This window comes from Planomonospora sp. ID82291 (genome assembly GCF_015711645.1).
Taxonomy (GTDB): domain Bacteria; phylum Actinomycetota; class Actinomycetes; order Streptosporangiales; family Streptosporangiaceae; genus Planomonospora.
Genome location: NZ_JABTEX010000004.1, coordinates 115,344 through 229,052 on the forward strand (window position 1 = coordinate 115,344; position 113,709 = coordinate 229,052).

At 72.7% G+C, this 113,709-nt stretch carries 104 protein-coding genes and 1 tRNA gene; 62 read left to right on the plus strand and 43 right to left on the minus strand.

The genetic code is table 11. The features are described 5' to 3' along the window. Nucleotides 1-73: 73 nt before the first annotated feature. Both HS045_RS25050 and ybaK read right to left on the minus strand, forming a co-directional pair. On the minus strand, nucleotides 74-1,498 hold the full coding sequence (locus HS045_RS25050) for an amidase (RefSeq protein ID WP_196453933.1): 1,425 nt from the start codon (nucleotides 1,496-1,498) through the stop codon (nucleotides 74-76). Then, entirely contained in the window at nucleotides 1,498-1,998 is a 501-nt protein-coding gene (gene ybaK, locus HS045_RS25055; RefSeq protein WP_196453934.1) for a Cys-tRNA(Pro) deacylase, read from the minus strand. The genes HS045_RS25050 and ybaK overlap by 1 nt, the downstream gene beginning before the upstream one ends. A 112-nt stretch (nucleotides 1,999-2,110) precedes the next feature. Here ybaK and hisD point away from each other — a divergent pair, with 112 nt between their 5' ends. The 9 genes from hisD (at nucleotide 2,111) to HS045_RS25100 (ending at nucleotide 8,818) form a co-directional block, all read left to right on the plus strand. Continuing rightward, nucleotides 2,111-3,445: a histidinol dehydrogenase gene (gene hisD, locus HS045_RS25060; protein ID WP_196453935.1), complete on the plus strand. Its 1,335-nt coding sequence runs from the start codon at nucleotides 2,111-2,113 to the stop codon at nucleotides 3,443-3,445. Between the two features lie 140 nt (nucleotides 3,446-3,585). Next, nucleotides 3,586-4,656: a histidinol-phosphate transaminase gene (locus HS045_RS25065; RefSeq protein ID WP_196454459.1), complete on the plus strand. Its 1,071-nt coding sequence runs from the start codon at nucleotides 3,586-3,588 to the stop codon at nucleotides 4,654-4,656. Continuing rightward, complete coding sequence (gene hisB, locus HS045_RS25070; RefSeq protein ID WP_196453936.1) at nucleotides 4,656-5,279, plus strand: imidazoleglycerol-phosphate dehydratase HisB; 624 nt, start codon at nucleotides 4,656-4,658, stop codon at nucleotides 5,277-5,279. The genes HS045_RS25065 and hisB overlap by 1 nt, the downstream gene beginning before the upstream one ends. Before the next feature lie 6 nt (nucleotides 5,280-5,285). Then, entirely contained in the window at nucleotides 5,286-5,441 is a 156-nt protein-coding gene (locus HS045_RS25075; protein WP_196453937.1) for a hypothetical protein, read from the plus strand. 7 nt (nucleotides 5,442-5,448) lie between these two features. Then, nucleotides 5,449-6,084, plus strand: coding sequence for an imidazole glycerol phosphate synthase subunit HisH (gene hisH / locus HS045_RS25080; RefSeq protein ID WP_196453938.1), 636 nt, complete (start codon nucleotides 5,449-5,451; stop codon nucleotides 6,082-6,084). 69 nt (nucleotides 6,085-6,153) lie between these two features. Continuing rightward, the gene (locus tag HS045_RS25085) at nucleotides 6,154-6,507 is read left to right on the plus strand and encodes a hypothetical protein (RefSeq protein WP_196453939.1); all 354 of its coding nucleotides are present in this window, start codon (nucleotides 6,154-6,156) and stop codon (nucleotides 6,505-6,507) included. Between the two features lie 4 nt (nucleotides 6,508-6,511). Further along, complete coding sequence (priA, locus tag HS045_RS25090) at nucleotides 6,512-7,231, plus strand: bifunctional 1-(5-phosphoribosyl)-5-((5-phosphoribosylamino)methylideneamino)imidazole-4-carboxamide isomerase/phosphoribosylanthranilate isomerase PriA (protein ID WP_196453940.1); 720 nt, start codon at nucleotides 6,512-6,514, stop codon at nucleotides 7,229-7,231. A gap of 108 nt (nucleotides 7,232-7,339) precedes the next feature. Next, entirely contained in the window at nucleotides 7,340-8,110 is a 771-nt protein-coding gene (gene hisF, locus HS045_RS25095) for an imidazole glycerol phosphate synthase subunit HisF (protein WP_196453941.1), read from the plus strand. A gap of 165 nt (nucleotides 8,111-8,275) precedes the next feature. Further along, entirely contained in the window at nucleotides 8,276-8,818 is a 543-nt protein-coding gene (locus HS045_RS25100; protein WP_196453942.1) for a Uma2 family endonuclease, read from the plus strand. Nucleotides 8,819-8,856: 38 nt separating this feature from the next. Here HS045_RS25100 and HS045_RS25105 read toward each other — a convergent pair whose 3' ends face one another. Then, a complete protein-coding gene (locus tag HS045_RS25105; RefSeq protein ID WP_196453943.1) occupies nucleotides 8,857-9,435 on the minus strand; it encodes a Uma2 family endonuclease in 579 nt (192 codons plus the stop codon). Nucleotides 9,436-9,618: 183 nt separating this feature from the next. Here HS045_RS25105 and HS045_RS25110 point away from each other — a divergent pair, with 183 nt between their 5' ends. After that, entirely contained in the window at nucleotides 9,619-11,667 is a 2,049-nt protein-coding gene (locus tag HS045_RS25110; RefSeq protein WP_196453944.1) for a hypothetical protein, read from the plus strand. On the opposite strand, the gene HS045_RS25115 is transcribed toward HS045_RS25110, so the two are convergent. Together HS045_RS25115 and HS045_RS25120 are read right to left on the minus strand one after the other, a co-directional pair. Continuing rightward, on the minus strand, nucleotides 11,627-11,986 hold the full coding sequence (locus HS045_RS25115) for a hypothetical protein (RefSeq protein ID WP_196453945.1): 360 nt from the start codon (nucleotides 11,984-11,986) through the stop codon (nucleotides 11,627-11,629). The two genes, HS045_RS25110 and HS045_RS25115, sit on opposite strands and share 41 nt — an antisense overlap. 152 nt (nucleotides 11,987-12,138) lie before the next feature. Beyond that, nucleotides 12,139-13,842, minus strand: coding sequence for a hypothetical protein (locus HS045_RS25120; RefSeq protein WP_196453946.1), 1,704 nt, complete (start codon nucleotides 13,840-13,842; stop codon nucleotides 12,139-12,141). Nucleotides 13,843-14,146: 304 nt separating this feature from the next. Between HS045_RS25120 and HS045_RS25125 the strand changes: the two genes are divergently transcribed. Then, nucleotides 14,147-14,599, plus strand: coding sequence for an ATP-binding protein (locus tag HS045_RS25125; protein ID WP_196453947.1), 453 nt, complete (start codon nucleotides 14,147-14,149; stop codon nucleotides 14,597-14,599). A gap of 172 nt (nucleotides 14,600-14,771) precedes the next feature. Then, on the plus strand, nucleotides 14,772-14,954 hold the full coding sequence (locus HS045_RS25130) for a hypothetical protein (RefSeq protein ID WP_196453948.1): 183 nt from the start codon (nucleotides 14,772-14,774) through the stop codon (nucleotides 14,952-14,954). A gap of 92 nt (nucleotides 14,955-15,046) precedes the next feature. On the opposite strand, the gene HS045_RS25135 is transcribed toward HS045_RS25130, so the two are convergent. Then, nucleotides 15,047-15,208 carry a hypothetical protein gene (locus tag HS045_RS25135; protein ID WP_196453949.1) on the minus strand — a complete coding sequence of 54 codons (162 nt, stop codon included), beginning with the start codon at nucleotides 15,206-15,208 and terminating at the stop codon, nucleotides 15,047-15,049. 348 nt (nucleotides 15,209-15,556) lie between these two features. Then, entirely contained in the window at nucleotides 15,557-16,189 is a 633-nt protein-coding gene (locus HS045_RS25140) for a TIGR03085 family metal-binding protein (RefSeq protein ID WP_196453950.1), read from the minus strand. A 175-nt stretch (nucleotides 16,190-16,364) separates the two neighbouring features. Between HS045_RS25140 and HS045_RS25145 the strand changes: the two genes are divergently transcribed. The 16 genes from HS045_RS25145 (at nucleotide 16,365) to HS045_RS25220 (ending at nucleotide 31,827) form a co-directional block, all read left to right on the plus strand. Continuing rightward, nucleotides 16,365-18,221, plus strand: a complete 1,857-nt coding sequence (locus tag HS045_RS25145) for an ABC transporter ATP-binding protein (RefSeq protein ID WP_196454460.1) — start codon at nucleotides 16,365-16,367, stop codon at nucleotides 18,219-18,221. After that, a complete protein-coding gene (locus HS045_RS25150) occupies nucleotides 18,218-20,017 on the plus strand; it encodes an ABC transporter ATP-binding protein (RefSeq protein WP_196453951.1) in 1,800 nt (599 codons plus the stop codon). Before HS045_RS25145 ends, HS045_RS25150 begins: the two co-directional genes overlap by 4 nt. A gap of 95 nt (nucleotides 20,018-20,112) precedes the next feature. Then, nucleotides 20,113-21,042: a polyphosphate kinase 2 gene (gene ppk2, locus HS045_RS25155; protein WP_196453952.1), complete on the plus strand. Its 930-nt coding sequence runs from the start codon at nucleotides 20,113-20,115 to the stop codon at nucleotides 21,040-21,042. A 57-nt stretch (nucleotides 21,043-21,099) separates the two neighbouring features. Further along, the gene (hisI, locus tag HS045_RS25160) at nucleotides 21,100-21,447 is read left to right on the plus strand and encodes a phosphoribosyl-AMP cyclohydrolase (RefSeq protein ID WP_196453953.1); all 348 of its coding nucleotides are present in this window, start codon (nucleotides 21,100-21,102) and stop codon (nucleotides 21,445-21,447) included. Further along, nucleotides 21,444-22,172, plus strand: a complete 729-nt coding sequence (locus HS045_RS25165; RefSeq protein ID WP_196453954.1) for a Trp biosynthesis-associated membrane protein — start codon at nucleotides 21,444-21,446, stop codon at nucleotides 22,170-22,172. The genes hisI and HS045_RS25165 overlap by 4 nt, the downstream gene beginning before the upstream one ends. 124 nt (nucleotides 22,173-22,296) lie before the next feature. Then, nucleotides 22,297-22,695, plus strand: a complete 399-nt coding sequence (locus HS045_RS25170) for a DUF4190 domain-containing protein (RefSeq protein WP_196453955.1) — start codon at nucleotides 22,297-22,299, stop codon at nucleotides 22,693-22,695. A gap of 121 nt (nucleotides 22,696-22,816) precedes the next feature. Then, nucleotides 22,817-23,245 carry a DUF2752 domain-containing protein gene (locus HS045_RS25175; RefSeq protein WP_307827703.1) on the plus strand — a complete coding sequence of 143 codons (429 nt, stop codon included), beginning with the start codon at nucleotides 22,817-22,819 and terminating at the stop codon, nucleotides 23,243-23,245. Nucleotides 23,246-23,472: 227 nt separating this feature from the next. Continuing rightward, entirely contained in the window at nucleotides 23,473-24,282 is an 810-nt protein-coding gene (trpC, locus tag HS045_RS25180) for an indole-3-glycerol phosphate synthase TrpC (RefSeq protein WP_196453956.1), read from the plus strand. 44 nt (nucleotides 24,283-24,326) lie between these two features. Then, a complete protein-coding gene (trpB, locus tag HS045_RS25185; RefSeq protein ID WP_230884884.1) occupies nucleotides 24,327-25,532 on the plus strand; it encodes a tryptophan synthase subunit beta in 1,206 nt (401 codons plus the stop codon). A gap of 70 nt (nucleotides 25,533-25,602) precedes the next feature. Continuing rightward, the gene (gene trpA / locus HS045_RS25190; RefSeq protein WP_196453958.1) at nucleotides 25,603-26,397 is read left to right on the plus strand and encodes a tryptophan synthase subunit alpha; all 795 of its coding nucleotides are present in this window, start codon (nucleotides 25,603-25,605) and stop codon (nucleotides 26,395-26,397) included. A gap of 173 nt (nucleotides 26,398-26,570) precedes the next feature. Continuing rightward, nucleotides 26,571-27,197 (plus strand): DoxX family protein, encoded by a 627-nt coding sequence (locus HS045_RS25195; RefSeq protein ID WP_230884808.1) that lies wholly within the window; start codon nucleotides 26,571-26,573, stop codon nucleotides 27,195-27,197. Then, nucleotides 27,197-27,946, plus strand: a complete 750-nt coding sequence (locus HS045_RS25200) for a thioredoxin domain-containing protein (RefSeq protein WP_196453960.1) — start codon at nucleotides 27,197-27,199, stop codon at nucleotides 27,944-27,946. Before HS045_RS25195 ends, HS045_RS25200 begins: the two co-directional genes overlap by 1 nt. Before the next feature lie 25 nt (nucleotides 27,947-27,971). Then, on the plus strand, nucleotides 27,972-29,156 hold the full coding sequence (gene lgt / locus HS045_RS25205; RefSeq protein ID WP_196453961.1) for a prolipoprotein diacylglyceryl transferase: 1,185 nt from the start codon (nucleotides 27,972-27,974) through the stop codon (nucleotides 29,154-29,156). Then, nucleotides 29,153-29,872: a VIT1/CCC1 transporter family protein gene (locus HS045_RS25210; protein ID WP_196453962.1), complete on the plus strand. Its 720-nt coding sequence runs from the start codon at nucleotides 29,153-29,155 to the stop codon at nucleotides 29,870-29,872. Before lgt ends, HS045_RS25210 begins: the two co-directional genes overlap by 4 nt. Nucleotides 29,873-30,087: 215 nt before the next feature. Further along, a complete protein-coding gene (locus tag HS045_RS25215) occupies nucleotides 30,088-30,999 on the plus strand; it encodes a hypothetical protein (RefSeq protein WP_196453963.1) in 912 nt (303 codons plus the stop codon). A 207-nt stretch (nucleotides 31,000-31,206) separates the two neighbouring features. Beyond that, complete coding sequence (locus HS045_RS25220) at nucleotides 31,207-31,827, plus strand: hypothetical protein (RefSeq protein WP_196453964.1); 621 nt, start codon at nucleotides 31,207-31,209, stop codon at nucleotides 31,825-31,827. 31 nt (nucleotides 31,828-31,858) lie between these two features. Here HS045_RS25220 and HS045_RS25225 read toward each other — a convergent pair whose 3' ends face one another. Then, a complete protein-coding gene (locus HS045_RS25225) occupies nucleotides 31,859-33,508 on the minus strand; it encodes a bis-aminopropyl spermidine synthase family protein (RefSeq protein ID WP_307827704.1) in 1,650 nt (549 codons plus the stop codon). Nucleotides 33,509-33,781: 273 nt separating this feature from the next. On the opposite strand from HS045_RS25225, the gene gltB reads away from it, so the two are divergent. The 5 genes from gltB to pyk all read left to right on the plus strand — a co-directional run bounded on the left by gltB (nucleotide 33,782) and on the right by pyk (nucleotide 43,648). After that, entirely contained in the window at nucleotides 33,782-38,299 is a 4,518-nt protein-coding gene (gene gltB / locus HS045_RS25230; protein ID WP_196453965.1) for a glutamate synthase large subunit, read from the plus strand. Between the two features lie 14 nt (nucleotides 38,300-38,313). Further along, nucleotides 38,314-39,792, plus strand: a complete 1,479-nt coding sequence (locus HS045_RS25235; protein WP_196453966.1) for a glutamate synthase subunit beta — start codon at nucleotides 38,314-38,316, stop codon at nucleotides 39,790-39,792. Nucleotides 39,793-39,914: 122 nt separating this feature from the next. Further along, nucleotides 39,915-41,672 carry a S8 family serine peptidase gene (locus HS045_RS25240; protein ID WP_196453967.1) on the plus strand — a complete coding sequence of 586 codons (1,758 nt, stop codon included), beginning with the start codon at nucleotides 39,915-39,917 and terminating at the stop codon, nucleotides 41,670-41,672. A 60-nt stretch (nucleotides 41,673-41,732) separates the two neighbouring features. Further along, nucleotides 41,733-42,140, plus strand: coding sequence for a DUF2784 domain-containing protein (locus tag HS045_RS25245; RefSeq protein ID WP_196453968.1), 408 nt, complete (start codon nucleotides 41,733-41,735; stop codon nucleotides 42,138-42,140). Between the two features lie 89 nt (nucleotides 42,141-42,229). Beyond that, on the plus strand, nucleotides 42,230-43,648 hold the full coding sequence (gene pyk, locus HS045_RS25250) for a pyruvate kinase (RefSeq protein WP_196453969.1): 1,419 nt from the start codon (nucleotides 42,230-42,232) through the stop codon (nucleotides 43,646-43,648). Nucleotides 43,649-44,021: 373 nt separating this feature from the next. Here the strand turns inward: pyk and HS045_RS25255 are convergent. Further along, a tRNA-Leu gene (locus HS045_RS25255) sits at nucleotides 44,022-44,094 on the minus strand. A 115-nt stretch (nucleotides 44,095-44,209) separates the two neighbouring features. Between HS045_RS25255 and HS045_RS25260 the strand changes: the two genes are divergently transcribed. From HS045_RS25260 to HS045_RS25285, 6 genes are all read left to right on the plus strand, one after another. After that, entirely contained in the window at nucleotides 44,210-44,827 is a 618-nt protein-coding gene (locus HS045_RS25260) for a response regulator (RefSeq protein WP_307827705.1), read from the plus strand. A gap of 373 nt (nucleotides 44,828-45,200) precedes the next feature. Continuing rightward, the gene (locus tag HS045_RS25265; RefSeq protein WP_255531928.1) at nucleotides 45,201-46,355 is read left to right on the plus strand and encodes a branched-chain amino acid ABC transporter substrate-binding protein; all 1,155 of its coding nucleotides are present in this window, start codon (nucleotides 45,201-45,203) and stop codon (nucleotides 46,353-46,355) included. Between the two features lie 158 nt (nucleotides 46,356-46,513). Beyond that, nucleotides 46,514-47,482, plus strand: a complete 969-nt coding sequence (locus HS045_RS25270; RefSeq protein ID WP_196453971.1) for a branched-chain amino acid ABC transporter permease — start codon at nucleotides 46,514-46,516, stop codon at nucleotides 47,480-47,482. A gap of 17 nt (nucleotides 47,483-47,499) precedes the next feature. Beyond that, a complete protein-coding gene (locus tag HS045_RS25275; RefSeq protein ID WP_374191414.1) occupies nucleotides 47,500-48,627 on the plus strand; it encodes a branched-chain amino acid ABC transporter permease in 1,128 nt (375 codons plus the stop codon). Nucleotides 48,628-48,671: 44 nt separating this feature from the next. Then, nucleotides 48,672-49,436 (plus strand): ABC transporter ATP-binding protein, encoded by a 765-nt coding sequence (locus HS045_RS25280; protein WP_196454464.1) that lies wholly within the window; start codon nucleotides 48,672-48,674, stop codon nucleotides 49,434-49,436. Further along, nucleotides 49,426-50,205 carry an ABC transporter ATP-binding protein gene (locus tag HS045_RS25285; protein ID WP_196453973.1) on the plus strand — a complete coding sequence of 260 codons (780 nt, stop codon included), beginning with the start codon at nucleotides 49,426-49,428 and terminating at the stop codon, nucleotides 50,203-50,205. The genes HS045_RS25280 and HS045_RS25285 overlap by 11 nt, the downstream gene beginning before the upstream one ends. 57 nt (nucleotides 50,206-50,262) lie before the next feature. Here the strand turns inward: HS045_RS25285 and HS045_RS25290 are convergent, their stop codons facing one another. After that, entirely contained in the window at nucleotides 50,263-50,823 is a 561-nt protein-coding gene (locus HS045_RS25290) for a DUF4352 domain-containing protein (protein ID WP_196453974.1), read from the minus strand. A gap of 141 nt (nucleotides 50,824-50,964) precedes the next feature. On the opposite strand from HS045_RS25290, the gene HS045_RS25295 reads away from it, so the two are divergent. The 3 genes from HS045_RS25295 to HS045_RS25305 are packed head-to-tail and all read left to right on the plus strand — an operon-like array spanning nucleotide 50,965 to nucleotide 53,457. After that, complete coding sequence (locus HS045_RS25295) at nucleotides 50,965-51,843, plus strand: ABC transporter substrate-binding protein (protein WP_230884812.1); 879 nt, start codon at nucleotides 50,965-50,967, stop codon at nucleotides 51,841-51,843. A 22-nt stretch (nucleotides 51,844-51,865) separates the two neighbouring features. Beyond that, on the plus strand, nucleotides 51,866-52,699 hold the full coding sequence (locus HS045_RS25300; protein ID WP_230884813.1) for an amino acid ABC transporter permease: 834 nt from the start codon (nucleotides 51,866-51,868) through the stop codon (nucleotides 52,697-52,699). Between the two features lie 5 nt (nucleotides 52,700-52,704). After that, complete coding sequence (locus HS045_RS25305) at nucleotides 52,705-53,457, plus strand: amino acid ABC transporter ATP-binding protein (protein WP_196453976.1); 753 nt, start codon at nucleotides 52,705-52,707, stop codon at nucleotides 53,455-53,457. Between the two features lie 373 nt (nucleotides 53,458-53,830). Here the strand turns inward: HS045_RS25305 and HS045_RS25310 are convergent, their stop codons facing one another. Next, nucleotides 53,831-54,253, minus strand: coding sequence for a PaaI family thioesterase (locus HS045_RS25310; RefSeq protein ID WP_196454466.1), 423 nt, complete (start codon nucleotides 54,251-54,253; stop codon nucleotides 53,831-53,833). 66 nt (nucleotides 54,254-54,319) lie between these two features. On the opposite strand from HS045_RS25310, the gene polA reads away from it, so the two are divergent. The 5 genes from polA to coaE all read left to right on the plus strand — a co-directional run bounded on the left by polA (nucleotide 54,320) and on the right by coaE (nucleotide 61,598). Beyond that, complete coding sequence (gene polA / locus HS045_RS25315; protein WP_196453977.1) at nucleotides 54,320-57,046, plus strand: DNA polymerase I; 2,727 nt, start codon at nucleotides 54,320-54,322, stop codon at nucleotides 57,044-57,046. 173 nt (nucleotides 57,047-57,219) lie between these two features. Further along, a complete protein-coding gene (locus tag HS045_RS25320) occupies nucleotides 57,220-58,311 on the plus strand; it encodes a polysaccharide deacetylase family protein (RefSeq protein WP_196453978.1) in 1,092 nt (363 codons plus the stop codon). Nucleotides 58,312-58,545: 234 nt separating this feature from the next. Then, complete coding sequence (gene rpsA, locus HS045_RS25325) at nucleotides 58,546-60,030, plus strand: 30S ribosomal protein S1 (protein ID WP_068894090.1); 1,485 nt, start codon at nucleotides 58,546-58,548, stop codon at nucleotides 60,028-60,030. A gap of 335 nt (nucleotides 60,031-60,365) precedes the next feature. Next, nucleotides 60,366-60,821, plus strand: a complete 456-nt coding sequence (locus tag HS045_RS25330; protein ID WP_196453979.1) for a GNAT family N-acetyltransferase — start codon at nucleotides 60,366-60,368, stop codon at nucleotides 60,819-60,821. A 159-nt stretch (nucleotides 60,822-60,980) separates the two neighbouring features. Beyond that, nucleotides 60,981-61,598 (plus strand): dephospho-CoA kinase, encoded by a 618-nt coding sequence (gene coaE, locus HS045_RS25335; RefSeq protein WP_196453980.1) that lies wholly within the window; start codon nucleotides 60,981-60,983, stop codon nucleotides 61,596-61,598. A 98-nt stretch (nucleotides 61,599-61,696) separates the two neighbouring features. Here the strand turns inward: coaE and HS045_RS25340 are convergent, their stop codons facing one another. The 3 genes from HS045_RS25340 to HS045_RS25350 all read right to left on the minus strand — a co-directional run bounded on the left by HS045_RS25340 (nucleotide 61,697) and on the right by HS045_RS25350 (nucleotide 65,521). Then, nucleotides 61,697-62,470 (minus strand): sporulation protein, encoded by a 774-nt coding sequence (locus HS045_RS25340; protein WP_196453981.1) that lies wholly within the window; start codon nucleotides 62,468-62,470, stop codon nucleotides 61,697-61,699. An 86-nt stretch (nucleotides 62,471-62,556) separates the two neighbouring features. Continuing rightward, nucleotides 62,557-63,834, minus strand: coding sequence for an SPFH domain-containing protein (locus HS045_RS25345; RefSeq protein ID WP_196453982.1), 1,278 nt, complete (start codon nucleotides 63,832-63,834; stop codon nucleotides 62,557-62,559). Between the two features lie 4 nt (nucleotides 63,835-63,838). After that, the gene (locus HS045_RS25350) at nucleotides 63,839-65,521 is read right to left on the minus strand and encodes an SPFH domain-containing protein (RefSeq protein ID WP_196453983.1); all 1,683 of its coding nucleotides are present in this window, start codon (nucleotides 65,519-65,521) and stop codon (nucleotides 63,839-63,841) included. 159 nt (nucleotides 65,522-65,680) lie between these two features. Here HS045_RS25350 and uvrB point away from each other — a divergent pair, with 159 nt between their 5' ends. After that, nucleotides 65,681-67,789 carry an excinuclease ABC subunit UvrB gene (gene uvrB, locus HS045_RS25355; protein ID WP_196453984.1) on the plus strand — a complete coding sequence of 703 codons (2,109 nt, stop codon included), beginning with the start codon at nucleotides 65,681-65,683 and terminating at the stop codon, nucleotides 67,787-67,789. A gap of 61 nt (nucleotides 67,790-67,850) precedes the next feature. Here the strand turns inward: uvrB and HS045_RS25360 are convergent, their stop codons facing one another. The 4 genes from HS045_RS25360 to HS045_RS25375 form a co-directional block, all read right to left on the minus strand. Beyond that, nucleotides 67,851-68,441 (minus strand): Uma2 family endonuclease, encoded by a 591-nt coding sequence (locus HS045_RS25360; RefSeq protein ID WP_196453985.1) that lies wholly within the window; start codon nucleotides 68,439-68,441, stop codon nucleotides 67,851-67,853. A gap of 67 nt (nucleotides 68,442-68,508) precedes the next feature. Then, nucleotides 68,509-69,129 (minus strand): hypothetical protein, encoded by a 621-nt coding sequence (locus HS045_RS25365; protein WP_307827707.1) that lies wholly within the window; start codon nucleotides 69,127-69,129, stop codon nucleotides 68,509-68,511. 68 nt (nucleotides 69,130-69,197) lie between these two features. Next, a complete protein-coding gene (locus tag HS045_RS25370; protein WP_196453987.1) occupies nucleotides 69,198-69,800 on the minus strand; it encodes a DUF4126 domain-containing protein in 603 nt (200 codons plus the stop codon). A gap of 10 nt (nucleotides 69,801-69,810) precedes the next feature. Continuing rightward, the gene (locus tag HS045_RS25375) at nucleotides 69,811-70,515 is read right to left on the minus strand and encodes an acyltransferase (RefSeq protein ID WP_196453988.1); all 705 of its coding nucleotides are present in this window, start codon (nucleotides 70,513-70,515) and stop codon (nucleotides 69,811-69,813) included. Between the two features lie 154 nt (nucleotides 70,516-70,669). Here HS045_RS25375 and HS045_RS25380 point away from each other — a divergent pair, with 154 nt between their 5' ends. From HS045_RS25380 to der, 11 genes are all read left to right on the plus strand, one after another. Further along, nucleotides 70,670-72,340 carry a CTP synthase gene (locus HS045_RS25380; protein WP_196453989.1) on the plus strand — a complete coding sequence of 557 codons (1,671 nt, stop codon included), beginning with the start codon at nucleotides 70,670-70,672 and terminating at the stop codon, nucleotides 72,338-72,340. Beyond that, entirely contained in the window at nucleotides 72,337-72,966 is a 630-nt protein-coding gene (locus HS045_RS25385; RefSeq protein WP_196453990.1) for an NUDIX hydrolase, read from the plus strand. Before HS045_RS25380 ends, HS045_RS25385 begins: the two co-directional genes overlap by 4 nt. A gap of 30 nt (nucleotides 72,967-72,996) precedes the next feature. Further along, nucleotides 72,997-73,899 (plus strand): tyrosine recombinase, encoded by a 903-nt coding sequence (locus HS045_RS25390; RefSeq protein ID WP_307827708.1) that lies wholly within the window; start codon nucleotides 72,997-72,999, stop codon nucleotides 73,897-73,899. 284 nt (nucleotides 73,900-74,183) lie between these two features. Next, nucleotides 74,184-75,128: a ParA family protein gene (locus HS045_RS25395; protein WP_196453991.1), complete on the plus strand. Its 945-nt coding sequence runs from the start codon at nucleotides 74,184-74,186 to the stop codon at nucleotides 75,126-75,128. Between the two features lie 75 nt (nucleotides 75,129-75,203). Then, nucleotides 75,204-76,034: a ScpA family protein gene (locus HS045_RS25400; protein ID WP_196453992.1), complete on the plus strand. Its 831-nt coding sequence runs from the start codon at nucleotides 75,204-75,206 to the stop codon at nucleotides 76,032-76,034. Next, nucleotides 76,027-76,587 (plus strand): SMC-Scp complex subunit ScpB, encoded by a 561-nt coding sequence (scpB, locus tag HS045_RS25405; RefSeq protein ID WP_196453993.1) that lies wholly within the window; start codon nucleotides 76,027-76,029, stop codon nucleotides 76,585-76,587. Before HS045_RS25400 ends, scpB begins: the two co-directional genes overlap by 8 nt. Next, nucleotides 76,584-78,281, plus strand: coding sequence for a pseudouridine synthase (locus tag HS045_RS36265; RefSeq protein ID WP_196453994.1), 1,698 nt, complete (start codon nucleotides 76,584-76,586; stop codon nucleotides 78,279-78,281). Before scpB ends, HS045_RS36265 begins: the two co-directional genes overlap by 4 nt. Before the next feature lie 76 nt (nucleotides 78,282-78,357). After that, nucleotides 78,358-78,717, plus strand: a complete 360-nt coding sequence (aroH, locus tag HS045_RS25415) for a chorismate mutase (RefSeq protein ID WP_068894078.1) — start codon at nucleotides 78,358-78,360, stop codon at nucleotides 78,715-78,717. A gap of 34 nt (nucleotides 78,718-78,751) precedes the next feature. After that, nucleotides 78,752-79,906 (plus strand): prephenate dehydrogenase, encoded by a 1,155-nt coding sequence (locus HS045_RS25420; protein ID WP_196453995.1) that lies wholly within the window; start codon nucleotides 78,752-78,754, stop codon nucleotides 79,904-79,906. Nucleotides 79,907-80,197: 291 nt separating this feature from the next. Next, the gene (gene cmk / locus HS045_RS25425) at nucleotides 80,198-80,863 is read left to right on the plus strand and encodes a (d)CMP kinase (RefSeq protein WP_196453996.1); all 666 of its coding nucleotides are present in this window, start codon (nucleotides 80,198-80,200) and stop codon (nucleotides 80,861-80,863) included. Beyond that, nucleotides 80,860-82,281 carry a ribosome biogenesis GTPase Der gene (der, locus tag HS045_RS25430; protein ID WP_196453997.1) on the plus strand — a complete coding sequence of 474 codons (1,422 nt, stop codon included), beginning with the start codon at nucleotides 80,860-80,862 and terminating at the stop codon, nucleotides 82,279-82,281. Before cmk ends, der begins: the two co-directional genes overlap by 4 nt. A gap of 183 nt (nucleotides 82,282-82,464) precedes the next feature. Here the strand turns inward: der and HS045_RS25435 are convergent, their stop codons facing one another. From HS045_RS25435 to HS045_RS25525, 19 genes are all read right to left on the minus strand, one after another. Beyond that, nucleotides 82,465-84,135, minus strand: coding sequence for an MFS transporter (locus tag HS045_RS25435; RefSeq protein WP_196453998.1), 1,671 nt, complete (start codon nucleotides 84,133-84,135; stop codon nucleotides 82,465-82,467). A 5-nt stretch (nucleotides 84,136-84,140) separates the two neighbouring features. Further along, nucleotides 84,141-84,818 carry an LppX_LprAFG lipoprotein gene (locus tag HS045_RS25440; protein ID WP_196453999.1) on the minus strand — a complete coding sequence of 226 codons (678 nt, stop codon included), beginning with the start codon at nucleotides 84,816-84,818 and terminating at the stop codon, nucleotides 84,141-84,143. 211 nt (nucleotides 84,819-85,029) lie between these two features. Further along, entirely contained in the window at nucleotides 85,030-85,536 is a 507-nt protein-coding gene (locus HS045_RS25445) for a MarR family transcriptional regulator (protein WP_307827709.1), read from the minus strand. Between the two features lie 123 nt (nucleotides 85,537-85,659). Further along, entirely contained in the window at nucleotides 85,660-86,313 is a 654-nt protein-coding gene (locus tag HS045_RS25450; RefSeq protein WP_196454001.1) for a 4'-phosphopantetheinyl transferase superfamily protein, read from the minus strand. 50 nt (nucleotides 86,314-86,363) lie between these two features. Continuing rightward, nucleotides 86,364-87,260 carry a hypothetical protein gene (locus HS045_RS25455; RefSeq protein WP_196454002.1) on the minus strand — a complete coding sequence of 299 codons (897 nt, stop codon included), beginning with the start codon at nucleotides 87,258-87,260 and terminating at the stop codon, nucleotides 86,364-86,366. 1 nt (nucleotide 87,261) lies between these two features. Further along, nucleotides 87,262-88,644: an MCE family protein gene (locus tag HS045_RS25460; protein ID WP_196454003.1), complete on the minus strand. Its 1,383-nt coding sequence runs from the start codon at nucleotides 88,642-88,644 to the stop codon at nucleotides 87,262-87,264. Next, complete coding sequence (locus HS045_RS25465; protein ID WP_196454004.1) at nucleotides 88,641-89,780, minus strand: MCE family protein; 1,140 nt, start codon at nucleotides 89,778-89,780, stop codon at nucleotides 88,641-88,643. The genes HS045_RS25460 and HS045_RS25465 overlap by 4 nt, the downstream gene beginning before the upstream one ends. Next, the gene (locus HS045_RS25470; protein WP_307827710.1) at nucleotides 89,777-90,907 is read right to left on the minus strand and encodes an MCE family protein; all 1,131 of its coding nucleotides are present in this window, start codon (nucleotides 90,905-90,907) and stop codon (nucleotides 89,777-89,779) included. The genes HS045_RS25465 and HS045_RS25470 overlap by 4 nt, the downstream gene beginning before the upstream one ends. Next, nucleotides 90,904-91,926 (minus strand): MlaD family protein, encoded by a 1,023-nt coding sequence (locus HS045_RS25475; RefSeq protein WP_196454005.1) that lies wholly within the window; start codon nucleotides 91,924-91,926, stop codon nucleotides 90,904-90,906. The genes HS045_RS25470 and HS045_RS25475 overlap by 4 nt, the downstream gene beginning before the upstream one ends. Continuing rightward, nucleotides 91,926-92,984 (minus strand): MCE family protein, encoded by a 1,059-nt coding sequence (locus HS045_RS25480; RefSeq protein WP_196454006.1) that lies wholly within the window; start codon nucleotides 92,982-92,984, stop codon nucleotides 91,926-91,928. The genes HS045_RS25475 and HS045_RS25480 overlap by 1 nt, the downstream gene beginning before the upstream one ends. A 4-nt stretch (nucleotides 92,985-92,988) precedes the next feature. Further along, nucleotides 92,989-94,005, minus strand: a complete 1,017-nt coding sequence (locus HS045_RS25485) for an MCE family protein (RefSeq protein ID WP_196454007.1) — start codon at nucleotides 94,003-94,005, stop codon at nucleotides 92,989-92,991. A gap of 7 nt (nucleotides 94,006-94,012) precedes the next feature. Next, nucleotides 94,013-94,882 carry an ABC transporter permease gene (locus tag HS045_RS25490; RefSeq protein ID WP_196454008.1) on the minus strand — a complete coding sequence of 290 codons (870 nt, stop codon included), beginning with the start codon at nucleotides 94,880-94,882 and terminating at the stop codon, nucleotides 94,013-94,015. Continuing rightward, the gene (locus tag HS045_RS25495; RefSeq protein WP_196454009.1) at nucleotides 94,879-95,688 is read right to left on the minus strand and encodes an ABC transporter permease; all 810 of its coding nucleotides are present in this window, start codon (nucleotides 95,686-95,688) and stop codon (nucleotides 94,879-94,881) included. Before HS045_RS25495 ends, HS045_RS25490 begins: the two co-directional genes overlap by 4 nt. Nucleotides 95,689-95,886: 198 nt before the next feature. Beyond that, entirely contained in the window at nucleotides 95,887-97,305 is a 1,419-nt protein-coding gene (locus HS045_RS25500) for an aminopeptidase P family protein (protein WP_196454010.1), read from the minus strand. A 182-nt stretch (nucleotides 97,306-97,487) separates the two neighbouring features. Then, on the minus strand, nucleotides 97,488-98,762 hold the full coding sequence (locus HS045_RS25505; RefSeq protein WP_196454011.1) for an ABC transporter substrate-binding protein: 1,275 nt from the start codon (nucleotides 98,760-98,762) through the stop codon (nucleotides 97,488-97,490). Between the two features lie 33 nt (nucleotides 98,763-98,795). Beyond that, nucleotides 98,796-99,911 (minus strand): branched-chain amino acid ABC transporter permease, encoded by a 1,116-nt coding sequence (locus tag HS045_RS25510; RefSeq protein WP_307827711.1) that lies wholly within the window; start codon nucleotides 99,909-99,911, stop codon nucleotides 98,796-98,798. Next, nucleotides 99,904-100,794, minus strand: a complete 891-nt coding sequence (locus HS045_RS25515; RefSeq protein ID WP_196454012.1) for a branched-chain amino acid ABC transporter permease — start codon at nucleotides 100,792-100,794, stop codon at nucleotides 99,904-99,906. The genes HS045_RS25510 and HS045_RS25515 overlap by 8 nt, the downstream gene beginning before the upstream one ends. After that, nucleotides 100,791-101,585, minus strand: a complete 795-nt coding sequence (locus HS045_RS25520; protein ID WP_230884814.1) for an ABC transporter ATP-binding protein — start codon at nucleotides 101,583-101,585, stop codon at nucleotides 100,791-100,793. The genes HS045_RS25515 and HS045_RS25520 overlap by 4 nt, the downstream gene beginning before the upstream one ends. A 106-nt stretch (nucleotides 101,586-101,691) precedes the next feature. Continuing rightward, nucleotides 101,692-102,525: an ABC transporter ATP-binding protein gene (locus HS045_RS25525; protein ID WP_196454470.1), complete on the minus strand. Its 834-nt coding sequence runs from the start codon at nucleotides 102,523-102,525 to the stop codon at nucleotides 101,692-101,694. A gap of 184 nt (nucleotides 102,526-102,709) precedes the next feature. On the opposite strand from HS045_RS25525, the gene HS045_RS25530 reads away from it, so the two are divergent. Both HS045_RS25530 and HS045_RS25535 read left to right on the plus strand, forming a co-directional pair. Then, a complete protein-coding gene (locus tag HS045_RS25530) occupies nucleotides 102,710-103,909 on the plus strand; it encodes a CdaR family transcriptional regulator (RefSeq protein WP_196454014.1) in 1,200 nt (399 codons plus the stop codon). 88 nt (nucleotides 103,910-103,997) lie between these two features. Then, a complete protein-coding gene (locus HS045_RS25535) occupies nucleotides 103,998-104,432 on the plus strand; it encodes a CBS domain-containing protein (protein WP_196454015.1) in 435 nt (144 codons plus the stop codon). 77 nt (nucleotides 104,433-104,509) lie between these two features. Here HS045_RS25535 and HS045_RS25540 read toward each other — a convergent pair whose 3' ends face one another. The 6 genes from HS045_RS25540 to adhE all read right to left on the minus strand — a co-directional run bounded on the left by HS045_RS25540 (nucleotide 104,510) and on the right by adhE (nucleotide 112,941). Further along, on the minus strand, nucleotides 104,510-105,193 hold the full coding sequence (locus HS045_RS25540) for an ABC transporter ATP-binding protein (RefSeq protein WP_196454016.1): 684 nt from the start codon (nucleotides 105,191-105,193) through the stop codon (nucleotides 104,510-104,512). 38 nt (nucleotides 105,194-105,231) lie between these two features. Next, nucleotides 105,232-106,395 carry an ABC transporter ATP-binding protein gene (locus tag HS045_RS25545; RefSeq protein WP_307827712.1) on the minus strand — a complete coding sequence of 388 codons (1,164 nt, stop codon included), beginning with the start codon at nucleotides 106,393-106,395 and terminating at the stop codon, nucleotides 105,232-105,234. Continuing rightward, nucleotides 106,392-107,198 carry an ABC transporter permease gene (locus HS045_RS25550; RefSeq protein WP_307827713.1) on the minus strand — a complete coding sequence of 269 codons (807 nt, stop codon included), beginning with the start codon at nucleotides 107,196-107,198 and terminating at the stop codon, nucleotides 106,392-106,394. Before HS045_RS25550 ends, HS045_RS25545 begins: the two co-directional genes overlap by 4 nt. 139 nt (nucleotides 107,199-107,337) lie before the next feature. After that, nucleotides 107,338-108,480, minus strand: a complete 1,143-nt coding sequence (locus tag HS045_RS25555) for an ABC transporter permease (protein ID WP_230884815.1) — start codon at nucleotides 108,478-108,480, stop codon at nucleotides 107,338-107,340. Next, nucleotides 108,477-110,036 (minus strand): ABC transporter substrate-binding protein, encoded by a 1,560-nt coding sequence (locus HS045_RS25560; protein ID WP_196454018.1) that lies wholly within the window; start codon nucleotides 110,034-110,036, stop codon nucleotides 108,477-108,479. The genes HS045_RS25555 and HS045_RS25560 overlap by 4 nt, the downstream gene beginning before the upstream one ends. A gap of 277 nt (nucleotides 110,037-110,313) precedes the next feature. Next, the gene (gene adhE, locus HS045_RS25565) at nucleotides 110,314-112,941 is read right to left on the minus strand and encodes a bifunctional acetaldehyde-CoA/alcohol dehydrogenase (RefSeq protein WP_196454019.1); all 2,628 of its coding nucleotides are present in this window, start codon (nucleotides 112,939-112,941) and stop codon (nucleotides 110,314-110,316) included. A gap of 276 nt (nucleotides 112,942-113,217) precedes the next feature. On the opposite strand from adhE, the gene HS045_RS25570 reads away from it, so the two are divergent. Continuing rightward, nucleotides 113,218-113,472: a Smr/MutS family protein gene (locus HS045_RS25570; RefSeq protein ID WP_068894057.1), complete on the plus strand. Its 255-nt coding sequence runs from the start codon at nucleotides 113,218-113,220 to the stop codon at nucleotides 113,470-113,472. Nucleotides 113,473-113,709 lie beyond the last annotated feature (237 nt).

Sequence of the window (113,709 nt, forward strand, 5' to 3'; positions counted from 1 at the left end):
CCGGCGGCCCTCGGCGGTTCTCCGGGCCGACCGTTCCCGGCGGCCCTCGACGCTCGGCGGCGCTCGGCGGATCTCAGCGGATCTCGGCGGTCCCCGGGGCGCCCGGGGGCAGGTCCGGCCTGCGCAGCCCGTGCCCGGTGGCCTGCTCGAAGGCGTGGGCCAGCCGGAGCACCCGCAGGTCGGCGAAGGGCCGGCCGACGATCTGCACGCCGACCGGGAGCCCGCCGGAGGTGAACCCGCACGGCACCGAGGCGGCCGGGGCGTGCAGCACGCTGACCCAGTAGGCCGAGCGCATCCAGGCCAGGTAGTCGGGGAGCGGCGCGCCGCCGATCTCCGTGACGTACGGCGCGTCCACCGGGAACGGCGGCACCTGGCTGACCGGCGCGAGCAGGAAGTCGTAGACGTCGAAGAACGCGCTCATCCGCTGGTAGAGGCCGCTGCGCAGCCGCTCGGCGCGGGCCAGGTCCGCCCCGGTCACCTCCCGGCCCCGCTCGACGTTCCACCGCACGTTCTCCCCCAGCCGCTCGGACGGCAGGTCGCCGTAGGAGAGCAGGTAGTACCAGGCGCGGTAGGTGCGGAACGCCTCCTCGGCGTCGGACAGGTCCAGCTCGACCCGCTCGACGTGCGCGCCCAGCCCCTCCAGCACCTCCGGGGCCCGCGCGGTGACGCGCGCGGTCTCGGCGTCCACCGGCAGGCCGCCCAGGTCCGGGCTCCAGGCCACCCGCAGCCCGGTCAGGTCCAGCAGGTCCAGCGGCTCGGTGAAGACCGCGCCGCTCTCGGCGACCGACAGCGGCGAGGCGGGGTCGAACCCGGCCACCACGCTCATCAGCAGCGTCAGGTCGGCGACGGTCCTGGCCATCGGGCCCGACACGCCCAGGGTGAACCAGGCGGCCGTCGGGGACGGCGAGGGCACCCGCCCCGGCGTCGGCCGCAGCCCCACCACGTTGCAGAACGAGGCCGGGTTGCGCAGCGAGCCGCCCATGTCGGAGCCGTCGGCCAGCGGGACCATCCCGCAGGCCAGCGCGGCGGCGGCCCCGCCGCTGCTCCCGCCGGCCGACCGCGACAGGTCGTAGGGGTTGCGGGTGGCGCCGAAGATCTCGTTGACCGTGTGCGAGCCGGTGCCGAACTCGGGGGTGTTGGTCTTGCCGACCGTGATCGCCCCGGCCCCGCGCATCCGCCGCACGATCAGCGCGTCGTGGTCGGGCACGTGGCCGGAGAAGATCGGCGAGCCGTACGTGGTGCGGATCCCCGCGGTGTCGGTCAGGTCCTTGTGCGCGACCGGCAGCCCGTGCAGCGACCCGCGCCAGACCCCGCGCGCCAGGTCCCGGTCGGCGGCCTGCGCCTCGGCGCGGGCGCGCTCGGCCGCCAGCGTGACGATCGCGTTGACCGCCGGGTTGGCCTCCTCGATCCGCCGCAGATGGGCCTCGAGCAGCTCTGCCGCGCTGACCTGCCGGGAGCGCAGCAGCTCCAGCATCTCGACGGCGGTCAGGTAGTGCATCACCCGCTCCTGCCGATGGGGGCCGCGACCGCCTGCGTCAGCCGCACCAGCGCGGCGGGGGCGGTCTCGATCTGCAGGCCGCGCCGCCCGGCGGAGAAGTAGACCGTCTCGAACGAAAGGGCCGAGGAGTCGACCACGGTCGGCAGCGGCCTGCGCTGTCCCAGCGGGCTGATCCCGCCCACCACGTAGCCGGTGACCCGCTCGACCTTGGCCGCGTCGGCCATCGCGGCGCGCTTGCCGCCCAGCGCCGCCGCCAGCGCCTTGAGGTCCAGCCTGCCGGCCACCGGTACCACCGCGACCGCCAGGCCGCCGTCGACCTCGGCCACCAGCGTCTTGAAGATGCGGTCGTAGGACACGCCGAGCGCGTCGGCGGCCTCCTCGCCGTAGGCCTGCGCGCCCGCGTCGTGCTCGTAGGGGTGCAGGACGAAATCCACTCCGGCCCGGCTCAGCGCCACCGTCGCCGGGGTGCCCTGGCCTCTGGCGTTCTTCGGCTTGCCCATGGCAGGAAGGGTAGCGACTCGGCGGGATCCACATTCGAATCTACAGTGTAAAGGGCGTCCGCATGCTGGAATGCGGACGGGAGCGGGTCCGCGGGCTCCGTAGACTGGACGGGTGATTTCCCGTACCGACCTGCGCGGTGCCCTCCCCGAGGACCTGCGCCACGTGCTGCCCCGTGCCGAACTCGACGTCGAAGCCGCCCTGGAGAAGGTCCGGCCCATCTGCGAGGACGTGCATCATCGCGGGGTCGCGGCGGTGCGGGAGTGGACGGCCCGGTTCGACGGCGTGGAGCTCGGCTCCACCCGGGTGCCCGCCGAGGCGGTCGCCCGGGCGCTGGAGGAGCTCGACCCCCGGGTCCGCGCGGCCCTGGAGGAGTCCATCCGCCGCGCCCGCCTGGTCCACCGCGACCAGCGCCGCGCCGACGTCACCACCCGGGTCGTGCCCGGCGGCACCGTCACCGAGCGCTGGGTCCCCGTCGGGCGCGTGGGCCTCTACGTCCCCGGCGGCCAGGCGGTCTACCCGTCCAGCGTCGTGATGAACGCGGTGCCCGCCCAGGAGGCCGGGGTCGCCTCGCTGGCGGTCACCTCGCCCGCGCAGAAGGAGTTCGGCGGGCTGCCGCACCCGGCGATCCTGGCCGCCTGCGCGCTGCTCGGGGTCGAGGAGGTCTACGCCGTCGGCGGCGCCCAGGCCGTGGCGATGTTCGCCTACGGCACCGAGGAGTGCGCCCCGGTGGACATGGTGACCGGCCCCGGCAACATCTGGGTCGCCGCGGCCAAGCGCCTGCTCAAGGGCCGCATCGGCATCGACTCCGAGGCCGGGCCCACCGAGATCGCCATCCTCGCCGACGCCACCGCCGACCCGGTGCACGTCGCCGCCGACCTGATCAGCCAGGCCGAGCACGACCAGATCGCCGCGGCGGTCCTGGTCACCGACTCGCCCGAGCTGGCCGACGCCGTGGAGAAGGAGCTGCCCGGCCGCGTCGCCGCGACCAAGCACGCCGAGCGCGTCACCGAGGCCCTGGCCGGCCGCCAGTCCGGCATCCTCCTCGTCGACGACCTGGAGGCGGGCCTGCGCGTCGTGGACGCCTACGCCGCCGAGCACCTGGAGATCCACACGGCCGACGCCGCCGCGCTCGCCGCCCGGGTCCGCAACGCCGGGGCGGTCTTCGTCGGCCCCTACGCGCCGGTCTCGCTCGGCGACTACCTCGCCGGCTCCAACCACGTGCTGCCCACCGGGGGCTGCGCCTGCCACTCCTCGGGGCTGTCGGTGCAGACCTTCCTGCGCGGCATCCACGTGGTGGAGTACGACCGCGAGGCGCTGGCCGGAGCCGCCGCCCACGTGTCCGTGCTCGCCGACGCCGAGGACCTGCCCGCGCACGGCGCCGCCGTCCGCGCCCGCTTCGCCCCGGGCGAGCTGCCCGCGCTCACCGACTGGGAGACCCCCGCATGAGGCCCGACGACGAAACCGGCACGCCGATCGGCGACGGCCCCGGCACGAGGCCCGGGGAGGGGCCCGGCACGAGGCCCGGGGAGGGGCCCGGCACGCCGATCGGCGACGGCCCCGGCACCAGGTCCGGCGACGGCCCGCGCGTGACGCTGGACGACCTGCCCGTCCGCGACGACCTGCGGGGCCGCACGCCGTACGGCGCGCCGCAGATCGACGTCCCGGTCCGGCTGAACACCAACGAGAACCCCTACGGGCCGTCCGCCGCCCTGGTCGCCGACCTCGCCGAGGCCGTACGGCGCGGCGCGGGCGAGCTCAACCGCTACCCCGACCGCGACGCCGTCGCCCTGCGCGAGGACCTGGCCGCCTACCTCGGCCACGGCCTGACCTCGGCGCGGGTGTGGGCCGCCAACGGCTCCAACGAGGTGCTCCAGCAGATCCTGCAGGCCTTCGGCGGTCCCGGCCGCAGTGCGCTGGGCTTCGAGCCGTCCTACTCGATGCACCCGATCATCACCACCGGGGCCTCGACCGAGTGGATCTCCGGGGCGCGCGAGGACGACTTCGGGATCGACCCGGACAAGGCCGTCGCGGCGATCGAGGAGCACCGGCCCGACGTCGTCTTCCTGACCTCGCCCAACAACCCGACCGGCACCGCCCTGGACCCGGCGGTGATCGCCCGGATCGTCGAGGCGGCGCCCGGCATGGTCGTGGTGGACGAGGCCTACGTCGAGTTCGCCCGCACCGGCACGCCGTCCGCGCTGACCCTGCTGCCGGACCACCCGCGGCTGATCGTCACCCGGACCATGTCCAAGGCCTTCGCCATGGCGGGCACCCGGCTCGGCTACCTCGCCGCCCATCCGGCGGTGATCGAGGCGCTGCTGCTGGTGCGCCTGCCGTACCACCTGTCCACGCTCACCCAGGCGGCGGCGCGCGTCGCGCTCGCGCACCGGGCCGAGCTGCTCGGCACCGTCGACACGCTGCGCGCCGAGCGGGACGCGACCGTGGCGTGGCTGCGCGGGCACGGGCTGACGGTCGCCGACTCCGACGCCAACTTCGTGCTCTTCGGCGTCTTCGACGACCGCCGCGCGGTCTGGGAGGGCCTGCTGGAGCGGGGGGTGCTGATCCGCGAGGTCGGTCCGCCCGGGTGGCTGAGGGTGTCCATCGGAACGGCTGAGGAGATGGCGGCGTTCCGCGCCGCCCTGGAAGGGATCCTGTGATGAGTGTTGCCGAAGGCCGCCCCGGCGGCGTCGGTCGTGTCGGTCGCGTCGAGCGCTCCACCAAGGAGACCTCGGTGCTGGTGGAGGTCGGCCTCGACGGCACCGGGATCGTCGACGTCTCCACCGGCGTGGGCTTCTACGACCACATGCTCAACCAGCTCGGCAAGCACGGCCTGTTCGACCTCACCGTCAAGACCGAGGGCGACCTGCACATCGACTCCCACCACACGATCGAGGACACCGCCATCGCGCTGGGCGAGGCGTTCCGCGAGGCGCTGGGCGACAAGTCGGGCATCCGGCGGTTCGGCAGCGCGTCCTGCCCGCTGGACGAGTCCCTGGCCCAGGTGACCGTGGACCTGTCCGGCCGGCCGTACCTCGTGCACAGCGAGCCGGAGAACATGGCGCCCATGATCGGCCCGGACTACGACACGACGCTGACCCGGCACATCCTGGAGTCGTTCGTCGCGCACGCCGCGATCTGTCTGCACGTGCACGTGCCGTACGGCCGCAACGCCCACCACATCGTGGAGGCCCAGTTCAAGGCGCTCGCGCGGGCGCTGCGCGAGGCCTGCGAGCCGGACCCGCGCTCCACCGGGGTGCCCAGCACCAAGGGCGTCCTGTGAGGGGCGATGAGCGATAACTGGACGGCCGTTGCGATGGCCTTCGTCGCCCTCTTCCTGGTGGGCGGCATCGTCTCCTTCCTCAAACAGGGACTGAAGAAGGGCGCGCTCCTGCTGGCCGCCCTCGCGGCCCTGGCGACCACAGCGGCGGTGCTCTGGTGGTGAAGCTCTGATGGGCAAGAACGTCACGGTCCTCGACTACGGCTCGGGCAACCTGCGCTCCGCGGAGCGCGCCCTGGCCCGGGTCGGCGCGGACGTCACGGTGACGTCCGACTACACGGCGGCGATGGAGGCCGACGGCCTGGTCGTCCCCGGCGTCGGCGCGTTCGCCGCCTGCATGGCCGGGCTGACGTCGGTGGCCGGCGACCGGATCGTCGCCCGCCGCCTGTCGGCCGGCCGGCCGGTGCTCGGCATCTGCGTCGGCATGCAGATCCTGTTCGAGACGGGGGTGGAGCACGGGGTGACCACCTCCGGCTGCGGCGAGTGGCCCGGCACGGTCGAGCGCCTCGACGCCCCGGTCCTGCCGCACATGGGCTGGAACACCGTCAAGGCGCCCGAGGGCACGGTGCTGTTCGACGGCGTCGACGCCGACGAGCGGTTCTACTTCGTGCACTCCTACGGCGTGCGCTCCTGGGAGCTGCAGGCCGGACCCGGGTTCACCGACCCGCTGGTGACCTGGGCCGAGCACGGCGTGCCGTTCGTCGCGGCGGTGGAGAACGGACCGCTCACGGCGACCCAGTTCCACCCCGAGAAGTCGGGCGACGCCGGGGCCCGCCTGCTGGCCAACTGGCTCGGCACGCTCGGATGAACGTCTCGCCCGGTTCGGTGCGGGGCGTTCGCCGGGGTGTTCCGCGGAGTGTCGGGCGGGGCGGCCGTCGTGAGTAAGGAGCGGGCCCGGCGCCGGGCCGAGCGGGAGGCCGAGCAGGCCCGGCAGGCCGCGCTGCGCGCCGAGCGGCAGGCCCGGACCGCCCGCCGGCGGCGGCTGCTGGGCAAGGTCACGGCCCCCGCCGTCGCGCTGCTGCCGCGCCGGCCGGTGCGGATCGCCGGGCAGCGCGGCGTCATCGCCCGCCGCCGCCGCACGCAGAACGGCGTGGTGGCGGTGCTGTTCCTCATCGTCCAGGTGATCGCATGGCTGATCTGGTCCTCGTGGGCCGCCAGGCTCGGCGTGCTCCTGCTGTCCCTGCTGCTCGTCCCGGTGCTCGTCACCGTCGTATTCGACCGGAGGTCCTGAAAAGATGTCGCTAGAGCTGCTGCCCGCCGTGGACGTCGCCGACGGCCAGGCGGTCCGCCTGGTCCAGGGCGAGGCCGGAACCGAGACGTCCTACGGTGATCCGCTCTCGGCCGCGCTCGCCTGGCAGGAGGCGGGGGCCGAGTGGATCCACCTGGTCGACCTGGACGCGGCGTTCGGCCGGGGCTCCAACCGGGAGCTGCTGGCATCCGTGGTCAAGGCGGTCGACGTCAAGGTCGAGATGTCCGGCGGCATCCGCGACGACGTCTCGCTGGAGCTCGCCCTGGCCACCGGTTGCCGCCGCGTCAACATCGGCACCGCGGCCCTGGAGGACCCCGCCTGGTGCTCGAAGATCATCTCCGAGTACGGCGACCGCGTCGCGATCGGCCTGGACGTGCGCGGCACCACCCTGGCCGGCCGCGGCTGGACCAAGGAGGGCGGCGACCTGTGGGAGGTGCTGGAGCGGCTGGAGGCCGACGGCTGCTCCCGCTACGTCGTCACCGACGTCACCAAGGACGGCACCCTGACCGGGCCCAACCTCGACCTGCTGCGCGAGGTCTGCTCCCGCACCGGCAAGCCGGTCGTCGCCAGCGGCGGCATCTCCTCCCTCGACGACCTGCGCGCCCTGGCGGCGCTGGTCCCGGCCGGGGTGGAGGGCGCGATCATCGGCAAGGCCCTGTACGCCGGGGCGTTCACCCTGGAGGAAGCCCTGGCCGCCGTCTCCTGAGACCCCGGACCCCCGGACCCCCGGCTCTCAGGCCTCGGGCCCCGGTCCTTCGCGCCCGGGTCTCGCCTCCGGTCTCTTCCGGACCCCTCTAGTGAAAGGAGCCCGCGCGTGAGCGTCGCGGTGCGAGTGATCCCCTGCCTGGACGTGGACGCCGGCCGGGTGGTCAAGGGCGTCAACTTCGAGAACCTGCGCGACGCCGGCGACCCGGTCGAGCTGGCCCGGCGCTACGACGCCGAGGGCGCCGACGAGCTGACGTTCCTGGACATCACCGCCTCCAGCTCCGACCGGTCGACGATGTACGACGTGGTGCGCCGTACGGCCGAGCAGGTGTTCATCCCGCTGACCGTGGGCGGGGGGGTGCGCGCGGTCGAGGACGTCGACCGGCTACTGCGCGCCGGGGCGGACAAGGTGTCGCTGAACACCGCCGCCATCGCCCGGCCGGAACTGCTGACCGAGGCCTCCCGGCGGTACGGCGCGCAGTGCATCGTGCTCTCGGTGGACGCCCGCCGGGTCACAGGTGGCCCGCCGACCGCGTCCGGGTTCGAGGTGACCACGCACGGCGGACGCCGGGGCACCGGCATCGACGCGGTGGAGTGGGCGCGGCGGGGCGAGGAGCTGGGCGTGGGGGAGATCCTGCTCAACTCCATGGACGGCGACGGCACCCGCGACGGCTACGACCTGGAGATGCTCCGCGCCGTCCGCGCGGCCGTCTCCGTCCCGGTCATCGCCAGCGGCGGGGCCGGGGCCGTGGAGCACTTCGCCCCGGCGGTGGAGGCGGGGGCGGACGCGGTCCTGGCGGCCTCGGTGTTCCACTTCGGCCAGCTCAAGATCGCCGACGTGAAGGACGCCCTCCGCACCGCGGGCCACCCGGTCCGCTGACGTCTTCCCGGCTGGGTCCGTTGTCCGTGCGGTGGCTGGTGCTGGTGCTGGTGCTGGTGTGCACTGCGGAGGTCCGGAGGTCCGGAGCGGGGAGTCTCCGGCGGGCCGGAAGCGTCTAGGATTCAGGTCGGGAATTCGTGTACGGCGAGGCGAGGAGGAAGCGGGATGCCGGATGATTCCAGGACGTTCAGCGAACTCCTCGCGCTGGCGGCGGAGCGTGACGGCTACAAGGTCGAGTGGTATGCCGGGAAGATCGTCATGCAGGCCTCCGCATCGGCCTTCCACAATCTGATCGTCAGCGAGACGATCAGGCAGATCCCGTCCGACAAGTGGTGGGCGCTGCCCGACATGGGGGTCGGCACCCCGGGGGATCACCGCGGCCCGCAGCCCGACATCGTGATCATCCCGTCCCACAGCCTCGCCGGTGACGAGAACCCGGTCCGTAAGGAGATCGTCGCGGCGGTCGTCGAAGTGGTGTCGAAGAACACCCGTTCCGAGGACTACGGCGACAAGCCCGAGATGTACGCCTCGATGAGGATCCCCGTCTATGTGATCATCGATCGCAAGTGCGAGACCGTGCGCGTCTTCAGCGAGCCCGACGTCAACCGCTACACCCGGGAGAGCGTCAGCGCCTTCGGCAAGCCGTTCACCCTCCCCGAGCCCATGCTGCTGACGATCGACACGGACGCCTACCCGGCCGCTTCCTGAGCCGTCTCCACCCGTGTGTGCGGTTGCGGAGCGGACGGCTATGCGAGCGTTCCGGGGTCGATGGTCAGGGGGACGGGGCCGGGCAGGGCGGCGGCGGTGCCGGGAGTGAGGGCGGCCGCCTGGCGGTAGAGATCGCCGTCGAGCCGGTGGACGTCGATGACCAGGGTGTTCTGGTCGATGATCCAGTACCACTCGCACTTGGTTCGGGCGTAGCGGTTCATCTTGGTGAGCCGGTCGCGGTTGGAGTTGGTGGACGTGACCTCCGCGAGGACCTCGATCTCGTGCGGTTCCACATAGAGGTCGCTGTCGGTGTCCCGGCGGAAGACGGCGACGTCGGGGGCGAACACGGTGTCGGAGTTGAGGCGGTAGTTGACCGGTCCCTCCACGTCCAGCTCCAGGTCGTTGTCCCGGATGCACGCCTCGACGGCGTTGATGAGACGGCGGGCGATGCGCTGGTGGCGGATCGAGGGGGCGGGGGTCATGACGATGCAGCCGTCCTCGAGTTCGAAGCGGCGGCCGATGTCGCCGAAGTCGTGGTTCATGAACTCATCCGCGCTCCAGTAGCGAGGAGGGCCGGGGAGCACCTCGCAGGGATCGGACTCATGCGCAACGGTCATGCCCACCACGCTAGCGGGGTTCCCCGGTGCCTCAAAGCGTGATCGACCGAATGAGCAGCGGATTCACCGGTGGGAGACGGTCGTTCACCCGCCATGTCCTTCTCGGGCCGAGTGGTGTTCGGAGAGGGCTCCAGGTGATCGGGGCGCTGGGCGGCCGCGATCTCCGTGCGTAGGGTGGGAACGGTGGATCACCTTCGAGGAGGGGCGTTCGCCATGGGACCGGAGCCGCCTGGGACGTCGGGGAGCGGGGTGTCGTCGGACGCCTTCTCGGGGATCGACCCGGAGTCGATGGCGCGGTTCATCGCCTCGATGGAACGGGCCCGCGAGACGCTGGGCGCCGGGATCCCGCGGATCGTGAGCGCTCTGGAGGCCGTGGACGTGGACCGGAGCGCGGTGGCGCAGCTGCGTGAGGCCGAGGGGTGGGTGGCGGAGCAGCTGCCCGAGCTGCGCAGGCGCAACGATCTGATCAGGAAGGGCGAGCAGGCGGCGGACTGGGCGCCGGGGCTGGTCGCGTTCGACGAGGGGGCGTACGTGACGGCCGGGGAGGCGGCGGCGCAGGGACGCAGGCTCGCCGAGCGGTTCGCCGGGATGCGGCCCGAGATGGACAGCAACTACTCCAATCACTACGACGAGCTGGGCGCCCTCCTCGACGAGCTCGCCGCGCGGCGGCACGACCCCGACTTCACCGCCGCGTTCCTCGCCGCCGCCGGTCTCGGGGGCGCGACGACCATCGTGGAGAAGCTCCGGCGGCACGGCCTGGAGACGACGTCCGCGCACCGCCGGGCGCTGGCCGAGGCGGTCAACACGGCGGTGACGAAGCGTCCCGACGCGCTCGGGGCGGAGTGGAGGCCGGAGAGCCTCGCGAGCCTTCCGGCGGGAGTGCTGGGAGTGCTGGTCGCCCGGGGCCGCTACTCCGGCCGGTGGCTGTCGGAACTGGTCCGCCCGCAGGTCGGCAAGGCCGTGGAGAGCGCCAGGGGCAGGGAGCACCGGCGCTGGGTGACCGGACTGACCCCGTTCCTGTCCGCGCTGGCGGACAATCCGGAGGTCGCCCGGGACCTGCTCAACGACCTGCCGCGCGAGGACCTCGTCGACCTGTTCTCCGAGCTGAACCGGTCCGTCTCGCGGGACTTCGACGTCCCGGTGGAGTTCGGCCGGATGCTCGCCGCCGGGGCGGGGGTCTTCGAGGAGCGCTCGCCGGACGCCGCCGCCGCGAAGTTCGCCTTCAACGTGATGACGACCATGGGGAGCCTCCGTACGCCGCCGGACATCCTGGCCGCCAGGAGTTCGTCCATGGAGGTCGCGGAGGGGACGCGGACCTTCCTGGCGATGATCGCCGGCGCCTATCCCGCCGAGATGATCGACGGGGCGCACCGCGGCGACGCCAACCGGACGAAGGGCAGCGCCTTCGCCGAGGGCGGCGGGACCATGCCGGGCATCGAGCCGAAGTTCCGGCTGAGTCCCGACGACACCTACCTGTTCATGAAGACGTTCGCCGACACGGACGCGCGCCTGAAACCGTTCGAGGAGGGCATGGGCCGGTTCACCCGGGTGCTGCTGGACGACGCGCTGAGGAAGGACGCCGGCGGGGGGATCGAGAACCTCTCCCGGCTGTTCAGCGGGCTGGGCTACGTGTACGGCACGCAGCTCGCCGCCGCGGAGGAGGTGCGTAAAGGACTGGACGAGGCGGACCAGGCGCGCAACGACCGGTTGAAGCTGGCCTCGGACGCGCTCTTCGGGGTGGCGGGGGCGGCGGTGCCCGCGAAGGTGACGGAGCAGGCGCTCTGGATCACCTTCAGTCTCGGGGCCTCGGAGGGGCTGGGGGCTCTCGCCGAGATCGACGACACACGGGTGAAGGCGCTGGACGACAGGGAGCGCGTCGGCACACTGGGCCGGAGCCACTGGATCCTGCACGAGCTGCACCGGGCGGGGTTCGCCTACGCGGTGCCGCCGGACGCCCCGGAGTTCGCCGAACCGCCGATCACCGACGCCGAGGGGAAGATCCTCCCTTTCTCCACGCTCGTCGCCGACCCGGAGACCCTGAAGAACTTCAACAACTGGATGATCGCTAACGGGTCCGGTAGCTGGGACACCACCCAAGCGGCACAGGCAGCGGACGATCTCAGTGATTGGTTCAACGGCGCAAAGGAACAAGCCCAGCGGGAATCCGAGCATTACGAGAGATCTCAGAAGGTTACTCCAAGTCCAAGCAGTCAGTCTCCCCCAAAATCTTAAATCGGGACTCCGGTGATGTCGTGGCAGTTATCTTGGTGTGTGCGGTCTGGTTTTCGAAGTCCTCTTTTGGGATACTGAGGTCGCTCTGTTTGGACTCATATCCATAATCATCGAGTTTGTATGTCAGCACACCTAGCGAGGCCGTGACGTCGCTCGACTTCAGTCCCATAGTTCCCGAGGCTTCATAGACCCTCTTCGCTTTCCCCTCTCCGCAGGGAAGGCTTTTCCCGTTGGTGTCGTTGAGTTTGAAATTCTCGGCTCGTACGTGTTGAGCCATACGCTCGATGTCGGCTTTCAGTTTTACTGCTGCCTGGTTCACCGTGGGTTCTGCCTCTCCGCACGCTCCAACGGACAACCCGCACAGGATGATCGCGATGGCCGCAGGAGTCAAACGGGATGTGTGTGAGGGGCGTGGGGGAGTCACAGATTCTCCATTCGTGTCACTCTGATCCAATTTGATCGGATGACGATTCATCTGGATGAATGATCGATGATGGAAAGCGCTCGGAGGTGTTCGTCCAGGTCGCGGACGCGGCGGTTCTCGGCCCAAGGCTGGAGTTCGGCACGGGTCTGCCGGACAGCGTGGGCGAGTCTGGTGGAGCTGTGGGCGGTGACTATCTGGGCGGCCTTGCCGATCATCGCGGCGGCTTCGGGAATCTCGCGTTTCTGGACCAGCGCGGTGGCGTATCTCAGTTGCAGGATGCCGCGCTCCCGGAGAAGGCCGGAGTCCATTGTGGCGAGTCGTTGTTTCACCTCGGATATCGCCCGATCGGTCCGTTTGAGGTCGATCAGGCAGGACGTGCCATGCGCGGCGACGCAGTCCGGCGTGAGCCAGGAGAGGTGCTGCAGATCGGATCGGCCTCGGCTGCTGCCCGCCAGGTCGGTGGCGCGATCGAGAAGGCGGAGGGAGTTCTCGTCGCGCTTCACGGTGGAGAGCACCCGGGCCACCTGGATGGAGGTCGCCGCCTGCTGGAGGCGATTGCCGCTCTCTCTGGCCCACCCTTCGGCGGCGAAGGCGTGGTCCAATGCGATGGTGGGCTTCTTCTGGTGCAGTGCCATGTGGGCGAGCAGTCCGTGCAAGTGGGCGATGTGGGCGGGAGAGCGTAGTTCGTGGGCCGCTGCCAGTCCTTCGTGGTACCGGCGGGCGGCGCCCGTGTAGTCCATCAGGTCGAAACCGCTCCACCCGGCGATGAGGGAGAGAGCCCAGTACAGACGCAGGAGGCGGTCGCGGAGGGCCGGGGTGAGGGAGGCCTGGGTGAGCAGGTCGGCGACCAGGGTGCGCTCGGCCTCGGCGGTCGGGAGGACCTGGGCGGGGCCGTGGGACTCGTCCATCGCCCAGAGCCGGGCGGTGAGCCGTTCCAGCAGGTCGAGCGCGCCGGGGTCGAGCGGGCCGCGCCGACGGGCGGCGGCGGCCAGGCGTTCCCGCTCGGGCGGGGTGAGGTGGCGGAGCAGGGCCAGCGCGGGCGTGCCGCCGAGGACGAGGGCCAGCTCGAACAACAGCTCGCGTCGTCTCACGTCGGCCTCCTCGGCGCTCAGTGCACGGAGCAGTTCGGCGCAGTCGGCGGGGCCCGGGGCCGGGACCCGTGCGCGGGCCGCCTCCGGCTCCATGCTGCCACGGATGCCGGGGACGGACACCTGTCCGCAGAAGGGGGATCCGGTGACGCCCGGGGAGCCGGTGGTCAGGGCGGTGCCCGGTGCGGTAGCCGGTACGGGGGGCGATGCGAGGGGCGGCGCGGTGCCCGGTGCGGGGGCCGGGCGGCGGCGGTGGTGCGGGTCCAGGTGGCGGTGGTCGGCGCGGTCGAGGAGGTCGCGGTCGCGCACGCCGTACGAGGCGTAGACCTCGGCGGTCAGCAGGCGGCGGGCGGTCGTCCGGTAGACGCGGGCGAAGATCGCGATCGAGCGGGCGGGGGCGCGGCGGCCGGTCTGCGGCCAGGCCTCGTAGTCGTACAGCCGGGCCTCGCGCAGGCAGGCCGTGCCCGCCGGGTCGAGGTCGTTGTAGGCGGCCACCACGTCGGCGGCGGTGCGGCCGTGGGCGTAGCGGTACAGGCGCAGCGGGCTGACGGGGTGGTCCAGGGCCAGGACGTCGGCGATCTGGTCGAAGGTGAACGACCGGGCGCGCAGCGCCTCGGCCCGCCGCCGGCAGTCGAGCAGGGTCCGGTAGCCCTCACCTGACATGGCCTCTCCTCCACCTCGATCTCCACGGATCGTATGCGAACGGTCACGGACCATGACGGCTCCGGCGGGAAGTGGGGATGTCCCGGTGGGCGGGGCGGCGTTCGCGCAGGTCGGGAGGGTGGGGATACGGGGTGGTCCGGGAGGGCGGAGTGGGGGGAGACGCGCCGGGCGGGAGGCGGCACCGTTGCGGAGGCGCTGATCATCGGGGCTTCGGAGGCAGGGAGGCCCCGATCACCCCGGCGTCCCCGAGTCCCCGGACCCGGCCGCGACCCGGCCGCGACCCGGCCACCGAAGAGGAGAGACGATGCACGCTGCCCGTCACGACGTCCCCCCGGAGCTGATCGACGCGATGATCGGGCTCTTCCCCGGCGGGCTGACCTGGCGGCGGACCTTCCCCGGCCGGCCGGAGCAGGCGGCGCAGGCCCGGAGCTTCGTCGGGTTCCTGCTCGCCGACTCGCCGCGCCGCGCGGACGCCGAGCAGATCGTCGCCGAGCTCGCCGCCAACGCCGTCCGCCACACGGACAGCGGCAGGCCGCACGGCACGTTCGTCGTGGAGCTCGGCCGTACGACCGCGGTGATCACGATCACCGTCCGCGACTGCGGCGGGGGAGGCGTCCCGGCCTTCGGGCGGCGCCCGGACGCGGCCGGCGAGAGCGGCCGGGGTCTGCTGCTGGTGGCCGCCCTGGCCGATCGGGCCGGCTGCCGGGGCGGGCGGGACACCGGTCACGCCGTCTGGGCCGAGCTCGGTCCGGAGTGACCGGCGCCCCCGGGTCCGTGCGGCCGGAGCGCCGACCGGGACGGGAACGGCGGGCCGGCCCCGCGGTGCGGGGACCGGTGTTTGATCGCCGGAGCCATGGGGAGAGGTTCACGCGCGGCGCGGCGGTGCGCCGTGCGGGACCACGGAGAGCGAGATGACCAGGAGGTCGGGAATGCTCGGAACATCGGCTCGGCGGACGGCGGCGGCCGCACTGGCGATGGCCGCCTTCACCGGACTGCTCGGCGGTTGCGGCGGCGGTGGCGAGGACGACGGGGACGGACCGGACGTGGTCGAGACCTCGGCGCCCGGCGTCGAGAACGACGGAGAGACGGACAACGACGGAGACGGCGACTGACGTCGCGGGGCCGGGGGTGCCGCGCTCCCGGATGGGGCCTTCGGGAGCGCGGGAGAAGAAGGGATCGGGGCGAAGCGGGCCTTCGCCGGCGGTCAGCTCAGTACGTTCGTGAAGAACAGGGCCAATCGGTCGGCCCCCTGGATGATGCCGTCGAAGACCCCGTTGACCGCTGACGCGGCCTCGGCGGGTCGGCTGAACAGATAAAAGGCCACGAACGCCACCGCTGCGTAGGTGGCGATCTTCTTGACCTGCATGGGGGCCTCCTGCAGTTCCATTCCCAGCCGTATATACCCTGATTTTAAGGATCTCTGGCATCTTCGGCCCGGGTGGCTCCCGGATCTTGATGATCATACCTGGCGCGCCGGGGCGAGCCATGGCCGGATCACGGGATTGGCATGGTCGGTCCCCTCCCCGTCATGGTGCGGGTGAGCGCCGCCGTTGTCCAACCCGGAGTGCAAGGTATATCGGAAGGGCGACCGGCGGCAGCGGGATCGTGAAGATGGGGATCGGCGCCGTGGCCGGCACGCCCGCTCCCGGTCGCCGGGGCGGATCCGCCGGCCGCCGGTCGGCCCTCTCGCCCCCGGAACCGGGCGGGGGAGCGGTCAGACGCCCAGGGAGGCGTCCATCAGGCGGGCCACGGCGGCCTCGTCGCCGCTGAGCTCGACCCGGGCGTGGGCCTGCCGGCCGAAGCAGAACAGCAGCAGCTCGCTCGCCGGGCCGGTCACCTCGACCTTGGGCCCCTCCTTGGCGCCGCCGAGGGCGACGCCGCCGCCGATCCGGTGCAGGACGACGCCGACCGGGGCCTTGCGCAGGAACAGGCCCCGGCCCGCCCGGACCCGCTTCCAGAACAGCTCCTCCAGGTCGGCGGGGAGTCCGCGGGGCTCCCACACGCGCTGCGCCCGGCGCAGGTCCTCGTGGTGGACGAACATCTCGATGGTGTTGACGGCGGCGTCCATGCCGGGGACCAGCCCGTAGAGCCCGCCGGGGCCGGAGCGGACGAGCTCCACCAGCCCGTCGAAGCCGCGGTCGGCCTTGAGCGACTCCTGCACCCGGGCGGTGTACCCCGCCAGCGGGGACAGGGCGATGCCGGGGGCGGCGTCGAGGCGGCGCTCGCGCAGCACGAGGTGGGCGGCGAGGTCGAAGGCGGTCCAGCCCTCGCAGAGCGTGGGGGCGTCCGGGCCGAGCCGGGCGAGCAGGTCGCCGAGCTCGGCGCGTTCGGCGCGGGCGTGGTTCATGCTGTGATCCTAACAAGGCCGTTGCACGGGCAACCGGTGGGGAGCCGCCCCGCCGATCATGGTGGGGCGGCCGCGGCGGGAATAACGTGTCGGTCCGAAGTGATACTCACATAGGTAACGACATCCCCGGCGAAAGGACACCCTCCGAGTGGCGAGCAAGGTGACGTCCGCCGTCATGCGTCAAGGGCTCCGCGTTCTGGGGGTGGCCGTCCGAGCGGAGAAGGGGGTCTTCACCGCCGCGGTGCTGGCCAGCTCCGTCTACGGCGCGATGACGGTCGCCTCGGCATGGGCGCTGGGCTGGGCCACCGAGAACGTCGTGCTGCCCGCGTTCCGCCGGGGCGAGGTCGCCGCCGGCACCCTGGTGGCGGGCGTGCTCCTCATCCTCGGCACCGCGGTGCTCAAGGCGCTGGGGGTGGCCGGCCGCCGGTTCTTCGCCGGCGTCATGCAGTACCGCATGCAGGCCCGCTCCCGGCGGGACGTCACCCGTCAGTACCTCCGGCTCCCGCTGGCCTGGCACCACCGGCACCCGACCGGTCAGCTGCTCTCCAACGCCAGCGCCGACGCCGAGGCCGCCTGGGCCCCGCTGGCTCCGCTGCCGATGGCCGTCGGCGTGGTCGTCATGCTGGTCACCGCCGCGGTCGCGCTCGTCCTGACCGACCTGCCGCTGGCCCTCGTCGGCTTCCTGATCTTCCCGGCCATCGCCCTGCTCAATCTCGTCTACCAGCGCAGGCTCAGCCCGCTGGCCACCCGCGCCCAGCAGCTGCGCGCCGAGGTCAGCGAGATCGCGCACGAGAGCTTCGACGGGGCGCTGGTCGTCAAGACCCTCGGCCGCGAGGACGCCGAGACCGCCCGGTTCCGGGCCAGGGCCGAGCAGCTGCGCGACGCCAACATCGCGGTGGGGCGCGTTCGGGGCCTGTTCGACCCGATGCTGGAGGCCCTGCCCACCCTCGGCGTGCTGGCCGTGCTGCTGGTCGGCGCGGCCCGGCTGGAGGGCGGTGCGATCACCGCCGGGACCCTGGTCCAGGTCGCCTACCTGTTCACCCTGCTGGCCTTCCCGATCAGGGCCCTGGGCTGGGTGCTCGCCGAGCTGCCCCGCGCCGTCGTCGGCTACGACCGGGTCCAGGCGGTGCTGGCGGCCACCGGTTCCATGGAGTACGGCTCCGCCACCCTGGCCGGGGACGCCCCGGCCCGGCTGGAGGTGCGCGACCTCGGCTACGCCTACGGGGACGTCCCGGTCCTGTCGGGGGTGGGCTTCGAGGTCGTGCCGGGCCGTACGACCGCCCTGGTGGGGCCCACCGGCTCCGGCAAGTCCACGCTCGTGCAGACCTTCGTCCGGCTCGTCGACCCGGCGCAGGGGGCCGTGCTCATCGACGGCACGGACCTGCGCGAGGCGGCGCGCGGCGCGGTCAGCGACGCGGTGGCGCTGGTGCCGCAGCAGACGTTCCTGTTCGACGACACGGTCCGCGGCAACATCACGCTGGGCCTGCCGGTCGACGACCAGGAGGTCTGGGCGGCGCTGCGCCTGGCCCAGGCCGAGGGCTTCGTCAGCGCCCTGCCCGCCGGACTGGACACCAAGGTCGGCGAGCGCGGCACCACCCTGTCGGGCGGCCAGCGCCAGCGCCTGGCCCTGGCCCGCGCGCTGGTCCGCCGCCCCCGGCTGCTCGTCCTGGACGACGCGACCTCCAGCGTCGACCCCCAGGTGGAGGCGAAGATCCTGTACGGCCTGCGGGACGCCGCCGCCACGTCGGCGGCCTCGACCGTGGTGGTCGTGGCCTACCGGATGGCCACCATCGCCCTGGCCGACGAGGTCGTCTACCTGGAGCAGGGCCGCGTCGTCGACCGCGGCCCGCACGACGCGCTGCTCGCCCGCTGCGAGGGGTACCGCAACCTGGTCACCGCCTACGAGCGCGAGGAGGCCGAGCGGGAGGCGCTCGGCGCCGACGAGGAGGCCGGCGGCGAGGCCGCCGCGGCGGGGGCCGGCGGGGACCCGGTCGCCGGAGAGATCAGCACCGACGAGGAGGTCAGCGCGTGACGGCCCTGCAGGAGCTTACCGAGACCCCGGGCCTGCGGGGCGTCGAGCGGTCCGCGATCGCGACCGTGCGGCACGGGTTGTCGCTCACGCCCGAGATCCGCACGGGGCTGGCCGGCACGTTCGCGCTGGCGGTCCTCGCCACGGTCGGCAAGGTGATCGTCCCGATCGCGGTGCAGCAGACCATGGACCGGGGACTGGAGGGCCCCGTGCCCGACGTGGCCTACATCCGCGCCGTCGTGGCGGTCTGCGCCGCGGCGGTGGTGCTCACCGCGTTCTGCGGCTACCTGATGAACGTCCGCCTCTACAGGGCGACCGAGTCCTCGCTGGCCGCGCTGCGGGTGCGCGGTTTCCGGCACGTGCACGACCTGTCGGTGCTCACCCAGAACTCCGAGCGGCGCGGCGCGCTGGTCTCGCGGGTCACCGGGGACGTCGACCAGATCAGCGCCTTCATGCAGTGGGGCGGCCTGATGATCATCGTCGCGCTGGGCCAGCTGCTCGTGGCCAGCGTGCTGATGTTCGTCTACTCCTGGCGGCTGGGGCTGCTGGTCTGGCTCTGCTTCCTGCCGCTCATGGCCGCGATGCCGCGCTTCCAGCGGTGGCTGTCGGCCGCCTACACCCGGGTCCGCGAGCGGACCGGCGACATGCTGTCCGCGGTCGGCGAGTCGGTCGTCGGCGCGGCGGTGATCCGCGCCTACGGCGCCGAGGCCCGCACGGCCGAGCGGCTGGACACCGCGATCGAGGCCAACAAGACCGCCCAGGCCCGCACCCAGAAGATCGTCGCGACCGTCTTCCCGCTGACCGAGATCGTGGCCGCCGTGGCCGTGGCCGGGGTGGTGCTGCTCGGCGTGCGGCTGGGCGTGGACGGGGACATCTCCGAAGGGCGGCTGGTCGCCTTCCTCTTCCTGATCACCCTGTTCATCTCCCCGCTGCAGATCGCCACCGAGGTGCTCAACGAGGCGCAGAACGCGATCGCCGGCTGGCGGCGGGTCCTGGGCGTGCTCGACACTCCGCCCGACGTCGCCGACCCGGGCGAGGACGGCGTCGAGCTGCCGCGCGGGCCCATCTCCGTCTCCTTCCAGGAGGTCGGCTTCGCCTACCCCGGCGGGCCGGCGGTGCTGGGCGACGTCTCGGTCGACATCCCGCCGCGCTCGCGGATCGCGGTGGTGGGGGAGACCGGCTCCGGCAAGACGACCTTCGCCAAGCTGCTCACCCGGCTGATGGACCCGGTCTCCGGGCGGGTCGTCGTGGACGGCGAGGACCTGCGCCGGGTGCGCTTCTCCTCGCTGCGCGAGCGGATCGTCATGGTCCCGCAGGACGGCTTCCTGTTCGACGGCACGCTGGCCGACAACATCCGCTTCGGCCGCCCGGAGGCGACCGACGAGGAGATCGGGCTGGCCCTGACCGAGCTGGGCCTGACCGACTGGCTGGAAGGGCTTCCCGCGGGCCTGGCCACCCCGGTCGGCCAGCGCGGCGAGTCGCTGTCGGCGGGCGAGCGCCAGCTCGTCGCGCTGGCCCGCGCCTACCTCGCCGACCCGGACCTGCTCCTGCTGGACGAGGCGACCTCCGCGGTGGACCCGGCGACGGAGGTGCGGCTGGCCCGCGCCCTGGAGGGCGTCACGCGGGGCCGTACCGCGGTCTCCATCGCGCACCGGCTGTCCACCGCCGAGGCGGCCGACGAGGTGCTGGTCTTCGACCGGGGCCGGATCGTCCAGCGCGGGCCGCACGCCGAGCTGGTGGCGCGGCCCGGGGTCTACGCCGACCTGCACGCGTCGTGGGTGTCGGCCGCCCGGTCGTGAACCGGTGGCCGTCCTCTGGATGACCAGCGAGAGAAATCCACACAAAAGGGACATATTTCAGGGTTAAAGGGCGCTCCTGGTGGCAGGGGGTGAGTATGGACGCGAACCTGCTGCCGCCGGGAGTGCGCTCGGCCGTGGCCGAGAGTGATCTGATGGACGACCTGGAGGATTTCCTGGTCGACGACGATGACGACGACGACCCCGTGCTGAGGCGGCGGGACGGACGTCCCGTCGACACCTGGCGCGAGCACTACCCCTACGACGAGCGGATGTCCCGGGACGAGTACGACCGGGCCAAACGGCTGCTCCAGATCGAGCTGCTCAAGCTGCAGTACTGGATCAAGGACACCGGCGGCCGGCTGGTGATCCTGTTCGAAGGGCGCGACGCGGCGGGCAAGGGCGGCACGATCAAGCGCTTCATGGAGCACCTCAACCCGCGCGGCGCGCGCGTGGTCGCGCTGGAGAAGCCCAGCGAGCGCGAGAGCACCCAGTGGTACTTCCAGCGCTACGTCGCCCACCTGCCCGCCGCGGGGGAGATGGTCTTCTTCGACCGCTCCTGGTACAACCGCGCCGGCGTGGAGCGGGTGATGGGCTTCGCGACCCCGGAGCAGTACCTGGAGTTCATGCGCCAGGCCCCCCAACTGGAGTGCATGCTCGTCCGTGACGGCGTCCACCTGGTGAAGTTCTGGTTCTCGGTGTCGCGCAAGGAGCAGCGGACCCGCTTCCTGATCCGCCAGGTCGACCCCGTGCGGCAGTGGAAGCTCTCGCCGATGGACCTGGAGTCGCTGGACAAGTGGGACGAGTACACCGAGGCCAAGGAGGACATGTTCCTGCACACCGACACGGAGGAGGCGCCGTGGACGGTGGTCAAGAGCAACGACAAGAAGCGGGCCCGGATCGAGGCCATGCGGCACGTGCTGAGTCTGTTCGAGTACGAGAACAAGGACCACGAGGTCGTCGGGACCCCCGACCCGAAGATCGTGGTCAAGGCCGCCGACGTGCTGGACGACGACCGCGTGCGCTAGGCGGGCCGTCCCGCGTCCCCGGCCGTCCCACGCTCCCGGCTGCGGCACAATTGCCGCATGTCCCTTGACCCCGCGATCGCGGCCCGGCTGAAGCGCACCGCCGACGGGCTGGTGCCCGCGGTCGTCCAGCAGTACGACACCGGCGAGGTGCTGATGCTCGCCTGGATGGACGACGAGGCCCTGCACCGCACGCTCACCACCGGCCGGGCCACCTACTGGTCGCGCAGCCGCGGCTCCTACTGGGTGAAGGGCGACACCTCCGGCCACGTCCAGCACGTCAGGTCGGCGGCCCTCGACTGCGACGGCGACACGATCCTGCTCAAGGTCGACCAGGTGGGCGCGGCGTGCCACACCGGTGACCGCACCTGCTTCGACGCGGACGAGCTGACGGTGACCCGGGCGTGAACGCCGGGCGGGAGCTGTGGACGTGGGCGGCGGCCTGCGCGGCCGGGGCGGGAGCGGTGCTGCTGGCCGCCGGCCGCGAGTGGGCCGTGCTCGGTTCCGCGGGCGCCGGGGCGGACGGTGCCGAGCCGCCCGCCCTGACGGGTTCCGGGATCGTGTCCTTCCTGAGTCCGGTGGCGCTGGCCGTGCTCGCGGCGGTGGTCGCCGTGCTCGCCACGGGCGGCGGAGCGCGACGGGCGGTCGGCGCGGTGATCGCGCTGTGCGGGCTGGGCGTGCTCGCCGGCGCCTGGGACGGGACCGGGCGCGGTGCGCTGGCCGCGGCGGTGGAGGCGAACCTGGCCCGGGCCGCGGGCGGGGACGTCGCCCTCGACGCCTTCACGGTCCGCTGGACCTGGCCGGTGGTCGCGGCGGCGGGCGGGCTGGTGCTGCTGGCGGCCGGGGTGACGGCCGTCCTGCGGGGACCCCGTTGGCCCGGCATGTCCGGCCGGTACGACCGTTCGCAGCGCGGGCCCGGCGCGGGACCGGCCACCGAGCGGGCGCTGTGGGACGCGATCGACCGCGGGGCCGACCCGACCGATGACCCGGCCGATGCCGCGGTCGGCGATCGGGCCGGCGCCTCGGCCGGCGCCGCGGCCGGCGGCGCGGCCGGCGGCGGGCCGGGGGACCCGGGCGCGGGACCGTCCGCCGGCTCCGGCCCGGCCGGAGGGCCGGCGCGAGGGGAGCGCTGACCCCGGTCGTCCGGACCGCCCCGGCCTCCGGATCACAGCTTGCCCACAGAGCGGCCGTGCCCGCCCGTGACCGGTACGTTGTGGCTAGGCTGCCGCCCGCAACTCGGATGAAGAGGAGTGATCCATGAGCTATGGGAATCAGTCGGGCGGTTACGGCCCTCCCGGAGGGTACGGGCCCCCCGGCGGCTACGGCGGGCCGCCGCCCGGAGGCGGATACGACCCCTACGGCTACGGTGGGCCGCCCCCGCCCCGCGGCAGCAACGGCATGGCCATCGCCTCGCTGGTCATGGGGATCATCGGGCTCTTCACCTGCGGCGTGGCCTCGGTCGTGGGCATCGTGCTGGGGCACATCTCGCTGAACCAGATCAAGCGGACGGGCGAGGAGGGGCGCAGCATGGGCATCGCCGGCCTGATCCTGTCCTACTTCGGCATCGCCGGGTGGGTCCTGCTGCTGGTCTTCGCGCTGATGCTCGGCTGGTGGGGGCTGGGAGTCGCCGCCACCTCCCCGGGTTACGGCCTCTGACGGACACCCGCGTGTGCCGACGGGCGTCTCCGCGCGCGGTTGAGTATCGTGGCCGGGTGACGGACGGCCGCCGGCGGAGAAACCGGGCGGGGCCGGAACGGCGGGGAGGACCGGGGTCGGGGTGACGGGGGAGACGGCGGGCGCGCGGCGGTCCGGAGGGCGGGCCCTGGCGGCGCCCCTGGGCTCGGCGCTGGCCGCCGGGGCGGCGGTCGTCCTGGTGGGCGCGGTGGACCCGAACGAGCCCGGCCACTACCCCTCCTGCCCGTTCCTCACGCTGACGGGGCTCTACTGCCCCGGCTGCGGCGGCCTGCGGGCCGTGCACGCGCTCGCCCACGGCGATCCCGTCACGGCCGCCGGCCTCAACCCGCTCCTGGTGGCCGCGGTGCCGCTCCTGGCCGTGCTCTGGGCGCGCTGGGCGGCGCGGTCCTGGCGGGGCCTGCCGTTCGCGGCGACCTGGCTCCGCCCGGTGCACGCGTGGTGGCTGCTCAGCGTGCTGATCGTTTTTTGGATAGGACGAAATCTGCCTTTCGGGGACTTCCTGGCGCCATAGCGACCGCGCCCGTCACCCGGTGGCGGGGTGACCTCGGCAAGGCCGATAGCATCGGCAGGACAAGGGCAATCGATCGGGAGGGACCTGACCCGTGAGCGAGCGGAGCGAGCGAGCCACCAGACGCAGCAGCTTGCGAACGAGGGCGACGGAGGAGGCCCGGTGAGCGAGCGGACCACGGGTGCAGGGATGATCACGAACGTGGCCTGCGGGCTTCGCGGGGAGGCCTCATGAGCGTGCTGGACGAGATCATCGACGGCGTCCGCGCCGATCTGGCCGAGCGCCAGCAGACCGTGGCCCTGTCCGAGCTCAAGGAGCGGGCCGAGCGGGCGCCGGCGCCCCGCGACGCCTACCGGGCGCTCAGCGGTGACCAGGTGGCCGTCATCGCGGAGGTGAAGCGCTCCAGCCCGTCGAAGGGCGCGCTGGCCGCGATCGCCGATCCGGCGGCCCTGGCCGCCGACTACGAGGCCGGCGGCGCGCACGTCATCAGCGTGCTCACCGAGCGGCGCCGCTTCGGCGGCAGCCTCGCCGACCTGGCCGCGGTGCGCGCCGTCGTCGACATCCCGGTGCTGCGCAAGGACTTCATCGTCACCTCCTACCAACTGTGGGAGGCCCGTGCCCACGGCGCCGACCTGGCGCTGCTGATCGTGGCCGCGCTGGACCAGAACGCGCTGGTCTCCCTCATCGAGCGGGCCGAGTCGATCGGGCTGGCGCCGCTGGTGGAGGTGCACACCGCCGAGGAGCTCGACCGGGCGCTGGACGCCGGAGCCCGGATCATCGGCGTCAACGCGCGTGACCTCAAGACCCTCGAGGTCGACCGGGAGGTCTTCGCCAAACTGGCCCCGAAGATCCCCGACGGCATCATCAAGATCGCCGAATCGGGCGTGCGCGGACCCCACGACCTGCTCGCCTACGCCCGGGCCGGCGCCGACGCCGTTCTGGTCGGCGAGAGCCTGGTGACCGGCAAGGACCCCCGCGCCGCCGTCGTGGACCTGGTCACCGCCGGAGCCCACCCCGCATCCCGACCCGAGGGGCAGTAAGACACGTGACAGCGACGCAAGAGCCCATCCTCACCGCGGCGGACCTGGCGGGCCACGGTGTGCACGGTGACGACCCGGACGCCCAGGGCAAGTTCGGCATCTTCGGTGGCCGCTACGTCCCCGAGGCGCTCATCCCGGCGCTGGACGAGGTCGCCGCCGAGTACGACCGGGCCAGGAACGACCCCGCCTTCCTCCGCGAGTTCGACCACCTGCTGCGCACCTACGCCGGACGGCCGACCACCCTCACCGAGGTGCCGCGCTTCGCCCAGCACGCGGGCGGCGCCCGGATCGTCCTCAAGCGCGAGGACCTGACCCACACCGGCGCCCACAAGATCAATAATGTACTCGGCCAGGCCCTGCTCACCAAGCGCCTGGGCAAGACGCGGGTGATCGCCGAGACCGGAGCCGGCCAGCACGGCGTCGCCACCGCGACCGCCGCCGCCCTCATGGGGCTGGAGTGCGTCATCTACATGGGCGCCGTCGACTGCGAGCGCCAGGCGCTGAACGTGGCGCGGATGAAGCTGCTCGGCGCCACGGTCGTCCCGGTCACCAACGGCAGCCAGACCCTCAAGGACGCCATCAACGAGGCGTTCCGCGACTGGGTGACCAACGTCGACCGGACCCACTACCTGTTCGGCACGATCGCCGGTCCGCACCCGTTCCCCGAGATCGTGCGCGACTTCGCCCGCATCATCGGGGTCGAGGCCCGCCGCCAGATCCTGGAGCTGACCGGGGCCCTGCCGGACGCCGTCTGCGCCGCTGTCGGCGGCGGCTCGAACGCGATCGGCATCTTCCACGCCTTCATCGAGGACTCCGGCGTCGCGCTGCACGGCTACGAGGCCGGCGGCCGGGGTCTGGAGACCGGCGAGCACGCGCTCACGCTCACCGCGGGCTCCGTCGGCGTGCTGCACGGCTCGCGCACCTACGTCCTGCAGGACGAGGAGGGCCAGACGATCGAGTCGCACTCGATCTCCGCGGGGCTTGACTACCCCGGTGTCGGACCCGAGCACGCCTGGCTGAAGGACAGCGGCCGCGCGGTCTACCACGGCATCACCGACGCCGAGGCGATGGAGGCCTTCGCGCTCCTGGCCCGCACCGAGGGCATCATCCCGGCGATCGAGTCCTCCCACGCGCTGGCCGGAGCTCTCAAGCTCGGCCGCGAGCTGGGCCCCGAGGCGACCGTCCTGGTCAACCTCTCCGGCCGCGGCGACAAGGACATGGGCACCGCCATGAAGTACTTCGACCTCTGACGACCGATTCGCCTCCCCTCCGGCCCGGTCCGGAGGGGGCCCAAGGCCCCGATCCGCAACGGAACCCAACATGACGACTCTCCAGACGGTGTTCGCCAAGGCGAAGGCGGACGACCGCGCAGCCCTCGTCGGATACCTGCCCGCCGGATTCCCGACGAAGGACGGCGCGATCGCGGCCGCCGCCGCCATGGTGGAGGCGGGCTGCGATGTGATCGAGATCGGCCTGCCCTACTCCGACCCGCTCATGGACGGCCCGACCATCCAGGACGCCGTGCACCGGGCGCTGAGCAACGGCACCCGCATCGCCGACGTGCTGCGCACGGTCGAGGGCGTGGCCAAGACGGGCGCGGCCACCCTCGTCATGACCTACTGGAACCCGATCGACCGCTACGGGGCCGAGCGGTTCGCGCGGGACCTGGCCGGTGCGGGCGGGGTGGGCACCATCACCCCGGACCTGACTCCGGAGGAGGCCGGTCCCTGGCGGGAGGCCAGCGCCGCCGCCGGGATCGACACCGTCTTCCTGGTCGCCCCCAGCTCCACCGAGGAGCGCATCAAGGCCGTCGTCGAGTGCTGCACCGGCTTCGTCTACGCGGCGTCGCTGATGGGCGTCACCGGCGCCCGCGAGTCGGTCGGCTCGGCGGCGCAGGGCCTGGTCGAGCGGACCCGCACCCACACCGACCTGCCGGTCTGCGTCGGCCTGGGGGTCGGCAACGGCAGGCAGGCCGCCGAGGTCGCGGCCTACGCCGACGGCGTGATCGTGGGATCGGCGTTCATCCGCCGGCTCCTGGACGCCGCCGACGAGCCCTCCGGTCTGGCCGCGGTCCGCGAGCTGGGGGCCGAGCTCGCGGCGGGCGTGCGCGACTGAACGACCTCCCCGCGAGGCCGGCCGGGTCGGCAGCCCGGTCCGCGGCCGTTCGGCGGCCGTTCGGCGGCCTCTCCGCTCTTATCTGGCGCTTATCCAGGTCGTGATGGGGTTTCGTGCGAATGCCCGGCGTGTCCGCCGGGGGCCTGCCGCGACCGGAATCCGCATAGGAGACGATGGTGCCCGTGAGTTCTGACAAGATCGTGCCGCCGAGGCCGCACGGCCTGCGGGCGGCGCTACCCTGGGTCACGACCGTCTCGCGGCTGGTGCTGGGAGGCGTGCTGATCGTCGCCGGCTGGGGGAAGATCGGCGCCCCCGTCCTGTCGGTCCAGGCGGTCAAGGCGTATGACCTGCTTCCGGAGTCGCTCGCCACGGTGGTCGGCTACGGCCTGCCCATCATGGAGATCGTCGTCGGGGTGCTGCTGGTCATCGGGCTGCTCACCCGGGTGGCGGGGATCATCTCCGCGCTGCTGATGCTGGCGTTCGTGATCGGCATCGGCTCCGCCTGGGCGCGCGGGCTGCGGATCGACTGCGGCTGCTTCGGCGGCGGCGGCCAGCTCGCGGCCGGCGTGGAACCCGGCTACCTCGTCGACATCCTGCGGGACTTCGGCCTGTTCGCGCTCGGCGTGGTCATCGCCTGGTTCCCGCCGGGCCGGTTCGCGCTGGACTCCGTGCTCGGGGTCACCTCGGCGCGGGAGGCCGATGCGTACGACACCGACGACACCGACGAGACCGAGGACGCGGACGGCGCCGAGCGCGCCGAGGGCGACACCGGGGAACCCCTGCAGAAGGAGAACCACTGATGGGCAAGGCCGCACGGGACCAGTCGGCCCGTGACCGGATCAAGGCGCAGCGCGAGGCGGAGCGTAAGCAGGAGCAGCGCAAGCGCATGGTGACCATCACGACCGTGGCGGTCGTCGCGCTCGCCGCCGTCGGGGCGGGCTGGTGGTACTCCGCCCAGAGGGGGAAGTCCGAGGAGGCCACGACGGCGCTGGCGCCGATCACCGTCCAGGGCGACGGCTCGGTCGTCATGGCCAAGGCCGGCGTGGAGAAGCCGGTGCTGGACATCTACGAGGACTTCCAGTGCCCGTTCTGCAAGCAGCTGGACGAGAGCAACGGCCCGACCATCAAGAACATGGCGGCGGCCGGCCAGGTCAAGGTGGTCTACCACCCGATCACGATCTTCCCGGAGAGCGTCACCCGGAGCAACTCCGTCCGCGCGGGGGCCGCCGCCCGGTGCGTGCCCGACGGCAAGCAGTGGATGGCCTACCACGACAAGCTCTTCGAGGAGCAGCCCTCGGAGACGGTGGAGGGCTTCAAGACCGGCGAGCTGGTCGAGTGGGGCAAGGAGGCGGGGGTCACCGCCCCGAACTTCGAGCAGTGCGTCACCTCCCAGCAGCACGCCAAGGCGCACACCGACTACGCGGCCGCGCAGATCGAGAGCGCCAAGATCGAGGGGACCCCGACCCTGAAGCTGAACGGGACCGTGCTCGGCGACGAGGGGTTCAGCCCCTCCGGGCTGCGCCAGGCGATCCTCGATGCCGCCAAGTAGCGCGTGACACGGTAACGTCACCGACATGCCCCTCGCCTCGATTCCCAGCCCCTCCAACGGGGTCTGGCACCTCGGCATAATCCCGATCCGGGCCTACGCCCTGTGCATCGTGCTCGGCGTCGTCGTCGCCGTCGTCATGAGCGAGCGCCGCTGGCGCGCCCGCGGCGGCGAGCCCGGCACGATGGTGGACCTCGCCGTCTGGGCGGTTCCGTTCGGCCTGGTCGGCGGACGCCTGTACCACGTCGTCACCGACTGGCAGCTCTACTTCGCGGAGAACGCGCCCAACGAGCCGATCGAGGCGCTGTTCATCTGGAAGGGCGGGCTGGGCATCTGGGGCGCGGTCGCGCTCGGTGCCCTGGGCGTGTGGTTCGGCTGCCGCGGCAGGGGGATCTCCCTGTCGGCGGTGGCCGACACCGTCGCCCCCGGCATCGCGGTGGCCCAGGCCATCGGCCGCTGGGGCAACTACTTCAACCAGGAACTGTTCGGCAGCCCCACCGACCTGCCGTGGGGCCTGGAGATCGACCCCGACCGGCCGGGCACGGTGCCGGGCGAGGACACCTACCACCCCACGTTCCTGTACGAGTCGATCTGGGACCTGGGCCTGGCCCTGGTGCTGATCTGGGCGGGCCGCCGGTTCGCCCTCCGGCACGGCCGGGTGTTCGCGCTCTACGTGGCGGGCTACACCGTCGGCCGCTTCTGGATCGAAGGACTGCGGGTCGACACCGCGCACCACATCCTGGGCCTGCGGCTCAACCAGTGGACCTCGATCGTCCTGTTCCTCGCCGCGCTCGCCTACTTCTGGTGGGCCCGGAACAAGACCGGCGAGGAGTCGCTGGGGGCCGGGACCGGTGCGGCGGATGCCGGGACCGGTGCGGGTGAGGAGTCCGCGGCGGCCGGCGGGGATCCGGCGCATCCGTCGGACCAGGCCGACCAGGCCGACCAGGCCGACGGGGCCGAGGGCTCGGCCGGCGACCCGGTGGAGCGGGCCGACCTCACGGCCGCGGAGACGCCTGGGGAGCGGGGGGAGCCCGGAGCGCCGGCGCACCCGATCGACCCGGCGCACCCGGCCGACCAGGCCGATGAGGACGAGGGGACCGGCGGGGCGCAGGAGCCCGGCGGGTCCCCGGCGGCGTCGGCCGCGGAGGGCTCCGTCGCGGAGGAGACCGCGGCGCCCGGCGGAACGGCCGGCCGGGAGAAAGAGAAATCGTGAACGGCGACGGCCCGCGCAAGCGCGCCGAGGTCCACCACGAGCACCGCGACGTCAACGGCGGCTGGCTCCGGCCGTCGGTGTTCGGCGTGATGGACGGGCTCGTCTCCAACTTCGCCCTCATCGCGGGGGTGGCCGGGGGCAGCGACGACAGCGGGGTCGTCGTCCTGGCCGGCATCGCCGGGCTGGCGGCGGGCGCGTTCTCCATGGCGGGAGGGGAGTACGTCTCCGTGGCCAGCCAACGGGAGCTCGCCCTCGCCGAGATCGACGTCGAGCGGCGCGAGCTGCAGCGCCACCCCGAGGACGAGGAGGAGGAGCTCGCGCAGATGTACGAGGCGCAGGGCGTCGACCCCGACCTCGCCGCGGAGGTGGCCCGGCAGGTCTCCCGCGACCCCGGCAGGGCGCTGGCGGTCCACACCCGGGCCGAGCTGGGCGTCGTCGCGGACGAGTTGCCGTCGCCCTGGATCGCCGCCGTCTCGTCGTTCCTGTCCTTCACCGTGGGCGCGCTCCTGCCGCTCCTGCCCTACCTGCTGGGGGTCACCAGCCTGGCGGCCTCGGCGGTGGTCTCCTGCCTGGCCCTGTTCGGCGCGGGCGTCCTGGTCTCCCGGGTCACCGCGCGCAACTGGTGGTACAGCGGGCTGCGCCAGTTCGTGGTGGGATCGGCCGCCGCGGCGCTGACGTACGGCCTGGGCAACCTCTTGGGAGGGGTGGCGCTGTGACGACTCCGGCTCCCGGCCGCAAGCGCCGCCGCGCCTCCGGCCGCCGCACTCCCGCCGAGCATTCCCCCGCCGGGCAGCGCCCTCCGGCGCCGCCGGCCGAGCAGCGCCCCCCGGCGGCTCCGTTCCCGCAGGGGGGGCCGTTCCCTCCGGCTGGGGCGTTCCCTCCAGCCGGGCCGGGTCCGGAGGCCTGGTATCCCGCAGCCGGATCCGCCCCGATGGGGCCCGACTCCTCCGTACCCGCCGAGCCCGCACCCGCCGAGCCCGGCACCGCCGGACGGGCCTCCGGCAGGCGTTCCCCGGCCAGGCGCTCGGCGAAGCGGTCCGCCGGGCCGTCCCCGAGGCGCGATCCCGCGGAGGAACCGGAGGGGATCCTCGGCCGCCTGGAGGCCTGGGGCCTGAGCCCCGTCCAGCAGAAGCTGGTGGTGGCCGGCGCGTGGACGGTGGGGGCGCTGGCGGCCTTCGGCGCGGTGCTGCTCGCGATCGCCGCCGTCGGCAACGACTACGTGCCCGAGCCGCCCGCCGCCGAGGCCGGGACCGCCGCATCCCAGCCCAGGCCCGCCACCTACCGGGGCTGGGCCTCCTCGAAGGTCTTCGCGCCGATCGCGCAGAGCAAGGCCGACCCCCTGCCGCTGACCGTCAAGGACGTCTTCGGCGAGAAGACCCTGACGGAGGGGCGGATCACCCTGAAGCTGACGGGCGCCAAGCTCGACGACGCCTGCGCCGAGGCGGTGTGGGGGCGGGCCCTGACCGACCGGCTGGCCCAGGGGGGGTGCACCCAGGCGCTGCGGGGGACCTACACCAGCGCGGACCGGCGCTACGTCGCCCAGTACACCCTGTTCAAGCTCCGCGACGCCGCCTCCGCCCAAGGGCTGGTCGACTCCCTCACCACCCTGCACCGGGGCGGCTGGGTCCGCCCGGTGGATCCGGCCCGGCCGCTCTTCACCGCCGATGGGCACAGCGAGGGCAGCGGTCACGCCCTGGGGCACTACGCCGGGCTGGTCTGGATCGGACGGGCGGACGGTGCGGAACCCGACGTGAAGGACGACCTCGTCTCCCTGTCCCTGGCGGTCAGGAGCACGGAGAAGGCCGTGTTCCGGCGCGTCGTCACGGTGGCCCCGGCCTCCTGACGAGCCGGTCCGTCCGATCCGGGACGCCCCCTCCGATCCGGGACGCCCTCTCCGATCCGGGACGCCCTCTCCGATCCGGGACGGTCTGTTCGATCTGAGCCGAGCCGGGTCGTCCGGAGGCGTCGTCCGTCCCCTGACGGCGCGATCCGGGGGGCGGTCGCCCGGACCGCGCCGCCGGCCGACCGCCCCCCGGTAAGCTCGGTGCCCATGCGCACGTGGATCGCCGTGGCCGCCGCCGCCGTCGTCATCGCCGCAGCCGGGACGGCGTCCTGGCTGCTGCTGCGCGAGGAGGACGGCGTGCGGCCGGCGACCTTCCGGAGCGAGCCGAACACCGCCCACTACGCCCCGATCGCCACCCGCGCGCTCGACCCGGAGCCGCTGACCGCCGCCGAGGTCTTCCCCGCCGGTCCGATCGCCTCCGGCGGGGTCGCGCTGACGGGCGGGAACCCCGAGTCCCTGACCGACTGCGCCTCGGCCGTGTGGGGGAGCGCCGAGGCGGCCGTCGCCGGATGCACCCAGGCGCTGCGGGCCGGTTACACCTCGGCGGACGGCCGGATCGCCGGGCAGTTCCTCATCTTCAACCTGGCCGACTCGGCCGCCGCCGACCGGCTCGTCGCCGCGTTCGGCCGCGATGGCTTCGTCCGGCCGGCGTCCGGCCTCCCCGAGGCGTTCGACGGCGCCCGGGGCTGGGCCCAGGCCAGGGCCCTGGGCCACTACGTCACCGTGAGCTGGGTCGCGCCCGCCGGACCGGGGACCCGGGTGGACCTGACCCATCCGCAACTGGCCGTCGACGCCCTCGGCTTCGCGGTCCAGCGGCGGCTGGTGTGATCCCGTTCCGCCCGGAGGGCCGTCGGCGGCCTCAGCGTCGCGGTCCGTCGGCGGCCGGTGCGGCGAGGGAGGCCGCCACGGCGGCGGGCAGCTCCGCCAGCCGGTGGGCGGGCAGCTCCAGCGCGGTGACGTCCGCCGACCACGGGGCGGCCTCCGCGACGACGGCCTTCGCCTGCCTCTTGGTCAACTCGCCCCGCTCCCTGATGAGGGCCTCGCGCCAGGTGTTGGCGAGCTTGCCGTGGGCGTTGTCGAGGATCCGGCGCAGGACCCGCCCGTGCGCCGTCTCGGGGAGCGGACGCCGTACGGCGTCGACGGTCCGGCCCGTCACGGTCAGCTCGTAGACGTGAGACAGCGGCCCGGCGGCCGGGTCTCCGGCGGGCGCGGCCGTCCAGGCCCGGACCCGGCGGGCCCGGGTGGCGAGCAGCAGGCGGGGGAGCACGGCCTCCATCCCGGCCGGCACGGCCACCGCGACCTCGGCGGGATCGGCGGCGTACGGCTTGGCGAGCCAGGTCGCCAGCCGGGCCCGGGGGACCTTCGGCAGCGTGTCCCGCGGCCACTCGCCGACGAGCACGGCGGGGGAGAGGCCCTCCGCGGGCAGGCCGGGGGCCGCGGTGGCGGCCACGTCGGCGGGCCGGGACTCGATGGACTGCGGGCCGTGGGTGTAGATGGCGGCGCCGAACCCGTCGACACGGGCGGCCACGGCGGGCCACGTCTTCGTCGTGGGGCGCAGGACGTACAGGTCGGCGGCCGAGCCGATGGCCTCGGCGCCGTGGTAGCGGTTGAAGTCCGGGTAGATCGCCTCGCTGACCAGGTTGAGGGCCGAGAGCGCGTGCTGCACCTTCAGCGCCAGCGCCGGGGTGTGCTCGCCGGCGCCGTAGGCCAGCAGGACGCGGCCGTGCTCGCGGTCGGCGAGGCCTTCGACGGCGCGGGAGGCGAACAGGCCGATGCCCTCCGGCGTGTACGGCGGGTCGGTGACGGCCAGATCGGCCCAGCCCTGCACGGAGGCGGGCAGTCCCAGGCGCAGGTCGGCCCAGCGGGTGCGGACGGTGACCCCGAGCCGGTCGGCCTGCTCGGCGATGTAGGCCAGGATGCGCTCATCGAGGTCCACCGCGGCCACCTCGGCGTCCGGGCGCAGCAGCGCGGTCGCCAGCGAGGTCAGGTCGTGGTCGCCCACGCACAGGATCCGCGCGCCGGGCAGCCAGAACCGGGCGTCCATCAGCAGCGCCCGCCGGACCACGGTGTCGGCGGTCGCGGCCACGTGGTCCAGCGCCTGGCGGCCCCGCGGGGCCCTGGCGACCAGTTCCTCCACCGTGGCCAGGAGCTCGGCGTGCCCGCCCAGCAGGTGGGCCACCGGGTCGGCGGGGCCGTGCGGCGCGGCCGACAGGCCGGGCAGCGGCTCGCGCAGCCGGAAGCGGTCGCCGGAGCGCTCCAGGAGGGCCCCGACCCCGGCTCTGGCCCCGGCCCCGGCTCCGGCCCCGGCCCCGGCCTCGACCCCGACCCCGGCCCCGGTCTCGGCCTCGACCGCGCGGAGCAGGGCCTCGATCGCCCGCCGGGACGTCGCGGTCTCGCGCACCAGGGCCGCCAGCGTCCACCACCTGCCGTCGCCGAGCAGCGCCAGCGCCGTCCGCAGCCGCCTGCCGTCCACACCCGCGCGCCGGAGCAGCTCCTCGATCCCGTTCACGGCCACCACCCTAGAGGACCGTCCGACCGGCGCCCGGAGACCGCCCGACACGGGACAGGAGTGGTATAGACCACTTTTGCCGTCCGGGAGGAATGCCGCGTCCGACCTGCCTGTTGGCCGGAAGGGATGAATAAGCAGCAAAGAGCTGCGACTGGGACCGGGTAGGCAGGTTTCCGACAGGGTACGGTAACCTCTACTCACCACGCAGCAGGGCCAACGTCGTCCCTTTGCTTGTTTCCACACGAAGCAGATGAAGACGACGGGAGGGATTCAATGCCTGCTGCCCACCTCGGCTTTCCCGAGCCCCAGGGCCTGTACGACCCCGCGCACGAGCATGACGCCTGCGGTGTCGCCATGGTCGCGGACGTGGCCGGACGACGCAGCCACGACATCGTCGCCAAGGCCCTGACGGCGCTGTGCAATCTCGATCACCGGGGGGCCCAGGGTAGCGAGCCGGACACCGGTGACGGTGCCGGCATCCTCACGCAGATCCCTGACGCGTTCCTGCGCGCCGTGGCCGCCGACGCCGGCGTCCGCGAGCTGCCCCCCGCGGGCTCCTACGCCGCCGGCACGGCCTTCCTGCCGGTCGACCCCGAGGCGCGCGCGACCGCCGAGCGGACGATCGAGGAGATCGCCGCGAGCGAGGGCCTGACCGTCCTCGGCTGGCGCGACGTCCCGGTCGACCGGACCCTCCCGGGCCCCAGCGCCCGCGCGGTGATGCCGTTCTTCCGCCAGCTCTTCGTGTCCTCTCCGGGCGGCCACTCCGGCCTGGAGCTCGACCGGCTGGCCTTCTGCCTGCGCAAGCGGGCCGAGCACGAGGCGGACGTCTACTTCCCCTCGCTGTCGTCGCGGACGATCGTCTACAAGGGCATGCTCACCCCCGGCCAGGTCGAGCCGTTCTTCCCCGACCTGAGCGACGAGCGCTACGCGACCGCGATCTCGCTGGTCCACTCGCGCTTCTCCACCAACACCTTCCCGTCGTGGCCGCTGGCGCACCCCTACCGCTACGTCGCCCACAACGGCGAGATCAACACGGTCAAGGGCAACCGCAACTGGATGCGCGCCCGCGAGGCCATGCTGGCCACCGCGAACCTCCCCGGCGACCTGTCGCGGCTCTTCCCGATCTGCGACCCCGACGGCTCCGACACCGCCTCCTTCGACGAGGCGCTGGAGCTGCTCCACCTGGCCGGCCGCACGCTGCCGCACGCGGTGCTGATGATGATCCCCGAGGCGTGGGAGAACCACACCGAGATGGACCCCGCGCGGCGGGCGTTCTACGAGTTCCACTCCTCGCTGATGGAGGCCTGGGACGGCCCGGCCTCGATGACCTTCTCCGACGGCACGCTGGTCGGCGCGGTCCTCGACCGCAACGGCCTGCGCCCCGGCCGGTTCTGGGTCACCGACGACGGCCTGGTCGTGCTGGCCTCCGAGGCCGGCGTGCTCGACATCGCACCCGAGCGGGTCGTCCGCAAGGGCCGTCTGCAGCCGGGCCGGATGTTCCTGATCGACACCGCCCGCGGCAAGATCATCGAGGACGACGAGATCAAGGCGGAGCTCGCCGCCGAGCTGCCCTACGCCGAGTGGCTGCACGCCGGGCTGGTCCGCTTCGAGGAGCTGCCCGCCCGCTCCCGGGAGATCCCGAGCCACGAGGCGCTCGTCAAGCGCCAGCAGACCTTCGGCTACACCGAGGAGGAGCTGCGGATCATCCTGTCGCCGATGGCGAAGACCGGCGCGGAGCCGATCGGCTCGATGGGCACCGACACCCCCGTCGCCGTGCTCAGCGAGAAGCCCCGGCTATTGTTCGACTACTTCAGCCAGCTGTTCGCGCAGGTCACCAACCCGCCGCTGGACGCCATCCGCGAAGAGCTCGTCACCTCCCTGGCCAGCACCATCGGCCCCGAGGGCAACCTGCTCGACCCGGGCCCGGCCTCCTGCCGCCAGCTGGTCCTGCCGTACCCGGTGATCGACAACGACGAGCTCGCCAAGATCATCCACATCAACGACGAGGGCGCCCTGCCGGGCTTCCAGCCGCACGTCGTCTCCGGCCTGTACGAGGTCGCGGGCGGCGGTGCGGAGCTGGTCCGGCGCCTGGAGGAGATCCGGGCCGAGGTCTCCGCGGCCATCGCCGCCGGCGCGCGGGTCATCGTGCTGTCCGACCGGGGCTCCTCCGCCGAGCTCGCCCCGATCCCGTCGCTGATGCTCACCGGCGCGGTCCACCACCACCTGATCGCCGAGAAGACCCGGACCCGGGTGGGCCTGGTCATCGAGACCGGCGAGGCCCGCGAGTGCCACCACATGGCGCTGCTCATCGGGTACGGCGCCGGCGCGGTCAACCCCTACCTCGCCCTGGAGACCGTCGAGGAGATGGTCGACACCGGCGTGCTGAAGGTCGACCGGCACAAGGCCGTGCGCAACCTCATCAAGGCGTACGGCAAGGGCGTGCTGAAGGTCATGTCCAAGATGGGCGTGTCCACCGTCGCCTCCTACACCGGCGCGCAGATCTTCGAGGCGCTCGGGCTCGGCCGGGAGGTCATCGACACCTGCTTCGCCGGGACCACCTCCCGCCTGGGCGGCGTCGGCTTCGACGTCCTGGCGCGCGAGACCGCCGAGCGGCACCTGAAGGCCTACCCGCGGGTGGAGAACGCCCACCGCCGCCTGGAGGTCGGCGGCGAGTACCAGTGGCGCCGCGAGGGCGAGCCGCACCTGTTCAACCCCGAGACCGTCTTCAAGCTGCAGCACGCCACCCGCACCCGCCGCTACGAGATCTTCAAGGAGTACACGGGCCTCGTGGACTCCCAGGCGGAGCGGCTGATGACGCTGCGCGGGCTGTTCCGGTTCAAGGACGGCGTGCGCGCGCCGATCCCCATCGACGAGGTCGAGCCGGTCAGCGAGATCGTCAAGCGGTTCTCCACCGGCGCGATGTCGTACGGCTCCATCTCCGCCGAGGCCCACGAGACCCTGGCGATCGCGATGAACCGGCTGGGCGGCAAGTCCAACACCGGCGAGGGCGGCGAGGACCCCGAGCGCCTCTACGACCCGGCCCGCCGCTCCTCGATCAAGCAGGTGGCCTCCGGCCGCTTCGGCGTCACCAGCGAGTACCTCGTCAACGCCGACGACATCCAGATCAAGATGGCCCAGGGCGCCAAGCCCGGCGAGGGCGGCCAGCTGCCCGGCCACAAGGTCTACCCGTGGATCGCCAAGACCCGGCACTCCACCCCCGGCGTCGGCCTCATCTCGCCGCCGCCGCACCACGACATCTACTCCATTGAGGACCTCGCCCAGCTCATCCACGACCTGAAGAACGCCAACCCGGTCGCCCGGGTGCACGTCAAGCTCGTGGCGGAGGTCGGCGTCGGCACGGTCGCGGCGGGCGTGAGCAAGGCCCACGCCGACGTCGTGCTCATCTCCGGCCACGACGGCGGCACCGGCGCCTCCCCGCTGACCTCGCTCAAGCACGCCGGCGCCCCCTGGGAGCTGGGCCTGGCCGAGACCCAGCAGACGCTGCTGCTCAACGGCCTGCGCGACCGGATCACGGTCCAGGTCGACGGCCAGCTCAAGACCGGCCGCGACGTGGTCGTCGCCGCGCTGCTCGGCGCCGAGGAGTACGGCTTCGCCACCGCGCCGCTGGTCGTCTCCGGCTGCGTCATGATGCGCGTCTGCCACCTCGACACCTGCCCGGTCGGCGTCGCCACGCAGAACCCCGAGCTGCGCAAGCGGTTCACCGGCAAGCCCGAGTTCGTGGTCACCTTCTTCGAGTTCATCGCCGAGGAGATCCGCGAGTACCTCGCCCAGCTGGGCTTCCGCTCGCTGGAGGAGGCCATCGGCCACGCCGAGCTGCTCGACACCGTCTCGGCGGAGCACCACTGGAAGGCGGCCGGGCTGGACCTCGGGCCGATCCTGCACCAGCCGGAGCTGCCCGAGGGCGCCGCGGTGCGCAAGGTGCGCGAGCAGGACCACGGCCTGGACGCCGCCCTGGACAACACCCTCATCCAGCTGGCCGAGGGCGCGCTGGCGGACGGCACCCCGGTCACGCTGGACCTGCCCATCCGCAACGTCAACCGTACGGTCGGCACCATGCTCGGCCACGAGGTGACCAGGCGGTACGGCGGCGCCGGCCTGCCCGACGGCACCATCGACGTCCGGTTCACCGGCTCGGCGGGCAACTCCTTCGGCGCCTTCGTGCCGCGCGGCATCACGCTGCGCCTGACCGGGGACGCCAACGACTACCTCGGCAAGGGCCTGTCCGGCGGCCGGATCATCGTCCGGCCGCACGAGGCCGCCCCGCTCGACGGCCACATCATCGCCGGCAACGTCGGCCTGTACGGCGCGACCTCCGGCGAGGCGTTCGTCCGCGGCGTCATGGGCGAGCGGTTCTGCGTCCGCAACTCCGGCGCCACCGCGGTCGTCGAGGGCGTCGGCGACCACGGCTGCGAGTACATGACCGGCGGGCGGGTCGTCGTGCTCGGCCCGACCGGCCGCAACTTCGCGGCCGGCATGTCCGGCGGCATCGCCTACCTGCTCGACCTCGACCCCGCCCGGGTCAACCGCGAGATGGTGGAGATCGAACCGCTCGGCGAGGCCGACTCCGAGGACCTGAGGAAGATCGTCGAAGCGCACCTGGCCGAGACGGGCTCCCCGGTCGCCAAGGAACTGCTGGCCGACTGGGACCCGGCGCGCTTCAGCAAGATCATGCCGACCGACTACAAGCGGGTCCTGCGCGCCGCCGAGACCGCGCGGCTCGAGGGCAGGGACATCGACGAGGCGGTCATGACGGCCGCGGTCCAGGGATAAGGGGGGTAACACCGATGGCTGACCCGAAGGGTTTCCTGAACCACGGGCGCGAGCTGCCGGCGCGCCGCCCGGTGGACGTCCGCATCCGCGACTGGCGGGAGGTCTACGAGGACTTCCCCGCCGAGAAGCTGACGAGGCAGGCGTCGCGCTGCATGGACTGCGGCATCCCGTTCTGCCACAACGGCTGCCCGCTCGGCAACCTCATCCCCGAGTGGAACGACCTGGTCTACCGGGACGACTGGCGCGAGGCGATCGAGCGGCTGCACGCCACCAACAACTTCCCGGAGTTCACCGGCCGCCTGTGCCCGGCTCCGTGCGAGGCGGCGTGCGTCCTGGGCATCAACTCCGACCCGGTCGCGATCAAGCGGGTCGAGGTCGAGATCATCGACCGCGCCTTCGACGAGGGCTGGGTGGCCCCGCAGGTCCCGCCGGTCAGGACCGGCAGGCGGGTGGCGGTCGTCGGCTCGGGCCCCGCGGGCCTGGCCGCCGCCCAGCAGCTCACCCGCGCCGGGCACGACGTGGTGGTCTTCGAGCGGGCCGACCGGATCGGCGGTCTGCTGCGCTACGGCATCCCCGAGTTCAAGATGGAGAAGCGCCACATCGACCGGCGGCTGGAGCAGATGCGGGCCGAGGGCACCGAGTTCCGCACCGGCGTCGACGTCGGCGTGGACGTCACCGCCGCGCGGCTGCGCGAGGAGTTCGACGCGGTGGTCCTGGCCGGGGGCGCCACCCAGTGGCGGGACCTGCCCGTCGCCGGGCGCGACCTGGGCGGCGTCCACCAGGCGATGGAGTACCTCCCGCCGGCCAACAAGGCCGCCGAGGGCGACTTCCCCGTGTCCCCGATCTCGGCGGAGGGCAAGCACGTCGTGGTGATCGGCGGCGGCGACACCGGCGCCGACTGCATCGGCACCGCGATCCGGCAGGGCGCCGCCTCGGTGACCCAGCTGGAGATCATGCCGCAGCCGCCGGCCGCCCGGCCGGGCAGCCAGCCGTGGCCCACGTTCCCCATCCTGTTCAAGATGGAGAGCGCCCACGAGGAGCTGGCCGAGGGCGGCGGCGACCGCGTCTACGCGGTCTCCACCACCGAGTTCGTCGGCGACGCCGACGGCAACGTCCGGGCGCTGCGCCTGGTCGAGGTGGAGGGGCCGGCGAAGGGCTTCGCGCCGATCCCCGGCACCGAGCGGGAGATCCCGGCCGAGCTGGTCACCCTGGCGATGGGCTTCACCGGCCCGGAGAGGGGCGCCCTGCTGACGGACCTGGCCGCCGAGGGCGGCGAGGGCTTCTACGACGCCCGGGGCAACGTCGCCCGCGACACGGGCTATATGTCCGCCGTCGACGGCGTGTTCGTGGCCGGCGACATGGGCCGCGGCCAGTCGCTGATCGTCTGGGCGATCGCCGAGGGCCGCTCGGCCGCCGCGGCGGCCGACCGCTACCTCACCGGGCGCACGGCCCTGCCGGTCGCGATCCCGCCGACCGCCCGGCCGCTCGTCTGACATCCCCGGACCGCGGGGCCGGCACACCGTGCCGGCCCCGCGGCCCGGTCGTGACCGGGTTGCTTTACCCAATGCATGCCTGAAAGATGCTGGTTCTAGGTCGTTACGGGCATGGAGGGTGAATGAAACACGGGAGAGGCCTCCTGGCGGTCGTGGCGCTGGCCGGGGCGGTCACCCTGGTAGGCACCCTGGCGGGCGCTCCCGCCGCGGAGGCCACCGGTACGGCCGGGGCGGTCTCCACCGCGACCCGTGACCACCTGGTCTTCTACACGCCGGGCGGGCACGCCCGGGCGGTGCGGGCCGTCGCCGAGGCCGGCGGCGAGGTCCTGTCCACCGAACCGAAGCTCGGCTACGTCATCGCCAGGGCCGGCGGGAGCCCGGGCGCGCGCTTCGTCGAGAGGCTCGCCGGGAACCCCGTCGTCGCGGGCGTCTCCTCCGACCGCAGGATCGGCACCGCCACCGCGCCGCCGACCGCCCCGGACCGGGGCACGGCGGCCGCGTCGTTCCCCGAAGGGCCCGTGCGCCGGGAGGGGGCGGCGTCCTTCCCCGAGGGGGGCGCGTTCTCCCGGAGCGATCCCGGCGCCGAGCCGCTCGCCGGGCGCCAGTGGGACATGAAGATGATCGGCGCCACCGCGGGCGGCTCCCACGCCACCGCCCCCGGCGACCGGAAGGTCCTGGTGGGCGTCATCGACACCGGCGTCGACGGCCGGCACCCCGACATCGCGCCCAACTTCGACCGCGAGCGCAGCCGCAACTTCGTCACCGACCTGCCCCGGGACTCCACCGGTGCGGAGCTCGACGGGCCGTGCGAGTTCTCCGGCTGCAAGGACCCCGCCGACTGGGACGACGACGGCCACGGCACCCACGTCGCCAGCACCATCGCCTCCCCGGTCAACGGCCTCGGCATCGCCGGGGTCGCTCCCGGGGTGACCCTGGTCAACCTCCGGGCCGGGCAGGACTCCGGCCTGTTCTTCCTCAAGCCCAGCCTCGACGCGCTCACCTACGCCGCCGACAACGGCATCGACGTGGTCAACATGAGCTACTACGTCGACCCGTGGCTGTTCAACTGCACGGCCAACCCCGCCGACTCCACGGCCGACCGGCTGGAGCAGCGCGGCGTCATCACCGGCATGCAGCGCGCCCTCGACTACGCCCGCGAGCGCGGCGTCACGCTCATCAGCGCCCTCGGCAACGGCTCCACCGACCTGGGCCGGCCGAGGACCGACACGACCAGCCCCGACTACCCGGCCGAGTCCGCGCGCGTCCGCAAGGTCGACAACTCCTGCCTCAACGTGCCGGCCGAGTCCAGGGGCGTCATCGCGGTCTCCGCGGTCGGGCCGAGCGGGCGCAAGGCCTACTACTCCGACTACGGCACCGAGCAGACCGACCTGTCGGCCCCCGGCGGCGACGAGTACGACGGCGGCACGGGGTTCGACGTCACCCGGACGGTCCTGGCCGCCGTCCCCGAGCACGTCGTGCGCGCCCAGGGCCTGCTGGCCAAGGACGGCAGGCCCACCAGCACGAGCGTGGTGCGCGACTGCCAGGGCGGCACCTGCGCCTACTACCAGTACCTCGCGGGCACCTCGATGGCCGCCCCGCACGCCACCGGCGTCGCCGCGATCCTGGTGAGCCGCTTCGGCGAGCCCGGCCGCTTCCGCCAGGGGGCGGGCTGGGACGGGCTCACCATGCCCCCCGCCGACGTCGAGCGCCTGCTGTACGCCAGCGCCGTCCGCAAGGCGTGCCCCTCGCCCCGCACCTACGTCTACCGCTACGAGCAGGCCAAGGAGCGGCACACCTGCGAGGGCGCGAAGGCCCGCAACGGCTTCTACGGCCGCGGCGTCGTCAACGCGGCCAGGGCCGCCGCCGTCGACCACGACTGACCCGCCCGGGGCCGCCCCGCGGCGGTGGAGTCCGGTGCCCGGCCCGGCTTATCGTGAATCATGGCCTATCTCCTCATCGGGGAAGCCGCGATGGTGGTGCACTTCCTCTTCCTCGCCTTCATGGCGGTCGGCGGGTTCCTCGCCTGGTTCCGGCCCCGCCTCATCCGGGCGCACCTCGCCGTCGCCGCCTGGGGCGTGTTCTCCGTCACCACCGGGGCCGAGTGTCCGCTGACGGTGGTCGAGGACTGGGGCAGGCGCAACGGGGGGGAACAGGGGCTGCCCGCAGGGGGGTTCATCGACCACTACATCGAGGGGGTGATCTACCCCGAAACGGCCGCTGACCTGGCCCGTTTCGCCGTCGCCGGCCTCGTGGCCGCCTCCTGGACCGGGTACGTCCTGCTGGCCCGGCGCCGCAGGGCGCGGCCGGGAGAGCCGGATGAGGAGGGGGCGGTTCACCACCTCCCGTGACCTGGAGGTAGCGTTATGTCACGGATTGTTTCTCTGACGCTATGACAACTGCCACATCCAAGTGGTCTGTACCAATTAGGCTAGGACCCGTGACTCGTCGCGCGAAAATCGTCTGCACTCTCGGCCCCGCCACCTCCTCTCCTGAACGCCTGCGCGAGCTCATCGCCGCCGGCATGGACGTGGCCCGCTTCAACCTCAGCCACGGCAGCCACGAGCTGCATCAGGAGGTCTACGACAGAGTGAGGGAGGTAGCGGCCGAACTCGGCCGCGGCGTAGGCCTGCTCGCCGACCTGCAGGGTCCCAAGATCCGTGTCGGCAGGTTCGAGGACGGCCCCGTGCGCCTGGGCTTCGGCGACGTCTTCACCATCACCACCGAGGACGTCCCCGGGGACCGCGAGCAGGTCTCCACCACCTACCTCGGCCTGCCCACGGACGTCCGCCCCGGCGACAGCATCCTGGTCGACGACGGCCGGGTCCGCCTCGAGGTCACCCGCGTCGAGGGCCCGCGCGTCACCACCCGGGTCGTCATCGGCGGCATGATCTCCGACAACAAGGGCCTCAACCTGCCCGGCGTCAACGTCAGCGCGCCGGCCCTCACCGACAAGGACGAGGCCGACCTGCGCTGGGCCCTGCGCACCGGCTTCGACATGATCGCTCTCTCCTTCGTGCGCCGGCCCGCCGACGCGCACGTCGTGCGCAACATCATGGAGCAGGAGGCGGTCCGCCTCCCGCTCCTCGCCAAGATCGAGAAGCCGGAGGCGGTCGACCGGCTGCCCGAGATCGTCGAGGCCTTCGACGGCATCATGGTCGCCCGCGGCGACCTCGGCGTGGAGCTTCCCCTGGAGGAGGTGCCGATCGTGCAGAAGCGCGCGATCGAGCTCTGCCGGGAGAAGGCCCGCCCCGTCATCGTCGCCACCCAGATGCTGGACTCGATGATGAGCGCCCCGCGTCCCACCCGGGCCGAGGCCTCCGACGTCGCCTACGCCGTGATGGACGGCGCCGACGCGGTCATGCTCTCCGGTGAGACCTCGGTCGGCACCTACCCGATCGAGTCCGTCGAGACGATGGGCCGCATCGCCAGCGCCGCCGAGCGCTCCGTGCTGGAGGCCACCCACAGCCTGCACCGTCTCCCGGAGACCACCGGCGGGGCCATCGCCAGGGCGGCGGCCGAGGTGGGCGCCATCGTCGGCGCCAAGGCGCTGGTGGCCTTCACGATGTCCGGTGAGACCGCCCGCCGGCTGGCCCGCTACCGCTCGCCGATCCCGCTGCTGGCCTTCACCTCCGCCTCGCACGTGCGCAACCAGCTCGCCCTGGTCTGGGGCGTGGAGACCTTCGAGGTCCCCTTCGTCCACCACACCGACGACATGGTCCGCCAGGTCGAGGCCGCGCTGCTCACCCAGGCCCGCCTGGAGAAGGGCGACAAGGTCGTCATCGTCGCCGGTTCCCCTCCCGGCCACGCCGGCACCACCAACGCCCTGCGCGTCCACACCATCGGCGCCGCGGTCTGACACGCCCGCCCGCGTCCCCGCCGGAAGCGCGGCCCCGCTTCCGCGTCCGGCGGGGCCGACCGGGCGCGGTGGCGGTGCAGGAGTCCCGCGTCCGGCACCCGGGGCCGGCGCGGCGCTCGACCGGCACGCCGCCGAGGTGCGGGACGCCGTGGCGATCCCGGGCCGGCGGGCCGAGCCGGCCGCGCTGCTCGGCCACCCCAGGCGTACGGCACGGGCTCACCGAGAAGACGGGCCTCCTGACGGCCGAATGCCCTGAACATCACATGTGACGCATAAATCGATCATGTAGTACACGTCGGGAAGGCTGTGACGGCGCCGGAGGCGCGAGAGCGGCGGAGCCACCCGGCGCTAGGCCGGGCGGCTCCGGGTGAGGTGCCCCGAGTGGGATTCGAACCCACACTCGATGGTGTTTGAGACCATTTCCTCTGCCGTTGGGATATCGGGGCTCGTCTCCGGGGGCGGCCCGGATCGCGGCCACCGGTGGTGATCTTAACCCGGAAGGGGATCGGTCACGGGCACCGGCGTGGTTCCAATCTAGCGGACGTCGGTACTCTCTTGCTCGTGAGTACGCAGCGGCGAGTGGTGATCGCGGAAGACGAGGCGCTGATCCGCCTCGACCTCAAGGAGATGCTGGAGGAGGACGGGTACGCCGTCGTCGGCGAGGCCGGGGACGGGGAGGCGGCGGTCAAGCTGGCGTCCGAGCTCCGGCCCGATCTGGTGATCCTGGACGTGAAGATGCCCGTCCTGGACGGGATCTCGGCCGCCGAGCAGATCGTGTCGCAGCGGATCGCGCCGTGCCTGATCCTGACCGCCTTCTCGCAGCGGGACCTGGTCGAGCGGGCCAGGGACGCCGGAGCGATGGCCTATCTGGTCAAGCCGTTCACCAAGTCGGACCTGGTGCCGGCGATCGAGATGGCGGTGAGCCGGCACGAGGAGATCGCGGCGCTGGAGCGGGAGGTCGGCACCCTGTCCGACCGGCTGGAGACGCGCAAGCTGGTGGAGCGGGCCAAGGGGCTGCTCATGGCCGAGCACGGGTGGAGCGAGCCGCAGGCGTTCCGGTGGATCCAGAAGGCGTCCATGGACCGGCGGCTGAGCATGCGCGAGGTGGCGCAGATCGTGGTGGGCGCGGTGCCGGGCCCGGGTGGGGGCGGCGAGGGCGGCCGGGCCGTGGGGTCCTGACGGCGGACGCCCGGCCCTGCGCTCCGCCGCACGGCGAGACGATCTTTCACGCCGGAGCCCGCGCGACCCCCTGTTCCCCAGGGGGCGCGCGGGCTCTGTCGTGTCCGACAGGTGGGACGGGAAAGATCGCAGGTCGCGGGCGGCGATGGCCTTTGCGCTGGTAGATGAATAGGATCGGTGTAATAACGAAGCGGTAACGGCGGGCGTTCCTGTATCGACCTGTGACATCCGCTGGTTGTACTAACCGACACAACCTCTTGACCACCCCGACAGGGGAGGGCATCTGTGAACTCGGTCCCGACCAGGGCCGGGTGAAAGGAAGGCAACCTTGCGGCCTAAGACTGCTCGCCTCGGTGGAGTGCTTGCCGCCGGCATGGCGCTCGCCCTTGGTCTCGCTGCCTGCGGTAACGGCGGCTCGGAGACCACGCCGGCGGACGGCGGCTCCAGCGCTGCCGCTCCGGGCGCTGTCAAGATCGGCTTCATGGGCGACCTGACCGGTGCGAACGCCGGCATCGTCATCCCCCCGCGGAACGGCGCGAAGCTCGCCATCGACCAGTACAACAAGACCAACCCCGCGGTGAAGATCGAGCTGGTCGAGTACGACAGCCAGGCCGACCCGTCCAAGGCCGTCGCCCTGGCCCAGCAGGCGATCAAGACCGACAAGATCGTGGGATTGATCGGCCCGGCGTTCTCCGGTGAGTCGGCCCAGGTCGGCCCGGTCCTGGAGGAGGCGAAGCTGCCGAGCATCTCGGCCTCGGCCACGAACGTGAAGCTCGCCGAGAACGGCTGGAAGTACTGGCACCGCGTGCTGCCGAACGACGGCGTCCAGGGCCCCGGCATCGCCGACTTCATCGCGGGCGGCGCCGCGGCCAAGAACGTGTTCGTCATCGACGACAAGTCCGAGTACGGCAAGCCGCTGGCCGATGCGGTCCGCGCCCAGCTGAAGACCAAGGGCGTCACGGTGACGGACGACTCGCTCGACCCGGCGGAGAGCGACTTCTCCTCGGTCGCGAACAAGGTCGCCGCCGCCAAGCCCGACGCGATCTTCTTCGGCGGCTACTACGCCGCGGGCGGCAACCTGCTCAAGCAGCTCCGCGACAAGAACGTGACCGCCAAGTTCCTCTCCGGCGACGGCTCGCTGGACAAGGGCCTGATCGAGGGCGCCGGCGCGGAGAACGCCGAGGGCGCGCTCGTCGGCTGCCCGTGCTACATCGCGACCCCGGACGTCACGGACGCCAAGGTCAAGGAGTTCGCCGCCGCCTACAAGGCCGCCTACAGCGCCGACCCGGCGATCTACGCCTCCGAGGGCTACGACGCCGCGACGGTCTTCATCGAGGCGGTCAAGGCCGGCAAGACCACGCCCGAGGACATCAACCAGTTCATCTCCACGGTGGACATCGCGGGCGTCTCCAAGCAGGTGAAGTTCGCCCCGAACGGTGAGGTCGAGGCCAAGGACATCTACATCTACCAGGTCAAGGGCGGCGCCATCACGCTGCTCGGCAAGGCCGCGGAGGCGAAGCTGGGCTGAGTCCGCAGGCTCCGAGGAGAGTTGGCAGTCGGCGCGGGGAGCGGGATGGCCGCGATGCGGTCCCCGCTCTCCGCGCACGTCCGGGGGGTCCACGAGATCCGCCGGAAGCGCGGCTGCCGGACAGTGCAGGCGATCCCCGCTAGAAGTGGTAATCCTCAGTGTTCAATGACTTCATCAATCAGTTCTGGCCGTCGACGGTCGACGGCCTGGCCTTCGGGTCGATCTACGCCCTGATCGCGCTCGGGTACACGATGGTGTACGGCGTGCTCAGGCTGATCAACTTCGCGCACTCCGAAGTGTTCATGATCGGCACCTTCGGCGCGATGTTCGTGCCCTTCGTGCTGGGCATCAACTCGGCGCTCACCGGCCTCGCGCTGGTCGGCGTGATCATCCTGATGATCCTGGCCGGCATGCTCGCCTCCGCGGGCACGGCGGTGGCGCTGGAGCGCATCGCCTACCGGCCGCTGCGCCGCCGCGGCGCGTCGCGGCTCGCGGCCCTCATCTCCGCGATCGGCGCCTCGATCTTCCTCCAGGAGCTGTTCGCGCTCATCGTGATCCCGGAGGTCTTCGACCGCCCCCAGCAGGGCCGGATCCAGATGGCCCTGCCTCCGATCATGGAGCGGACCGAGCTGTTCTCCATCGCCGGACACCCGGTCAAGCTGCACCAGGTGGTCGTCGTCGTGGCGGCCGTCGGCATGATGGTCGTGCTGGACCGGCTGGTGAACCGCACGAAGATCGGCCGCGGCATCCGCGCCACCGCGCAGAACCCCGAGGCGGCGGTCCTGATGGGCGTCAACATCGACTCCATCGTGCGGATGACGTTCCTGATCGGCGGCGGCATGGCCGGCGTGGCCGGTGCGCTGTACCTGATCGCCTACGAGAACACGAACTACTACATCGGGTTCCTCTTCGGCATCAAGGCGTTCACCGCGGCCGTCCTGGGCGGCATCGGCAACCTGCGGGGCGCCCTGGTCGGCGGAGTCACGCTCGGTCTGGTGGAGAACTACGGAGCGATCTTCTTCGGTTCCGACTGGAAGCACGTGATCTCCTTCACCATCCTCGTCTTGGTCCTGATGTTCCGCCCCACCGGCATCCTCGGTGAATCACTCCAGCAGGCGCGCGCATGAACGACAAGCAGACTTCCGTGGCAGGTTTCCGCCGGCGGCTGGGTCATGCCGGCGACGTGATGCACGATCGCTGGCAGCAGGCCCCCGGCTGGCAGCGGTGGATCGTCTACCTCCTCTTGATCGTCGCGGCGCTGCTGCTGCCGTCCGAGACCATCGGCAGCTTCATGTCGCCCGACACCGACTGGGCGACGATCCTGTTCTTCCCGATCGGCACCTACGTGCTGCTGGCCATCGGCCTGAACGTCGTGGTGGGCCAGGCGGGCCTGCTCGACCTGGGCTTCGTCGCGTTCTACGCGGTCGGCGGCTACGCGATGGCGCTGCTCGGCACCCGGATGGGCTGGAACTTCTGGGTCATCATGGTGGCCGGTATCGCGATCTGCGCGCTGGCGGGCGTCACGCTGGGCGCCCCGACGCTGCGGCTGCGCGGCGACTACCTGGCGATCGTCACGCTGGGCTTCGGCGAGATCATCCGCATCACCGCCCGGAACACCGACGAGATCGGCGGTCCGAACGGCATCCGCGGCATCCCGCACCCGCCGAGCTTCGAGGGCATCACGATCGGCGACGTCGAGATCTTCAAGTACGGCGTGCTCGACCCGCGGCCCTACTACTACCTGCTGGTGGCCCTCGCCGTCGTGGTGATCATCCTGGTCAAGCGCTGGGAGAAGAGCCGGGTGGGACGCTCCTGGGCGGCGATCCGGGAGGACGAGGACGCGGCCGAGGTCATGGGCGTGCCGACCTTCCGCTTCAAGATGCTGGCCTTCGCCATCGGCGCCTCGATCGGCGGCGCGATGGGCGTGCTGTGGGCGGCCAAGTCCATCTCGATCAACCCGAACGACTTCCAGTTCCTGCTCTCGGCGACGATCCTGGCCGCGGTGGTCATGGGCGGGGCGGGCAACCTGCCGGGCGTCATGCTGGGCGCGTTCATCGTGGCCTGGCTGCCCGAGCGCTTCCGCGGCCTGCAGGAGTACCGCATGCTGATCTTCGGCGCGGTGCTCGTCGCGCTGATGATCTTCCGCCCGGAGGGCCTGCTGCCGTCGCGTCAGCGGAAAGCGGAGCTGAAAGAGGGGTCAGGCGGGATGGGTACGCTCGGTGCAGAGGTGCCCGGGCCGGAGTCGCACGGTGAGGAGGTGGCCTCCAAGTGAGCACCGAAGCGAGTGCTGCGGGCCAGGAGCGCGGCGGCCGCGCGATGCTGGAGCTGAAGGACCTCGTCATGCGGTTCGGCGGCGTCACGGCGCTGAACGACGTGAACCTGACGGTCAACGAGGGCGAGATCTTCGCGCTCATCGGCCCCAACGGCGCCGGCAAGACCACGGTGTTCAACGTGGTGACCGGCGTCTACCGGCCGACCCAGGGCGAGGTCCGCTTCCTGGGCGAGAAGATCAGCGGGACCAAGCGCTTCAAGATCACCCGTAAGGGCGTGGCCCGGACGTTCCAGAACATCCGGCTGTTCCACAACATGACGGCGGTCGAGAACATCATGGTGGGCGCGGACGCCCACCACCGGTCCGGCATGGTGAGCGTGGCGCTCGGCCTGCCCTGGCACCGGCAGGCCGAGCGGGACGGCCGCAGGCTGGCGCTGGAGCTGCTGGAGTTCGTCGGCATCCCGCACCGCGCGCACGACCACGCCAAGAACCTGCCCTACGGCGACCAGCGACGGCTGGAGATCGCCCGGGCGCTGGCGACCAATCCGAAGCTGCTGCTGCTGGACGAGCCCGCCGCGGGCATGAACCCGGCGGAGAAGGTGGCGCTGCAGCAGCTCATCCGCGACATCCGGGACGCCGGGCGGACCATTCTCATCATCGAGCACGACATGAGCCTCATCATGGGCATCAGCGACCGCATCGCGGTGCTGGACTTCGGTCAGAAGATCGCCGACGGCCTGCCCGACGAGGTGCGGAACGACCCCCGGGTCGTCGAGGCGTATTTGGGGGCACCGGCAGATGCTTCTTGAGATCAAGGACATCCACGTCCACTACGGCAAGATCGCGGCGCTCAAGGGCATCTCGGTCGAGGTGAACCAGGGCGAGATCGTCACGCTCATCGGGGCGAACGGGGCGGGCAAGACGACCACCCTGAAGACGATCTCCGGCCTGCGCGGCCTGACCTCGGGGAGCATCGTCTTCGACGGCCAGGACATCAGCAAGATGCCCGGCCACAAGCGGGTGATGGCGGGTCTGGGGCAGGCGCCCGAGGGGCGCGGCATCTTCCCCGGCATGACGGTCCACGACAACCTGCTGATGGGCGCCTACACCCGCTCGGGCGACTTCGGTGCCGAGCTCGCCGAGGCCTACGAGCTGTTCCCGCGGCTGGCCGAGCGCCGCAACCAGGCGGCCGGCACGATGTCCGGCGGCGAGCAGCAGATGCTCGCCATCGGCCGGGCGCTGATGGCCAAGCCGAAGGTGCTGCTGCTGGACGAGCCGTCCATGGGCCTGGCCCCGCTGCTGGTCCAGCAGATCTTCGACATCATCGAGGAGATCAACCGGCGCGGCGTCACGGTGCTGCTGGTGGAGCAGAACGCCCAGCAGGCGCTGAAGCTCGCCCACCGGGCCTACGTGCTGGAGACCGGCAGGGTGGTCAAGAGCGCCCCCGCGGCGCAGCTGCTCGACGACCCCGACGTGCAGGCCGCCTACCTCGGCGGCGGTCTCGGGCACGACGCGCCCGCGGAGGAGCCGGCCGCGGACGCCCCGCCTGCGGACAGGCCGCCCGCGGACGAGGCGTGAGCCGTACCGCGTGATCACGGACGGGCCCGTCTCGGCGGGCCCGTCCGCCCGCGCCGCTCAGCGCAGCGGCACCGTGGCGCCGTCCGTGCGGGTGTAGCCCAGCGGCGGGTCGCCGTACAGCCGGACCGCGGTCACCGACGCCTCCTCGGGGATGTCGAACCACAGGTCCATCTCGACCCGGACGCCGGCGCCCAGCAGGAAGGCGTCCGGCTGCCGCTTGGTCGCCTGGGCGAACGCGTCGACCGGGTGGGCCGTGCCGTCGGAGGTGAGCAGCCGCTGCCGCTTGGCGTCGAAGCGGGAGTTGGTGCGCCCGGGGTTGTCGGCGACGATCCGCACCACCACGTACTGCCCCCGGGCCTGCCACTCGGCGTGGCTGGCGAAGAAGCCGCTGAGCCCCTTCTGCAGGCCGATCACCTGGAACCGGGTGTCGCCGTCCTGCACGGGGGCGGCCGTGATGCGGGTCTCGCCGGGCCTGACGGGACGGGGCGGCAGCGCGTACGCCGGCGTCGCGACGGCCCCGGAGGCCGCATCCGTCCGGGGTTCCGGCTGTCCGGTGCAGGCGGTCGCCGGCATGAGGAGGAGCACGGCGACCGCGGCACGTACGGCGATGCGGGACATGACGATCACGTTAGATCGGGGTATGCCGGAGTAATACGGGTGGCTGAACTTGTTGTCCGAATCGTGTCACAGCGGTGACCTGCCCTGGCGTACCTGTAAGGCAGCATCACCCGAATTGAGGTATCCATGCACAAAGCGACATTGACCGAGAAGGAGGCCGTCGTGGGCCTGAGTTTCATTCCCCGCCGGGCGCTCGCGGTGGGTGCCGTGGTCGTCGCCGGCGCGCTGAGCCTGTCGGCCTGCGGCGGCGGCTCCACCACCACCACCGCCGGCCCCAGCGAGGGTGCCTCGTCCAGCGCTCCGGCCGCCGCCGGCGGTCCGAAGCTGGTCACCCCCGGCAAGCTGACCACCTGCACGAGCCTGCCGTACCCCCCCTTCCAGTACAAGGAGGGCGACAAGGTCGTCGGCTTCGACGTCGACATCGTCGACCTGGCCGCCAAGAAGCTCGGTGTGACGCAGGAGATCGTCGACATCAAATTCGACTCGATCAAGAGTGGCGCGGCGCTCAACGCCGGCAAGTGCGACGTGGCCGCGGCGGGCATGACCATCACCGAGGAGCGCAAGGCCAACCTCGACTTCTCCGACCCGTACTTCGACGAGGTGATCGCCTTCCTCTCGCCCAAGGGCAAGAAGGTCACCACGATCGAGGAGGTCAAGTCGGGCAATCTGCGCTTCGGCGTGCAGGCGGCGACCACGAGCCTCGACTACGCCAAGAGCAAGGGCTTCGACCCCAAGCAGTTCGACGACGCGGGCAAGCAGATCGCGGCCCTGCAGGCCGGGCAGGTCGACGTGGTCCTGCAGGACCTGCCGGTCATCAACGACTGGCTGAAGAAGCCCGAGATCGCCGAGAAGTTCGAGCTGGGCGGCGTCATCGAGACCGGCGCCCAGTACGGCGTGGCGGCCAAGAAGGGCAGCGCCGACCTGGTGAAGGCCCTCAACGACGCCATCGCCGCGGCCAAGTCGGACGGCAGCTACGACACCATCTACGAGAAGTGGTTCGGCAAGAAGCCGGGCGCCTGATTCCATGTCGGAACAGTCCACGATGACCGGACCCCCCGCCCCCTCCGGATCCTCCGCAGGGGCGGGGCTCAGTCCTCGTCAGCGCCGCAACATCAGCCGCGGCGTCCAGTACGCCGTCTTCGTCGTCCTCGCCGCCCTGGTGGTGAGCCTGGCCGACTGGGCGGCGATCCGCGAGCACTTCCTCGACATGAAGGTGGCGGAGAACCTCTTCCCGGAGATCTTCACCATCGCGCTGAAGAACACGGTGATCTACACGGTCTCCGGGTACGTCCTGGGCTTCTTCCTGGGGCTGGTGGTCGCGCTCATGCGGCTGTCCTCCGCGGCCCCCAACCGGTGGATCGCGCTCGTCTACATCGAGGTCTTCCGCGGTCTCCCGGCGGTGCTGGTCTTCATCCTGCTCGGGCTGGCCGTCCCGACCGCGTTCCCGGGGATCCGGTTCCCCTTCGACGAGTACGGCGTCGTCGCGATCGCGCTCGGCCTGGTCTCGGCGGCCTACATGGCCGAGACGATCCGGGCGGGCCTGCAGGCGGTGCCGCGGGGCCAGATGGAGGCGGCGCGCTCGCTGGGCATGTCGTACTCCAGGGCCATGATCACGGTGGTGATCCCGCAGGCGCTGCGCATCGTGATCCCGCCGCTGACCAACGAGCTGATCCTGCTGTTCAAGGACTCCTCGCTGGTGTTCGCGATCGGCGTCACCTCGGCGACGAGCGAGCTGACCAAGTTCGGACAGGACATCGCCACCGAGTACGCCGACAGCACGCCGCTGCTGCTGGCCGGTGCGACCTACCTGCTCATCACGATCCCGCTGAGCATCGTGGTACGGCGGCTCGAAGCACGCCAGGCGAAGGCGCGGTGAGGAAGATGGCACACGCAGTAGAGATCAGGGACCTGCACAAGTCGTTCGGTGCGCTCCAGGTCCTCAAGGGCATCGACTTCACCGTCGACCCCGGCCAGGTGGTCTGCGTCATCGGCCCGTCGGGTTCCGGCAAGTCCACGTTGCTACGGTGCGTGAACCTGCTGGAGGAGCCCACCTCGGGCCAGGTGGTCGTGGACGGGGTCGAACTGACCCACCGCGACGTCGACATCGACGCCGCCCGGCGCCGGGTCGGCATGGTCTTCCAACAGTTCAACCTCTTCCCGCACATGACCGCGCTGGAGAACGTCATGATCGCCCAGCGCCGCGTGCTCAAGCGCGGCAGGGCGGAGGCGGAACGCGTCGCCATGGAGAACCTGGAGAAGGTGGGCGTCGCCGCCAAGCGCGACGCCTACCCGGCGCAGCTCTCCGGCGGCCAGCAGCAGCGGGTGGCGATCGCCCGGGCGCTGGCGATGAGCCCGGCGCTGATGCTCTTCGACGAGCCCACCTCGGCGCTCGACCCGGAGCTGGTCGGCGACGTGCTCACGGTCATGCGCAAGCTGGCCGAGGAGGGCATGACCATGCTGGTGGTCACCCACGAGATGGCGTTCGCCCGCGACGTGGCCGACCGGGTGGTCTTCATGGACGGCGGCGTCATCGTCGAGGACGGCCCGGCCGAGCAGGTCATCGGCGCGCCGCAGCACGAGCGCACCAGGTCCTTCCTGCGCCGCGTGCTGGACCCGACGCACACCGACGTCTGAGCCTTCGGCGGGTTCCGTGGCCGGTGGCCCGCCCCTCTCCCGGGGGCGGGCCACCGGCGTGTCCGGCACGGCGCGGGCACGCCGTACGGCGCGAGCCCGCGGGGAGGCCTTTGGCGCCGTGTGGAGCTTCCCCGACTCCGCACGTTTTCTACTCGGCCTCCCCGCGGGCGTCGACGTCACCCGCCCTCTGAGACGGCCGGCCCGGCCGCCTGTCCGCTTCGGACCCGAACACGCTAGCGTCCCGTCCATGATCCAGGAGGACGGACAAGGGAATTCCCCAGGCCGCCCCCACGCCACGGGACGGCATGCCCACCGGTGGACCGCCCCGTGACGGGGCGGCGGTCATCCCCGGCCTGATCTCCGGACGGCGTCTTCAGGAGGCGTCGCGGAGCATGCAGGTGAGCCGGGAGGTGCACACGCGCCGGCCCTGCTCGTCGGTGATCGCGATGTCGTAGGTGGCGACCGTCCGGCCGCCGTGCAGGCGGGTGGCCACGCCGGTGACCAGGCCGGAGGTGGCCGAGCGGTGGTGGGTGGCGCTGATCTCGATGCCGACGGCGATGCGGCCGGGGCCGGCGTGCAGGGCCGAGCCGACGGAGCCGATGGTCTCGGCCAGGACGCAGGACGCGCCGCCGTGCAGCAGGCCGTACGGCTGGGTGTTGCCCTCGACGGGCATGGTGGCGACGACGCGCTCGGCGCTCGCCTCCAGGATCTCGATGCCCATCCGCTCGACCAGGGTGGTGGCGTGCGCGGCGCCCGGCAGGTCCCGGAGGGGTGCCGTCTCGTCGGGATCGGTCATGGTCAAGGGTGACTCCTGTCGTGCGGGGCCGGGTTTTCTGTCGCACCAGGAGACTAGGCTTCTGCCGTGCCGAAGAGTGAAGCGACCCCTACTCGTCCGTGTCTCCTGCTGCTGGATGGGCATTCTCTGGCCTATCGGGCGTTCTACGCGCTGCCGGAGGAGAACTTCTCCACCTCCACGGGGCAGAAGACCAACGCCATCTACGGGTTCACGTCGATGCTGGTCAACGTGCTCCGCGACGAGCGGCCGTCCCATGTGGCGGTCTGCTTCGACCGCTCGGAGCCGACCTTCCGGCACGAGGAGTACGCCGGCTACAAGGCCACCCGCAGCGCCAGCCCGGACAGCTTCCGCAGCCAGATGAGCCTGATCCACGAGATGCTCGACACGCTGCGCGTCCCGCACCTGTCGCTGGCCGGCTACGAGGCCGACGACCTGATCGCCACCCTCGCCACCCGGGCCGCCGCGCAGGACATGGACGTGCTGGTGGTCACCGGCGACCGCGACGCGCTGCAGCTCGTCGACGAGCGGATCACGGTGCTGATGACCCGGGTCGGGATCAGCAACATGACGCGCTTCACCCCCGAGGCCGTGCTGGAGAAGTACGACCTCACCCCGGCCCAGTACCCCGACTTCGCCGCCATCCGCGGCGACGTCAGCGACAACCTGCTGAACATCCCGGGCGTGGGGGAGAAGACCGCGGCCAAGTGGATCAGGGAGTTCGGCTCGCTGGAGGCACTGGTCGACCGGGTCGACGAGGTCAAGGGCAAGGTCGGCGACAAGCTCCGCGACCACCTCGACCAGGTGCTGATGAACCGCCGCCTGACCCAGCTCGTGCGCGACGTGCCGCTGGAGCAGGAGGTCGCCGGGCTGAAGGTCGGCGAGCTGGACCGTGCCGAGGTCGACAAGATCCTCGACACCCTGGAGTTCCGGGGCGAGATCCGCGAACGGCTCTTCAAGACCCTCGGCTCGGCCGAGCCCGGCAGCGCGGCGGGCGCCGGGGACGGCTTCGAGGTCGACGTCGTCGCGCTCGGCCCCGGTGAGGTGGCCGGATGGCTGGAGGCGCTGCCCGCAGGGCGGGCCGGCCTGGCCTTCACGGGGGCGCACGGCAGGGGCACCGGCCGGATCGACGCCCTGGCGATCGCCGCGCCGGCCGGGGGGGACGGCGACGCGGCCGGCGCCCGGGCGGCGTTCGTCGACCCCTCCGGGCTGACCGAGGCCGACGAGGCGGCGCTGCGCGCCTGGCTGGCCGACGAGGCCGGGCCCAAGGCGGTGCACGACGCCAAGGGGCTCATCCTGGCGCTCTGGGCGCAGGGCCTGGAGCTGCGCGGCCTGTCCTGCGACACGGCGCTGGCCGCCTACCTGGCGGCCCCGGGGCAGCGTTCGTTCGTCCTGGAGGACCTGGTCCGGGTCTATCTCGGCCGCGAGCTGAAGGGCGAGGCCCCTGCGGACGGGCAGACCTCCCTGTTCGACGACCAGGAGGCCGACGCGGTCCGCGACCTCGGGCTGAGGGCCGTGGCCGTGCGCGACCTGGCGGGCGCGCTGGAGGCGTTCCTGGAGCCGCGGGCGGCCACCAGCCTGCTGCGGGACGTGGAGCTGCCGCTGGTGACGGTCCTGGCCGAGATGGAGCGGACGGGCATCGCCGCCGACCGCGACCACTTCGGCGCCCTGGAGGAGGAGTTCCGGGCGGCGGTGAAGCAGGCCGTCGAGGAGGCGCACGCCTCGGTGGGCGAGCAGTTCAACCTGGGCTCGCCCAAGCAGCTCCAGGAGATCCTCTTCGTCAGGCTGGGACTGCCCAAGACCAAGAAGATCAAGACCGGCTACAGCACCGACGCCGACCAACTGGCCTGGCTGGCCGCGCAGACCGAGCACGAGCTGCCGACGATCATGCTGCGCCACCGCGACCAGGAGAAGCTCCGGGTCACGGTCGAGGGTCTGATCAAGGAGATCTCCGACGACGGCCGGATCCACACGACGTTCGAGCAGACGGTGGCGGCCACCGGGCGGCTCAGCTCCAAGCAGCCCAACCTGCAGAACATCCCGATCCGCACCGCCGAGGGCCGCCGCATCCGGCAGGGCTTCACGGTCGGATCCGGCTACGAGACGCTGCTGACCGCCGACTACAGCCAGATCGAGCTGCGCATCATGGCGCACCTGTCCGGTGACGAGGCGCTGATCGCCGCGTTCGAGTCCGGGCACGACTTCCACCAGGCGACCGCGGCGCGGGTCTTCGGCACCGAACCGGAGAAGGTCACCGGCGAGATGCGCGCCAAGATCAAGGCGATGAACTACGGGCTGGCCTACGGCCTGTCCGACTTCGGGCTCTCGGCGCAGCTCGGCATCCCGGTGCCCGAGGCCCGCGGCCTCAAGGAGGAGTACTTCGAGGAGTTCGGCGGCGTCCGCGACTTCCTCAACGCGATCGTCGCCCGCGCCCGGCAGGACGGTTACACCGAGACCATCCTCGGCCGCCGCCGCTACCTGCCCGACCTCAACAGCGACAACCGGCAGCGCCGTGACATGGCCGAGCGGATGGCGCTCAACGCGCCGATCCAGGGCTCGGCGGCCGACATCATCAAGATCGCGATGCTGCGGGTGGGCGCCGCGCTGCGCGAGGCGGGCCTGGGCTCGCGGATGCTGCTGCAGGTCCACGACGAACTCGTGTTCGAGGTGGCGCCGGGTGAGCTGGAGACCCTGCGCGAGCTGGTCCGGACCCGGATGAACGCCGCCTACGAGCTGCGCGTCCCCCTGGAGGTGTCGGTGGGCGTCGGGCGCACGTGGCAGGACGCCGGCCACTGACCGGCGAGCCGCCGACCGGCGGCCGGCCGTCGCGGGGCGCGGTGCGGGTGAGGGGTGCCGCTGGATGTGTCTGGGCTTGTCCCGGTCTGTTCTAGGGTGGGACGGCAGGCCGACACCTCGACGGGCACGGGAGTTTTGTGCGCAGTCCAACCCCCCCTCTCACGCGGTTCATCATGCTGGCCAACGTCGTGGTCGTGGTCATCGCCACCGGGGTCCTGTTCCTGCTGCCCGACTCATCCGAGAGCGCCGGCCCGTCCGCCGCGGTCCCCGCGCCGGGGCGGCGGGCGCAGAGCGCGTCCCCGGCGCCGACACCCTCCCCGACGCCGGACCTGCCCTCGGCCGACCTGCCCCAGGCGGTCACCGCGACCCCGGAGTTCGCCCGGCAGGTGAAGGCCAACGAGGCGGGGATGGTCCCCGTGATCATGTACCACCGGATCGTGAAGAAGCGGCGGGCCTCCATCGACCGCACCCCCGACCAGGTGCGCAAGGAGATGGAGCGGCTGGCCAGGCAGGGGTACGTGCCGGTCACCGCCCGGGAGTTCGCCGCCGGGCGGATGGACGTCCCCGCGGGCCGACACCCGGTCGTGCTCACCTTCGACGACGGCCACCCCAGCCACTTCGCGCTGGACGACGCGGGCCTGCCGGAGAAGGACACCGCGGTCGGCATCATCTACCAGGTGGCGAAGAAGTACCCGGGCTTCCGGCCGGTCGCCACCTTCTGGGTCAACCGGCAGCCGTTCGGGCTGCAGAGCCGGGCCGACCAGGCGCGCGCCGTGCAGTGGCTGTCCTCGCGCGGCTTCGAGGTGGCCAACCACACCTGGAGCCACCCGTACCTGCCGGGCCTGTCGAAGCAGGGCATCGCCGTGCAGCTCGCCCGTGTCGAGCGGATGCTGAAGGCGCTCGGCGCCGGCCCGTCGGAGACGATGGCGCTGCCGTTCGGGGCGATGCCGCGCAAGCGCTCCACCGTGCAGAAGGGGTCCTGGGACGGGACGGGGTTCGCCTTCAGGGCCGTCTTCCTGGCCGGCGCCCAGCCGTCGGTGTCGCCCTTCGTCAAGGACTACGACCGGCGGGCCGTCCAGCGGATCCAGAGCAACGGCAAGAAGGGCGAGTGCCGTAAGTGGTGCTCCCAGTACTGGCTGGAATGGCTGGAGAAGCACCCCGGCGAGCGCTACACGGCCGACGGTGATCCCGAGAGGATCTCCATCCCCCGGAAACTTCGGGGTAATATCACCTCCAAGCGGAGAGGGCAGGTCAACGCCTATTAGGCGTCCCCGCCGCCGTTGCGGCATGTGGGCCCCTCCGGGACGAGGTCTTTCCGGATTGACCAGGCCGCTCTGGTCTCATATGCTGATCGCTGCGCTGTGGGCTCGCGCGTGTCTCGGACGGAGTGGGCTCGCGCTCGATCACGTCGATGCGAACTCCTGTCTCGGCTGAACGATAAGAAGCCTGCCGCGCGTTCGCCACATCGACATCTGTCCGCGTTCGGAGCAATTCCACACATGACGAGCAGCACTGAGGCCACCTCGAGCACCCCGCAGGTAGCGGTCAACGACATCGGCTCTGAGGAAGAGTTCCTCGCAGCGATCGACCTGACCATCAAGTACTTCAACGACGGCGACATCGTCGAGGGCACCGTCGTCAAGGTCGATCGAGATGAAGTTTTGCTCGACATCGGCTACAAGACCGAGGGTGTGATCCCCTCGCGTGAGCTCTCGATCAAGCATGATGTCGACCCGGCGGACGTCGTCGAGGTCGGTGAGCACGTCGAGGCCCTTGTCCTCCAGAAGGAGGACAAGGAAGGCCGCCTGATCCTGTCCAAGAAGCGCGCTCAGTACGAGCGGGCCTGGGGCACGATCGAGAAGATCAAGGACGAGGACGGCATCGTCACCGGCACGGTCATCGAGGTCGTCAAGGGCGGTCTCATCCTCGACATCGGCCTGCGCGGCTTCCTGCCGGCCTCCCTGGTCGAGATGCGCCGCGTCCGCGACCTGCAGCCGTACGTCGGCCGCGAGCTCGAGGCGAAGATCATCGAGCTGGACAAGAACCGCAACAACGTGGTCCTGTCCCGCCGCGCCTGGCTGGAGCAGACCCAGTCCGAGGTCCGCCAGACGTTCCTCAACACCCTGCAGAAGGGTCAGGTCCGCAAGGGCGTCGTCTCCTCGATCGTCAACTTCGGCGCCTTCGTGGACCTCGGCGGCGTCGACGGCCTGGTCCACGTCTCCGAGCTCTCCTGGAAGCACATCGACCACCCCTCCGAGGTCGTCGAGGTGGGCCAGGAGGTCACCGTCGAGGTTCTCGACGTGGACATGGAGCGCGAGCGCGTCTCCCTGTCGCTCAAGGCGACGCAGGAAGACCCGTGGCAGCAGTTCGCCCGCACCCACCAGATCGGCCAGGTCGTGCCGGGCCGCGTCACCAAGCTGGTGCCGTTCGGTGCGTTCGTCCGGGTCGAGGAGGGCATCGAGGGCCTGGTCCACATCTCCGAGCTGGCCGAGCGCCACGTCGAGATCCCCGAGCAGGTCGTCCAGGTCGGCGACGAGATCTTCGTGAAGATCATCGACATCGACCTCGACCGCCGTCGGATCTCGCTCTCGCTCAAGCAGGCCAACGAGGGTGCGATGGGCGCCGACGTCGAGTTCGACCCCACGCTGTACGGCATGGCGGCGACCTACGACGACCAGGGCAACTACATCTACCCCGAGGGCTTCGACCCGGAGACCGGCGAGTGGCTCGAGGGCTTCGACAAGCAGCGCGAGGAGTGGGAGCGGCAGTACGCCGAGGCCCAGACCCGCTTCGAGGCGCACAAGAAGCAGGTCGAGGAGGCCCGCAAGGCCGAGGCCGAGGCGGGCGAGGCGGCCCCCACCTCCTACTCCGGTGAGACGCCGTCGACCTCCTCCAGCGGCTCCTCCGCTCCGGCGGCCGGCGCCCTCGCCTCCGACGAGGCTCTCGCGGCTCTGCGCGAGAAGCTCGCGGGCGGCCAGAGCTGAGGCCTGAGGCCGAGGTGAAGCGGTAAGCACGGTTCGCAGAAGGGCCCCGCTCCGGCGGGGCCCTTCCGCGTTCCCGGACCGGACCGCGTCCTTGGACCGCGTTCCCGGACCGGACCGCGTCCTTGGACCGCGTTCCCGGACCGGACCGCGTCCTTGGACCGCGTTCCCGGACCGGACCGCGTCCCTGGACCGTCCCCGGAGTTCTCCCCGATGGTTCCGCGCCGGGACGCTCCCCGATGCCCCGGGACGGCCCTCAGAGGGCCGGAGCGGCCCGTCCCGGCGAAGGGCGGGACGTGGTGGTGGCCCGGAGAGGAGCGCGTCGCTAAGGTGGCGCCGTGGCAGTGATCGAGCGGGCAGGCTCCGCGGACGCCGGAGAGATCCTCACCGTGCAGCGCGCGGCGTACGTGACCGAGGCCCAGCTCTACGGAGACCCGTTCATCCCGCCGCTGGTCGAGTCGGCCGAGCAGGTCCGCCGGGCCGTCGGGGCGGGAACCGTGCTCGTCGCGCGGGACGACGGGCGGATCGTCGGCGCGGTCCGCGGCCGGACGTCGGAGACGACCTGCCGGGTCGGGCGGCTGGTGGTCGCCCCCGACATGCAGGGCCGGGGGATCGGCGGGGCGCTGCTGGCGGCCCTGCACGAGGAGATCGCCGAGGCGCTCGCGTTCGACCTGTTCACCGGGCACCTGTCGGAGGGCAACCTGCGGCTCTACCGCCGCCACGGCTACCGGGAGACCCACCGGGAGCGGATGAGCGACCACCTGACCCTCGTGCACATGCGCCGCCGCTCCTGAAGCCCCTTCCGCGGACGCCGGACGCCGGGCGCCGGACTGCGGGCGGCGGACTGCGGGCGGCGGGGTGCGGGCGCCCGGGTGCGGGAGACCCGGGCCGGTCCGCGCCCGCGGGCCGGGCCGGGAGGACCCCGGCGAGGCCGTGCCCGTATGCTGCGGACCATGCTGAAGATCGGACTCACCGGCGGCATCGGGTCGGGCAAGAGCGAGGTGTCGCGGCGGCTCTCGGACCGCGGAGCCGTGGTCATCGACGCCGACAAGATCGCCCGCGAGGTGGTCGAACCGGGGACCCCGGGGCTGGCGCGGGTCGTCGCGGTCTTCGGTGACGAGGTGCTCCGCGCCGACGGCGCGCTCGACCGGGAGCGGCTGGGGTCGATCGTCTTCTCGGACTCGGGGAAACTGGCCGCGCTCAACGGCATCGTCCACCCGCTGGTCGGCGCCCGCGTCGCCGAGCTGCAAAGCCAGGCGGCCGAAGACGACGAGGACGCGATCGTCGTCTACGACGTGCCGCTGCTGGTGGAGAACAAGCTCGCTCCGATGTACGACGCGGTGATCGTCGTCGACGCGGCCGACGAGGTGCGCCTGGCCCGGCTGACCGGGGTGCGCGGCATGTCCGAGCAGGACGCGCGCGCCCGGATCGCCGCCCAGGCGAGCCGGGAGGACCGGCTCGGGGTCGCGGACATCGTGATCCGCAACGAGGGCTCGCTGGAGGAGCTGGACGCGCGCGTGGACGAGGTGTGGACGCGGTTGTCCGCCCTGCGGGTGAACCGGGCGCCGTAGCGGCCGGTCTCCGGACCCGCCCGGCGTGCTCCGCGGCCCGGCGTGCTCCGGGGTACGGCCCGCATCCGGCCGGGCGCGGGCCGTACCCCGGAGGCGGATCAGAACCAGCCGCGCTTCTGGGCCATCGCGTGCAGGCCGCCGCGCAGGGACTGCTCCACCTGGCCGGGGTGGTCGTTGTAGTGGACGGTGAAGCGGTTGTAGGTGTCGTGGCTGGAGTTCAGGAAGCCGCCGCGGGTGTCGGCCTCCAGGATGACGTCCATCGCGCCGGGGCCGGCGATGAAGGTCAGCTCCAGCTCGTTGAAGTGACGGCCGTACTCGGGGCCGGCGTAGTACTCGATCTCCTGGAAGAACGGCATGCGCGAGCCGTGCAGGGTGCCGCGCTCCAGGTCGGCCTTCTTGAAGCGGAAGCCCATGGTGTCCAGTGCGGCCAGGACGTGGTCCTGGGCGGGCAGCGGGTTGACGAACAGCGGGTCGAGGTCGCCCTTGTCGAGCGCGCCGGCCAGGGCGAGCTCGGTGGAGACGCCCAGCCGCATGCCGTGCAGCGGGTGGCCGCCGACGGCGCTGATCGGGGTCTCCCACGGGACGGGGATCTCGAAGGGGATCGCGTGGCCCGCGCCCGACGCCAGGTGGAACGGTCCGGAGACCTGGTGGCGCAGGAAGCTGTAGGTCGTCTTGTACTCCTCGTCGCCGTGCTCCACCTCCACCACCGCGGTGAAGTCGATGAAGATGCCCTCGACCTGGTAGTCGTTGCTGCTGCTGCGGAAGGTGACCTGCCCGCGCAGGATCTCGCCGGGGCGGACGTTGGAGTTCTGCAGGATCGTGTCGACCTCGACACCTGCACCGAACGCGGCCTTCAGCTTGCGGAACACCATCGGGAGACTCCCTGGGTAGATGACGTGCGTGTTCTCAGTGTCGTCCAGCCGACGTCCGCCGGCGGACGTTTCTCGGCAGGCGTTTCTCAGTGGGCGGCGACGCCGTTGCCGCCGTCGCCCGTACGGTCAACGGGCGGCGCGAGCCGGCCGTTCCCTGCGCCGAGCTGCGGCAGGATCTGCGCCATGAGCAGGGTGGACAGCGCCGAGGAGTCACCGGACCCGCCCGCGGTGCGGACGACGACGGGCCGCGGGGCGCTCTCGGCGAGCCGGGCCCCCACGTCCAGGCGGCGGCGGGCCAGCTCGTAGTGGAGCACGGCCCGGTTGTCGCGGTAGGACTCCGCCAGGCGGCGCAGCGCCTTGGCCTCGTTCTCGGCGGAGGTGAGCTCGGCCCGGCCCCGCGCCTCGATCTCCCAGCGCACCCGCTGGGCCTCGGTCTCGTGCTCCTCCAGCATGCGGGCGACGTCCTTGCGCGCGGTGTTGGCCGCGGCGCGCACCTCGACGATCCGCGCGTCCCGCGTCTTCTTCGCCCGCTCGATCTCCATGAGCAGCGTGTCGATCCGCCGCTTGCGGGTCAGCTCCCACTCCCGCTCGAAGGCCGCCATCTCCTTGGCGACCTTCTCCCGGGTGGCCAGGTGCTGCTGGTAGGCGTCGGGGAGCTGCACGTCGGGGATGTTGGCGCCGGTGACCCGCACGCCGTACCGGCCGAGCTGGCGGTTGAGGGCCTCCTGCATGTCGCCCACGTCGGAGCCGCGCAGGTCGTAGGCGCGCTCGGTGTGCACCCTGCGGCTGCGCTGGCGGATGGCGTCCTGCACGGCGCTGCTCAGCACGAGGTCGAAGTTGCCCGCCCCGATCGTCCGGACGAAGGCCACCGGGTCGACGATGCGGAACTTCAGGAAGAACTCGATGGACTTCAGCGGCACGTTCTCGGCCGTCGGGCAGGCCACGATCGGCGCCGAGTACGGGATCTCGGTGGAGGTGTCCACCACCGCGTCGACCCGGTCCCAGGGCAGCCAGAGGTAGTGGCGGCCGGGCGGGAGGGTGCCGGTGATGGCGCCCCAGCGGCTGCGCACGCCGGTGGTGCCCTCCTCGATCTCGATGATGGCCCGGCGCCAGAGCCAGACCGCGGCCGCGAGCAGGAGGAGCGCCGAGCCGAGCGCGGCCAGCACGCCGAACGAGCCGCCGGCGGACACCGCCGTCCCGGCCAGGTACAGGGCCGAGAACAGCAGCGCCACCCAGGCGAAGCCCCGGCGGTCCTTGGGGATGACCACCGGGACGAGCTGGCCGGACTCGCCGCCGCGCAGCAGCTGGCGGATCTCCGACCAGGCCGCCAGCGATTCCTTGATCTTGGAGAACTCTCGGGTCATGTCCTCAGGCCTCTTCCTGGGGGTGCGGCGCGGCGCCCCGCGGGGTGCGCGGCGCGCTCTCGGGGGCGGTCTCGGGGACGCCGTTCGGGGCGGCGCCCGGGACGCCGTCGCCTGTCGCGGTCCCGACGGGGTCGGCGGACGGGTTGAGCAGGGCGGAGATCTCCGCCTCCCGCTCGCCGACGCGACGGCCGATCTCGGTGATGCGGGAGCGGATCGCGGCCATGTCCTCGGCGGAGAACAGGGCGGTCTCACGTCCGCCGACGAGCTGCTGGGCCAGGGCCAGCAGGTCGATGTCGACGTGCTCGCCGACCTGGACCACGCGGGGCAGGTGGGCGGCGACCGACTCCAGCTTGTCGAGCAGGTCCTGCTGGAAGCGGTAGTCGAGGATCTCCGGCGCCTCGGCGGCGCTCAGCGCCCGGATGTCCAGCGCCTGCGCCTCCAGCAGCGCGGCGTTGGCCTTGGCGGTGGACTCGGCCTCGACCAGCCGCTGACCGGCCTGGGCCTTGGCCTGGTGGGTGGCGCGCTCCAGCGCGGTGTCCATCCGGGCCTGGTAGCCGGCGATCTCGGCGTGGATGGCCGAGAGCTGCTCCTGCAGCCCGGCGAGCTCCCGCACCAGGTCGCCCTCGTTCTGCTCCTTGCGCAGCTGGAGTTCGTACTCGTAGGTGTAGGCCTCCTTGGCCACCCGGATCATCTCCGGGGCGGCCAGGTCCATGCGGTACTCCTGGCTGGACGGCTCGGCGTGGGTGATGTTCACGTCGGTCAGCCGCACGGCGGGCAGGAACTGCTGGTTGAGGCTCTCCAGCATGCCGAGCGTGCTCTCGCCCACCAGGTCGTAGATGTCCTCGGCGCGCTGGGCGTAGATGAGGGAGCGGGTGACCTCGCTGATCGCGTTCTGCAGCTTGGCCTGGAAGCCGCCGACCGAGCCGAGCACGAAGATGAACTCGGCCGGGTCCTCGATCCGGAACTGCAGGAACAGGTCCACGCTGGCCTTGACGCCCTGCTGGGTCGGGGCCTCGCGGATGGGCGCGTTGAACGGGTACTCGCGGGTGGTGTTGACGATGTAGCTGACCCGCTTCCACGGGTTGAACAGCGTCACCCGGCCGGGCTCGGCGATCTGCACCAGCTTGCCGAACTTGGTGATCAGCGCCCTGCAGCCCTCGGGCACCATGACCACGCTCCGGCGCCACCACAGGAACACGGCGGCCAGGGCCAGCACCACCCAGTAGTGCACGCCGAACAGCACCCGGGCGCCGTCCGGCAGCCCGGTGGCGAGCAGGCCGGCCAGGCCGAGCGCGGCCAGCAGGGCCAGCGGGAGGACCACCCGGGCCGTGGTGCCCTTGGGGATCACCACGGGGGAGATGACGTGGACGGCCTCGCCGTTCGGGCCGCGCTCGCCGAAGCTCCGGTTGACGATCTCGCCGGCCTCGTTCAGCGAGGAGCCCCGGGCCTCGATGACGGTGCCCACGGACGTGCCCTGGTCGCGGGCGGCCACGAAGTCGGAGGGGTTGAGCGAGAAGCCCCGCTCCGCCGGTTCCTGACCCGGGGCCTGGCCGGTGAGCTGACCGGTGAGCTGACCGGCGAACCGGCCCGCGACCTGACCGGCGACCTGGCGCGGGTCGCCTCCCTGCCCGATCGCCTGGGCCGCCGCCATGGCGGCCTGCCTGGCGGCCTCTCTTGGCCGGGACATCGCACCTCCGAGGGGAACGTGTATCTAAAAACCGGACATATCGGTTACATCATGCCTGCTGGGCGTGCGCCCGCAGAACAGTGAACGGCATTCGGCTTGCGGTCCGCTTGCCGGACGGTTGACCAAGGATTGTCGGTGCCGCCGCCTACAGTGGGACAGGTGAGGCCGGTAACAGATTTGCAGCGCAAGGCGGCTCCTTTCAAGGTCGTCACGGACATGACCCCGTCGGGCGACCAGCCCGCCGCGATCGCCGAGCTGGAGCGGCGTGTGAGGGCGGGTGAGAAGGACAACGTCCTGCTGGGCGCGACGGGCACGGGCAAGACCGCCACGGTCGCCTGGCTGATCGAGCGGCTCCAGCGCCCCACCCTGGTCATGCAGCCCAACAAGACGCTCGCCGCGCAGTTCGCCAACGAACTGCGGGAGATGATGCCGCACAACGCGGTCGAGTACTTCGTCTCCTACTACGACTACTACCAGCCCGAGGCGTACGTCCCGCAGAGCGATACCTACATCGAGAAGGACTCGTCGATCAACGACGAGGTCGAGCGGCTGCGCCACTCGGCGACCAACTCGCTGCTGACCCGCCGCGACGTGATCGTGGTCGCCTCGGTCTCCTGCATCTACGGCCTGGGCACCCCCCAGGAGTACGTCGACCGGATGACCCCGCTCCGGGTCGGCATGGAGGTCGAGCGCGACGCGCTGCTGCGCCGCCTGGTCGACATGCAGTACACCCGCAACGACCTGGCCTTCACCCGGGGCACGTTCCGGGTGCGCGGCGACACCATCGAGATCATCCCGAAGTACGAGGAGCTCGCCGTCCGGATCGAGATGTTCGGCGACGAGATCGAGAAGCTCTCCACCATGCACCCGCTGACCGGCGAGGTGATCTCCGAGGACGACGAGCTCTTCATCTTCCCCGCCTCCCACTACGTCGCCGGCCCCGAGCGCATGGCCACCGCGGTCCGGGGCATCGAGGCGGAGCTGGCCGGGCGGCTGGAGGCGCTGGAGCGGCAGGGAAAGCTCCTGGAGGCCCAGCGGCTGCGCATGCGCACCACCTACGACCTGGAGATGATGCAGCAGATCGGCACCTGCTCCGGCATCGAGAACTACTCCCGGCACATGGACGGCCGGGCCCCGGGCAGCGCGCCCAACACCCTGCTCGACTACTTCCCCGAGGACTTCCTGCTGGTCCTGGACGAGTCGCACCAGACCGTCCCGCAGATCGGCGCGATGTACGAAGGGGACGCCTCACGCAAGCGCACCCTGGTCGACCACGGCTTCCGGCTGCCCTCGGCGCTGGACAACCGCCCGCTGAAGTGGGAGGAGTTCCTGGAGCGGATCGGCCAGACCGTCTACCTGTCGGCCACCCCGGGACCGTACGAACTGGGCAGGGCGAAGGGCGAGGTGGTCGAGCAGGTCATCCGGCCGACCGGCCTGGTGGACCCCGAGGTCGTCGTCAAGCCGACGACGTCGCAGATCGACGACCTGGTCCACGAGATCCGCGTCCGCACCGAGAAGGACGAGCGCGTCCTGGTCACCACGCTGACCAAGAAGATGTCCGAGGACCTCACCGACTACCTGCTGGAGCTCGGCATCCGGGTCCGCTACCTGCACAGCGAGGTCGACACCCTGCGCCGCATCGAGCTCCTGCGCGAGCTGCGGCTGGGCGAGTTCGACGTGCTGGTCGGCATCAACCTGCTCCGCGAGGGCCTGGACCTGCCCGAGGTGTCGCTGGTGGCGATCCTCGACGCCGACAAGGAGGGCTTCCTGCGCTCGGAGACCTCGCTCATCCAGACCATCGGCCGCGCCGCCCGCAACGTCTCCGGCCAGGTCCACATGTACGCCGACCGGATCACCCCGTCCATGGAGCGGGCGATCGAGGAGACCAACCGGCGCCGGGCCAAGCAGATGGCCTACAACGAGGCGCACGGCATCGACCCGCAGCCGCTCCGCAAGAAGATCGCCGACATCCTCGACTCGCTCAACCGCGAGGACGCCGACACCGCCCAGCTCCTCGGCGGCGGGCGCCAGCAGTCCCGCGGCAAGGCGCCGGTCCCGGGCTTCGGCAGCAGGCAGGCGGGCCGGCACGCCCAGGCGATCGCGGGGGAGCTGCCCCGGGCCCAGCTGGAGGAGCTGGTCGCCTCGCTCACCGAGCAGATGCACCAGGCCGCCGCCGACCTGCAGTTCGAGGTCGCGGCCAGGCTCCGCGACGAGATCAAGGAACTCAAGCGCGAGGTCCGCGACATGCGCGAGGCCGGGGTCTCCTGAGCGCCGGGGGCCGTCACGCGGGTGAGGACCTCACCCGCGTGACAGCCCCGGCGGGCACGGCTCAGCCGTGGATGAACGTGCTCAGGTCGAGATCGATGTCCACGTCGAAGCCGATGTTCGTCCGTAGTCGCTCCCGATGGATCCCGGTGGGGACGTACGCCTTCACCGCCGGTTCCAGTTCGAAGGTGTAGGCGACAGGCCGCTCGTCCTCCTGCTCGATCCGCCAGAGATGCTTGATTCCGGCGTCCGAGTACTTGCTCGGCTTGGTGTTCCGATCTCTCTCGACGGATTCGGGGGAGACCACTTCGACGACGAGATGCACGTCCTCGGGCTTGAAGGAGGTCGTGAGGAGATTCGTCATCGCGCTCTTCTTGACAAGAACGACATCAGGCTCGGGACGTTGCCGCATTCCGATGGTCACCGTCATCTCCCGCGCGACCATGAGGTCCGAGGGAGGCCTGATCCCGCGTTCCCTGTCGATCAGCAGATTGATGACCAGCATGTGGAACGCTGTCTGCGGTGACATCATGATGAGTGCTCCGTCGATCAACTCGACGTGCCGGGGCGCGTCGGCGGGGAGATGGTCGAGCATGTCGGCCGTCCATCCGCCGGGCGGGCCCGGATAGAACCACTCGGGAAGCGCCGTGGTCATCCTGCCTCCTTGGTGACGTGAAAGAGGATCAACGCGACGTGCTCATCATGTCACAGCGGGCGACCGGTCAGCGGGGCTCCTCCGGGCGGGCCCGGTCGATCATCGTGCGGTTGTAGAGCTCGTCGATCTGGTCCAGCGGATCGAGGACGGGGGCCTGGCGGCGGGCCTCGATCTCCAGGTCGGTGCGGCTCCGGATCTCCTCGATGCCGCTGGCGGAGTGCGCCATCTGGTCGTTGAGCAGGTCGGCGCGGATGCGGGCGCAGGCCGTGGTCAGCTTGGCGTGGTGCTCGCGCAGGCGGGCCAGTGCGGCGTGGTCGACGTAGGCGGACACGCGGCTCTGCTGGGCGTACATGCCCAGCTGGGCGTCGAGCTGCCGGGCGTGCGACTCGATCTCGGCCACCAGGTGGGGCAGGTCGCCCAGACCCCAGCCGCCCTGCGTCGCGTGCTCCACCGCCTGGCGGGTGATCGAGACCTCGCGGCGCAGGTCCAGGCGCATGCGCTCGGCCTCGCCGGCGTCGCCGGGATCCATCGCGGCCACGTGGGAGACGACCCGGGTCGTCACCTTGCGGGCCTTCTTCGTCGCCTTCTTGCCGACCTTGACCAGCAGGTAGACGCCGGCGCCTCCGAGGATGAGGAGGAACAACAGGACCACCAGGGCGATGGTGAGGAATGCGCTGATCGGAACCACCTCCCGGTGGGATCGTCGGGGTCGTTCGAGCATATCCCGCATGCCCGGCTGCACGCGGCTTCTGAAGATCAGCCGGGGCGCACCCCGCCGCGGCCCGGCGCACGGCGGCGGCGCCGTGCCCTCCGGAGCAGCCGCCAGGCGAGCAGGACCGGCACGGCCACCACGATGAGGACGAGGACCGGCAGGAAGACCGCGATCAGGCTGATGCCGAGGGACCCGGCGTCCTCGACCGTGCTCACGACCGGTGCGCCCACCCCGGCGGTGGAGGCGTTGACCGCGGGCCGGACGGCCGACTTCATCACGTGCACCGCCAGGGCGATCCCGATGCCCAGCACCCAGCCGGCCCAGGGATTCGCGCTCATCCAGTCGGAGCCGTCGAGCCGGGCCGCGGCCTCGGTGGCGCTGAACACCACCCCGCCGGAGACCGGCCGCACCACCGTCTGGACCATGTCGTTGACGCTGTCGACCACCGGGACCTTGTCGAGCACGACCTCGGCCAGGAACAGCACGCCGATGACCGCCAGCACCCCGCCGTTCGACAGCCAGGCGAACTCCTCGGGCAGCCGAACATGGTCGGTGAAGTCGGCCAGCAGGCCGACGACGAGCAGCGGGATGTAGGCGTTCAGCCCGGCCGCCGTGGAAAGGCCCAGACCGGTCAGCGCCGCGAGCATCGCACCTCCGTCATCGCTCCTGTGCACCCTCCAACGTTTCCGGGCCGGGAATGGATCCCGGCAGGCGCAGAGTCTCGCGGAGCCGCGGCGGCCGCCAGCCCCCGCCCGGGGTGTACTCCCGGACGACCCGGGCCGGGACGCCCGCGATGACGCTGTGGTCGGGGAACGCGCCGCGGACCACCGCGCCGCCCGCGACCACGCACTGGCGGCCGATCCGGGTGCCCGGCAGGATGATCGCGCCGGTGCCCAGCCAGGAGCCCGCGCCGATGGAGACCGGGGTGTTGCGCGGCCACTGGCGGCCGATGGGCGTCTCAGGATCGTCGTAGACGTGGTTCTGGTCGGTGATGTACACGTACGGGCCGGTGAACACGTGGTCGCCGATCTCGATCGACTGGTGGCCCACGATGTGGCTGCCCCGGCCGATCGAGCAGCTGCCGCCGATCCGCACGATCGCCTCCGGGCCCAGGTCCACCCCCGGGCCCATGCCCGCGGAGATGGACACGCGCTCGCCGACGAGGGTGTGCGCGCCGATCTCGATCCAGGCCTCACCGAAGATCGCTCCGACCGGGAACGCGATGCAGACGCCCTCGCCGAGACGGCGGAAGCGGTAGCCGGCCGGGTTGGCCGGGCTGACCGTGCCGGCCGCGCGGATCGCATTCCAGCCACGGTGGATGAGGGTCCCGGCGGCGCGCCGTACCACGTCTCGAAGCGACATGAGAGGCAAATTACCGCTTGGTCACTTGCGGGCGGAACAGGGGAGGGCCCGCGCGGGCGCTCCGGGAGCGGGCTTTGATATTCTGAGAGCCCGTGGACCTGTAGGCCTCCCAAGAGGGTGCGCCGACTGATCTGTCACGACCACGGGAGACTCCTTGCGCAGCGCCGCACACACCAAGCACCTGTTCGTCACCGGAGGTGTCGCCTCCAGTCTGGGGAAAGGGCTGACGGCATCCAGCCTGGGGCGCCTCCTCAAGCTGCGCGGCCTCCGGGTCACGATGCAGAAGCTCGACCCCTACCTCAACGTCGACCCCGGGACGATGAACCCGTTCCAGCACGGTGAGGTCTTCGTCACCGACGACGGGGCCGAGACCGACCTCGACGTCGGCCACTACGAGCGGTTCCTCGACACCGAGCTGCACGGCTCGGCGAACGTGACCACCGGCCAGGTCTACTCCAACGTGATCGCCAAGGAGCGCCGCGGCGAGTACCTCGGCGACACCGTCCAGGTCATCCCGCACATCACCAACGAGATCAAGGACCGGATCCGGTCCATGGCCGGCCCCGACGTCGACGTGGTCATCACCGAGGTCGGCGGCACCGTCGGCGACATCGAGTCGCTGCCCTTCCTGGAGGCCGTCCGCCAGGTCCGCCACGAGGTCGGCCGCGACAACGTGTTCTTCCTGCACGTCTCGCTGCTGCCGTACATCGGGCCGAGCGGGGAGCTGAAGACCAAGCCGACCCAGCACTCGGTCGCCGCGCTGCGCAGCATCGGCATCCAGCCCGACGCGATCGTGCTCCGCTCCGACCGGCCGGTCAGCACCTCGATCAAGCGCAAGATCAGCCTCATGTGCGACGTCGACGAGGACGCCGTGGTCTCCGCGGTCGACGCGGCGAGCATCTACGACATCCCCAAGGTGCTGCACTCCGAGGGCCTGGACGCCTACGTCGTGCGCCGCCTCGGCCTGCCCTTCCGCGACGTGGTGTGGAAGGAGTGGGAGCAGCTCCTGCGCCGGGTGCACCACCCGGCCAAGGAGGTCACCATCGCGCTCGTCGGCAAGTACATCGACCTGCCCGACGCCTACCTGTCGGTGACCGAGGCGCTGCGCGCCGGCGGCTTCGCCAACGACGCCCGGGTCAACATCCGCTGGGTCAAGAGCGACGACTGCGAGACCCCCGAGGGCGCCGAGCGCGAGCTCGACGGCGTCGACGGCGTGCTCATCCCCGGCGGGTTCGGCGTGCGCGGCATCGAGGGCAAGCTCGGCGCGGTCCGCCACGCCCGCGAGAACCGCGTCCCGCTGCTCGGCATCTGCCTGGGCATGCAGTGCATGGTCATCGAGGCCGCCCGCACCCTGGCCGGCATCGAGGACGCCGGCAGCACCGAGTTCGACCCCGAGACCGCCCACCCGGTCATCTCCACCATGGCCGACCAGGAGGACGTCGTCGCCGGCGAGCGCGACATGGGCGGCACCATGCGCCTGGGCCTCTACCCCGCCAAGCTCGCCGAGGGCTCGCTGGCCCGCCAGCTGTACGGCAAGGCCAAGGTGGACGAGCGCCACCGGCACCGCTACGAGGTCAGCAACACCTACCGCGAGCGGTTGGAGAAGGTCGGCCTGGTCTTCTCCGGGCTCTCGCCCGACGGCCGCCTGGTGGAGTACGCCGAGCTCCCGACCGACGTGCACCCGTTCTTCATCGGCACCCAGGCCCACCCGGAGTTCCGCTCCCGGCCGACCCGCGCGCACCCGCTGTTCAAGGGCCTGATCGGCGCGGCCCTCGTCTACGCCGACGGCCGCGGCACCGTGGCCAGGGCGGGGCGCGGCAAGTGAGCGGCCTGGGGTTCGGGGACGTCGAGGACGTCCCGGAGGAATGGAAGGTCGTCTCCACCGCCCGGCGCTTCAGCGCCCGGGTCATCACCGGCGTGACCGACGCCGTCGTCATGCCCGACGGGGAGGTGGTCGACCGCGACTACGTCGTGCACCCCGGGTCGGTGGCCGTGGTCGCGCTGGACGACCAGGGGCGGGTGCTGCTGCTGCGCCAGTACCGCCACCCCGCCCGGCGCCTGCTGTGGGAGCTGCCCGCCGGACTGCGGGACGTCGAGGGCGAGCCCCTGCACGTCGGGGCCGCCCGCGAGCTGGCCGAGGAGGCGGGATACCGGGCCGGGACCTGGCACACCCTCGTCGACACCTTCGTCTCGCCGGGGATGTCGGACGAGCGGACCCGGATCTTCCTGGCCCGGGACGTGAGCCCGATCCCTGACGGGGAGCTGGACTTCGTCCGCAGGCATGAGGAGGCCGACATGCCGGTGGTCTGGGTCCCGCTGGCCGACGCGGTCCGGCGCGCCCTGGCAGGAATGATCCACAATTCCCAGGCCGTGACCGGTATCCTCGCCGCATACGCCGCCTCGGCGGACGGCTTCGCCTCACTGCGGCCCGCCGACGCGCCGGAGGCATGACGGGAGGACACCCTGAGCGAGACGGAGGCCGTGCTCTCCAGCTACCTCGTCCACCTGGCGGTGGAGCGGGGCCTGGCCGCCAACACCCTGGCCTCCTACCGCCGTGACCTCCTGCGTTATGTGGGCCATCTGAAGAGCCGCGGCCGCGTCACCTTCGGCGAGGTCGCCGAGGCCGACGTGGCGGCGTTCCTGACCGCGCTGAGCGAGGGCGACGCCGAGCACCGCGCCCTCGCCGCCGGCTCGGCGGCGCGGGCCGTCTCCGCGGTGCGGGGCCTGCACCGCTTCGCGCTGCGCGAGGGCGTCTCCGGGCACGACCCCGCCGACCGCGTCCGGCCGCCGCGCCGGCTGCGGCCCCGGCCCCGGGCGATGGACGTGGGGGAGGTGGAGCGGCTGATCGCCGCCGCCGGCCCCGACGGAGCCCCGCTCACCCTGCGCAACCGGGCCCTGTTGGAACTGCTGTACGGCACCGGCGCGCGGATCTCCGAGGCCGTGGGCCTGACCGTGGACGACGTCGACCTGGTTCGGCGGGCCCCGCAGGTCAGGCTCTGCGGCAAGGGCGGGCGGACGCGCGCGGTGCCGCTCGGCCGCCCCGGCCGGGACGCGGTGGAGGCCTACCTCGCCGCGGCCCGGCCGGGCATCGCCGCCCACGGCCGGGGCGACCGGAGCCTCTTCCTCAACGCCCGCGGCGGCGGGCTCACCCGGCAGGGCGCCTGGGAGGTCCTGCAGGCCGCCGCCGAGCGGGCCGGACTGGCCGGGGTCTCGCCGCACGTGCTGCGGCACTCGTTCGCCGCCCATCTGCTGGACGGGGGCGCCGACGCCGGGACGGTGCAGGAGCTGCTGGGGCGTGCCCCGGCGGCCGCCCGGGTGCGCGCGCTGATCGCGGCGGACCGGTTGCGGGAGGTGTACGCCGCCGCGCACCCGCGCGCGCGGTGAGGGCGCATGGGGCCGGGCGGGCGGCCGGGAACGGGACGGGAGGCGCGTAGTAGTGCGACGGGCCGCGCCTCCTGAGATACTGTCTCGAGTGTCGCCGCGGCCGCGGTGGCGCACTCAGCGGGAACCGGCTCCCCCATCCCGGGTGGGGGCAGGGCATCATCAAGGTCCGAGCCGTGACCTGTCAAGGCGGACGCGGGAAAGGCCTGGACTTTTCAGCCCAGGGGGTTCATGCCATAGTGTCCGTCCGGACGGTCCGGTCCGAGGCCGTCAGGGAGGTTCGACTGGTGACTGCGACCACCGACGGTTCCATCCGGGCGACGCCCGGAACCCCCGAGAACCCTTGGGGTGACACCAAGACCGCCGGGGCTCCCCGCGTGGGGGGAGTGCTCGGCCCGACCGGGCGTCCCCGGCCGGTGTTCCCCGACCCACGCCCGCGGACGGTCCACGGACCGGCCCGCGTCGTCGCCATGGTCAACCAGAAGGGCGGCGTCGGCAAGACCACCACCACCATCAATCTCGGCGCGGCCCTGGCCGAGGCCGGGTTGAAGGTGCTGCTGGTCGACTTCGACCCGCAGGGCGCCCTGTCCGTGGGCCTGGGGATCAACCCCCTCCAACTGGACCTGACGGTCTACAACCTCCTGATGGACCGCCAGGTCACCGCCGAGGACGTGCTGCTGGAGACCGGTGTCGAGGGCATGGACCTGCTGCCCAGCAACATCGACCTGTCCGCGGCCGAGGTCCAGCTCGTCACGGAGGTCGCCCGCGAGCAGGTGCTCGGCCGGGTGATCAAACCGCTGCTGCCCGAGTACGACGTGTGCCTGATCGACTGCCAGCCCTCCCTGGGCCTGCTCACGATCAACGCGCTGGCCTGCGCGCACGGCGTCATGGTGCCGCTGGAGTGCGAGTTCTTCGCGCTGCGCGGCGTCGCGCTGCTGATGGACACCATCATGAAGGTCCAGGAGCGCATCAACGAGGACCTGGTGATCGAGGGCCTGCTCGCCACGATGTACGACGCGCGGACCCTGCACGGCCGCGAGGTGCTGGCGCGGGTGGTCGAGGCGTTCGACGACAAGGTCTACCACACGGTGATCAACCGGACGGTCCGCTTCCCCGACGCGACCGTGGCCGGTGAGCCCATCACCAGTTTCGACTCCTCCTCGCTCGGCGCGAGCGCCTACCGCGAGCTGGCCAGGGAGGTCCTCGCCCGCTGGGACGCGACCGAGGGTTGAGAGGGAGCGCTGAGCCGGGTCCGGGGTGCGGACGGTACGGGCCGGTGACGCGGAGCGGTGCGGGACAATGGCCCGATGACCGAGCAGCCGCAGACCGGCGGGGACGACGGCGCCTTCAGGGTGCACCTGGAGGTCTTCGAGGGCCCCTTCGACCTGCTGCTCGGCCTGATCTCCAAGCACAAGCTCGACATCACCGAGGTCTCGCTCAGCACGGTCACCGATGAGTTCATCGCCTACATCCGGGCCAGGGGGCCGGAGTGGGACCTGGACCAGACGAGCCACTTCCTGCTCGTCGCCGCGACCCTGCTCGACCTCAAGGCCGCCCGGCTGCTGCCCTCGGGCGAGGTGGACGACGAGGAGGACCTCGCCCTGCTGGAGGCCCGCGACCTGCTGTTCGCCCGCCTCCTGCAGTACCGCGCCTACAAGGAGGTCGCGAAGGTGCTCTCCCGGCGGCTGGCCGAGGAGGCGCTGCGCTTCCCGCGGACCGTGCCGATGGAGGCCCGGTTCGCGGGTCTGCTGCCCGAGCTGGTCCTCGGCATCGGCCCCGACCGGCTGGCCGAGATCGCCCGGCGGGCCTTCGCGCCCAAGACCCCGCCGTCGGTCTCGGTGGCCCACATCTACCAACCGCTCGCCAACGTCAGGGAACAGGCGGTTATCCTTGTCGAGCGGTTGCGACGGCTGCGCCGGGCGACCTTCCGGGCGCTCACCTCCGACTGCGCCGGCACCTTCGAGGTCGTGGCGCGGTTCCTGGCCGTCCTGGAGCTCTTCCGGGAGGCGGCGGTCTCCTTCGAGCAGCTGGAGCCCCTCGGGGAGCTGTACGTGACCTGGACGGGCAGCGACGAGGGGGACGTCGCCGTGGCCGACGATTACGACGACCGGACGAGGAAAGAGCCCGCCGATGGCTGACGCGCCGCACGGACCCGCTCTGCGCACCGCGCTGGAGGCGATCCTGCTCGTGGTCGACGAGCCGGTGGCCGAGGTGACCCTCGCGCAGGTGCTGGAACGCCCCGTCCCGGAGGTCTCCGCCGTACTCCGCGAGCTGTCGGCGGAATACACGGAGGCGGGCCGGGGTTTCGACCTGAGAGAGGTCGCGGGCGGCTGGCGGTTCTACACGCGGGCCGAGTGCGCCTCCGTGGTGGAGCGGTTCGTCCGCGACGGCCAGCAGACGCGGCTCACCCAGGCCGCGCTGGAGACCCTGGCCGTGGTCGCCTACCGGCAGCCCGTGAGCCGGGCGCGGGTGGCGGCGATCCGGGGCGTCAGCAGCGACGGCGTCATGCGCACCCTGGTGACCAGGGGGCTGGTCGAAGAGGCCGGCACCGAACCGGAGAGCCAGGCCGTGCTCTACCGGACGACTTCGTACTTCCTCGAGCGGATGGGCCTGCGGGATCTCGACGAGCTCCCCGAGCTGGCCCCCTTCCTGCCCGACGACGTGGAAACCCTAGAGGAGAAACAGCAGTGAACAACAGGCGTGGTACCCCGTCCGGTGAGGGACGCGGTCAGAGCCGTGGCGGCGCCCCGCGCGGCGGTTCCCGTGGGGGCACACCCCGGGGCGGGTCGTCCTCCGGCGGTTTCCGGGCGGGCCGGGGCGGGTTCCGTTCGGAGGCTCCCCGTCGTGACGACCGGCAGGGGTTCGAGTCCCGTGAGCAGCGGGGCGGGTTCCGTTCCGAGGCTCCGCGCGGGGAGGCGCGGGGCGGGTTCGGTGCCGATCGGGGCGGTTCGCGCAGCCGGTACGGCAGGACCGGTGAGGGTGAGCGGGGCGGGTTCCGTTCGGAGGCTCCGCGTCGGGAGGACCGGCAGGGGTTCGAGTCCCGTGAGCAGCGGGGCGGGTTCCGTTCCGAGGCTCCGCGCGGGGAGGCGCGGGGCGGGTTCGGTGCCGATCGGGGCGGTTCGCGCAGCCGGTACGGCAGGCCCGGTGAGGGTGAGCGGGGCGGGTTCCGTTCGGAGGCTCCGCGTCGGGAGGACCGGCAGGGGTTCGAGTCCCGTGAGCAGCGGGGCGGGTTCCGTTCCGAGGCTCCGCGCGGGGAGGCGCGGGGCGGGTTCCGCTCGGGGTGGCGCGATGAGCGTGAGGCTCCGCGTCGTGACGACCGGGGCGGACCCGGGCGCCGTGACGACCGTGAGGACCGTCGTTCCGGGGCTCCCCGCAGGGACGATCGGGGCGGTTCGCGCGGCGGGTCCGGCAGGCCCGGCCGGCGGGACGAGGTCCAGACGATCGGCGGGTTCCGGGCCGACCGGGGCGGCCGGGGCCGTCCCTCCCAGGGGCGTCCCGCGCAGGGCGGCCGTACCGTCCCCGGCCGCGCCCCCGCGCCCAAGGCCGGGCGCAGGCCCGGCACGATCGAGAACGACCGGTTCAAGACCGCCCGCCAGCCCAGGCGGGACTCGGACTTCTACGACCGCGACTACGTCGACGAGCGCGACACCACCGAGGTCCCGGGCGGGGTCCGGCTGCAGAAGGTGCTCGCCCAGGCCGGGGTGGCCAGCCGCCGCGCCTGCGAGGAGCTGATCGGCGACGGCCGGGTGACGGTCGACGGCCAGGTGGTCCGCCGCTTCGGCGCCCGCGTCGACCCGGCCAGGCAGGTCATCCACGTCGACGGCAAGCGGCTGCCGACCATGCCGGACCTGGTCTACTTCGCGATCAACAAGCCCATCGGCGTCGTCAGCACCATGTCGGACCCGGAGGGCCGCCCGTCGCTCGCCGACTACGTGGCCGACCGCACCGAGCGCCTGTTCCACGTGGGCCGGCTCGACACCGAGACGGAGGGCCTGATCATCCTCACCAACGACGGCGAGCTGGCCAACCGCCTCACCCACCCCAGCTACGGCGTGCAGAAGAAGTACTGGGCCAAGGTCCCCGGCCGCATCAAGCCCGATCTCGCCCGCCGCCTGAAGAAGGGCATCGAGCTGGAGGACGGCATCGCCAAGGCCGACTCCTTCGCCCTGGTCCAGGAGCACGGGCAGCAGGCCCTGGTCGAGATCGTCCTGCACGAGGGGCGCAAGCACATCGTCCGGCGCATGCTGGAGGAGGTCGGGCACCCGGTCATCGACCTGGCCCGGATCGAGTTCGGCCCGGTCAAGCTGGGCCGGCTCAAGCCGGGCACGGTCCGCACGCTCACCGTCAAGGAGGTCGGCGAACTGTACGCCGCCGTCGGACTGTAACCTTCCTGAATACACACGTTCGGGACACGCCGGATCGCCAGGGGCGATCCGGCGTGAACAGTACGGAGGAACGACGATGGTGCGGGCGATCCGCGGTGCGATCCAGGTCGAGGGCAACGACCGGGACGCCATCCTGTCCGGGGTCACCGAACTGGTCACGGAGGTGATGGAGCGCAACGCGCTCACCACCGACGACGTGATCAGCGTGATCTTCACGGCGACGCCCGACCTGACCGCGGAGTTCCCCGCGCTCGCGGCACGCAAGCTCGGCTTCCACGACGTGCCGCTCATCTGCGCCTCCGAGATCGACGTCCCGGGGGCGCTGCCGCACGTCGTGCGGCTGATGGCCCACGTGGAGACCGACCGGCCCCGCCAGGAGATCCAGCACGTCTACCTGCGTGGCGCGGTGGCGCTGCGGGTCGACATCGCTCAATGATTCCCCCATGCGGCACCATCTCCGAGGAGGGCAGATGAGCGGTCCGGAGTCCGTCCTCGTCGTCGGCACGGGTCTGGTCGGCACCTCGGTCGCGCTGGCCCTGCGGGAGCACGGCGTGACCGTCTACCTGACCGACCGGGACCCGGCGGCCCTGCGGCTGGCCAGGGAACTCGGCGCGGGCGTCGAGTGGAGCCCCGGGCGGCCCGCGGACCTGGACCCGGGCGTCGCCTGGCACCCGGGCCGGCCGGTGGACCTGGCGGTCATCGCCGTCCCGCCGCAGCTGGTCGCCGAGCAGCTCGCGCGACTCCAGCAGGCGGGGGCCGCGCGGTTCTACACCGACGTGGCCAGCGTCAAGGCCCTGCCGATCCGCCGGGCCCGGGAGCTCGGCTGCGACCTGTCCTCCTACGCCGCCGGACACCCCCTGGCGGGGCGGGAGCGCTCCGGGCCCGCCGCGGCCCGGGCCGACCTGTTCCTCGGCCGCCCGTGGGCGCTGTGCCCGGTGGAGGAGACCTCGCCCGACGCGCTGGAGGTGCTGCGCGGGCTGATCAAACTCTGCGGTGGCGAGGCCGTCGAGGTGGACGCCGTCCAGCACGACAGGGCCGTGGCGCTCGTCTCGCACGCGCCGCACGTGGCCTCCGCCGCGGTCGCCGCGCGGCTCGCCGACGCCCCCGCCACCGCGCTCGGCCTGGCCGGGCAGGGGGTCCGCGACGTCACGCGCATCGCGGCGAGCGATCCGGGCCTGTGGACCGGGATCCTGTCGGGCAACGCGCTGCCGGTGGCGGACGTCCTGGAGGCGGTGGCGGCCGACCTGGCCGCCGCGGCGGCCTCCCTGCGGGCCTGCGCCTCGCGGGACGGTGCGGGCGAGACCGCTGCGGGCGAGACCGCCGCGGAGGCGATGGGCGCGGTCACCGACCTGCTCCACCGCGGCGTCGCCGGCACCGGCCGGATCCCCGGCAAGCACGGCGGCCCCGCGCGCACCTACGCGACCGTCCAGGTCATCATCGGCGACCGCCCGGGCGAGCTGGCCCGGCTGTTCCAGGTGGCCGAGGCGGCCGGCGTCAACATCGAGGACGTCCGCCTGGAGCACGCTCCGGGCCTGCCGCTGGGCGCCGCCGACCTGTTCGTGCAGCCCGAGGCGGCGGACGCGCTCTCGGAGGCGCTGCGCGCCCACGGCTGGCACCTGCCCTGATCTCCGCGGTCCGCCGTCCGCGAGCCGGCACCTGCGCTGATCTCCGCGGTCCGCCGTCCGCGAGACCGGACCGCGGAGCGCGCCCGGCGCCGCCGAAGGCCCGAGGCGCCGTCCGCCCGGCGGTGCCGGGCGCGCGGGGTGCGCCGGATACGGCGCCGCCTTGATGCGTGGTTGCCTCCCCGCTCCCGGTAACCTCGTACGGACAACTCAAGCGGGCGGTACGCCGCCCCGTCGGCGCCGAGGCCGAAGGCCGGGCGCACGCGGGGCGTCCACGAGCGGAGCGAGCCAGAGATGAACACGGTGACCGGGCTGGTCGTCGCCATGGACGGGCCTTCGGGGTCGGGCAAGTCGAGCGCGTCGCGCGGGGTCGCGCGGGCACTGGGACTGCGGTATCTCGACACCGGGGCGATGTACCGGGCGATCACCTGGTGGATGCTCCGGCAGGGGGTGGACCTGGCCGACCCCGCGGCGATCGCGGCCAGGGCGCTCGATCCGGTCCTCGCGATGGGGACCGACCCCGACGCGCCGTCGGTGGCCGTGGACGGCGCCGACGCCGCCGCGCCCATCCGCACGGCCGAGGTCACCGCCGCCGTCTCCGCGGTCAGCGCCGTTCCCGAGGTGCGGCGCCGGCTCGTCGCCGAGCAGCGGGAGATCATCGGCGAGGGCGGCATCGTGGTCGAGGGCCGCGACATCGGCACCGTGGTGGCGCCGGAGGCCCCGGTCAAGGTCTACCTGACCGCGAGCGCGGACGCCCGGGCGGCCCGCCGTACGGCCGAGCTGGCCGGGACCACGGTGGAGGCGCAGAAGGCCGCGATGGCCCGGCGCGACACCCTGGACTCGACGCGCGCGACCGACCCGCTGGCGATGGCGTCCGACGCCGTCGAACTGGACACCACGGCGCTGAACCTCGAAGAGGTCATCGCCGAGGTACTGCGTTTGATCAAGGAAAAAGTGTGACGGAACACGACGAAGACCGCGGCTGGATCGACGCCGAGCTCGCCGATCTGGGTACCGACGACAGCTCGCGGGAAGAGGCGCCGGACTCCGGCCCGCTCCCGGTGGTGGCCGTGGTGGGCCGCCCCAACGTGGGCAAGTCCACGCTGGTCAACCGGATCATCGGCCGCCGCGAGGCGGTCGTGGAGGACGTGCCCGGGGTGACCCGCGACCGGGTGACGTACGAGGCCACCTGGCGCGGGCGCCGGTTCACGGTGGTCGACACCGGCGGGTGGGACCCGGACGCGACCGGCATGGCCCTGCGGATCGCCGAGCAGGCGCAGATCGCGGCCGAGCTGGCCGACGTCATCCTGTTCGTGGTGGACGCCACGGTCGGGGTGACCGACTCCGACGAGATCGTCGGCCACGTGCTGCGCGGCTCCGGCAAGCCGGTCATCCTGGCCGCGAACAAGGTCGACAACCAGCAGATGGAGCTGGAGGCCGCCGCGCTGTGGTCGCTGGGCCTGGGCGAGCCCCAGCCGGTCTCCGCCCTGCACGGCCGCTCCAGCGGCGACCTGCTCGACGTGGTGCTCGACAGGCTGCCCGAGACGCCTCCGCAGCGCTTCGGCGCCGAGCGGGGCCCGCGCCGGGTCGCGCTGCTGGGCAAGCCCAACGTGGGCAAGTCCTCGCTGCTCAACCAGCTCGCGGGGGAGGAGCGCGTGCTCGTCGACCCGATGGCCGGCACCACGCGCGACCCGGTCGACGAGCTGATCCGGCTGGGCGGGAGGACCTGGCGCTTCGTGGACACCGCCGGCATCCGCCGCCGCGACCGCGAGCTCAAGGGCGCCGACTTCTACGCCAGCATGCGCACCAGGAGCGCCCTGGAGCGCTCGGAGATCGCGATCGTGCTCATCGACGCGAGCGAGGTGCTGACCGAGCAGGACCTGCGGATCATCTCGCTGGTGATCGAGTCCGGCCGGGCCATGGTCGTGGCGTTCAACAAGTGGGACCTGCTCGACGAGGACCGCCGCTACTACCTGGAGAAGGAGATCGACCGGCAGCTCGTCCGCGTGCCGTGGGCGCTGCGGGTGAACATCTCCGCCAAGACCGGCTGGCACGTCGACCGGCTCGTCCCGGCCATCGAGAAGGCGCTGGACTCCTGGTCCACCCGCGTCCCGACGGCCCGCCTCAACGCCTTCCTGTCCGACCTGGTGGCGGCCACCCCGCCGCCGGTGCGCGGCGGCAAGCAGCCCAAGATCCTCTTCGCCACGCAGGCGGCGACCGAACCGCCGAAGTTCGTGCTGTTCACCTCGGGCTTCCTGGAGGAGACCTACCGGCGCTTCATCGAGCGCCGGATCCGCGAGGAGTTCGGGTTCGCCGGTTCCCCCATCGACGTCACGATGCGGATCCGCGAGAAGAAGCAGGCGCAGAAGAAGAAGTAGCGTCCGGCACCCCGCACCGTACGGCCCGGCCTCCCGCCGGGCCGTACGGCGTTCCGGGCCCGGCCTCGTTCGGTGGGGCGGACGGTCTTCCGGGCCCGGCCTCGTCCGGCGGGGAGGACGAGGCCGCGTACGCGGGAGGTCCTCCGGCGGTCGCCGTCGGCCCGTGCCGGTCGGGGACGCCCGTCAGGGGGCGTCCGCGGGGCGGCGCGGCAGGAACAGCGCGGCCGCCACGCCCAGCGCGCACAGGACCGCGGTGAGCAGGAAGATCTCGCTGTACTCGGTGTGCAGGGCGGCCTTCACCGCCGCCTCGTACGCGGCGAGCCGCTCGGCGTAGACGTCGGCTTCCACCCCGAACGGGAGCGGCGTGTCCAGGTCGGCGGTGAGCGACTGGAACCGGTGGAAGCCCCAGGCGGACAGGCCCGCCACGCCCAGCAGCATGCCCATCATGCGCGCCACGACCACCGCCGCCGACGCCACGCCGTGCCGGTCGGACGGTACGGCGCGCAGCACCGCCGAGGAGACCGGCGCGATCACCACGCCGAGCCCCAGACCCGCCGTGATCAGGTCGGCGTCCATCCGGTGCCCGGCGGCGGCCAGGTCGAGCGGCCACTGGCCGATCCGGACGTAGCCGACCGCGGCGACCGCCAGCCCGAGCGCCGCGACGGGGCGCTCGCCGTACCGGCGGGCCATGACCCCGCCGAGCAGGGCGGCCAAGGAGAGCGCGACCAGGAAGCGGGAGAGCACCAGGGCGCCGTCCAGGGTGTCCAGCCCGAGCAGCGTCTGCGCCGACAACTGCACGTCCACGAGGGTGACCAGCAGCGCGGCGCCGGCCAGGAAGCTGACGGCGAGGGTGGCGAAGAACGGGCCGCGCGCCACCCCGGTCAGGTCGATCACCCGGGTGCGGGCGCGCGTCTCCCACACGGCGAACGCGGCTCCCGCCGCGGCTCCGGCGATGATCGCCGGTGCTCCCCACGGGGGCAGTACGGACGTGCTCGGGTCGGGGTTGTAGAGGCCGGCGACGAGCAGGCCGAGGCAGAGGGCCAGCAGCAGCCCGCCGACCAGGTCGACGCGCACGGCCGGGGCCGCGGTCGGGGCGGTGCCGGGGGCGGCGGGGTCCGCCCGCCGGGGCCGCGGCACCGAGCGCTGCACGGCGACCGCGGCGACGGCCACCAGGGGGAGGTTGAGCCAGAAGATCGAGCGCCAGCCGCCGAGCGGGACGGCCCCGAGGTGCAGGGAGGCCGGGACCAGGGCGGCCAGGCCCGCGCCGTACAGGGGGCCGAGGACGCTGCCGAGCTCCTGGGCCGCGCCGACCGCGCCGAGCGCCGGCGGGCGTCCCCGCTCGTCCCACAGGTCGCCGACCAGCGCCATGGTGATGGGCAGCAGGGCGCCGCCCGCGACGCCCTGGAGCGTGCGCCCGGCGACCAGCCAGGGCACCGTGTCGCCGAGCGCGGTGACGACCGAGCCGATCGCGAAGCCCGCCAGGCACAGCTGGATCAGCGGGCGCCTGCCGTACCGGTCGGAGAGCTGGCCGAGGAGCGGCATGGCCGCGACGTAGCCGAGCAGGAAGCCGGTGACGATCGGGGTGGCCCGCTCCAGGTGGTTGAGGGGGACGTCGACGTCCTTGGCGATGTCCACGAGGACGGTGACCACCACGTAGGCGTCCAGCGCGGCGAGCAGCACCGCGGTGCCGCCGACGCCCAGGGCGACGCGCCGCCGGGCGGCCCTGCCGTCGCGGGAGGCGCCGGGGGAGGGGGCGGCGTCGTCGGAGGAGCTGCGGGAGGAACCGGAGGGGGCACCGCCGGGAGCGGTGCCGGGGGCGTCGCCGTCGGGATCGGGGAGGGGCGGGGAGGCCACGGCCGTCACTCCGCCGGCGCGGTCACCTGGACCGGCGCGTCGTAGTCGGCGAAGGTGACGGTGACCTTGCCCTCGGTCATCGGCAGGTCGGCCTTGAGGAGGCGGCCGGTGGCCTTGTCGATCCAGAGGGTGCCCTCCACGCTCTGCGCGACCCCCGGCACCATCGCGGCGAGGATCTGCTGGGAGAGCGTGGCCGAGAGCCGGTAGGCGTCGGCGCCGCCCAGCTTCTCCTCCGCCTGGGTCTTCGGGTCCAGCGCGTTGGACAGGAGCCGGACGACCCCCCGTTCGGGGTCGAGGATGGCGGACGGGTCGTAGACGGCGGCCAGCTCGCTGCGCGACATCTTCTGGAAGCCGCCGGTGACGCCCTTGAAGTGCACGGTGTCCCCGGCCAGCACGAAGCTGATCTCCTGGAGGCTGCCGGCGAAGTCGAGCTGGATCGTGCCGTCGGCGTCGCCGGTGGCGCTGAGGCGGCCGGCGGCCTTCTTGACCTGGAGCCGCGGCGCGTTCTCGGCCTCCATCGTGAAGGAGGCCGAGGTGACGGTCCGCATCGCCTCCGCGGACCTCTTGACCAGCTCAGGACCGCCGGGCAGGGCGGTTCCGGCATCGGCACCGCCGCTGCAGGCGGTGACCAGGGAGAAGAGCGCGGTGATCAGCGCGGCGACGAAGATCCGGCGAGCAGACATGGCCGGATCGTAGCGACCGCCCGGTCGCGGGTGGGATCCCGGCCGGTATCGGTTTCGCTTCACCGGCGTCCGCGGCGTTCCCGCAGGGCCGTCCGGAGTGCGCGGCCGCGGTGTTCCCGCAGGGCCGTCCGGAGCGCGCGGTCGTGGGTTCGGCGCCGTCGGGAGTGCGCGGTCGTGGGTTCGGCGCCGGGCGGCGGGGCACCCCGGGCGTTCACGACCGGGAGGGATCGCGCAGGTCTTTCAGGTGGTCCACCACGGGACCGTAGGCGGCGGCCAGCTCGCGGAGCTGGTCGTCGGTGAGCAGGTCGATGAAGTGCCGCCGCACGCCGGCCACGTGCTCCGGCGCCACCTTCCGGACGGTGGCCCAGCCGTGCTCGGTCAGCACGGCGAAGGTGCCGCGCCGGTCGTCGGCGCAGGTCTCCCGGACGACCAGGCCGGCGGCCTCCATCCGGGAGATCTGGTGGGACAGGCGGCTGCGGGACTGGATGGTGGCGTCGGCCAGGTCGCTCATGCGCATGCGGTGGGCGGGACTCTCCGAGAGGTTGACCAGGATCTCGTAGTCGTTCAGGGAGAGGCCGAAGGCCTGCAGCTCGCGGTCGAGCCGGTGCTCCAGGAGCTTGTGGGCGGCCAGGTGGGTGCGCCAGGCCCGCTGCTCGATCGAGGTGAGCCAGCGGTGCTCCTCGCCGTCCACCGGTCGTTCGCCGTTCCGCCCGTGCACCGCTCTCCTCGCCGCAATTCCTCCGCAATGCCGGAGACGCCCGTTCTGCCGGGTTCTCGTTCCCCGGATCATCAGAAGCTACCTCAGGCGGGGGAGACTCCGGCACGGGCGCGGCGGACGGCCTCAGCCGAACGTGGCGGGGTGGTCGGAGATCACGCAGGCCGCGATCTCCCCGCCGTCCCGGCCGGCCCGCCACTCGAGCAGGTGCCGGCCCTGCCAGCGCAGGTCGTGCCGGCCGTCCGGCGGGAGGTCCAGGGGCAGGGCGGACAGGTCGGCCGTGCGCAGGCCGTCCAGGGTCAGCTCGCCGCGTTTGACGAGCGCCTCCTTGCGCGTCCAGAGCCGGATCAGCCCCGTGTTCCCGCCGACCAGCGCCCGCTCCGCGGGGGCGAGCACCTGACCGGCCAGGGACGCGTCCAGCGGGCCCGGCGGGACGCGCTCGGCGTCCACGCCGATCAGCCCGGGACCCGCCGCGGCGCACACGTAGCCGCGGGTGTGGCTCAGGCTGACGCCGAGCCGGGGGATCTCCGCGATGTACGGCCTGCCGTGCCCCGGCCCGTGGTGCTCGCAGACCTGGAGCAGGGTCAGCCGGTCCTCCGGCACCCCGGCCACCTTGGCCGCGCAGCGCCGGACGAGCACGTGGGCCGCGACGAAGTCGCGCCGGTCGGACTCCCGGGCGAACGCCGCCGCGCGACCGCGCTCCACCTCGGTGAGCAGGTCCATCGCGGCCGGGGAGAAGATCTCGTCGGTGGGGCCGGCCAGCACCAGGCAATCGCGCATTCGCTCAGATTAGGGCTTTCGGGAGGAATGAGGGGTTATATCGCTCCGAGTCACCGGTTCTTCCGGGTCGGGCCCGAGCTCGGGCCGGGGCTGGGGGAGGGGCCGGGCTCGACGGCCTTGCCGTCGGGATCGGTCACGAGTTCGTCGGCGGCGCCCATGACGGTCGCGTCGTCCACCCTCCACTGCCCGCCGACCTTGACCAGGCCCAGCTCCATGTAGGCGCCGAGCATGCGCCGGGTGCCCGCGGTGCTCTTGACCTGGGAGTCGACGACCGTGACGGCCCTGGCCCTGCCGTCGGCGACCTCGGAGACGTAGACGCCGCGGACCGAGGCCGTGGAGGACGCCTTCATCGCGCTGATCACGCTCTCCAGCGGGCTGAAGGCCTCGTCGTAGGTCTTCTCGAAGGACTCGCCCGACAGGCTGAAGACCCGGTCGCGGTAGGCCTGCAGGTCGGCGTGGTCGTAGGTCTGCAGCGCCACGGCGAACTCCCCGGCCCGGGTGGAGACCGCGAGCCGCTCGCTGCGCTCGGCTCCGAGCCGGTCGGCCAGCCGCTCGGCGGAGGCCCACTGGACCGCGCCGAAGGCCGCCGCGCCCGCGACGACCGCTCCGGCGACCGCCCAGACCAGCCTCCGCCGCCACGCCGCGCCCCCTCCGCGAGGGCCGGATCCGGGTTCCGCCTCCGGCGCGGTCGCCGGTTCCGGGGCGGTCGCCGGGGCGGTCGCCGGTTCCGGGGCGGTCGCGCCCTCCGCCGCGGACGCCTTCTCCGGAGGGGAGGCGTTCTCCGGCTCCGCTCCGGGCTTCTCCGGCGGGAAGGCGTCTCCGGGCTCCGTGTGCGCGGTACGGCCTGCGGATCCCCCGACGGCGGGGGCGCCGGCCGCAGCGGACTCCTCAGGCCGGGCGGGGGACTCCTCGGCGGGGTCCGCTTGCTGGGGGGCGGTGGGACGCATATCAGTGCTCCTGTTCACGGCGGCGGGCCGCCCGGCCGACGGCGATCCAGCCGAGCACGCCGCCGGAGACGGCGACGGCGGCGAGGACCGCGACGATGAGGGGGGTGAGGTTCTGCGGTGCGGAGCCGGCGTCCCGTGCCTCCCCGGCCTCGGCCGGGCCGCCGGGTTCGCCGGGTTCGCCCGGGCCGGTGGGATCGCCGTCCGCGGGCGTCGCCGTGCCGGCGGAGGTCTCGGCGGCCTCGGCGGAGCCGGTGGCCTCGTCCGCCGGACCGGCGGCCCCGTCCGGGTGGGGACCGGTGTCCGCGTCGTCGTCGCTGCGGCCGGTGCCGTCCGGGACGGCCCGCTTCGGGCAGGAGCCGGCCTTCGGCACCGCGGGGCCCGCCCGCGGGCTGCGGTACTCCTCGGCCACCTCGGGACCGCCCGGGACGCTGAAGACGAACGTGACCCTGCCGTACAGCCCTCCGGAGTGCTTCTCGGTCACGTCGGCCAGCAGGACCTGGGCGGTGGGGACCGTCCGCAGCAGGTTCGTGACGTGCGCCCGCGTCCGCGGGGTGAACACCACACCCGGGTTCCGGCCCGCGGCGGTCAGCACGCACGACAGGCCGGGGCGGGCGGTGGTGAGCAGGTGGTCGACCTGGCGGAAGAAGGAGGGCCCGTGTTCGAGGGCGGCGTACAGCTCCCTGCGGGACTCGCGGAGCGACCGGGTCACGGCCGCCAGGTCGGTCACGCCCTCCGCCAGCTCCTCCCGGCGGCCCGCGAGCGTGCCGGTCAGCCGGGTCAGGTTCACCGACAGCTCGTCCAGCAGCGCGGCGTTCCCGGCGAGCGTGGCGGTGACGTCGTGCGCGTTGTCCACGATCTCGCGGATCGACGCCGTACGGCCGTCCAGCCCGGCGGCCAGCTCGCCCACGATGGTCCGCGCGTCCTCGGGCGGCACCGCGTCCAGCAGCGTGCCGACCCCGTCGAACAGCTCCCGGTAGTCCAGCGGGACCGACGTGGCGGCCAGCGGGATGGTGGCGCCGGGGGGCAGGACGCCGCCCGGGGCTCCGGCGCCCGGCGGGGAGATCTCCACGTACGGCTCGCCGATCGCGGACTTGCGGCGCACCTCGGCCCCGACCCCTCGGGGGATCCGCACCCCGCGGTCGATGTCCAGCGCCACCGTGATCTTGCCGGGGGCGAGCTCCACCCCGTCGATCCGGCCGATCCGCACGCCGAGGTAGGCCACGTCGAAACCGGGGACCAGGCCCGGGGAGGAGGCGAACTCCGCGTTGATCCGGTACGGCCGCTCGATGACGTCCAGCCTGATGACGCTGGTGAAGGCCCAGACGGTCATCACGACGCCGAGCACCGCGAAGAAGCCGAGGTTGACCAGGACGCGGTTCCTCATCGCGGCGGCTCCAGCAGCAGCCGGAAGTCGTCGGCCGCGTTGGGCCTGCGGGGCCGGCCGCCGTCCGCGGGCCCCGACAGTAGCAGGCCCTTCATCCAGACGTAGGCCAGCAGCTGCCCGTTCACCACGATCGGCGGCTGGTCGATGAAGTACTGCACCCGGTCCAGGAGGAGCTTCAGATCCTCCTTGCCGCGCACCGTCGCCGCGGAGACGGCGTCGAGCCGCCGCAGCAGGGTGCGCAGCCGCGCCGCGTGCCGGGGGTAGACCGTGGTGTTGACCTCGCGGGCCAGGGCCGTCAGCTCCGTGAGGGTCTTCTTGACGTGCTTGCGGCCGTGGTTCAGCCGGGCCGCGGCGGCCTGGACGCTCCCGGGCAGCCGGTCCAGCTCGCCGGAGCCCGCGGCCAGGTCGTCGCCCAGCGCCGCCAGGCCGTCGATCGTGCGGGCCAGTTCCGCACGGGAGTCGGCGTAGGCGGCGGCGACGTCGGCGGTCTGGTGCAGCAGGCGGTTGAGGTCCCGCCCCTTGCCGCCGATCCCGGTCGCCGCCGCGTCCAGGATCGCGTTCACGTCCTGCGCGCCGAGCGCGTCGATCAGCGGCCCGGCCCGCGCGGTGACCTGCTCGATGTCCGGTTCCACCGACGTCTTCGCGATCTCCGCGCCGTCCGCGAGGAAGGGGCCGGTGGCCATGTCCGCGGCCCCGGCGCCCTCGGGCGGCCTCAGCTCGACGTAGTTCTCGCCCAGGATGGAGGTCTTGGCGACGACCGCGGAGGTGCCCTCGGGCACCCGGTGGCCGTCCGCGACGGACATGGTGACCCGGGCGCGGTAGCCCTCCAGCCGGACGTCGGTCACGCTCCCGATCCGCACGTCGGCGATCTGCACGCTGTGCCCGGCCACCAGGCTCTGCACGTCGTCGAAGACCGCGGTGAGGGTCAGCCCGCCGGACGGCGCTCCCAGAGTCTGCAGCGAGCAGGCCGCGGTCGTGGCGAGGACCAGGGCCAGGGCCAGGGCGGACGCCAGGAGGCGGGCCGTCCCGGGCGCCGGGGCGTGGGCGGGCGCCGGGGGGCGGGCCGTCCCGGGTGCCGGGAGGCGGGCCGGGGCTCTCCCGGCCGGCCGGGCCGCCGTCCCGTTCCACCGGGTCATCGGTTCCTCCTCCGCTCCCACGGGCAGTTGCTCAGCCCGCCGGGCAGGCACGGCACCTCGCCCAGCCCCAGGGCGTCGAAGAGCGGCGCCAGCCAGGCCCGGGTCAGCGCGTTGAGCACCAGGCGGAAGGTGAGCACGTGGCGCTTGCGGTCCCAGGCCATCACCACGCCGTCGACGAACCCGCTGGCCCCGGCGATCGCCTGGGCCGCGGACGCGCTGTTGGCCTTCAGGGTGAGCACCACCTCGGCGAGGTTCGCCACCCCCCGGGGCAGGCGCTCCTGGTAGGCCTCCAGCAGCACGTCGCCGCGCCGTACCAGCCCGGCCAGGCCGGTGATGAAGCGCTGGGTGCGCCGCCGCTCGTCGGCCAGCGCGGCACTGGCCTCGGCGAAGGCGTCGATGGTCGTCTCGACCTGCTCCTCCCGCCGGTTGAGGCTGCCCGCGAGCCGGTTCAGGCCGTCGGCCAGCTCGATCAGCTTCTCGTCCTGCCCGGCGAGGGTGCGGCTCAGCGCGGCCGCGTCGGCCAGTGCCCGGTTGATCTGCTCGCCGCGGCCCCGGACGGTGTCGGCCAGGTTCCCGGCCACGTCGCCCATCCGCTCGGTGTCGAGGGCGTCGGTGAGCTTGGTGAACGCCGCCAGCGCGTCGTCGATCTCCACGGGCAGGTCGGTGCGCTCCAGGGGGATCACCGCCCCCGGGGCGAGCCGCGGCCGGCCCGGTTTCCACGGCGGGTGCAGCACCACGCTCCGCTCGCCCAGCGTGTTCTGCGGGGCCACCACCGCCCGCACGTCGGCGGGGAGCGGCACGTCCCCGTCGACGAGCAGGTCGGCGCGGACCCGGTCCCCCTCGATGGTGAGCCGCTCCACCGCGCCCGCGTCCAGGCCCAGCACCTTCACCTTGGCCTGCTCGTACAGGGAGGGCGCGGCGGCGAAGTAGGCGGTCAGCCGGTACGGCGCCGCCCCGCCGGGCAGCAGCGAGCAGCCTCCCGCCGAGGCCGCCAGCACCAGGGCCAGCAGCGCCCCGGCCAGCCGGCGCGCTCCGGGACGCGCCGCAGGCGGCCCCGGCCGCCGGACGCCCGGCGGCCGGCCCGCCGTCCGCGGCCCGGGGCGGTTCACGGGTCCGGAGCCGGTCACCGGTCCCTCCTGTCCTTGCGGATGGCGCCGAGCACCTCGGGGTTGATCGGACCCAGCCCGGTGGCGATGACGTCGATCCACGGGCCCCGCCGGCCGGTGGCGGCCAGCCCGGAGAAGGTGGGACCGGCCCAGGCGAGGACCGAGTCGAGGCCGCGGGCGGAGTCGAGGCGGCCCGCGATCGCGGACGCGTCGTCCACCACCGCGATCAGGTTCCTCTCGTGCTCGGCGATCAGCGTGCCGACGGCGTTCACCAGGTCGCTGCCGTCGCCGAGCAGGGTCTTCAACTCGGCCCGGCGGCGGCGCAGCGCGTCGAGCATCACCTCGACGGAGTCGACGAGGCGGCCGAGCTGGGCGTCCTTGGCCTCCAGCAGCTTCATGACCCGGTCGCCGGCGTCGAGCAGGCGCTGCAGGTCGGGCTCGCTCTCGCTGATGACCTCCGACAGCTCGCCGATGTCGTCCAGCAGCCGGCCGACCCGGCCCCGGGGTGCGGGCTCCAGCTCCGACAGCTCCCGCAGGAGCCGGTCGACCGCGCCGGTGTCGAGCCGCTGCACCAGCCGGGTCGCGTCCTTGAGCGCGTCGGGGATCAGGGTCGGGGTGCCGGTGCGCTCCATCGGGATGCGCCGGCCGGACTCCGGCAGCTCGTCCATGTAGGGCCGGGTGACCGGCCCGGTGAGCTTGATGTAGCGCCCGCCCAGCAGGTTGGAGAGGGTGACCTCGGCGCGGGTGCGCGGGCCGAGCCGGATCCCGTCGTCGACCCGCCAGGTCACCACGACGTGGCCCCGGCCGTAGTCGGCGCGGACCTCGGTGACCTCGCCGACGGGCACCCCCGCCACCCGCACGTCGTTGCCCGCGCGCAGGCCGGCGGCGTCCGGCAGGATCGCCGACATCGTGTAGCCGCCCTCCAGCAGGCCGAGGTTGCCGACGAGGAAGGTCACGGCCAGCACGGCGGCGAGCGCCGCCGCCGAGACCGCGCCGACGACCCTGCGGTCGCGGTCGCGGAAGGACCTGAGCGCCGTCATCACGACCCCACCAGGACGCGCCGCAGGTCGCCCGCCGAGGTGAGCCTGAGGCTCCCGCGCAGCGGCGGGGGGTTCTCCATGGGGTAGGGGCAGGGCAGCGGGCCGAGCGCGACGCAGGGCACCGCCGTGGTCACGAAGTGGCCCCGGCCGGTCACCTGGAACGAGCGCTGCAGCGGCGGGGTGAGCGTGCCCAGCAGCTTCTCCACGCCGTCGAGGTTGCGGCGCACCCCGCCGGTGAGGCGGGCCATGCCGTCCACCACCCGGCCGAGCTCCCGGGCGTTGTCGCCGAGCACCCGGTCGGTGACCCGGGCGGTGGCCGACAGCTCCACCAGCGCCTCGTCGACCAGCCTGCGGTTGCGGGCGAACGCGCCGGTCAGCTCGACCAGGTCGTCCACCAGCCGGGCGATCTGCTCGTCCCGGCGGGCGATCACCTCGGTCACCGTGGCGTAGTCCTCCAGCAGCCCCTTGACGACCTCCTTGCGCCCGGCGACGGTGGCGGTCAGCTCGCCGAGGTCGTCCACCAGGCGCGGGATGTCCTCCTGGGTGCCGTCCAGCGCCTCACCGGCCGCGGTGAGCAGCCGGTTGATCTGCTCGGGGTCGAGGCTGCGGGTGAGCGGGCCGAGGTCGGCGACCAGGTCGCCGATGTCGACCACCGAGCTGGTCCGCTTCACCCGCGCGCCGTCGGCCAGCATGTCCTTCGCGGTGCCGGGCACCAGGTAGACCACCCGCTGGCCGACCGTGTCGCGCCAGCGGACCGCCGCGGAGCTGTCGGAGGGCACCCGCACCGAGGTGCGCACGCTCAGCACCACCTCGGCCCGGCCGCCGACCACCGCGATCGCGTCGACCTGGCCCACCGGCGCTCCGGCGATCTTCACCTGGTCGCCCGTGCGGAGTCCGGAGACGTCGTCGAAGACGCCGACCAGGCGGTAGGTGTCGCCGCTCCCCACCCGGGCGATCTGCGCGCCGATCACGACGATCAGGGTGACCGTGACGAGCAGGAACACCGCGAACTTGACCAGCGTGCGGCGCCGCTGGACGTGGTCTCCGGACCGGGCCACCGGCTCACCCGCCGTCCGCGGCGCGGCAGGCGCCGGTGAAGAGCACACAGGGGTCGGTGTGCACGTAGGCGGCCATCTTCAGCTGGTTCGCGCGGCCCGGGCCCTTGCCGCCGATCAGGTCGTTCAGCCCGGCGAGCAGGCCGTTGAGCCCCCGCACGCCGTCGCCGGCGATGCCGAGCTGCGCGGCGAGCAGGGCCGCGGCGCGCTCGCCGGCGTTCCCGGCCGCCTTGAGGTCCCGGCGGTGCCCGCGCAGGCCGTACGCGGTCAGCGCGGACAGCTCGTCGAACTCCCGCAGCAGCGCCCGCACCTTGCCGGCCCGCTCCACCAGGCCGGGGGCGAGCACGTTGACGTCGGCGGCGACGCCGGTCAGCTCGTCGCCCTTGTCGGCCAGGGCGCCGCTCAGCGCCGCGGCACCGCCGATGAAGCGGGTGAACTCCGCGCGCCGCCGGTGCGCGACGCCGACGACCGTCCCCGCTCCGTCGACGATCCCGCGCAGCTGCGGGCCCTTGCCGTCCAGACCGCGCCCCAGGGTGTGCACGATGGCCGTGATGTCGGCCGGGTCCACCGCGCCGAGCCCGTCGTAGGCGTCGGACAGGGAGTCCGACAGGTCCACCGGGTCCCGGGTCCGGGTGATGACCGCGCCGTCGCCCAGGTAGGGGCCGCGCGCCTCCCCGCCGCCGGGGACCAGGTCGACGAACTTGGGGCCGAAGATCGAACTCGGCTCGATCACCGCGGTGACGGTCTCGGGCACCTGCACGCCGGGCTCGACGTACAGCGACACCACGGCCCGGCCGGCGCCGTCCAGCGTCACCGCGCCGACCCCGCCGACCGTGACCCCCCGGATCTTGACGGGGGAGTTGGGGTCGAGGCCCTGCCCGGCCCGGCCGAAGGCGGCCGACAGCCGCGTGCCGTTCACGCTCGACGCGCCCCGTACGGCGAGCACCAGGGCCGCCGCGACGGCCGCGACCAGGACCAGCGAGATCGTCAGCCGGACCGGCAGGGGGAGGACGCCACGGGTCACGGCCGCATCACCCCGTCAGCGGCGTGCTGCCGCCGCCGCCCCAGAACAGGTAGGACAACAGGAGGTTGAGCAGGACGACGGTGACGATCGACTGGCGGATCGCCCGCCCGGCCGCGGTGCCCACGCCGACCGGGCCGCCGGTGGCGTTGAACCCGTAGCGGCAGTGGATGCTGATCACCGCGAAGGCGAAGACCAGCACCTTGATCACGCTGTAGAGGATGTCGACCGCCGGCAGGCCGAGGTAGAAGTAGTAGTCGTACACGCCCGGCGCCATGCCGAACAGGACCGTGCACATCAGCCGGGTGGCGAAGAAGCTGGCGAACAGCGCGATCAGGTAGACGGGGATCAGCGCGACCATCGCGGCCACCACCCGGGTGCAGATCAGGTAGGTGAAGGCGTTGATGCCCATCACCTCCAGCGCGTCGATCTCCTCGGAGATGCGCATCGCGCCGAGCTCCGCGGTGAACGACGAGCCGACCTGGGCGGCCAGCGCGACCGCCGCGATGATCGGGGTGATCTCCCGGACGTTGGCGAAGCTGCCCACCAGGCCGATGAACGACTCGGCACCGATCGCCTGCAGGCCCTGGTAGCCCTGGAGCCCGACGGTGGCGCCCACCGCGAAGGCCATGGTGAAGGCCACGAAGACCATGCCGCCGCCGACGATGGTCGCGCCGACGCCCACCACGACGTCGCTGACCTGGCGGAGCACGACCTTGGTGAACCGGGCCCGCAGCACGATGTCGCGGACCGAGTAGAAGACGACCTTCGCCAGGAAGACCGGCCAGTCGGAGAGGGAGGCCAGCCGCTCCGCCCCGTCCAGGAGCACGTCGTAGGCGCGCCTGCCGGCGGTGCGCGCCCTCGGGACCGCCGCGGTCACAGCGTCCTCGGCGGGTAGGCGAGGAAGTAGATCATCGTGATCACGTAGTTGACGGCGAAGACCAGCATGAAGGTCACGACCGTGGAGCGGTTCACCGCGCGGCCCACGCCGACCGGGCTGATCTGGCAGGTCATGCCGTAGTAGCAGGACATGATCGCCGCGATGAAGCCGAAGATCCACGCCTTGAGCAGGGTCACCAGCAGGTCGCTGGTGACCAGCAGGGAGGTCGCGCCGTCGAAGTAGGCGCCGGAGGTGACGCCCTGCACGACGACGTTGAAGAAGTAGCCGCCCGCCGCCCCGGCCACGATGACCAGCGGGACGAGCAGCACCGCCACGGTGCTGGCCGCCCACAGGCGCGGGGTGACCAGGCGGTGGATCGGGTTGACCGCCATGACCTCCATGGCGGCCAGCTCGTCGCGGATGTTGCGGGCGCCGATGTCGGAGGTCATCGCCGACCCGCCCGCCCCGGCGATGAGCAGCGCCGAGGCCATCGGGGCGACCTCGCGGACCAGGCCGACCACGACCGCGCCGCCGGTGGCGGAGGAGGCGCCGAGCTGCCAGGCCAGGTCGCCGACCTGCAGGGCGACGGTGGCGCCGAGGGGGAGCGAGACCAGCAGCACCGGCAGGCTGGTGACGCGGGCCAGGAACCAGCACTGCTGGACGAACTCCCAGAACCAGGTCCGCACGTCCCAGCTGCGCCGGAAGCCCTCCAGGGCGATCACCGACATGTCGCCGACCCGGTCGAGCGCGCCGGAGGCGGTGCGCACGAGAAGGCCGGTGACCCTGCTCGGCATGGCGTCCGCCATCGGTCACCTCGGATTCCGCGGCTACGACCTTGGAGCAGTCACGCTAATGACGGTCCGTCCGGTAAGTCGATGCCTGCCGGGGAATTTGCGCGAAAGGGATGAGGCCCCGATCGCGACTTGTCAGGGCCCCACACTTTCCCGTTCTCCGGCCCGCTTCCCGGCCCGCTTCCCGGCCCGTTCTCCGGCGGTCCCGCCGGGTCAGCCGGACAGGCCGGCCATCCAGCTCTCGACCTCGTCGGGGTGGCGGGGCAGCCCGGCCGACATGAGGCGGGCGCCGTCGGCGGTGACGACGAGGTCGTCCTCGATGCGCACCCCGATGCCGCGCAGCTCCGGCGGGAGGGTCAGGTCGTCCGGCTGCAGGTAGAGGCCGGGCTCGACGGTGAGCACCTGGCCCTCCTCCAGCACGCCGTCCAGGTAGACCTCCGCGCGGGCGCGGGCGCAGTCGTGCACGTCCATGCCGAGCATGTGGCCGCTGCTGCACAGGGTGTAGCGGCGGTACAGGCCGCTGCCGGGCTCCATCGCCTCGTCGGGGCTGATCTTCAGCACGCCCCAGTCGTGCAGGCCCTCGGCGATGACCCGCATGGCGGCCCGGTGGAAGTCGCGGAAGCGCGCGCCCGGCCGCAGCGCGGCGACGGCCGCGTTCTGCGCCTCGTAGACCAGCTCGTAGACCTGTCGCTGGACGGGGCTGAAGCGGCCCGACAGCGGCAGGGTCCGGGTGACGTCGGCGGTGTAGAGGTTGTCGGTCTCCACGCCGGCGTCCAGCAGCAGCAGGTCGCCGGCGTCCAGGCGGCCGTCGTTGCGGATCCAGTGCAGCACGCACGCGTGGGCGCCGGAGGCGACGATGCTGTCGTAACCGGTCGCGTTGCCCTCCAGGCGGGCGCGCAGCCCGAAGACGCCCTCCAGGTAGCGCTCGCCGCGCGGGTGGGGCAGGGCGGCCGGCAGCGCCCGCACCACGTCCTCGAACCCGCGGACGGTGGCGTCCACCGAGAACTGCAGCTCGGCGACCTCCCACTCGTCCTTGACCAGCCGCATCTCCGACAGGAACGCCTCCAGTTCGGCGTCGCCGTCGTGCGGCGCGATGCGGGCGTCGACGGAGGCGTCCACCCCGCGCAGCACCCGGGCGGGCCCGCCCAGCGCCTCGTCGAGCCGGTCGATCGGCGCGCAGCCGACCTGGTAGAGCGCCTCGGCCTCGGCCAGGTCGGGGCGGCGGCCCACCCAGAACTCGCCGTAGCGGCGGTCGCGGTAGAACTCCTGCCCGGCGGTCCCCGGCGCCGAGCGCGGCGAGCGCGGGCGCAGGAAGAGCCGCGCCTCCCCGGACGGCTCGACGACCAGGACGTCGTCGGGCTCCTGGTCGCCGGTGAGGTAGGTGAACGCGCTGTGCGGCCGGAAGCGGTAGTCGCAGTCGTTGCTGCGGACCTTCAGGGTTCCCGAGGGGATGACGAGCCGCTCGCCGGGGAAGCGGGCGGCGAGCGCCGCGCGCCGCTTGGCCGTGTAGGCCGCGAGCGGCAGGGGGGCCAGGTCGCCGCGGCGGGTGTCGGCCCACCCGGTCTCCATGAAGGCCGCCAGGGCGTCGGAGACCGGCAGGTCGTGGCTGCCGGTGTTCAACTTGTCGGTCATTTCCGAAGGATACGGCCCGCACCGCCCCCGGGAGGGCGGCGCGGGCCGCGCGGTGGCCCGGCCCCGGTCCGTGGGGGGATCCGGGCCCTGCGGCGGGCCGCGCGGTGGCCCGGCCCCGGTCCGTGGGGGGATCCCGGCCGTACGGCGGCCCGCGCGGTGGCCCGGCCCGGGGCCGGGACGGGTCAGCCGCCGACGGGGACCTGGTAGTCCTTGACGATGTCGGCGGTGAACGGCTCCTTGACGACGACCGCGCCGCCCAGGGCCTCCTTGTCCGGCTTGACGACGTAGGACCGCAGGGAGGCGGGCTTGTCGAACACGGTGAAGTCCATGGTGCCGCCGTACTGCTCGCCCCAGGAGGCGCGGCCGCGGTGCGCGGCGACCACGCCGGCCCGGGTGAGGTCCTTGCCCTCGCAGGCCTTCTTGAGCGCGTCGACCACGATGCCCGCGGCGATGTAGCCGGAGGCGACGCCGCTGTCGATCGCGTCGCCCGGGTACTTGGCCTTGTAGTCCTCGCCCAGCTTCTTGATGCCCGGCAGGTCCGAGCTCATCGGGGCGCCGGCCGTCATGTACTCGAAGGCGGCCAGCAGCGCCGGGCCCGCCGGGGTGGGCAGCAGCTGCGGGGAGTAGGCCGAGTTGCTGCCGAGGAACGGCACCTTCATGCCGCCGGCCAGCGCGACGCCGACGAGGGAGGCGGTCTGCCGGGGGCCGACGGAGACGAGGATCGCCTTGACCCCGGCCTTCTTGAACGCCGCGACCTGGGCGGTCATGTCCTGGTCGGTCGCCTTGATCTTCTGCTCCACCAGCTTCAGGCCCAGCTTCTCCGCGGCGAACTTCGAGCCGTTGAGCGCGGTCTCGCCGTAGTCGCCCTCGAAGTACAGGTGCCCGATGGAGTCGCCGGACGTGATGCCCTTCTCCTTCACCAGGTACTCGACACCGTTGATCATGTCGATGTCGTAGGTGGTCCCGGTGACCTGGATCGGCTTGCTGCCGAGCAGGTGGGTGGCCCACGCCTGCGGGATGGTGAGCATCTGGTCGGTCTCGATGCGCTGCTTGACCGCGTTGACCATCGGGGAGCCGACGACGTGGGCGAGCGCGACCGACTTCGGGCCGATCTCGGTGTAGGCGGCCACGGCCTTCTGCACGTCGTAGCCGTGGTCGCGGACGATCGACTCCAGGGTCCGGCCGCAGATGCCGCCGGCCTGGTTGACCTGCTCGAAGTAGAGCTGCTGGGCGTTGGTCAGGCTCTTGCCGAACGAGGCGTAGGGGCCGGTCAGGTCGGTGATCATGCCGATCGTGATGGTGTCGGCGGTCACGCCGGGACCGGTCTTCACCCCGTCGCCGGAGGCGGCGGCGCCGCCCCCGCCTCCGCCGGTGGCCTTGTCGCTGGCGCACGCGGTGACGGCCAGCGCCAGGACCGCCGCGGCGGCGAGTCCGCGGGTGCTCCGTGAGATTCTCATTGAAACTCCTTGAGGCGTGGGGAGGAGGTCACGTCAGCTCCTCGTCCCGGGGGTGGGCGTGAGGGTGCGCTCGGCCGGCGCGGTGGCCGCCGTACGGCGGGCGAGGTGGAAACGGGCCCGGGTGAACAGGCCGAACAGCCCGCCGGGCAGGAAGAGGACCACCACGACGACGGCGAGGCCGTACAGGATCTGGGCGGCCTCGGCGGCCCCGATCCCCTCCTGGCCGGTGGGCGCGACCAGGGGCAGCGCGTCGCTGTAGCGGGTGAACAGCGAGGGCAGCATCGACACGAAGAACGCGCCGATCACCGCCCCCGCGACCGAGCCCAGCCCGCCGATGATGATCATCGCCAGGTAGGACAGGGCCAGGATGAGGCCGAAGTAGTCCGGCACGGTCTGCCGGAAGACCAGGGCGATCAGCACGCCGGCGAGCCCGCCGTACATCGACGAGAGCACGAACACGCCGGCGCGGTAGCGGGTCACCGGGACGCCCATCACCCCGGCCGCGATCTCGTGGTCGCGGATGGTGTTCATGGCCCGCCCCGGGCGGCCCCGCAGCACGCCGCGGGCGAACAGCCCCGCGCCGACCAGCAGGACGACGCCGAGGAACCAGAGCCGCTCCAGCGCGCCGAACGGCACCCCGGCGATCACCAGGGGCTCCGGGGTGTCGGTGAAGGCGAACCCGAACAGCTCCATCGGCGGCACCGGGCGGCCGTTGTGGCCGCCCGTCACCGGGGTGGCGTTGGACATCGCGAAGTGGCCGATGAAGATCAGCGCCAGCGTCGCGATGCCGAGGTAGGCGCCCTTGAGGCGGCCGGCGATGGGGCTGAAGAGACCGCCCGCGACCCCCGCCAGCAGCACCGCGAGCACCGCGGCCAGCGGGGTGGGCAGGCCCAGCCCGCCGAACTCGCCGTCCGCGGTCGGCACGGAGGCGAAGTAGACGTAGCCGAAGGCGCCGACGGCCAGGAAGAACGCGTGGCCCATGGACAGCTGGCCGGTGGCGCCGGTCAGCAGGTTCAGGCCGATGGCGCCGATCGCCGCCGCCATCGCGAAGAGGCCGTCCTGCAGCCAGATGCCGTCCAGGTAGAACGGCGCGACGACGACGCCGGCGGCCACCAGGACCCACCAGAGGAGGGTGACGATCCTAGACACGGGCCAGCTCCTTCGTCCCGAAGAGCCCCGCGGGGCGGACGAGCAGGACGATGATCATCACCAGGAACGGCGCGACGTCGCCGAGTCCCCGGCCCAGGAAGGACAGCTCCTCCTGGTAGCCGCCGACCAGCGACTCGGTGATGCCGATGATGAACCCGCCGGCGAGCGCGCCGCCGGTGGAGTCCAGGCCGCCGAGGATCGCCGCGGGGAAGGCCTTCATCGCCACGGCGGTCACGTTGCGGTCCAGTCCGGGGGTGGGGAAGACGCACATGAACAGCGCGGCGACGGCGGCCAGCGCCCCGGCGACCGCCCAGGCCCCCATCGAGACCCGGCCGCGCCGCACGCCCATCAGGGCGGCGGTCTCGGCGTCCTCCGCGGTGGCGCGCATCGCCACCCCCCAGCTGGTGTACTTGAACGCCAGCAGGAACGCGGTGATCACGACGGCCGCCGCGACGAGCGCCGCGATCCGGGTCGCCGGGACGTTGACCGATCCCAGTCGCAGGACGTCGCTGCCCCACGGGTCGCCGAGCGCGAGCACCTCGGTGCCGATCTGCCGGGTCAGCTCGGTGACCAGGATCAGGTCGACGCCGATCGTCACGATCGCCAGCACGCTGTGCGAGGCGACGTTCGCCCGGCGGATGACCGCGAACTCGATCAGGGCGCCCAGCAGGGCGGCCCCGGCGACGCCGAGCAGCAGGGCGGCCCAGAACCCGACCAGGGGGTGGGCCTTGGCGATGACGAAGCCGCCGACCAGCAGCAGCGAGGCGTGCGCGAAGTTCACCACCTCGGTCGCCTTGAAGATGACGACGAACCCGAGGGCGATCAGCGCGTACACCGCTCCCACGGACACGCCGCTCACCAGCAGTTCGATGAAGGTGTTCACGAAGCGGCCTCCTCGGTCTCGCTCGTCGCGCCCAGGTACGCCCGGACGACCTCCGGGTCGTTCTGGACCTTCTCGGGGGGGCCGTCGGCGATGAGCCGGCCGAAGTCCAGGACCGTCACGGCGTCGGCCAGGCGCATCACCATCCCCATGTCGTGCTCCACGAGCAGGATCGAGATCCCGAGGCTCTCGCGGACGGCGATGATCAGCTCGGCCATCTCGCGCCGCTCGCCGCCGTTCATCCCGGCCACCGGCTCGTCGAGCATCAGCAGCCGCGGCTCCATGCACAGGGCGCGGGCCAGCTCCACCCGCTTCTGCACGCCGTACGGCAGCAGGCCCACGGGCATGTCCAGCCGCGGGGTGAGACCGACGAACGCGGCGATCTCCTCCACCCGGGCGTTGTGCCGGGCGGCCTCCCGGCGGGCGGACGGCAGGCGCAGCCCGGTGGAGACGAACCCGGCGCGGGTCAGCCGGTGCCGTCCGAGCATCATGTTGTCGCGCACCGACAGCCGGGGGGAGAGCGCGATGTTCTGGAAGGTGCGCGCCAGGCCCAGCGCGGCGATGCGGTGGGGGGCCATGGCGGTCAGTTCGGCGTCACCGAAGCGCACGCTGCCGGAGGTGGCCCGGTAGACGCCCGACAGGACGTTGAAGCAGGTCGACTTGCCCGCGCCGTTGGGGCCGATGACCGCGTGCACGCTGCCCGGCTCGATGCTGAAACTGACCGCGTCGAGCGCGGTGAGCCCGGCGAAGCGCACGGTGACCCCGCGGACCTCCAGCCGCGGGATGGGGGTCATACCGTCCGGTTGGTATGTATCGCTCATGAAGACCGCCCGAGGGGTGCCGTGAACAAGGGCGCGGAGGGCGCCGTGGGCGCGGTGGGGGAGGGAGCGGGGGACGGGGTCATGCCGACCACCTGCTCAGCGCGGGCCGCCGGACGGCCGCGCCGCCCGGCCGGTCCGGCAGGTCTCCGGCGTCGTCGCCGATCCCCAGGTAGCGGCGGCGGACCTCGTCGCTGGCGGCGAGGTCGGCGGCCGGGCCGGACAGGGCGATCTCGCCGACCTCCAGCACGTAGGCGTGGGAGGCCAGGGACAGGGCCATGGCGGCGTTCTGCTCCACCAGGAGCACCGTCGTGCCCTGGGCGTTGATCTCCCGCACGGTCCGGGCGATCCGGGCCGCCATCAGCGGTGCCAGGCCGAGCGTGGGCTCGTCGAGCAGGAGCACCTGCGGGCAGGCCATCATCGCCCGGCCCATGGCGAGCATCTGCTGCTCGCCGCCGGACAGCAGGCCGGCGCGCTGGCGGGCCCGCTCGGCGAGCACCGGGAAGAGCTCCAGCACGCGCTCCCTGGCCTCGGCGGCGGACCTGCGGTCCCGCGCCCCGAGCGCGCCGGCCCGCAGGTTCTCCTCCACGGTCATCCGCGCGAAGACCCTGCGGCCCTCGGGGACCTGCACGACACCGCGCGCGACGACGGCCGAGGTGGCCGTGCCGGACAGCGTCACGCCGTCGAGGCTCACCTCGCCCGAGGTGATCCCGCCGCGCTGGAACCGGAGCGTTCCCGAGACGGCGCGCAGCAGCGTGGACTTGCCCGCGCCGTTGCCGCCGAGCACCGCCACGACCGCCCCGCGCGGCACGTCCAGGGAGATCCCGCGCAGAGCCGTCACCGGCCCGTAGTTCACCGCCAGATCCCTGACCGAGAGCCCGGAGGCTCCGGGCGGCCGGGGGTCGCGGACGTTCATAGGCATGCCTCCTGACAACCGATGAACGCACCCAACCCACGTGGTCCACCGGCGTCCAGAGGGCCGGATGAAGTCGGGGCGGACGCCCACGGAGAGCCGGTGCGGGTTGTGCGCCGGCACAACGCGGGATCACGAAACGAAGCAGAATCTTGTTCCGCTCCATGTGCGCTGACACGATGGCCAGATGGGGATCCGGTCCGCCGACGACGACGAGGTGCGCAGGATCATGCGCCTGGCCGCGAGCCGGCTGCTGGAGCGGCTCCCCGAGCTCACCGACGAGCTCGTGGCCAGGACCCGCGACACCGACGAGGCCTATCGCCGCATGGTCCCCACCGACGACCACTGGCAGAGCGTGTACGAGGCGATGGAGACGGGCATCGGCGCGATCCTGCTGCCCCGGCCGGAGCGGCGGGACCTGCAGCAGGCGGAGCGCACGGCCCGGCGCCGGGCCGAGCAGGGCCTGCCGATGGACTCGCTGCTGCGCAGCTACCGGGTCTCCGCGCAGGTGATGTGGGACGGGCTGGTCGGGGTCGTCACCGAGGAGGAGCCCGACAGCCTGCCGGTGCTCATCCGCAGCGCCACCAAGGTCTGGAACGCCGTCGACCGGCAGGCCGTCGCCGCCGCCGAGTCCTACCGCAGGAGGGAGGCGGAGATGTTCGGCCGCACCGCCGAGCGGGTCCAGGCCCTGCTCGACGCCCTGCTGGAGGACCGGGCCGACGCCGCCCTGGTGCGCAGCGCCGCCGCGGCGCTGGACCTGCCGGAACTCGGCCGCTACGCGGTCGTCACCACCCGGCTGCCCGGCCGCGGCGGGCACGCCGACGAGGGCTCCCGCCCGGCGCATCTGGGAGGCGTCCGGCTGCTGTGGCGGATGCGGCCCGACTACGAGGTGGCCGTGGCCCTGCTCCACGACGAGGGCGTGGAGGAGCTGACCGAGGCCCTGCGCCCGCACGTCCTGGGCTGCGCCGGGGTCAGCCCGGTGGTCGAGGGCCTGGCCGAGCTCGCCCAGGCCCGCCGGCTCGCCGAACTGGCCCTGCGGACCTGCACGGGGGAGGGGCCCGAGATCGCCCGGCTGGAGGACCGGCTCCCCGCCGCGCTGGTGGTCAGCCAGCCCGAGCTCGCCGGCCACCTCAGCGCCGCGGTGCTCCGGCCCGTCCTGGCCCTCGACCCGGCCGACCGCGAGGTGCTGCTCGGCACGCTGGAGGCGTGGCTGCGCTGCGAGGGATCGGCGATGCGCGCCGCCGGCCAGCTCTACTGCCACCGCAACACCGTCTTCAACCGCATCCGCAGGATCGAGCAGCTCACCGGCCGCTCACTGGCCAGGCCGCTGGACATCGTCGAGCTGGCCCTGGCCCTGGACGCGGTCCGGTTGCTCCCGGTCGCCTGAGGTTTGCCCCGCGGGTGCTTAGCCGCGGACGCGGCGGGGCAATGTAAGGGGATACCCCCCGAGCGAGGCTGAAAACGAGGTGGTGCCAATGCTGATCGGCAGGATACTTCAGGGCAAGGGAACCCGGGTGGCGACCGTCCACCCGGACACGACCGTCGCCCAGCTGCTGGGCGTCCTGGCGGACAACAACATCGGCGCCGCGGTGGTCTCCCCGGACGGCTCGTCGATCGCGGGCATCGTCTCCGAGCGCGACATCGTCCGGCGGCTGCACGACCGCGGCGCGCGGGTGCTCGACGGGCCCGTGTCGGCCATCATGACGACCGAGGTGCGCACCTGCTCGCCGGAGGACAACGCCGACGACCTCCGCCGGACCATGACCGACCACCGCATCCGGCACATCCCGGTGGTCTCCGGGGGCCGGCTGGCGGGGCTGGTCAGCATCGGCGACGTGGTCAAGAGCAGCATCGACGAGCTCGAGACGGAGAAGGCCTCCCTGGTCGACTACCTGCACCGCCGGTCGTAGGCGCCGGGCCGGTCTCCGGACTGGGTCTGCGGGGTCGTGGTCTCCGGGTTCGGTCTGCGGGGTCGTAGCCGCCGGGGTCACTTTCCGGGGTCTGCGTGGTCTGAGGGGCCTGCGGCGTCTCCGGGATCCCCGAGGCGGACCCGGTGGTGAGCCCAGCGGACCAGCAGCGCGTCGTCGTGGCTGACGGCGAGCACGCCCGCCCCGCTCCGCTCCCGGTAGGCCTCGACGACCGCGACCAGGTGCGCCTGGGTGGAGGCGTCCAGCATGGTGGTCATCTCGTCGCAGACCAGGTAGCGCGGCTCCAGCGAGAGCGCCCGCGCCACGCACGCCCGCTGCAGCTGCCCGTCGGACACCTCGTGCGGGCGGCGGCCGAGCAGGTCGCCGGTGAGGCCCGCCTCGGCGGCCAGCGCGGCGACCCGGCCCCGGTCCGCCCGGCCCGCCGCGGCCAGCGGTTCGGCGATGATCTCGGTCAGCGTCAGGCGCGGGTCCACCGCCAGGCGCGGCTGCTGGTAGAGCAGGGCGACCGCGGTGCGCAGGCCGCGCGGGGCGCGCTGCCGCCAGCGCCGCACGGCCGTTCCGTCCACCGTCACCGCGCCGCCGGAGGGCCGGAGCATCAGCGCCAGCACCCGGGCCAGCGTCGACTTGCCGCACCCGCTGGGACCGGCCAGGCCGGTCACCCGGCCGGGTTCGACGGTGAGCGAGACGCCGTCCAGCACGACCTGCCGGCCGTACCGGACGGTGACGTCGCGGGCCTCAAGCACGGCGGTCCTCCGAGGCGCGGCGGGCGGCGGCACGGGCTTCACACACGGTCGTCCTCCGAGGCGCGGCGGGCGGCGGCACGGACTCCACGGTCGTCCTCCAGGGGATGATGGCAGGCGACGCCGTCCGCCATGGGCGGCGGCGCCGCGCAGGCTCCGTCCGCCGACGGGCAGCGCGGCGCGAAGGCGCAGCCGTCCGGCAGGCGGGTCAGTTCGGGGGGCATGCCGAGGATCGGGACGAACGCCCGGTCCGGCTGGGCGTTCACCAGCCCGGCGGCGTAGGGGTGGCGCGGCCGGTCCAGCACCCGCCCGGCGGGACCGGTCTCGACCAGGCGGCCGGCGTACATCACGGCGAGGTCGTCGGCGACCCGCTCGGCCGCCCGCAGGTCATGGGTGATCAGCAGGACGGCCCGGCCCTCGTCGCACAGCCCGCGCAGCGCCGCCATCGCCCGGTCGACCAGCGGCCGGTCCAGCCCGCCGGTCGGCTCGTCGGCCAGGATCAGCCACGGGTCCCCGGCCAGCGCCATCGCGTTCGCCACCCGCTGGGCCATGCCGCCGGACAGCTCGTGCGGGTAGCGGTCGAGGTCGGCGGGGTGCAGGCCCTGCCGCAGCGCGAGCTCGTCGGCGCGTTCCCGCGGCCGCGGGTGCCCGAGCTCCCGCAGCGCCTCCTCCACCTGGGCCCGCGCGGTCCGCACCGGGGTCAGGTGGGTGGCCGGGCTCTGCGGGATCAGCCCGACCGCCCGCCCGCGCACCCGCCGGGCCAGTACGGCCTCCGGGGCGCCGAGCAGCTCCAGGGACCCGTCCGGGGTCTCCAGGTGCGCCCGCCCGGCGACCTCGGCGTTGCCGGGCAGCAGGCCGAGCAGCGCGTGGGCGAGCACGGACTTGCCGCAGCCCGACTCGCCCACCAGCGCCAGGCAGCGTCCGGGGCGCACCTCGAAGGAGGCGCCGGTGACCGCTCGCACGGTCGCGCCGGGCAGCCGGAAGGAGACGGTCAGCTCCTCCACCCTGAGCCGGTTCCCCCCGTCCGGGGCGGATCCGCCGGCCAGGGAGTCCCCGGCGGGGACGGAACCGGCCGCCGGAGATCCCCCGGCCGGGACCGGCTCGGCCGCCGAGGACGGGCCCGGCAGCGCCCCGTCCGGTGGGAGGTCCTCGCCGGAGGGTCCGCGCGGCGGGAGGTCCCCGCCGGTGGAGACGCGCGCGCTCACTGGAACAGCTCCGATCGCAGGCGGGGGGTGAGCCGGTCGCGCCAGTGCTGGGCGAGCACGCCCAGCGCCAGCGTCGGGACCAGGATGAACAGGCCGGGCACCAGGCTGGACCACCAGTCTCCGGCGAGCAGGGACCGCTGGCCGTCATTGATCATGTTGCCCAGCGAGGCCAGGTGCGGGGGGAGGCCGAGACCCAGGAAGCTCAGCGCGGTCTCGTGCCAGACCGCGTGCGGGACCATCAGCACCGTGGCCAGCAGCAGGTGCGGCGCCAGGTGGGGCAGCAGGTGGCGGCGGACCACCCGGCCCCGGCCCGCGCCGCCGGAGATCGCCGCCTCCACGAAGGGCCGCGCGCGCAGGGAGAGCACCTCGGAGCGGACGATCCGGGCCGCCGTCGTCCAGTGCGTGACGCCCACCGAGACGACCACCGCGGCCGGGCTCGGGGAGAACAGCGCCACGATGAAGATGCCGAGCAGCAGGTGCGGCACCGAGGTGAAGCCGTCGACGAGCCGCATCAACAGGCGGTCGGGCGTGCCGCCGAGGCTGCCCGCGACCAGCCCCACCAGGCCGCCGATCACCATGCTCGCCAGCGCGGCCACCAGCCCGACCAGGAACGACACGCGCAGGCCGTAGACCGAGCGCAGCAGCACGTCCCGGCCGACCTGGTCGGTGCCGAGCGGGTGCTCCAGGGAGGGCGGCAGCCCCGCCGAGCGCAGCTCCACCAGCTGCTGGTCGAGCTGGGCCAGCGGCGGGACGAGCAGGACGGCCAGGCCGAGGACCGCGAGGGCGGCCGCGGCGGCGCGCACCGGCCGGCGGGAGGCGGACCGGGGATTCCTGCGCGGCCGGGACGGAGGAGCCTTGGCCGACGGCGGAGACGCGGCGGACACCGGGTCCGATGACGGTGACGGGGGGGTCGGGGGCGGTGGAGGTGCTGCGGCGGTCATGTCAGCCCACTCCCAGGGTGCGCACGCGGGGATCGGCGATCGTGTAGGCGATGTCGGCCAGGAGGTTGCCGCCCACCACGGCCAGGGTGCCGAGCAGGGTGAGCGCGGCGAGCAGTGGGAAGTCCACGGCGAGGGCCGCCTGCACCGAGGCCGAGGCGACGCCGGGCCAGGAGAAGACGGTCTCCACCAGGATCGCGCCGGTGACCAGCTCCGGGACCCGCGCGCCCAGCAGGGTGAGGAAGGGCAGCAGCGCCGAGCGGAGCGCGTGCCGGACGAGCACCGTCCGCTCGCGCAGGCCGCGGGCGCGGGCGCCGGTGACGAAGTCCTCCCGCAGCACGCCGGAGACCGACTCGCGGACGTACAGCACGAGCCAGGACGACTGGGAGACCGCCAGCACCGTGACCGGGAGCACCATGTGCGCGGCCAGGTCGCCGAGTTCGACGGTGGCGGACGCGGCGTCGGTCAGGCCGCCGGCGGGCAGCCAGCCCAGCCGCACCGAGAAGACGGAGATCGCCAGGAGCCCGAGCCAGAACACCGGCGCCGCCTCGTTCGCCAGCGCCCCCCCGGTGATGAACCGGTCCAGCCAGGAGCCGCGCCGCCGGGCGGCGACCGTCCCGGCGACGAGGCTCCCTGCCAGCATCAGCACGATCGCCGCCGAGGTGGCGAGCAGCGTCCACGGCAGCCGCTCGGCGATCACCTGCCCGACCGGCAGGTGCAGCGACCGCGATTCCCCCAGGTCGCCCCGGAGGAGGTTGCCGAGCCAGGTGGCGTACTGCTCCAGGACCGGCCGGTCGAGTCCCCAGTTGGCCCGGATCCGCTCGGCCACGGCCGGGTCGGTGACCACCGCGCGGTCTCCGAGGTACTGCCGGACCGGGTCGAACGGCGAGGCCTTGGCCAGGGCGAACATACCGGCCGTCACCGCCAGCAGCAGCGGTGCGGCGAACGCCGCCCGCCAGGCCGCCATGCGCGCGATCGCCCGGCCGAGCCCGTCGGACGGGCGGCGGGGAGGGCGCGCGGCGGGGGCCGCTCGCTTCACGCCGTCACCCTCCGCGCCGTGTCCCGCCCGGTCGGTCGCCGGGTCGGGGAGGACGCGGCCGGTCGCCGGGTCGGGAAGCACGGAGGCGGTCTCCGGGTCGGGGCTCATGCGGCCGGCTTCCAGGTGTGGATGTCGCGGAACAGGCCGCCGGTGGCGTGCTCGTGGGCCTCCACACCGGGCCGCACCCCCTCGTACCGGCCGCGGATGACGTAGACGTGCTTGAGGAAGACCAGGTAGGTCCAGACCTCCTCGTCGTGGACGATCTTCTGGAAGTCCAGGTAGGCGCGCCGCCGGACGGCAGGGTCCGCCGACCGCCGGCCGGTCTCCAGCAGCCGGTCCGCCTCGGGGTCGTCGTAGCCGCCCGGGTTGAAGAAGCCCCGGCGCGCGTACGAGCTGTGGAACAGCTCGTAGGTGACGTAGTCGGGGTCGTACGGACTGCCGTACCCCATGATCAGGGCGTCGGTGGACATGCGCGGCTCGATCGCGTCCCAGTCGAGGCCGGCCAGCCGGACGTCCACCCCGATGGCCTTGGCGTCGGAGGCGACCGCCAGCGCGAGCTCCTTGCGCAGCGAGTCGCCCGCCGGGTACATCAGCGTGAACGCGGCGCGGACCCCGTCCTTGGCCCGGACGCCGTCCTCGCCGGGGATCCAGCCGTCCTCCTGCAGGAGCCGGCGCGCGGCCTCGGGGTCGCCGTCCGGGACGCCGGTCACCGCCGGGTTGTGCCAGGCGGTGTCGGGGGAGACGGGGCCGAAGGCGGGGGTGCCCGCCCCGGCGAGCACGACGTCCACCATCGCCTGACGGTCGACCGCCAGGCCGAGTGCGCGGCGGACGGTCCGGTCGCCGGTGACCGGACGGCCGAGGGGGAACATGATCCCCCGGTAGTCGGCGCTGGGCACCTCGTGCACCGTGACGTCCGGCCGCCCCTCGAACCGGGCGGCGGCCTTGGGCGGCAGGATCACCGCGTCGAACTCGCCGGCGGACATCCGCGTCGCGCGGACGTTGTCGTCCTCGGCGAAGGCCAGCACCAGCCGGGAGAGGGCGGGCGGGCCCGCCCGGTAGTCCCGGTTCGCCTCCAGCACGATCTTGTCCCCGGGCGTCCTGGAGACGAACCGGTACGGTCCCGAGCCAACGGGCCGGTCCCCGGTCAGCGGGTCGCCGGAGGGCACGATGCCCAGGGTGGCGCGCTGGGCCAGCGGGGCGTAGGGGTGGGCGAGGGTGAACACGACGGTCCGCGGGTCGGGGGCGTCCACCGTCTCGATCGCGGCGTAGTCGCCCCGGATCGGGGAGTCGTTGTCCCCGTCCAGCACGGCCTCGTAGGTGTATTCGACGTCGGCGCCGGTCAGCGGTCTGCCGTCGTGGAACCGTACGCCGTCGCGCAGGGTGAAGGTGACGGTCAGGCCGTCGGCCGAGACGGTCGGCGGGGCGGCGGCGACCGCGGGGGTGAGCGAGAGGTCGGGCTCGCGGCTCATCAGCCCCTCGTAGATGAGGGAGCCGCCGTCGGGGGCGTAGCCCATCACGGGGCTGAGGGTGTCGAACTCGGAGCCGAGGCCGATCACGAACGTGCCGCCGGCGGGCGCGGCCGGACCGGCGGAGGGCGCCGAGCAGGCGCCGGCCAGCAGGCCGGACGTCACGAACAGGGCGGCCAGGCGCCGGGCCAGCCTCATGGATCCCTCCCGGGGTCGGTGGAGCGCCCCGACAGTAACCTTATTGCGAATCACTCGCAAGTAAGAAAGTCAGGCATGAGACGGCGCGCCCGGAGAGGTCCGGAGAGGAGGGCCGGCACGAGACGCGCCAGGGGCCCGGAAGGCGCCGGTCCCGTGCGACCTCGCCGCGGTCTCGCCGCGGCCCCGGGTGATCCCGGACGGGGCCGCGGCGGACGGCCCCGGGCACGAACGGGTCCCGGCCGGCCGGGAGCGATAGGGGCGGAGCGGGCCCCGCCCGTCACTTCCCGTGGTAGGCGGCCTTCATGAGCTCCTGCATGTCCGTCAGCATCGGCATGCGCGGGTTGGCCGGAGCGCACTGGTCCTCGTAGGCGTTCATGGCCTGCTGCGGCAGCGCCGCGATGAACGCCGCCTCGTCGACGCCGACCTTCTGGAACGAGGGCTCGATGCCGACCGCGTCGCGCAGCCGCTCCACCGCCGCCGCGAGCGACTCCACCCCTTCGGCCGCGGTCCGCGCGGGCAGGCCCAGCGTCTGGGCGATCTCCTGGAAGCGCTCCGGAGCCCGGTAGTCCTCGTACTTCGGCCAGCCCGACAGCTTCGACGGGACGGTGCCGTTGTAGCGGATCACGTGCGGGAGCAGGATCGCGTTGGTGCGGCCGTGCGCCACGTGGAAGGTGGCGCCCAGGGTGTGCGCCATGGCGTGCACGATGCCCAGGAAGGCGTTGCCGAAGGCCATGCCGGCGATGGTGCCGGCGTTGTGCATCTTCTCCCGGGCCTCGGGGTCGGACACGCCGTTCTTCACCGCCCGCTCCAGGTACCTGAAGATGAGCTTGACGGCCTGCAGGCCCAGTCCGTCGGTGAAGTCGTTGGCGTAGACCGACACGTAGGACTCGATGGCGTGGGTCAGCGCGTCGAAGCCGCTGTCGGCGGTGACCACCCGGGGCAGGTTCGCCGGGAGCACGGGGTCGATGATCGCCACGGTCGGGGTCAGCGCGTAGTCGGCCAGCGGGTACTTCTTGCCGGTGGCGGTGTCGGTGATGACCGCGAACGGCGTCACCTCCGCGCCGGTGCCCGAGGTGGTCGGGATGCAGACCAGGCTGGCCTTCTCACCGAGCGTCGGGAAGCGGAAGGCGCGCTTGCGGATGTCGAAGAACTTCTCCTTCATGTCCGCGAACACCACCTCGGGGTGCTCGTAGCGCAGCCACATCACCTTGGCCGCGTCCATCGCCGAGCCGCCGCCCAGCGCGATGATCGTGTCGGGCTGGAAGCCGCGCATCAGCTCGGCGCCCCGGTCCACCGTCGCGACGCTCGGCTCCGGCTCCACGTCGTCGATGATCTGCAGGGCGACCCGCTCGCCGCGGCGGTTCAGCACGTCCAGGACCCGGTCCACGAAGCCCAGCTTGGTCATGACGGAGTCGGTGACGATCGTCACGCGCTTGACGTCCGGCATGTCCGCGAGGTAGCGGATCGCGTTCGGCTCGAAGTAGACCTTCGCGGGGACCTTGAACCACTGCATGTTGTTGTTGCGCCGTCCGATGCGCTTGATGTTGATGAGGTTGACCGCGGTGACGTTGTTGGAGACCGAGTTGCGGCCGTAGCTGCCGCAGCCCAGGGTGAGCGAGGGCAGGAAGGCGTTGTACATGTCGCCGATGCCGCCCTGCGAGGACGGGGCGTTCCAGATCACCCGGACGGCCTTGACGCGGCGGCCGAAGCTCTCGGCCAGCTCGGTGTCCTCGGTGTGGATGACCGCGCTGTGCCCGAGGCCGTGGAACTCCACCATCTGCGCGGCGTAGTCCAGACCCTGCTCGCGGGAGCCGGCGCGCAGCACCGCGAGGACCGGGCAGAGCTTCTCGCGGGTCAGCGGCTCGGCCGGGCCCACCTCGGACACCGGGACGAGGATCACGGAGGTGTCGGCGGGAACGGTGAAGCCGGCCTGCTCGGCGATCCACTGCGGGGACTTGCCGACCACATTGGGGTTGAGCTTGGCGCCCGCGCAGTTCTCACCGCCGGCGGTCGTGCCGAAGATGAACTGCTCCAGCTTCTCCTTCTCGGCGGTCGTGGCCACGTGGGCGTGCAGCCGGCGGAACTCGGTGATCGCGGCGTCGTAGACGCCGTGGTCGATGATGACCGCCTGCTCCGAGGCGCAGATCATGCCGTTGTCGAACGTCTTGGACAGCACGATGTCGTTCACGGCGCGGCGCAGCTTCGCGCTCCGCTCGATGTAGGCCGGGACGTTGCCGGCGCCGACGCCCAGGGCCGGCTTGCCTGCCGAGTAGGCGGCCTTGACCATCGCGTTCCCGCCGGTGGCCAGGATGGTCGAGACGCCCTCGTGGTGCATGAGCGCGGAGGTCGCCTCCAGCGACGGCTCGGTGATCCACTGGATGCAGTTCTCGGGCGCGCCGGCCTCGACGGCGGCGTCGCGGACGATCTGCGCGGCCCGGGAGCTGCAGCGCTGCGCCGAGGGGTGGAAGGCGAACACGATCGGGTTGCGCGTCTTGAGCGCCAGCAGCGCCTTGAAAATGGTCGTCGAGGTCGGGTTGGTGACCGGGGTGATGCCGCAGACGACGCCGACCGGGTCGGCGATCTCGACGATGCCGTTGATCTCGTCGTGGGAGATGACGCCCACGGTCTTGAGGTCGGCCATGCTGTGCGTGACGTGCTCGCAGGCGAAGATGTTCTTCACCGCCTTGTCCTCGAACACGCCGCGGCCGGTCTCCTCGACCGCCAGGACCGCGAGGGCCCCGTGCTGGCTCAGCGCGGCGACGGACGCCTTCTTGACGATGTGGTCGACCTGCTCCTGGGTGAAGGAGTCGTACGCGGCCAGAGCCTTGAGCGCGTTGGACACGAGGCTGTCGATGGCGGCGTTCACGGTGTCGGACGGGGTCGAGTGCAGCGTGGAGTCGGTCATGAGGGCACCTCATCTCTCTGTCGGCTGCGGCCTCCCTTCCACTGTTTCACCTCTTGTGGGCCGGTTTGTGCCCAGGTATGTCGCTTTGGTCAGGCCGCCGTGCCATCCGCCCGCAGTGAACAGGACGATCAGGCGGAAACCCCATCAGTCGAAACCGATCAGGAGGGACGGCCGCCCCGTGGTTCATCGAGGTCGAAGGCCGTAGCGTAGAGCGTGCCGACTTCGTGCTGACCCTGACGCGATCGAATACCTGAAGCCCCAGGCAGAGGAGACACTGTGAAGCTCAAGCTGGATCTGCACCCCATCTACAACAGGGGCGGGGAGATCGACAAAGCGCTGCGGGGGATCATCGACGAGGCCATCAGGAAGCGGGCGACCGAGGTCGAGATCATCCCCGGGAAGGGGTCGGGCCAGCTCAAGAAGAAGGTCCTGCGCTTCCTGGACCAGAAGGAGATCAAGGCCCTCTACCACCGCATCGACAAGGACGCCAAGAACCACGGCCGCCTGTTCGTCTACTTCCGGCACAAGTAGGGCGGCGATGCTCTGATCAGGTCGTGTACCCCTGCTGATCTTTCCTGGGGCGCATCGGGGGCACACGACCCGGCTGCGAAGAGGGCGTCCACGGCCCTGCGGGCACGGTCGGCGGCGTTGGGCATCGGACGGGTGCAGGTCCGCAGCGGGAAACCCGGATCGGCGTGCCCGAGATACTCCGCGACCGCCGGGAAGGCCGGATCGAGCGTCGGCGAGCACTCGGCCGGCCGGTCAACG

What these genes read in the sequence shown, in the direction of transcription:
- HS045_RS25050 (WP_196453933.1), bottom strand. Translation starts at nt 1,498, where the DNA reads ATGCACTACCTGACCGCCGTCGAGATGCTGGAGCTGCTGCGCTCCCGG.
- ybaK (WP_196453934.1), bottom strand. Translation starts at nt 1,998, where the DNA reads ATGGGCAAGCCGAAGAACGCCAGAGGCCAGGGCACCCCGGCGACGGTG.
- hisB (WP_196453936.1), top strand. Translation starts at nt 4,656, where the DNA reads ATGAGTGTTGCCGAAGGCCGCCCCGGCGGCGTCGGTCGTGTCGGTCGC.
- HS045_RS25075 (WP_196453937.1), top strand. Translation starts at nt 5,286, where the DNA reads ATGAGCGATAACTGGACGGCCGTTGCGATGGCCTTCGTCGCCCTCTTC.
- hisH (WP_196453938.1), top strand. Translation starts at nt 5,449, where the DNA reads ATGGGCAAGAACGTCACGGTCCTCGACTACGGCTCGGGCAACCTGCGC.
- priA (WP_196453940.1), top strand. Translation starts at nt 6,512, where the DNA reads ATGTCGCTAGAGCTGCTGCCCGCCGTGGACGTCGCCGACGGCCAGGCG.
- HS045_RS25100 (WP_196453942.1), top strand. Translation starts at nt 8,276, where the DNA reads ATGCCGGATGATTCCAGGACGTTCAGCGAACTCCTCGCGCTGGCGGCG.
- HS045_RS25105 (WP_196453943.1), bottom strand. Translation starts at nt 9,435, where the DNA reads ATGACCGTTGCGCATGAGTCCGATCCCTGCGAGGTGCTCCCCGGCCCT.
- HS045_RS25120 (WP_196453946.1), bottom strand. Translation starts at nt 13,842, where the DNA reads ATGTCAGGTGAGGGCTACCGGACCCTGCTCGACTGCCGGCGGCGGGCC.
- HS045_RS25125 (WP_196453947.1), top strand. Translation starts at nt 14,147, where the DNA reads ATGCACGCTGCCCGTCACGACGTCCCCCCGGAGCTGATCGACGCGATG.
- HS045_RS25130 (WP_196453948.1), top strand. Translation starts at nt 14,772, where the DNA reads ATGCTCGGAACATCGGCTCGGCGGACGGCGGCGGCCGCACTGGCGATG.
- HS045_RS25135 (WP_196453949.1), bottom strand. Translation starts at nt 15,208, where the DNA reads ATGCAGGTCAAGAAGATCGCCACCTACGCAGCGGTGGCGTTCGTGGCC.
- HS045_RS25140 (WP_196453950.1), bottom strand. Translation starts at nt 16,189, where the DNA reads ATGAACCACGCCCGCGCCGAACGCGCCGAGCTCGGCGACCTGCTCGCC.
- HS045_RS25145 (WP_196454460.1), top strand. Translation starts at nt 16,365, where the DNA reads ATGCGTCAAGGGCTCCGCGTTCTGGGGGTGGCCGTCCGAGCGGAGAAG.
- ppk2 (WP_196453952.1), top strand. Translation starts at nt 20,113, where the DNA reads ATGGACGCGAACCTGCTGCCGCCGGGAGTGCGCTCGGCCGTGGCCGAG.
- hisI (WP_196453953.1), top strand. Translation starts at nt 21,100, where the DNA reads ATGTCCCTTGACCCCGCGATCGCGGCCCGGCTGAAGCGCACCGCCGAC.
- HS045_RS25170 (WP_196453955.1), top strand. Translation starts at nt 22,297, where the DNA reads ATGAGCTATGGGAATCAGTCGGGCGGTTACGGCCCTCCCGGAGGGTAC.
- trpC (WP_196453956.1), top strand. Translation starts at nt 23,473, where the DNA reads ATGAGCGTGCTGGACGAGATCATCGACGGCGTCCGCGCCGATCTGGCC.
- trpA (WP_196453958.1), top strand. Translation starts at nt 25,603, where the DNA reads ATGACGACTCTCCAGACGGTGTTCGCCAAGGCGAAGGCGGACGACCGC.
- HS045_RS25195 (WP_230884808.1), top strand. Translation starts at nt 26,571, where the DNA reads ATGGTGCCCGTGAGTTCTGACAAGATCGTGCCGCCGAGGCCGCACGGC.
- HS045_RS25200 (WP_196453960.1), top strand. Translation starts at nt 27,197, where the DNA reads ATGGGCAAGGCCGCACGGGACCAGTCGGCCCGTGACCGGATCAAGGCG.
- lgt (WP_196453961.1), top strand. Translation starts at nt 27,972, where the DNA reads ATGCCCCTCGCCTCGATTCCCAGCCCCTCCAACGGGGTCTGGCACCTC.
- HS045_RS25215 (WP_196453963.1), top strand. Translation starts at nt 30,088, where the DNA reads ATGGGGCCCGACTCCTCCGTACCCGCCGAGCCCGCACCCGCCGAGCCC.
- HS045_RS25220 (WP_196453964.1), top strand. Translation starts at nt 31,207, where the DNA reads ATGCGCACGTGGATCGCCGTGGCCGCCGCCGCCGTCGTCATCGCCGCA.
- gltB (WP_196453965.1), top strand. Translation starts at nt 33,782, where the DNA reads ATGCCTGCTGCCCACCTCGGCTTTCCCGAGCCCCAGGGCCTGTACGAC.
- HS045_RS25235 (WP_196453966.1), top strand. Translation starts at nt 38,314, where the DNA reads ATGGCTGACCCGAAGGGTTTCCTGAACCACGGGCGCGAGCTGCCGGCG.
- HS045_RS25240 (WP_196453967.1), top strand. Translation starts at nt 39,915, where the DNA reads ATGAAACACGGGAGAGGCCTCCTGGCGGTCGTGGCGCTGGCCGGGGCG.
- HS045_RS25245 (WP_196453968.1), top strand. Translation starts at nt 41,733, where the DNA reads ATGGCCTATCTCCTCATCGGGGAAGCCGCGATGGTGGTGCACTTCCTC.
- HS045_RS25265 (WP_255531928.1), top strand. Translation starts at nt 45,201, where the DNA reads ATGGCGCTCGCCCTTGGTCTCGCTGCCTGCGGTAACGGCGGCTCGGAG.
- HS045_RS25280 (WP_196454464.1), top strand. Translation starts at nt 48,672, where the DNA reads ATGCTGGAGCTGAAGGACCTCGTCATGCGGTTCGGCGGCGTCACGGCG.
- HS045_RS25285 (WP_196453973.1), top strand. Translation starts at nt 49,426, where the DNA reads ATGCTTCTTGAGATCAAGGACATCCACGTCCACTACGGCAAGATCGCG.
- HS045_RS25290 (WP_196453974.1), bottom strand. Translation starts at nt 50,823, where the DNA reads ATGTCCCGCATCGCCGTACGTGCCGCGGTCGCCGTGCTCCTCCTCATG.
- HS045_RS25300 (WP_230884813.1), top strand. Translation starts at nt 51,866, where the DNA reads ATGACCGGACCCCCCGCCCCCTCCGGATCCTCCGCAGGGGCGGGGCTC.
- HS045_RS25305 (WP_196453976.1), top strand. Translation starts at nt 52,705, where the DNA reads ATGGCACACGCAGTAGAGATCAGGGACCTGCACAAGTCGTTCGGTGCG.
- HS045_RS25310 (WP_196454466.1), bottom strand. Translation starts at nt 54,253, where the DNA reads ATGACCGATCCCGACGAGACGGCACCCCTCCGGGACCTGCCGGGCGCC.
- HS045_RS25320 (WP_196453978.1), top strand. Translation starts at nt 57,220, where the DNA reads ATGCTGGCCAACGTCGTGGTCGTGGTCATCGCCACCGGGGTCCTGTTC.
- rpsA (WP_068894090.1), top strand. Translation starts at nt 58,546, where the DNA reads ATGACGAGCAGCACTGAGGCCACCTCGAGCACCCCGCAGGTAGCGGTC.
- coaE (WP_196453980.1), top strand. Translation starts at nt 60,981, where the DNA reads ATGCTGAAGATCGGACTCACCGGCGGCATCGGGTCGGGCAAGAGCGAG.
- HS045_RS25340 (WP_196453981.1), bottom strand. Translation starts at nt 62,470, where the DNA reads ATGGTGTTCCGCAAGCTGAAGGCCGCGTTCGGTGCAGGTGTCGAGGTC.
- HS045_RS25345 (WP_196453982.1), bottom strand. Translation starts at nt 63,834, where the DNA reads ATGACCCGAGAGTTCTCCAAGATCAAGGAATCGCTGGCGGCCTGGTCG.
- HS045_RS25350 (WP_196453983.1), bottom strand. Translation starts at nt 65,521, where the DNA reads ATGTCCCGGCCAAGAGAGGCCGCCAGGCAGGCCGCCATGGCGGCGGCC.
- HS045_RS25360 (WP_196453985.1), bottom strand. Translation starts at nt 68,441, where the DNA reads ATGACCACGGCGCTTCCCGAGTGGTTCTATCCGGGCCCGCCCGGCGGA.
- HS045_RS25370 (WP_196453987.1), bottom strand. Translation starts at nt 69,800, where the DNA reads ATGCTCGCGGCGCTGACCGGTCTGGGCCTTTCCACGGCGGCCGGGCTG.
- HS045_RS25375 (WP_196453988.1), bottom strand. Translation starts at nt 70,515, where the DNA reads ATGTCGCTTCGAGACGTGGTACGGCGCGCCGCCGGGACCCTCATCCAC.
- HS045_RS25400 (WP_196453992.1), top strand. Translation starts at nt 75,204, where the DNA reads ATGACCGAGCAGCCGCAGACCGGCGGGGACGACGGCGCCTTCAGGGTG.
- scpB (WP_196453993.1), top strand. Translation starts at nt 76,027, where the DNA reads ATGGCTGACGCGCCGCACGGACCCGCTCTGCGCACCGCGCTGGAGGCG.
- aroH (WP_068894078.1), top strand. Translation starts at nt 78,358, where the DNA reads ATGGTGCGGGCGATCCGCGGTGCGATCCAGGTCGAGGGCAACGACCGG.
- HS045_RS25420 (WP_196453995.1), top strand. Translation starts at nt 78,752, where the DNA reads ATGAGCGGTCCGGAGTCCGTCCTCGTCGTCGGCACGGGTCTGGTCGGC.
- cmk (WP_196453996.1), top strand. Translation starts at nt 80,198, where the DNA reads ATGAACACGGTGACCGGGCTGGTCGTCGCCATGGACGGGCCTTCGGGG.
- HS045_RS25440 (WP_196453999.1), bottom strand. Translation starts at nt 84,818, where the DNA reads ATGTCTGCTCGCCGGATCTTCGTCGCCGCGCTGATCACCGCGCTCTTC.
- HS045_RS25450 (WP_196454001.1), bottom strand. Translation starts at nt 86,313, where the DNA reads ATGCGCGATTGCCTGGTGCTGGCCGGCCCCACCGACGAGATCTTCTCC.
- HS045_RS25455 (WP_196454002.1), bottom strand. Translation starts at nt 87,260, where the DNA reads ATGCGTCCCACCGCCCCCCAGCAAGCGGACCCCGCCGAGGAGTCCCCC.
- HS045_RS25460 (WP_196454003.1), bottom strand. Translation starts at nt 88,644, where the DNA reads ATGAGGAACCGCGTCCTGGTCAACCTCGGCTTCTTCGCGGTGCTCGGC.
- HS045_RS25465 (WP_196454004.1), bottom strand. Translation starts at nt 89,780, where the DNA reads ATGACCCGGTGGAACGGGACGGCGGCCCGGCCGGCCGGGAGAGCCCCG.
- HS045_RS25475 (WP_196454005.1), bottom strand. Translation starts at nt 91,926, where the DNA reads ATGACGGCGCTCAGGTCCTTCCGCGACCGCGACCGCAGGGTCGTCGGC.
- HS045_RS25495 (WP_196454009.1), bottom strand. Translation starts at nt 95,688, where the DNA reads ATGGCGGACGCCATGCCGAGCAGGGTCACCGGCCTTCTCGTGCGCACC.
- HS045_RS25500 (WP_196454010.1), bottom strand. Translation starts at nt 97,305, where the DNA reads ATGACCGACAAGTTGAACACCGGCAGCCACGACCTGCCGGTCTCCGAC.
- HS045_RS25505 (WP_196454011.1), bottom strand. Translation starts at nt 98,762, where the DNA reads ATGAGAATCTCACGGAGCACCCGCGGACTCGCCGCCGCGGCGGTCCTG.
- HS045_RS25520 (WP_230884814.1), bottom strand. Translation starts at nt 101,585, where the DNA reads ATGACCCCCATCCCGCGGCTGGAGGTCCGCGGGGTCACCGTGCGCTTC.
- HS045_RS25525 (WP_196454470.1), bottom strand. Translation starts at nt 102,525, where the DNA reads ATGAACGTCCGCGACCCCCGGCCGCCCGGAGCCTCCGGGCTCTCGGTC.
- HS045_RS25530 (WP_196454014.1), top strand. Translation starts at nt 102,710, where the DNA reads ATGGGGATCCGGTCCGCCGACGACGACGAGGTGCGCAGGATCATGCGC.
- HS045_RS25535 (WP_196454015.1), top strand. Translation starts at nt 103,998, where the DNA reads ATGCTGATCGGCAGGATACTTCAGGGCAAGGGAACCCGGGTGGCGACC.
- HS045_RS25555 (WP_230884815.1), bottom strand. Translation starts at nt 108,480, where the DNA reads ATGAGCCCCGACCCGGAGACCGCCTCCGTGCTTCCCGACCCGGCGACC.
- HS045_RS25560 (WP_196454018.1), bottom strand. Translation starts at nt 110,036, where the DNA reads ATGAGGCTGGCCCGGCGCCTGGCCGCCCTGTTCGTGACGTCCGGCCTG.
- adhE (WP_196454019.1), bottom strand. Translation starts at nt 112,941, where the DNA reads ATGACCGACTCCACGCTGCACTCGACCCCGTCCGACACCGTGAACGCC.